The organism is Amycolatopsis sp. NPDC051758, assembly GCF_044453095.1.
Lineage (GTDB): Bacteria > Actinomycetota > Actinomycetes > Mycobacteriales > Pseudonocardiaceae > Amycolatopsis.
Window position 1 is genome coordinate 556,376 of sequence record NZ_JBITCJ010000005.1, and the last position, 112,120, is coordinate 668,495.

Annotated in this window: 110 protein-coding genes, 1 pseudogene and 1 riboswitch (2 of these 112 cut by a window edge); of the genes and pseudogenes, 75 read left to right on the forward strand and 36 right to left on the reverse strand. The window is 71.7% G+C overall.

Features of this window, described 5'->3' with window-relative positions; all coding sequences use genetic code 11:
• Positions 1-169, forward strand: partial view of a helix-turn-helix domain-containing protein gene (locus ACIA5G_RS26185; RefSeq protein ID WP_395927601.1) — the final stretch only. 665 nt of this gene lie to the left of the window's left edge; only the last 169 of its 834 coding nucleotides appear in the window; its start codon lies off the left edge, out of view; the stop codon is at positions 167-169.
• Positions 170-181: 12 nt separating this feature from the next.
• Entirely contained in the window at positions 182-427 is a 246-nt protein-coding gene (locus ACIA5G_RS26190) for a DUF397 domain-containing protein (protein ID WP_395927603.1), read from the forward strand.
• Here the strand turns inward: ACIA5G_RS26190 and ACIA5G_RS26195 are convergent.
• A complete protein-coding gene (locus tag ACIA5G_RS26195; RefSeq protein WP_395927605.1) occupies positions 392-910 on the reverse strand; it encodes a hypothetical protein in 519 nt (172 codons plus the stop codon). The genes ACIA5G_RS26190 and ACIA5G_RS26195 overlap by 36 nt on opposite strands.
• 246 nt (positions 911-1,156) lie before the next feature.
• Here ACIA5G_RS26195 and ACIA5G_RS26200 point away from each other — a divergent pair.
• A pseudogene (locus ACIA5G_RS26200) lies at positions 1,157-1,459 on the forward strand (GtrA family protein); the annotation flags it as partial.
• 66 nt (positions 1,460-1,525) lie between these two features.
• Here the strand turns inward: ACIA5G_RS26200 and ACIA5G_RS26205 are convergent.
• The gene (locus ACIA5G_RS26205; RefSeq protein WP_395927607.1) at positions 1,526-2,083 is read right to left on the reverse strand and encodes a GNAT family N-acetyltransferase; all 558 of its coding nucleotides are present in this window, start codon (positions 2,081-2,083) and stop codon (positions 1,526-1,528) included.
• A gap of 58 nt (positions 2,084-2,141) precedes the next feature.
• On the opposite strand from ACIA5G_RS26205, the gene ACIA5G_RS26210 reads away from it, so the two are divergent.
• Positions 2,142-3,356 (forward strand): winged helix-turn-helix domain-containing protein, encoded by a 1,215-nt coding sequence (locus tag ACIA5G_RS26210; RefSeq protein WP_395927609.1) that lies wholly within the window; start codon positions 2,142-2,144, stop codon positions 3,354-3,356.
• Positions 3,357-3,362: 6 nt separating this feature from the next.
• On the opposite strand, the gene ACIA5G_RS26215 is transcribed toward ACIA5G_RS26210, so the two are convergent.
• From ACIA5G_RS26215 to ACIA5G_RS26225, 3 genes are all read right to left on the reverse strand, one after another.
• A complete protein-coding gene (locus tag ACIA5G_RS26215) occupies positions 3,363-3,761 on the reverse strand; it encodes a TetR family transcriptional regulator C-terminal domain-containing protein (protein ID WP_395927611.1) in 399 nt (132 codons plus the stop codon).
• A 376-nt stretch (positions 3,762-4,137) separates the two neighbouring features.
• Positions 4,138-5,097: a DUF4097 family beta strand repeat-containing protein gene (locus ACIA5G_RS26220; RefSeq protein ID WP_395927613.1), complete on the reverse strand. Its 960-nt coding sequence runs from the start codon at positions 5,095-5,097 to the stop codon at positions 4,138-4,140.
• 11 nt (positions 5,098-5,108) lie between these two features.
• Positions 5,109-5,624 (reverse strand): toxin-antitoxin system HicB family antitoxin, encoded by a 516-nt coding sequence (locus ACIA5G_RS26225; RefSeq protein ID WP_395927615.1) that lies wholly within the window; start codon positions 5,622-5,624, stop codon positions 5,109-5,111.
• Between the two features lie 111 nt (positions 5,625-5,735).
• On the opposite strand from ACIA5G_RS26225, the gene thyX reads away from it, so the two are divergent.
• The 8 genes from thyX to ACIA5G_RS26265 all read left to right on the forward strand — a co-directional run bounded on the left by thyX (position 5,736) and on the right by ACIA5G_RS26265 (position 14,922).
• Complete coding sequence (gene thyX / locus ACIA5G_RS26230; RefSeq protein WP_395927617.1) at positions 5,736-6,488, forward strand: FAD-dependent thymidylate synthase; 753 nt, start codon at positions 5,736-5,738, stop codon at positions 6,486-6,488.
• Positions 6,488-6,886 (forward strand): ACT domain-containing protein, encoded by a 399-nt coding sequence (locus tag ACIA5G_RS26235; protein ID WP_395927619.1) that lies wholly within the window; start codon positions 6,488-6,490, stop codon positions 6,884-6,886. The genes thyX and ACIA5G_RS26235 overlap by 1 nt, the downstream gene beginning before the upstream one ends.
• Before the next feature lie 132 nt (positions 6,887-7,018).
• Positions 7,019-8,260 (forward strand): Nramp family divalent metal transporter, encoded by a 1,242-nt coding sequence (locus ACIA5G_RS26240; RefSeq protein ID WP_395927621.1) that lies wholly within the window; start codon positions 7,019-7,021, stop codon positions 8,258-8,260.
• 26 nt (positions 8,261-8,286) lie between these two features.
• Complete coding sequence (locus tag ACIA5G_RS26245) at positions 8,287-8,730, forward strand: hypothetical protein (RefSeq protein ID WP_395927623.1); 444 nt, start codon at positions 8,287-8,289, stop codon at positions 8,728-8,730.
• A 71-nt stretch (positions 8,731-8,801) separates the two neighbouring features.
• Positions 8,802-10,298 (forward strand): serine/threonine-protein kinase, encoded by a 1,497-nt coding sequence (locus tag ACIA5G_RS26250; RefSeq protein WP_395927625.1) that lies wholly within the window; start codon positions 8,802-8,804, stop codon positions 10,296-10,298.
• A gap of 102 nt (positions 10,299-10,400) precedes the next feature.
• Positions 10,401-11,414, forward strand: coding sequence for a 4-hydroxy-tetrahydrodipicolinate synthase (gene dapA, locus ACIA5G_RS26255; RefSeq protein WP_395927627.1), 1,014 nt, complete (start codon positions 10,401-10,403; stop codon positions 11,412-11,414).
• Positions 11,411-13,108 carry a ribonuclease J gene (locus tag ACIA5G_RS26260; RefSeq protein ID WP_395927629.1) on the forward strand — a complete coding sequence of 566 codons (1,698 nt, stop codon included), beginning with the start codon at positions 11,411-11,413 and terminating at the stop codon, positions 13,106-13,108. The genes dapA and ACIA5G_RS26260 overlap by 4 nt, the downstream gene beginning before the upstream one ends.
• A gap of 167 nt (positions 13,109-13,275) precedes the next feature.
• Positions 13,276-14,922, forward strand: coding sequence for a substrate-binding domain-containing protein (locus tag ACIA5G_RS26265; protein WP_395927631.1), 1,647 nt, complete (start codon positions 13,276-13,278; stop codon positions 14,920-14,922).
• Between the two features lie 152 nt (positions 14,923-15,074).
• Here the strand turns inward: ACIA5G_RS26265 and ACIA5G_RS26270 are convergent, their stop codons facing one another.
• From ACIA5G_RS26270 to ACIA5G_RS26285, 4 genes are all read right to left on the reverse strand, one after another.
• Positions 15,075-16,400, reverse strand: a complete 1,326-nt coding sequence (locus ACIA5G_RS26270; RefSeq protein ID WP_395928018.1) for an amino acid permease — start codon at positions 16,398-16,400, stop codon at positions 15,075-15,077.
• Positions 16,401-16,531: 131 nt separating this feature from the next.
• Entirely contained in the window at positions 16,532-17,479 is a 948-nt protein-coding gene (locus ACIA5G_RS26275; protein ID WP_395927633.1) for an EamA family transporter, read from the reverse strand.
• Positions 17,480-17,528: 49 nt separating this feature from the next.
• A complete protein-coding gene (gene wrbA / locus ACIA5G_RS26280) occupies positions 17,529-18,143 on the reverse strand; it encodes an NAD(P)H:quinone oxidoreductase (protein WP_395927635.1) in 615 nt (204 codons plus the stop codon).
• Positions 18,144-18,177: 34 nt separating this feature from the next.
• On the reverse strand, positions 18,178-18,993 hold the full coding sequence (locus tag ACIA5G_RS26285; RefSeq protein WP_395927637.1) for a lysophospholipid acyltransferase family protein: 816 nt from the start codon (positions 18,991-18,993) through the stop codon (positions 18,178-18,180).
• 154 nt (positions 18,994-19,147) lie between these two features.
• On the opposite strand from ACIA5G_RS26285, the gene ACIA5G_RS26290 reads away from it, so the two are divergent.
• Positions 19,148-21,646 carry a DNA translocase FtsK 4TM domain-containing protein gene (locus ACIA5G_RS26290; RefSeq protein ID WP_395927639.1) on the forward strand — a complete coding sequence of 833 codons (2,499 nt, stop codon included), beginning with the start codon at positions 19,148-19,150 and terminating at the stop codon, positions 21,644-21,646.
• Positions 21,647-21,715: 69 nt separating this feature from the next.
• Positions 21,716-22,153 (forward strand): hypothetical protein, encoded by a 438-nt coding sequence (locus ACIA5G_RS26295; protein ID WP_395927641.1) that lies wholly within the window; start codon positions 21,716-21,718, stop codon positions 22,151-22,153.
• On the opposite strand, the gene ACIA5G_RS26300 is transcribed toward ACIA5G_RS26295, so the two are convergent.
• From ACIA5G_RS26300 to ACIA5G_RS26310, 3 genes are all read right to left on the reverse strand, one after another.
• On the reverse strand, positions 22,146-22,757 hold the full coding sequence (locus ACIA5G_RS26300; protein ID WP_395927643.1) for a nitroreductase family protein: 612 nt from the start codon (positions 22,755-22,757) through the stop codon (positions 22,146-22,148). The genes ACIA5G_RS26295 and ACIA5G_RS26300 overlap by 8 nt on opposite strands.
• A gap of 47 nt (positions 22,758-22,804) precedes the next feature.
• Entirely contained in the window at positions 22,805-23,239 is a 435-nt protein-coding gene (locus ACIA5G_RS26305) for a phospholipase (RefSeq protein WP_395927645.1), read from the reverse strand.
• A gap of 156 nt (positions 23,240-23,395) precedes the next feature.
• Positions 23,396-23,914, reverse strand: coding sequence for an amino-acid N-acetyltransferase (locus tag ACIA5G_RS26310; RefSeq protein ID WP_395927647.1), 519 nt, complete (start codon positions 23,912-23,914; stop codon positions 23,396-23,398).
• A gap of 87 nt (positions 23,915-24,001) precedes the next feature.
• Between ACIA5G_RS26310 and rimO the strand changes: the two genes are divergently transcribed.
• The 7 genes from rimO (at position 24,002) to ACIA5G_RS26345 (ending at position 31,255) form a co-directional block, all read left to right on the forward strand.
• The gene (gene rimO, locus ACIA5G_RS26315; protein WP_395927649.1) at positions 24,002-25,438 is read left to right on the forward strand and encodes a 30S ribosomal protein S12 methylthiotransferase RimO; all 1,437 of its coding nucleotides are present in this window, start codon (positions 24,002-24,004) and stop codon (positions 25,436-25,438) included.
• Positions 25,435-26,079: a CDP-diacylglycerol--glycerol-3-phosphate 3-phosphatidyltransferase gene (gene pgsA, locus ACIA5G_RS26320; protein WP_395927651.1), complete on the forward strand. Its 645-nt coding sequence runs from the start codon at positions 25,435-25,437 to the stop codon at positions 26,077-26,079. Before rimO ends, pgsA begins: the two co-directional genes overlap by 4 nt.
• Positions 26,080-26,081: 2 nt before the next feature.
• A complete protein-coding gene (locus ACIA5G_RS26325; RefSeq protein WP_395927653.1) occupies positions 26,082-26,543 on the forward strand; it encodes a CinA family protein in 462 nt (153 codons plus the stop codon).
• Positions 26,544-26,642: 99 nt separating this feature from the next.
• Positions 26,643-27,110, forward strand: coding sequence for a helix-turn-helix domain-containing protein (locus tag ACIA5G_RS26330; protein WP_395927655.1), 468 nt, complete (start codon positions 26,643-26,645; stop codon positions 27,108-27,110).
• Positions 27,111-27,352: 242 nt separating this feature from the next.
• Entirely contained in the window at positions 27,353-28,201 is an 849-nt protein-coding gene (locus tag ACIA5G_RS26335) for a PspA/IM30 family protein (RefSeq protein ID WP_395927657.1), read from the forward strand.
• Between the two features lie 32 nt (positions 28,202-28,233).
• Entirely contained in the window at positions 28,234-29,238 is a 1,005-nt protein-coding gene (locus tag ACIA5G_RS26340; protein WP_395927659.1) for a hypothetical protein, read from the forward strand.
• A 571-nt stretch (positions 29,239-29,809) separates the two neighbouring features.
• Entirely contained in the window at positions 29,810-31,255 is a 1,446-nt protein-coding gene (locus ACIA5G_RS26345; protein ID WP_395927661.1) for an amidase family protein, read from the forward strand.
• On the opposite strand, the gene ACIA5G_RS26350 is transcribed toward ACIA5G_RS26345, so the two are convergent.
• From ACIA5G_RS26350 to ACIA5G_RS26370, 5 genes are all read right to left on the reverse strand, one after another.
• Positions 31,227-32,264, reverse strand: coding sequence for a quinone-dependent dihydroorotate dehydrogenase (locus tag ACIA5G_RS26350; RefSeq protein ID WP_395927663.1), 1,038 nt, complete (start codon positions 32,262-32,264; stop codon positions 31,227-31,229). The two genes, ACIA5G_RS26345 and ACIA5G_RS26350, sit on opposite strands and share 29 nt — an antisense overlap.
• 65 nt (positions 32,265-32,329) lie before the next feature.
• A complete protein-coding gene (locus tag ACIA5G_RS26355; RefSeq protein ID WP_395927665.1) occupies positions 32,330-32,902 on the reverse strand; it encodes a GNAT family N-acetyltransferase in 573 nt (190 codons plus the stop codon).
• A gap of 386 nt (positions 32,903-33,288) precedes the next feature.
• Positions 33,289-34,335: an adenosine deaminase gene (add, locus tag ACIA5G_RS26360; RefSeq protein WP_395927667.1), complete on the reverse strand. Its 1,047-nt coding sequence runs from the start codon at positions 34,333-34,335 to the stop codon at positions 33,289-33,291.
• A 124-nt stretch (positions 34,336-34,459) separates the two neighbouring features.
• Positions 34,460-35,269, reverse strand: a complete 810-nt coding sequence (locus tag ACIA5G_RS26365) for a DNA-formamidopyrimidine glycosylase family protein (protein WP_395927669.1) — start codon at positions 35,267-35,269, stop codon at positions 34,460-34,462.
• A 3-nt stretch (positions 35,270-35,272) separates the two neighbouring features.
• Entirely contained in the window at positions 35,273-36,166 is an 894-nt protein-coding gene (locus tag ACIA5G_RS26370) for a ParA family protein (RefSeq protein ID WP_395927671.1), read from the reverse strand.
• Between the two features lie 140 nt (positions 36,167-36,306).
• Between ACIA5G_RS26370 and ACIA5G_RS26375 the strand changes: the two genes are divergently transcribed.
• From ACIA5G_RS26375 to ACIA5G_RS26385, 3 genes are all read left to right on the forward strand, one after another.
• The gene (locus tag ACIA5G_RS26375; RefSeq protein WP_395927673.1) at positions 36,307-37,035 is read left to right on the forward strand and encodes a methyltransferase domain-containing protein; all 729 of its coding nucleotides are present in this window, start codon (positions 36,307-36,309) and stop codon (positions 37,033-37,035) included.
• 105 nt (positions 37,036-37,140) lie between these two features.
• Positions 37,141-38,355: a DNA polymerase IV gene (dinB, locus tag ACIA5G_RS26380; protein ID WP_395928020.1), complete on the forward strand. Its 1,215-nt coding sequence runs from the start codon at positions 37,141-37,143 to the stop codon at positions 38,353-38,355.
• A gap of 195 nt (positions 38,356-38,550) precedes the next feature.
• A complete protein-coding gene (locus ACIA5G_RS26385; protein WP_395927675.1) occupies positions 38,551-38,955 on the forward strand; it encodes a DUF3040 domain-containing protein in 405 nt (134 codons plus the stop codon).
• Between the two features lie 320 nt (positions 38,956-39,275).
• Here the strand turns inward: ACIA5G_RS26385 and ACIA5G_RS26390 are convergent, their stop codons facing one another.
• The 4 genes from ACIA5G_RS26390 to ACIA5G_RS26405 are packed head-to-tail and all read right to left on the reverse strand — an operon-like array spanning position 39,276 to position 44,454.
• Complete coding sequence (locus ACIA5G_RS26390; protein ID WP_395927677.1) at positions 39,276-41,849, reverse strand: transglutaminaseTgpA domain-containing protein; 2,574 nt, start codon at positions 41,847-41,849, stop codon at positions 39,276-39,278.
• A complete protein-coding gene (locus tag ACIA5G_RS26395) occupies positions 41,846-42,088 on the reverse strand; it encodes a hypothetical protein (protein ID WP_395927679.1) in 243 nt (80 codons plus the stop codon). The genes ACIA5G_RS26390 and ACIA5G_RS26395 overlap by 4 nt, the downstream gene beginning before the upstream one ends.
• Positions 42,085-43,359: a DUF58 domain-containing protein gene (locus ACIA5G_RS26400; protein ID WP_395927681.1), complete on the reverse strand. Its 1,275-nt coding sequence runs from the start codon at positions 43,357-43,359 to the stop codon at positions 42,085-42,087. Before ACIA5G_RS26400 ends, ACIA5G_RS26395 begins: the two co-directional genes overlap by 4 nt.
• A gap of 27 nt (positions 43,360-43,386) precedes the next feature.
• The gene (locus ACIA5G_RS26405) at positions 43,387-44,454 is read right to left on the reverse strand and encodes an AAA family ATPase (RefSeq protein ID WP_395927683.1); all 1,068 of its coding nucleotides are present in this window, start codon (positions 44,452-44,454) and stop codon (positions 43,387-43,389) included.
• Positions 44,455-44,757: 303 nt separating this feature from the next.
• Between ACIA5G_RS26405 and ACIA5G_RS26410 the strand changes: the two genes are divergently transcribed.
• From ACIA5G_RS26410 to ACIA5G_RS26490, 17 genes are all read left to right on the forward strand, one after another.
• Positions 44,758-45,105 carry a hypothetical protein gene (locus ACIA5G_RS26410; RefSeq protein WP_395927685.1) on the forward strand — a complete coding sequence of 116 codons (348 nt, stop codon included), beginning with the start codon at positions 44,758-44,760 and terminating at the stop codon, positions 45,103-45,105.
• The gene (locus tag ACIA5G_RS26415; protein WP_395927687.1) at positions 45,098-45,652 is read left to right on the forward strand and encodes a DUF3558 domain-containing protein; all 555 of its coding nucleotides are present in this window, start codon (positions 45,098-45,100) and stop codon (positions 45,650-45,652) included. The genes ACIA5G_RS26410 and ACIA5G_RS26415 overlap by 8 nt, the downstream gene beginning before the upstream one ends.
• A 67-nt stretch (positions 45,653-45,719) precedes the next feature.
• On the forward strand, positions 45,720-46,223 hold the full coding sequence (locus ACIA5G_RS26420; protein ID WP_395928022.1) for a PPE domain-containing protein: 504 nt from the start codon (positions 45,720-45,722) through the stop codon (positions 46,221-46,223).
• Positions 46,220-46,951, forward strand: a complete 732-nt coding sequence (locus ACIA5G_RS26425; RefSeq protein WP_395927688.1) for an ESX secretion-associated protein EspG — start codon at positions 46,220-46,222, stop codon at positions 46,949-46,951. The genes ACIA5G_RS26420 and ACIA5G_RS26425 overlap by 4 nt, the downstream gene beginning before the upstream one ends.
• 585 nt (positions 46,952-47,536) lie before the next feature.
• Positions 47,537-47,968, forward strand: a complete 432-nt coding sequence (mraZ, locus tag ACIA5G_RS26430) for a division/cell wall cluster transcriptional repressor MraZ (protein WP_086670270.1) — start codon at positions 47,537-47,539, stop codon at positions 47,966-47,968.
• 214 nt (positions 47,969-48,182) lie between these two features.
• Positions 48,183-49,136 carry a 16S rRNA (cytosine(1402)-N(4))-methyltransferase RsmH gene (gene rsmH, locus ACIA5G_RS26435; protein ID WP_395927691.1) on the forward strand — a complete coding sequence of 318 codons (954 nt, stop codon included), beginning with the start codon at positions 48,183-48,185 and terminating at the stop codon, positions 49,134-49,136.
• On the forward strand, positions 49,133-49,855 hold the full coding sequence (locus tag ACIA5G_RS26440) for a hypothetical protein (RefSeq protein ID WP_395927693.1): 723 nt from the start codon (positions 49,133-49,135) through the stop codon (positions 49,853-49,855). Before rsmH ends, ACIA5G_RS26440 begins: the two co-directional genes overlap by 4 nt.
• Positions 49,855-51,777, forward strand: coding sequence for a peptidoglycan D,D-transpeptidase FtsI family protein (locus ACIA5G_RS26445; protein WP_395927695.1), 1,923 nt, complete (start codon positions 49,855-49,857; stop codon positions 51,775-51,777). The genes ACIA5G_RS26440 and ACIA5G_RS26445 overlap by 1 nt, the downstream gene beginning before the upstream one ends.
• A gap of 237 nt (positions 51,778-52,014) precedes the next feature.
• The gene (locus tag ACIA5G_RS26450; RefSeq protein ID WP_395928024.1) at positions 52,015-53,559 is read left to right on the forward strand and encodes a UDP-N-acetylmuramoyl-L-alanyl-D-glutamate--2,6-diaminopimelate ligase; all 1,545 of its coding nucleotides are present in this window, start codon (positions 52,015-52,017) and stop codon (positions 53,557-53,559) included.
• Entirely contained in the window at positions 53,556-55,058 is a 1,503-nt protein-coding gene (gene murF, locus ACIA5G_RS26455; RefSeq protein ID WP_395927697.1) for a UDP-N-acetylmuramoyl-tripeptide--D-alanyl-D-alanine ligase, read from the forward strand. The genes ACIA5G_RS26450 and murF overlap by 4 nt, the downstream gene beginning before the upstream one ends.
• Complete coding sequence (gene mraY / locus ACIA5G_RS26460; protein ID WP_395927699.1) at positions 55,055-56,131, forward strand: phospho-N-acetylmuramoyl-pentapeptide-transferase; 1,077 nt, start codon at positions 55,055-55,057, stop codon at positions 56,129-56,131. The genes murF and mraY overlap by 4 nt, the downstream gene beginning before the upstream one ends.
• A 1-nt stretch (position 56,132) precedes the next feature.
• Complete coding sequence (murD, locus tag ACIA5G_RS26465) at positions 56,133-57,539, forward strand: UDP-N-acetylmuramoyl-L-alanine--D-glutamate ligase (protein WP_395927701.1); 1,407 nt, start codon at positions 56,133-56,135, stop codon at positions 57,537-57,539.
• The gene (gene ftsW, locus ACIA5G_RS26470; RefSeq protein WP_395927703.1) at positions 57,526-59,025 is read left to right on the forward strand and encodes a putative lipid II flippase FtsW; all 1,500 of its coding nucleotides are present in this window, start codon (positions 57,526-57,528) and stop codon (positions 59,023-59,025) included. Before murD ends, ftsW begins: the two co-directional genes overlap by 14 nt.
• The gene (gene murG, locus ACIA5G_RS26475; protein WP_395927705.1) at positions 59,022-60,146 is read left to right on the forward strand and encodes an undecaprenyldiphospho-muramoylpentapeptide beta-N-acetylglucosaminyltransferase; all 1,125 of its coding nucleotides are present in this window, start codon (positions 59,022-59,024) and stop codon (positions 60,144-60,146) included. The genes ftsW and murG overlap by 4 nt, the downstream gene beginning before the upstream one ends.
• Positions 60,139-61,536: a UDP-N-acetylmuramate--L-alanine ligase gene (murC, locus tag ACIA5G_RS26480; RefSeq protein WP_395927707.1), complete on the forward strand. Its 1,398-nt coding sequence runs from the start codon at positions 60,139-60,141 to the stop codon at positions 61,534-61,536. The genes murG and murC overlap by 8 nt, the downstream gene beginning before the upstream one ends.
• A 4-nt stretch (positions 61,537-61,540) precedes the next feature.
• A complete protein-coding gene (locus ACIA5G_RS26485) occupies positions 61,541-62,371 on the forward strand; it encodes a cell division protein FtsQ/DivIB (protein WP_395927709.1) in 831 nt (276 codons plus the stop codon).
• A 76-nt stretch (positions 62,372-62,447) separates the two neighbouring features.
• The gene (locus tag ACIA5G_RS26490; RefSeq protein WP_395927711.1) at positions 62,448-63,278 is read left to right on the forward strand and encodes an NAD(P)H-binding protein; all 831 of its coding nucleotides are present in this window, start codon (positions 62,448-62,450) and stop codon (positions 63,276-63,278) included.
• Here the strand turns inward: ACIA5G_RS26490 and ACIA5G_RS26495 are convergent.
• Positions 63,275-64,444: an MFS transporter gene (locus ACIA5G_RS26495; protein WP_395927713.1), complete on the reverse strand. Its 1,170-nt coding sequence runs from the start codon at positions 64,442-64,444 to the stop codon at positions 63,275-63,277. The genes ACIA5G_RS26490 and ACIA5G_RS26495 overlap by 4 nt on opposite strands.
• Positions 64,445-64,520: 76 nt before the next feature.
• Between ACIA5G_RS26495 and ACIA5G_RS26500 the strand changes: the two genes are divergently transcribed.
• From ACIA5G_RS26500 to ACIA5G_RS26515, 4 genes are all read left to right on the forward strand, one after another.
• Positions 64,521-65,063: a CGNR zinc finger domain-containing protein gene (locus tag ACIA5G_RS26500; RefSeq protein ID WP_395927715.1), complete on the forward strand. Its 543-nt coding sequence runs from the start codon at positions 64,521-64,523 to the stop codon at positions 65,061-65,063.
• Between the two features lie 76 nt (positions 65,064-65,139).
• Positions 65,140-65,334, forward strand: coding sequence for a hypothetical protein (locus ACIA5G_RS26505; RefSeq protein ID WP_395927717.1), 195 nt, complete (start codon positions 65,140-65,142; stop codon positions 65,332-65,334).
• Positions 65,318-65,836 (forward strand): DUF6879 family protein, encoded by a 519-nt coding sequence (locus ACIA5G_RS26510; RefSeq protein ID WP_395927719.1) that lies wholly within the window; start codon positions 65,318-65,320, stop codon positions 65,834-65,836. Before ACIA5G_RS26505 ends, ACIA5G_RS26510 begins: the two co-directional genes overlap by 17 nt.
• Positions 65,781-66,659, forward strand: coding sequence for a helix-turn-helix domain-containing protein (locus tag ACIA5G_RS26515; protein ID WP_395927721.1), 879 nt, complete (start codon positions 65,781-65,783; stop codon positions 66,657-66,659). The genes ACIA5G_RS26510 and ACIA5G_RS26515 overlap by 56 nt, the downstream gene beginning before the upstream one ends.
• Before the next feature lie 510 nt (positions 66,660-67,169).
• On the opposite strand, the gene ACIA5G_RS26520 is transcribed toward ACIA5G_RS26515, so the two are convergent.
• Positions 67,170-67,604, reverse strand: a complete 435-nt coding sequence (locus ACIA5G_RS26520; protein ID WP_395927723.1) for an OsmC family peroxiredoxin — start codon at positions 67,602-67,604, stop codon at positions 67,170-67,172.
• On the reverse strand, positions 67,591-68,049 hold the full coding sequence (locus ACIA5G_RS26525) for a MarR family winged helix-turn-helix transcriptional regulator (RefSeq protein WP_395927725.1): 459 nt from the start codon (positions 68,047-68,049) through the stop codon (positions 67,591-67,593). Before ACIA5G_RS26525 ends, ACIA5G_RS26520 begins: the two co-directional genes overlap by 14 nt.
• An 80-nt stretch (positions 68,050-68,129) precedes the next feature.
• On the opposite strand from ACIA5G_RS26525, the gene ACIA5G_RS26530 reads away from it, so the two are divergent.
• Positions 68,130-68,636 carry a DinB family protein gene (locus ACIA5G_RS26530; protein WP_395927727.1) on the forward strand — a complete coding sequence of 169 codons (507 nt, stop codon included), beginning with the start codon at positions 68,130-68,132 and terminating at the stop codon, positions 68,634-68,636.
• Here the strand turns inward: ACIA5G_RS26530 and ACIA5G_RS26535 are convergent.
• Complete coding sequence (locus tag ACIA5G_RS26535; protein ID WP_395928026.1) at positions 68,623-69,393, reverse strand: DUF1295 domain-containing protein; 771 nt, start codon at positions 69,391-69,393, stop codon at positions 68,623-68,625. The genes ACIA5G_RS26530 and ACIA5G_RS26535 overlap by 14 nt on opposite strands.
• Complete coding sequence (locus tag ACIA5G_RS26540) at positions 69,393-70,664, reverse strand: class I SAM-dependent methyltransferase (RefSeq protein ID WP_395927729.1); 1,272 nt, start codon at positions 70,662-70,664, stop codon at positions 69,393-69,395. The genes ACIA5G_RS26535 and ACIA5G_RS26540 overlap by 1 nt, the downstream gene beginning before the upstream one ends.
• 82 nt (positions 70,665-70,746) lie before the next feature.
• Here ACIA5G_RS26540 and ACIA5G_RS26545 point away from each other — a divergent pair, with 82 nt between their 5' ends.
• From ACIA5G_RS26545 to ACIA5G_RS26595, 11 genes are all read left to right on the forward strand, one after another.
• On the forward strand, positions 70,747-72,015 hold the full coding sequence (locus tag ACIA5G_RS26545; RefSeq protein ID WP_395927731.1) for an NAD(P)/FAD-dependent oxidoreductase: 1,269 nt from the start codon (positions 70,747-70,749) through the stop codon (positions 72,013-72,015).
• Complete coding sequence (locus ACIA5G_RS26550; RefSeq protein ID WP_395928028.1) at positions 72,009-72,743, forward strand: DUF1365 domain-containing protein; 735 nt, start codon at positions 72,009-72,011, stop codon at positions 72,741-72,743. Before ACIA5G_RS26545 ends, ACIA5G_RS26550 begins: the two co-directional genes overlap by 7 nt.
• The gene (sigK, locus tag ACIA5G_RS26555; RefSeq protein WP_395927733.1) at positions 72,736-73,344 is read left to right on the forward strand and encodes an ECF RNA polymerase sigma factor SigK; all 609 of its coding nucleotides are present in this window, start codon (positions 72,736-72,738) and stop codon (positions 73,342-73,344) included. The genes ACIA5G_RS26550 and sigK overlap by 8 nt, the downstream gene beginning before the upstream one ends.
• A gap of 11 nt (positions 73,345-73,355) precedes the next feature.
• Positions 73,356-74,108: an anti-sigma factor domain-containing protein gene (locus ACIA5G_RS26560; RefSeq protein WP_395928030.1), complete on the forward strand. Its 753-nt coding sequence runs from the start codon at positions 73,356-73,358 to the stop codon at positions 74,106-74,108.
• A 242-nt stretch (positions 74,109-74,350) separates the two neighbouring features.
• On the forward strand, positions 74,351-75,655 hold the full coding sequence (gene ftsZ, locus ACIA5G_RS26565; protein ID WP_395927735.1) for a cell division protein FtsZ: 1,305 nt from the start codon (positions 74,351-74,353) through the stop codon (positions 75,653-75,655).
• 77 nt (positions 75,656-75,732) lie between these two features.
• Positions 75,733-76,437: a peptidoglycan editing factor PgeF gene (pgeF, locus tag ACIA5G_RS26570; RefSeq protein WP_395927737.1), complete on the forward strand. Its 705-nt coding sequence runs from the start codon at positions 75,733-75,735 to the stop codon at positions 76,435-76,437.
• Complete coding sequence (locus tag ACIA5G_RS26575; protein ID WP_395927739.1) at positions 76,434-77,162, forward strand: YggS family pyridoxal phosphate-dependent enzyme; 729 nt, start codon at positions 76,434-76,436, stop codon at positions 77,160-77,162. Before pgeF ends, ACIA5G_RS26575 begins: the two co-directional genes overlap by 4 nt.
• A 97-nt stretch (positions 77,163-77,259) precedes the next feature.
• The gene (locus tag ACIA5G_RS26580) at positions 77,260-77,856 is read left to right on the forward strand and encodes a cell division protein SepF (RefSeq protein WP_395927741.1); all 597 of its coding nucleotides are present in this window, start codon (positions 77,260-77,262) and stop codon (positions 77,854-77,856) included.
• Between the two features lie 115 nt (positions 77,857-77,971).
• Complete coding sequence (locus ACIA5G_RS26585; RefSeq protein WP_072477845.1) at positions 77,972-78,247, forward strand: YggT family protein; 276 nt, start codon at positions 77,972-77,974, stop codon at positions 78,245-78,247.
• A gap of 52 nt (positions 78,248-78,299) precedes the next feature.
• The gene (locus ACIA5G_RS26590) at positions 78,300-79,145 is read left to right on the forward strand and encodes a DivIVA domain-containing protein (protein WP_395927743.1); all 846 of its coding nucleotides are present in this window, start codon (positions 78,300-78,302) and stop codon (positions 79,143-79,145) included.
• A 138-nt stretch (positions 79,146-79,283) separates the two neighbouring features.
• The gene (locus ACIA5G_RS26595; protein ID WP_395927745.1) at positions 79,284-79,880 is read left to right on the forward strand and encodes a hypothetical protein; all 597 of its coding nucleotides are present in this window, start codon (positions 79,284-79,286) and stop codon (positions 79,878-79,880) included.
• Here the strand turns inward: ACIA5G_RS26595 and ACIA5G_RS26600 are convergent.
• On the reverse strand, positions 79,877-80,620 hold the full coding sequence (locus tag ACIA5G_RS26600) for an ArsR/SmtB family transcription factor (RefSeq protein WP_395927747.1): 744 nt from the start codon (positions 80,618-80,620) through the stop codon (positions 79,877-79,879). The two genes, ACIA5G_RS26595 and ACIA5G_RS26600, sit on opposite strands and share 4 nt — an antisense overlap.
• A gap of 64 nt (positions 80,621-80,684) precedes the next feature.
• Here ACIA5G_RS26600 and ACIA5G_RS26605 point away from each other — a divergent pair, with 64 nt between their 5' ends.
• The 10 genes from ACIA5G_RS26605 to ACIA5G_RS26650 all read left to right on the forward strand — a co-directional run bounded on the left by ACIA5G_RS26605 (position 80,685) and on the right by ACIA5G_RS26650 (position 94,371).
• Positions 80,685-82,022: an MFS transporter gene (locus ACIA5G_RS26605; RefSeq protein ID WP_395927749.1), complete on the forward strand. Its 1,338-nt coding sequence runs from the start codon at positions 80,685-80,687 to the stop codon at positions 82,020-82,022.
• Between the two features lie 239 nt (positions 82,023-82,261).
• On the forward strand, positions 82,262-85,429 hold the full coding sequence (gene ileS, locus ACIA5G_RS26610) for an isoleucine--tRNA ligase (RefSeq protein ID WP_395927751.1): 3,168 nt from the start codon (positions 82,262-82,264) through the stop codon (positions 85,427-85,429).
• A 76-nt stretch (positions 85,430-85,505) separates the two neighbouring features.
• Positions 85,506-87,131 carry a penicillin-binding transpeptidase domain-containing protein gene (locus ACIA5G_RS26615; protein ID WP_395927753.1) on the forward strand — a complete coding sequence of 542 codons (1,626 nt, stop codon included), beginning with the start codon at positions 85,506-85,508 and terminating at the stop codon, positions 87,129-87,131.
• Between the two features lie 154 nt (positions 87,132-87,285).
• Positions 87,286-87,969: an ArsR/SmtB family transcription factor gene (locus ACIA5G_RS26620; RefSeq protein WP_395927755.1), complete on the forward strand. Its 684-nt coding sequence runs from the start codon at positions 87,286-87,288 to the stop codon at positions 87,967-87,969.
• Between the two features lie 94 nt (positions 87,970-88,063).
• Positions 88,064-89,542 (forward strand): potassium/proton antiporter, encoded by a 1,479-nt coding sequence (locus ACIA5G_RS26625; protein ID WP_395927757.1) that lies wholly within the window; start codon positions 88,064-88,066, stop codon positions 89,540-89,542.
• A 317-nt stretch (positions 89,543-89,859) separates the two neighbouring features.
• On the forward strand, positions 89,860-90,522 hold the full coding sequence (locus tag ACIA5G_RS26630) for a M23 family metallopeptidase (protein ID WP_395927759.1): 663 nt from the start codon (positions 89,860-89,862) through the stop codon (positions 90,520-90,522).
• A 92-nt stretch (positions 90,523-90,614) separates the two neighbouring features.
• A riboswitch (SAM riboswitch) is annotated at positions 90,615-90,729 on the forward strand.
• 39 nt (positions 90,730-90,768) lie between these two features.
• Positions 90,769-92,124 (forward strand): aminotransferase class V-fold PLP-dependent enzyme, encoded by a 1,356-nt coding sequence (locus ACIA5G_RS26635; RefSeq protein ID WP_395927761.1) that lies wholly within the window; start codon positions 90,769-90,771, stop codon positions 92,122-92,124.
• A 22-nt stretch (positions 92,125-92,146) separates the two neighbouring features.
• Positions 92,147-92,764, forward strand: a complete 618-nt coding sequence (locus ACIA5G_RS26640; RefSeq protein WP_395927763.1) for a hypothetical protein — start codon at positions 92,147-92,149, stop codon at positions 92,762-92,764.
• A gap of 75 nt (positions 92,765-92,839) precedes the next feature.
• Entirely contained in the window at positions 92,840-93,445 is a 606-nt protein-coding gene (lspA, locus tag ACIA5G_RS26645) for a signal peptidase II (protein ID WP_395928033.1), read from the forward strand.
• Positions 93,442-94,371: an RluA family pseudouridine synthase gene (locus tag ACIA5G_RS26650; protein ID WP_395927765.1), complete on the forward strand. Its 930-nt coding sequence runs from the start codon at positions 93,442-93,444 to the stop codon at positions 94,369-94,371. Before lspA ends, ACIA5G_RS26650 begins: the two co-directional genes overlap by 4 nt.
• Here the strand turns inward: ACIA5G_RS26650 and ACIA5G_RS26655 are convergent.
• The gene (locus ACIA5G_RS26655) at positions 94,368-95,396 is read right to left on the reverse strand and encodes an AsnC family protein (RefSeq protein WP_395927768.1); all 1,029 of its coding nucleotides are present in this window, start codon (positions 95,394-95,396) and stop codon (positions 94,368-94,370) included. The genes ACIA5G_RS26650 and ACIA5G_RS26655 overlap by 4 nt on opposite strands.
• Before the next feature lie 133 nt (positions 95,397-95,529).
• Between ACIA5G_RS26655 and ACIA5G_RS26660 the strand changes: the two genes are divergently transcribed.
• The 4 genes from ACIA5G_RS26660 to ACIA5G_RS26675 all read left to right on the forward strand — a co-directional run bounded on the left by ACIA5G_RS26660 (position 95,530) and on the right by ACIA5G_RS26675 (position 103,959).
• Positions 95,530-100,506, forward strand: coding sequence for a DUF885 domain-containing protein (locus tag ACIA5G_RS26660; RefSeq protein WP_395927770.1), 4,977 nt, complete (start codon positions 95,530-95,532; stop codon positions 100,504-100,506).
• 106 nt (positions 100,507-100,612) lie between these two features.
• A complete protein-coding gene (gene fahA / locus ACIA5G_RS26665) occupies positions 100,613-101,824 on the forward strand; it encodes a fumarylacetoacetase (RefSeq protein ID WP_395927772.1) in 1,212 nt (403 codons plus the stop codon).
• Between the two features lie 95 nt (positions 101,825-101,919).
• Positions 101,920-102,837 carry a YihY/virulence factor BrkB family protein gene (locus tag ACIA5G_RS26670; protein WP_395927774.1) on the forward strand — a complete coding sequence of 306 codons (918 nt, stop codon included), beginning with the start codon at positions 101,920-101,922 and terminating at the stop codon, positions 102,835-102,837.
• Between the two features lie 84 nt (positions 102,838-102,921).
• Positions 102,922-103,959 carry an LLM class F420-dependent oxidoreductase gene (locus tag ACIA5G_RS26675; protein ID WP_395927776.1) on the forward strand — a complete coding sequence of 346 codons (1,038 nt, stop codon included), beginning with the start codon at positions 102,922-102,924 and terminating at the stop codon, positions 103,957-103,959.
• Here ACIA5G_RS26675 and ACIA5G_RS26680 read toward each other — a convergent pair.
• Positions 103,956-104,558, reverse strand: a complete 603-nt coding sequence (locus ACIA5G_RS26680; protein ID WP_395927778.1) for a class F sortase — start codon at positions 104,556-104,558, stop codon at positions 103,956-103,958. The two genes, ACIA5G_RS26675 and ACIA5G_RS26680, sit on opposite strands and share 4 nt — an antisense overlap.
• A 252-nt stretch (positions 104,559-104,810) precedes the next feature.
• Here ACIA5G_RS26680 and ACIA5G_RS26685 point away from each other — a divergent pair, with 252 nt between their 5' ends.
• Complete coding sequence (locus ACIA5G_RS26685) at positions 104,811-105,755, forward strand: Ppx/GppA phosphatase family protein (RefSeq protein ID WP_395927780.1); 945 nt, start codon at positions 104,811-104,813, stop codon at positions 105,753-105,755.
• Positions 105,756-105,794: 39 nt separating this feature from the next.
• A complete protein-coding gene (locus ACIA5G_RS26690; protein ID WP_395927782.1) occupies positions 105,795-105,977 on the forward strand; it encodes a hypothetical protein in 183 nt (60 codons plus the stop codon).
• Here the strand turns inward: ACIA5G_RS26690 and ACIA5G_RS26695 are convergent.
• Genes ACIA5G_RS26695 through ACIA5G_RS26705 form a run of 3 tightly spaced genes read right to left on the reverse strand, consistent with a single transcriptional unit; the run spans position 105,958 to position 109,466 of the window.
• Entirely contained in the window at positions 105,958-108,360 is a 2,403-nt protein-coding gene (locus ACIA5G_RS26695) for a glycoside hydrolase family 65 protein (protein WP_395927784.1), read from the reverse strand. The genes ACIA5G_RS26690 and ACIA5G_RS26695 overlap by 20 nt on opposite strands.
• Positions 108,357-109,088 (reverse strand): HAD family hydrolase, encoded by a 732-nt coding sequence (locus ACIA5G_RS26700; protein ID WP_395927786.1) that lies wholly within the window; start codon positions 109,086-109,088, stop codon positions 108,357-108,359. Before ACIA5G_RS26700 ends, ACIA5G_RS26695 begins: the two co-directional genes overlap by 4 nt.
• 9 nt (positions 109,089-109,097) lie before the next feature.
• Positions 109,098-109,466, reverse strand: coding sequence for an ArsR/SmtB family transcription factor (locus tag ACIA5G_RS26705; protein ID WP_395928035.1), 369 nt, complete (start codon positions 109,464-109,466; stop codon positions 109,098-109,100).
• Between the two features lie 129 nt (positions 109,467-109,595).
• On the opposite strand from ACIA5G_RS26705, the gene ACIA5G_RS26710 reads away from it, so the two are divergent.
• The gene (locus ACIA5G_RS26710) at positions 109,596-110,108 is read left to right on the forward strand and encodes a PaaI family thioesterase (RefSeq protein WP_395927788.1); all 513 of its coding nucleotides are present in this window, start codon (positions 109,596-109,598) and stop codon (positions 110,106-110,108) included.
• Here the strand turns inward: ACIA5G_RS26710 and ACIA5G_RS26715 are convergent.
• Together ACIA5G_RS26715 and ACIA5G_RS26720 are read right to left on the reverse strand one after the other, a co-directional pair.
• Positions 110,086-110,409 (reverse strand): nuclear transport factor 2 family protein, encoded by a 324-nt coding sequence (locus ACIA5G_RS26715; protein WP_395927790.1) that lies wholly within the window; start codon positions 110,407-110,409, stop codon positions 110,086-110,088. The two genes, ACIA5G_RS26710 and ACIA5G_RS26715, sit on opposite strands and share 23 nt — an antisense overlap.
• Before the next feature lie 51 nt (positions 110,410-110,460).
• Positions 110,461-110,943 (reverse strand): MarR family winged helix-turn-helix transcriptional regulator, encoded by a 483-nt coding sequence (locus tag ACIA5G_RS26720; RefSeq protein WP_395927791.1) that lies wholly within the window; start codon positions 110,941-110,943, stop codon positions 110,461-110,463.
• Here ACIA5G_RS26720 and ACIA5G_RS26725 point away from each other — a divergent pair.
• On the forward strand, positions 110,942-111,403 hold the full coding sequence (locus ACIA5G_RS26725; RefSeq protein ID WP_395927793.1) for a pyridoxamine 5'-phosphate oxidase family protein: 462 nt from the start codon (positions 110,942-110,944) through the stop codon (positions 111,401-111,403). The two genes, ACIA5G_RS26720 and ACIA5G_RS26725, sit on opposite strands and share 2 nt — an antisense overlap.
• Before the next feature lie 16 nt (positions 111,404-111,419).
• Here the strand turns inward: ACIA5G_RS26725 and ACIA5G_RS26730 are convergent, their stop codons facing one another.
• Together ACIA5G_RS26730 and ACIA5G_RS26735 are read right to left on the reverse strand one after the other, a co-directional pair.
• The gene (locus ACIA5G_RS26730) at positions 111,420-111,710 is read right to left on the reverse strand and encodes a hypothetical protein (protein WP_395927795.1); all 291 of its coding nucleotides are present in this window, start codon (positions 111,708-111,710) and stop codon (positions 111,420-111,422) included.
• Positions 111,710-112,120: the end of an ROK family protein gene (locus tag ACIA5G_RS26735; RefSeq protein ID WP_395927797.1), read on the reverse strand. The gene runs 789 nt beyond the window's last position; the window shows 411 of its 1,200 coding nt (coding positions 790-1,200); its start codon lies off the right edge, out of view — the gene reads right to left on this strand; the stop codon is at positions 111,710-111,712. The genes ACIA5G_RS26730 and ACIA5G_RS26735 overlap by 1 nt, the downstream gene beginning before the upstream one ends.

A 112,120-nucleotide genomic window follows, 5' to 3' on the forward strand; every position in this document is an offset into this window, starting at 1 on the left:
CGAGTTCGGTGCTCTGCCTGCCATCGTGCACTTGGAGCACCACCACGCGAGCGGTTTCCTGCACGAAGGCGACAGTGGCGGCACTTACCTCGCGCTGGCTAGGCTGATCACCGGCAAAGCTCTCGGCGAAGATGGCTCTCTCGCCCTGCTGCGGGAGGTCTCGCGATAGGTCGGAGGCAACGTGCACACCTGGCGCAAGTCGAGCTACAGCGGCACCGAAACAGATTGTGTTGAGGTGGGCTTCACCTGGCGCAAGTCGAGCTACACCGCAACCGAGGAGTGTGTCGAGGTTTTCCTCGCCGAGTCCGTCGGCGTGCGAGACACGAAGGCCCGCAACCTCGGCCAACTCACCGTCTCCCGCCCGGCCTGGACCGCACTCTGCTCAAAAGTCTTAGTGATGCAACCATCCCGCGAACACCGCAGGTGAAGCCGCTATCAAACTGAAGCGGATCCACCTTCCGGCCAGGCCCGTGGTCAGGAACGTCGCGAGGCGCATCCGCACCAGGCCGGCCAGCACGCTCGTCGCCATGAACGGCGGCAGGCCCAGCAGCGAACTGACCCCGTAGGTCCCGGCCATCCAGTGCGGGTGCCGGTGGCAGCGCTCGCGCAGGCGGTCGACCCAGCCGCGCAGCCGTTTGGTCCGCAGCTGCCAGCGCACCCGCCGGGGCGTCATCGGGCGCTCGCGGTGCAGCCGGTCGTGCAGCGGCTTCGGCAGCTTGATCGTGCCCCGCGCGGCGAGGTAGTAGAGCGTCTTCCCGGCGATCTGCCCGACGGCCACCGCCGCCCCCAGCCACAGCCAGTGCAGCCCGGGCTGGCTCGCGCACAGCCCGATCAGGAACACCTCGGCGTTGATCAGCGGCACGATGGCCGAACCGAACGCGACGCCCAGCGTCAGCAGGATCCAGCTCATCGTGTCACCTCCTGAAAAACGCTCGTGTTCTTCCAAGTTATCAGTTCGAAATCTCCGCGCACGGGGGTTGGCCCTACTCTTCGGCCGGTGGCCGGCACCAGAAGATCACCTGCCGGACGGCTTGCGGCCACCTCCCGCTGGAACGCTGACGGCGTGGCCGCCGAGCAACTCCGTACGCCCGCTGACCGATTCGGCGCCCTCTGCCGGGCCGTCGTGCGGGTGCTTCCGCTGGGTCTGTCGCGGATCGTGGCTCCGACGTTTCTGGGCTTCTGCCTCATCAACGGGTTCACGTTCGGCGTCGATCTGGGGCTGTTGACCGTTTTCCACGGCCTGCTCGGCTGGCCCGTGTGGCTGGCGATCACGCTGGCGTACGTCTGCGCGTTCGGGCTGAGCTTCGTGCTGAACCGGACGTTCAACTTCCATTCCCACGCCGCGGTGGGAATCCAGCTCGCCCTTTACATAGGTGCGATTGCTGTCAATTACGCCGCGTTTCTGCTGGGTGTGGGCGCGGGCTTGACGGCGTTGGGCATCGAATACCACCTGTCGCGGGTGCTCGCGGGCGCCTGCGAAGGCGTGTTCATGTACTCCGTGATGCGGTGGGTGATCTTCCGGGACTCAGGCGAGGCCGAGCTCGAGGGTGCCGGTGAGGCGGACCTCGCGGAGCAGGCGCTCGCCGGTGTCGAGGGTGCGGACCGTGGCGTCGGGGTTCCAGCCGGCCCGGCGGTAGAAGCCGAGCGACGCGTGGTCACCCTGGGCGACCCAGGCGATGCCGCGGGTGGCGCCGTCGGCCCGGAGGCCCGCGGCGGCCGTCGCGAGTAGGCGTCCGGCGTGGCCGCGGCGTCCCCACCGCGGCTCGACGAGCAGCGTCGCGATCAGGCCGGTGGTGCCGGCGTCCTCGGGCAGGCTGCCGTCGGCGGCGGCGACCTCGCCGTCGGGCGCGCGGCCGGCAACGCAGAACCCGACGGTGAACTCACCCTCGGTGGCGACGTAGACGAGGCTGGCGGGGTGCTCGATGGTCTCGGTCCAGGTGCCGGCGAGGTCGGTGTTGTCCAGCTCGGCCAGGGCCTGCTTGCCGAGGAGGTCCTCGTAGGCGGCGTGCCAGGTGTCGCGCTGGATGCGGGCGATCTCCGCGGCGTCGGGCAGGTCGGCGGGGCGGACGGCGGCGTCGCTCATGGCTGTGAAGATAGCGGTGCGCCTTTTTGTCGGTGGTGGGTGGCACCATGACGGGACCATGCAAACGATCAGTGTGGCGACGGCCCGGAAGACCTTCCTGGCCGCGCAGGGCTTCAGCGATCCGCGTCCGGTGTCGGACCCGACCCGCCGGCACCTCAAACGGGTGCTGTCGCGGGTCCAGCTGCTGCAGCTGGACTCCGTGAACGTCGCGGTCCGGGCCCACTACATGCCGGTGTTCTCACGGCTCGGCGCGTACGAGCCCGCGCTGCTGGACGACGCGGCGTGGTCGCACTCGGCCCGCCGGCCCCGGATGATGGTCGAGACGTGGGCGCACGAGGCCAGCCTGCTCCCGATCGAGGACTGGCCCCTGATCCGCTCGGGCGCCAAGCGCGACGGCTGGTGGAAGCACTACGGCCCGCTGATCGAGAAGTCCCCGGGCCTGGTCGACGAGATCCTGTCGGTGGTCAAGGAGCTCGGCCCGATCGGCGCGGGCGGCATCGAGCGCGAAGTCGAGGCGGACGCCCAGCGGCGCGGCCCGGGCTCGTGGTGGGAGCGGTCGGAGGTCAAGCGCGTCTGCGAGTACCTGTTCGGCGTCGGCCAGCTGACCACGGGCACCCGCCGCTCGTTCGAGCGCCACTACGACCTGACGGAGCGAGTGGTCCCGCCGGAGATCCTCGCGGTGTCGGTGTCCCCGGAGGAAGGCGCCCGGGGCCTGATCGAGCGGTCGGCCCGAGCACTCGGCGTCGCCACGGAGACGGACCTGCGCGACTACTACCGCCTCGGCCCGGCCCCGGCCCGCCAGGCGGTGGCCGAGCTGGTGGAGTCCGGAGTCCTGGAGCCGGTGGCCGTCCACGGCTGGAAGGCAACGGCCTACCGGCATGTTTCGGCCCGCACACCGCGTTCGGTCCTCGGCCGAGCGCTGCTGTGCCCGTTCGACCCGCTGATCTGGGAGCGGGCGCGCACCGAGCGGATGTTCGGGTTCAGGTACCGCATCGAGATCTACGTCCCGGAGCCGAAGCGGGTGTACGGGTACTACGTGTTCCCGTTCCTGCTGGACGGTTCCTTGGTGGCCCGGGTGGACCTGAAGTCCGACCGGGCATCGGGGGTCCTGCGGGTGCAGGGCGCGTTCGCGGAGGAGGGGGCGGATTTGGCCCGGGTGCTGCCGGAGCTGGCGGGGGAGCTGAAGCACATGGCGGAGTGGCTTGGCCTGTCGGGCGTAGCGGTGGGTACGCGCGGCGACCTGGCGAAGCCGTTGGCCAAGCTGGTGAGATGACCCCGGTTAGCCGAGTAGGCGCCGCAGGGCCGCGCGGGCCTGCGCGGCCGCCTTCGGGTCCCGGTGCAGTTGGCGGAACAGGTTGAGGGCCGGCATCACGCTGGCGATGTCGTACAGCAGCCGGTCCGGGTCGGTTCCCGGCGGCAGGTCCGCCGCCAAGCGGATCTGCAGGCGCAGGTCGCGGTGCCACAGCTCCGTCAGGCCCAGCACGGCGTCGCGCACCGGGCCGGGGCGTCCGTCCACTTCGGACGCTGTCGTCGTGAAGAAACACCCGCCCGGCAAGACGTCTCGCTCCAGGTACGAGACCCATGCCTCGCAGAGCGCCCTGAGTTTCGGCAGTCCGGGCGGTGCTGAGGCGTGCACTTCGCGGCTGAAGAGTTCCGCCGCGGCGTCGACCACAGCCATGCGAAAGCCCCCGCCGAGAGGCTGGCAGCCGTCACCGGCTAGCGCGACGGCACCCGGGCTCTTGCCCGTAGCGCCGGGCTGCTCCCGGTCGCGACTGGGTGGCGCGGCGAGGCTGTTTCGTTTTGTCGGCCAGCGCGACCGGCGGTTCCCGGTTCTGCCGCGTCGGTGGTGGCGGGGTTGTCCCTGGTTGCTGCTGGGCGCGGCGAAGCTGTTTCCGTGTCCGCCGGCCAGCACGACCGGCCGCCCCCGACTCCACCGTGTGCCCGTGCCACCAGGTTCGTCCCGGCGCGGCGCAGCGAAACCCGCTCCAGTGCCCGCCGGACAGCACGACGGGCCGTTCCCGGCCCCCACCGGAAACGGCCCGTCTTCCCCCTGACTAGCCGGCCGCGCGCGTCACCACGGCGTTGCCGGAGCCCGTGCGGGCGCGGACCTTCAGCTTCACGCCGCCCTCGGGGGCCGCGTCGGAGACGTCCAGCTCGCTGGACACCCGGCCGCCGCTCGAGGTCAGGTCGACCTCGGCCGCCGTGCCGCTGCGGATGCCGATGCGGACCTCGCCGGAGCCGGTGATCAGGTCGAGCGTGCCCGAGCCGGCGTCGGCCACCGACAGGTCGCCGCTGCCGGTGCGGGCCATCACTTCGCCCGACACGGCGCCCAGCCAGACGTCGCCGGTGCCGGTGGCCAGGGTGGCGGACCCGGCCAGCGAGGACGCCTCGACGTTGCCGCTGCCGCTGCGCAGCTGCAGCCCGCCCAGGGTCGGGCCGAGCTTGATGCCGCCGCTGCCGGTCCGGATCGTCGCCGAGCCGTCGGCCCGGTCGAGCTTCACCTCGCCGGAGCCGGTCAGCACGTCGGCGCGCCCGGCCGAGCCGGTCACCGTGACGTCCGCCGCGCCGGCGCGCACCTCGACGTGCGAGCCCGCCGGGGCGTGCACCTTCACCGAGAGTGCGACGTTGCGCAGCTGCCACGCCTTCGGTGCCTGGACGACCAGGCGGTTGCCGAGCTTCTCGATCCGGCTCTGCCGCACACCCTCGGCGGGGGAGGCCGCCGGGTCGACACCCAGCTGGTCGCCGAAGCGCTCGCCGACCCAGGACAGCAGGCTGTTGACCCCCGCCACCCACGGCTGCTGCTCACCCTGGTCGTGCCGCAGCTCGACCCGCGCGCCGGAATCCCCGTCGAGGACCACCTCGACGCGGCCGATCGTGACGCTGATGTCGAGCTCCAGCGGGACGTCCGTCTCGAACTCGTCGATCCGCACCAGCTCGTCGTTCTGCGGCTCGGAAGCCGGTGTCTCCGAAGCCGGAGTCTCGGAAGCCGGCTTGCTCTGCTCTTCTTCACGCATCGTCGTTCCCCTCAGCCTTCGACCCAGCCGTGCAGGCGCGAGCCGGACTGGCCGCCGCCCTTGCCGTGGTGCTTCGAGCCCGCGCCGAGCGAGCCGTGCCCCAGTGCCCCCTGCACCGCCTGGGAAACGAACGTGTTCAGCGAGACACCCTGCGCCTGCGCCGCGCGTTCGGCCTGCCCCTTGATCTGCTCGACGAGGCGCAGCGTGATGCGCGAGATGTCACCGCCGTCCATCAGTGGTGGCGTGGTGGTGTCACGTGGTGTCGCCCGTGGTGGCGCCTCCTCGGCGGCCCCGGTGACGACCACCCGGACGTCCCGGCCGTCGAGCCGGACGTCCACCACCTGGCCGGGCAAAGCGGCCGTGACCTCGGCGGCGAGGTCGGCGAGGGCGTTCATCAGGGTCAGGCGGACGGCGGGTTCGAGCGCGGAGGACAACAGCGCGGCCGCCCGCCGGGTCTGCTCGTCCCCGGCGGCAGCCGTGTTCGCGAGGTCCTCGCGAAGGTTGGCGATGTACGGCGTCAGGTCCATGACGCCACTATGACGTCACTCGTGGTGTCAGTCAAGGAGCTCGTGTCCCCCAGGAGTGGCCCGCCGCACGCGGATAGGGTGCGGAGGGGAGTCGCCGGAAGGAGTGCGGACGTGGCCGAAACCGTGGCACCGAGGGTGCAGCTGATCGCGAAGACGGAGTTCTTCCCGCCCGAGGACGTGCCGTGGTCGACCGACGCGGACGGCGGCGAGGCGCTCGCCGAGTTCGCCGGCCGGGCCTGCTACCAGTCGTGGAAGAAACCCAACCCGGCCACCGCGACCAACGCCGGCTACCTCGAGCACATCATCGACGTCGGCCACCTTTCGGTGCTGGAGCACGGTTCGGTGACCTTCTACATCACCGGGATCTCGCGTTCGCTGACCCACGAGCTGATCCGCCACCGCCACTTCTCGTACTCACAGCTGTCGCAGCGGTACGTGCCGGAGGGCAACGCCGCCTTCGTCGAGCCGGAGATCATCGCGAACGACCCGGTGCTGCACGAGAAGTTCGTGGCCGCCACCCAGGCGAGCGTCGACGCCTACACCGAGCTGCTGGCCGGGCTCGAGGAGAAGTTCGCCGACGTCCCGACCGCGACCCTGCGCCGCAAGCAGGCCCGCCAGGCCGCGCGCGCCGTGCTGCCGAACGCGACCGAAACCCGCATCGTCGTCACCGGGAACTACCGCGCCTGGCGGCACTTCGTCGCGATGCGCGCCACCGAGCACGCCGACGTCGAGATCCGCCAGCTGGCCGTGGACTGCCTGCGGGAGCTGCAAAAGGCCGCGGCGAACGTGTTCGCCGACTTCACCATCTCGACGTTGCCGGACGGCACCGAGATCGCCACGAGCCCGAAGGTCCTTGAAGGCTGATGAAACGACTCGCGATCGACGTCCGGCCCGGTGACTACGCGGTGGTCCGCCTGCCGGCCGACGCACCCGTCCCCGCTGAGCTCCTCGCACCCGGTGAACCCGCGTTCGTCTCGGTGACCCGCACACCCGAAGAGCTGTCGGTGATCTGCCCGGCCGGCCGCGAACCGGCCGGCAGCACGGCGGCCGAGGACGGCTGGCGCCTGCTCTCGGTCCGCGGCCCGCTCGAGTTCACGCTGACCGGCATCATCGCCGCGCTGGCGTCGGAGCTGGCCGGGGCCGGTGTGGCGCTGTTCTCGATGTCCACCTTCGACACCGACCACATCCTGGTCCGCGGGACGGACCTCGACGAGGCGGTCAAGGCCCTGCGCGAGTCGGGCCACGAGGTCGCCCACCCCTGACGCGGCTTTCCGGCGGCCGATTCCCGGGTAACCCGCGCACGAGGGTGGGAGCCGTCACCCTTGCCCCGCAAAGTTCGGCGTGCCTAAACTTCGATTTAGGGTCCCCGACATCCCGGTTGAGAGGCAGGCGCCATGGCTGTGACCGAGGCCGCGCGGCCGAACCTGGCGACGCGCCTGCGCACCGGGTCGGCGCTGCTCGGCCCGGCGTTCGTCGCCGCCATCGCCTACGTCGACCCCGGGAACGTCGCCTCCAACATCAGCGCAGGGGCCCGCTACGGCTACCTGCTGGTCTGGGTCATCGTCGCGGCGAACCTGATGGCCGTGCTCGTGCAGTACCTGTCGGCGAAACTCGGCCTGGTCAGCGGGATGTCGCTGCCCGAGGCCCTGCGCGCCCGGCTGTCGCGGCCCGCGCGGCTGGCGTACTGGCTGCAGGCCGAGGTCGTCGCGATCGCCACCGACCTGGCCGAGGTCGTCGGCGGTGCCATCGCGCTTCACCTGCTGTTCGACCTGCCGCTCATCGTCGGCGGCCTGATCACCGGTGCCGTTTCGCTGACGCTGCTGGCGGTCCAGGACCGCGGCGGCCAGCGGACGTTCGAACGGGTCGTCACCGGCCTGCTGCTGGTCATCGCGATCGGCTTCCTGGCCAGCCTGTTCGTCGAGCCGCCGTCGGCGACCGAGACGCTCGGCGGGCTGGTCCCGAGGTTCGACGGCTCCGGCAGCATCCTCATCGCCGCGGCGATGCTCGGCGCGACGGTCATGCCGCACGCGGTCTACCTGCACTCCGGCCTGGTCCGCGACCGCCACGGCCGCCCGGACGTCACCACCCGCCGCCGGCTGCTGCGCGCCACCCGCGTCGACGTCGGCCTGGCGATGCTGCTGGCCGGCGCGGTGAACCTCGGCATGCTGCTGCTCGCCGCGACGAACCTCCAGGGCCAGGAGGGCGTCGACAGCATCGAGGGCGCGCACGGCGCCGTCGCCCAAGCCCTCGGTCCGGGCATCGCGCTGATGTTCGCGATCGGCCTGCTCGCCTCCGGCCTGGCCTCGACGTCGGTCGGCGCGTACGCCGGCGCCATGATCATGCAAGGACTGCTGCACAAACGAATCCCGCTGGTGCTGCGCCGGCTGGTTACGCTGGTCCCGGCGATCGTGGTCCTGGCCCTCGGCGCCGACCCGAGCGCGGCGCTGGTCGTCTCGCAGGTCGTGCTGTCGTTCGGGATCCCGTTCGCGCTCGTGCCGTTGATCCGGTTGACGGCCGATCGCGACCTGATGGGCACCGACGCCAACCGCCGCCTGACGACGGTCGCGGCGTGCGTCATCGCGGCGGTCATCATCACGCTCAACCTGGTTCTGATCTACTTGACGTTCACCGGCTGACACCACGATCAAGGGAGGCCGTCACCATGGCCTGGATCTTCGCGCTCAACGCGGAATGCGGAGGGCGCGAGACCCACGCCCGGGACCTCGCGCGCCACTACGACGGGTGGCCGTCACACGTCTACCGGGACGGCGACGGCTGGTGGTGCGGGATCGCACCCGAAGGCATCAGCCGGTCGGGAGTCACTTCCGACGCCGAGGCGACGGCGATGACCGCGGCCGGGCGCCGGCTCTATTGGCTGCTCCGGACGGCGCCGCCGGTCTACCGCTACGCCCTCGCCGGGGTCGAGACCAGCTCGTTCCGCGCCCACGACGAGCTGCTGGCCGAGAAGGACCTGGGTGTCTTCCCCGGTCTCGTCGTCAGCGAGGACATCTGGGCCGCGGCCGGGAAGCGGGAAGAGTTCAGCGACTTCGCCCCCGGCTACCGGTGGCTGCCCTACCGCGGTGAGTCGTACACCCCACGCGGGTGATTTCGGCGGAACCTCCGGCGGCCCGCGACGGTCCGACTAGCATCTGCGCGACCGCCGCCTGAAGGAGCACCGTGACCGACGAACAGACCCGGCCGTACCCACCACAGGCGCCCGTCACGCCTGGTCAGCGGGTTGTCGCCGGCCGTTACGCCCTGCTCGGCGAGCTCGGCCGGGGCGGCATGGGCGTCGTCTGGCGCGCCCAGGACCAGGTCATCGGCCGCCAGGTCGCGGTCAAGGAGCTGCGGCTGCCCGACGCCGAGTCGGCCGCCGTGTTCTCCGAGCGCGCGCTGCGCGAGGTGCGCACCGGCGGGCGGCTCAACGACCCCGCCGTCGTCACCGTCTACGACGTGGTGACCGACGGCGGCACCACGTTCATCGTGATGGAGCTCGTCGAGGCGCCGTCGCTGGCCGACCTCGTGCGCCAGCGGGGCCCGATGCCCGCGGCGCAGGCGGCGCAGCTGGGGGAGCGGGTGCTGGCCGCGCTGCAGGCGGCCCACACGGCCGGGATCGTGCACCGCGACGTCAAGCCGGCGAACATCCTCGTCGCGCCGGACGGCCGGGTGAAGCTCACCGACTTCGGCATCGCGCACGCCGTCGACGACCCGCGCCTGACCACCAGCGGCATGATCGTCGGCTCACCCGCGTTCATGGCGCCGGAGCGGGTCGAAGGCCGCGAAGCGCTGCCCGCGTCCGACCTGTGGTCCCTCGGCGCGACGCTGTTCTTCGCCGTCGAAGGCACGATCCCGTTCGAGCGCGCGACCACCGCGGCGACGCTGCACGCGATCATGACCGAGATCCCGTACCTGACCCGCGGCCAGGGCCCGATCGCCGCGGCCATCCTCGGCCTGCTCGTCGCGAACCCCGACGCGCGGCTCACCGCCGCGCAGGCGCAGAACCTGCTGACCACGGCGCAGGGCGTCCGCCCGACCCCGCCGGGCGGCACCGCGATGCTGCAGGGCGGCCCGGTGACGCGGGTGGCGCCGCAGCCGCCCGCCAAGAAGAGCAGGCGGGCGCTGTGGCTCGCGGCCGCCGCGGTGCTCGTCGTCGGCGCCCTGGCCGGCGGCTTCTTCGCGGGCCGCGCCTTCGAGAAGCCCGCCGTCGACCAGCAGAAGCAGGCCACGATGACCTTCGGCGTCAACGGCCAGCTGCGCGTCGACGTCACCGACTACTACCGCTGCTTCAACGGTCCCGTCCAGGACGGCGCGATCATCAGCAGGACCGACAACAACACCGAGTGCGGCAACAGCCACACGCTGGAGATCTACGAGATCGGCCGCCTGCTGTCGGTCGAGAACTGGAACTCCGACGACGTGAAGGTGGCGGCGTACCCGGGGCAGGCCGCGGTCCAGGCGAGCGCGGAGGCGGCCTGCGCCACCGCGTTCCGGTCCTCGGTCGTGCCCGACACCAAGCGCCAGGACCTGGCCTACCGCGCGCTCATCCCCACCCAGGCCGAGTGGGAGCGCTCGCCGACCGAAAGCAGTGACACACCCGCCCGTGACTACTACTGCGTGCTGACCCGGGCCGACGGCGGGCCCATCACGGCGCCGATCGTGACCAAGGTCAAGTAGAAGTTCCGCGACGAGCGGCCGGACCCCGGAAATCCTCCGCACTTCGCCGGGGGTGGCCAGGTCGGCGCGGTTTTCGTCGGTGGGACGGGGTACCGTCTGGGCATGTCCACCCCACCTACCGCAGCACCCGGACGGCCGTTCGGGCGCGTGCTCACCGCGATGGCGACCCCCTTCGACGCCGACGGCGCGCTGGACCTGAAGCGGGCGCAGGAGCTCGCCGAGCACCTCGTGGAGCTGGGCAACGACGGTCTCGTCATCAACGGCACCACCGGGGAGAGCCCGACCACGACCGACGCGGAGAAGCAGGAGCTGATCCGCGCCGTGGTCGAGGCGGTCGGCGACCGCGCGACGATCGTGGCCGGCGCGGGCACCAACAACACCGCGCACAGCATCGAGCAGGCGAAGCAGGCCGAAGCGGCCGGCGCGCACGGCCTGCTGGTCGTCACCCCGTACTACTCGCGGCCCAGCCAGGCCGGGCTGTACGCGCACTTCACCACGGTCGCGGACACCACCGAGCTGCCGGTGATGCTCTACGACATCCCGCCGCGCTCGGTCGTCCCGATCGAGGTCGACACGCTGCTGCGGCTGGCCGAGCACCCGCGGATCGTCGCGGTCAAGGACGCCAAGGGCGACCTGATCGCCGGCTCCGAGGTCATCGCCAACACCCACCTCGCGTACTACTCGGGTGACGACGGGCTGAACCTGCCCTGGATCTCGGTCGGCGGCACCGGCGTGGTGAGTGTGATCGGTCACGTCGTCGCGGGCCGGATCCGCGCGATGATCGACGCCTACGAGAACGGCGACACCTCCACCGCGCGCACCAACCACCGCGGCATGCTGCCGGTGCTGCGGGCGATGTCCCGGGTCGGCGGGGTCGCGTTCAGCAAGACGGCGCTGCGGCTGCGCGGCTTCGACATCGGCGCCCCGCGGCTCCCGATCGTCGCCCCGACCACCGACCAGACCGCCCTGATCGCCGCCGATCTGGCCCAGGGCGGCGTGCCGTTGGGCGACACGGCGGCCCAGGACTGGCATGGTGAGCGGGTGGCACAAGCAGATTCGAGGGCCGCCTACGTGGCGCCGACCTCGCACACCAGCGTTGGGACCCTGCCTCGGTGAGCTCACTTCCCCCCGGTCCAGGCCCCACCAACGCCCCGCCCGCACTGCCCGCCGGAGCCCTGCGCGTCGTCGCGCTGGGCGGCATCGGCGAGGTCGGGCGCAACATGACCGTCTTCGAGTTCGGCGGCCGGCTGCTCATCGTCGACTGCGGGGTGCTCTTCCCCGAGGACGACCAGCCCGGCGTCGACCTGATCCTGCCCGACTTCCGCGCGATCGAGGACCGCCTCGACGACATCGAAGGACTGGTGCTCACCCACGGGCACGAGGACCACATCGGCGCCGTCCCGTTCCTCCTGCGCCTGCGGCCGGACCTGCCGATCTACGGCTCGAGGTTCACCAACGCCCTGCTCGCGGCGAAGGCCAAGGAGCACCGGCAGCGGCCGAAGCTGATCGAGGTCCGCGAGGGCGAGCGCCGCGACGTCGGCGTGTTCAACCTCGAGTTCTTCGCGGTGAACCACTCCATCCCGGACGCGCTGGCCGTGGCCATCCGCACCCCGGCGGGCGTGGTCCTGCACACCGGCGACATCAAGCTCGACCAGCTCCCGCTCGACGGGCGCCTCACCGACCTGGCCGGCTTCTCCCGGCTCGGCGACGAGGGGGTCGACCTGTTCTGCGTCGACTCGACCAACGCCGAGGTGCCCGGGTTCGTGATGCCCGAGCGCGACATCGGCCCGGTCCTCGACGACGTCATCCGCCGGGTCGACCAGCGTGTCATCGTGGCCTGCTTCGCCAGTCACGTGCACCGCGTGCAGCAGGTGCTGGACGCCGCGCTCCGGCACGGCCGCCGCATCGCGTTCGTCGGCCGCTCGATGGTCCGCAACATGGGCATCGCGGCCGAGCTGGGCCTGCTCAACGTGCCGGACGGCCTGCTGGTCGACCTCGACCAGGCCAGCAACCTGCCGGAGAGCAAGGTCTTGTTCGTCTCGACGGGTTCGCAGGGTGAGCCGCTCTCGGCGCTGTCGCGGATGGCGCGTGGTGAGCACCGGCAGATCTCGATCCGCGCGGGTGACACCGTCGTGCTGGCCAGCTCGATGATCCCGGGCAACGAGACCGCGGTCTTCGGCGTGGTCAACGGCCTGACCCGGCTCGGCGCGAACGTCGTCCACCAGGGCAACGCCAAGGTGCACGTGTCCGGGCACGCGTCGGCGGGCGAGCTGCTCTACCTGTACAACGCGGTGCGCCCGAGCAACGTGATGCCGGTCCACGGCGAGTGGAAGCACCTGCGTGCGAACGGCGAGCTGGCGATCCGCACCGGCGTCGCGCCGGACAACGTGGTGATCGCCGAGGACGGCGTGGTCGTCGACCTGGTCGACGGCAAGGCGTCCCGCACCGGCCGCGTCGAGGTCGGGCACGTCTACGTCGACGGCCTCTCGGTCGGCGACGTCGGCGAGTCGACCCTGTCCGACCGCCTGGTGCTGGGTGAGGGCGGGTTCATCTCGATCAGCGTGGCGGTGGATTCGAGCACCGGCCGCCCGGTCAGCGCCCCGACGGTGTCCGGCCGCGGCTTCTCCGACGACCCGAAGGCGCTCGCCGCCGTCGTGCCGCTGGTGGAGATGGAGCTGGCGCGCACCGAGGCCGAGGGCATCACCGACACCCACCGCATCGCCCAGGCGGTCCGCCGAGTGGTCGGCCGCTGGGTGGCCGACACCTACCGCCGCCGGCCGATGATCGTCCCGACGGTCATCCCGGTCTAGACCCGTTTTGTGCCGTGAGGGGCACCTTCAGGGACTCCGAGTCCTGAAGGTGCCCCTCACGGCGTTGCGGGATGAGACCTGCTGTTAGGCCGTCCGGACCACGAACCGGCGGTTTGCCGCGGGATAACCTTGGTCCCACTTTCGCCTCGCGCAGAGAGGCCGCGCCGATGGGACGTCACTCGCCGGACGGAAGACGACGCCGGCTGCTCGTGCCCGTCGTCGCGACCGGGGTGGTGCTCGTCCTCGGCGCCGGGGCCTGGGTGACGGTCTCGGTCGTCACCGCGAAGCCGGCCTGCGAGCAGCCGACGAAGGTCCTGGTCACCGCGTCCGCGGACATCGCGCCCGCGTTGACGTTGGTCGCGCGGGGGCTCGACCTGCAGTGCAGCTCGATCGAGGTCCAGACCCGGGAGGCCACGCAGGCCGCCGAGGGGCTTGCCCTTTCCGACGGCAGCCCGCGACCGCAGGTGTGGGTGCCGGACTCGACCCTCGCGCTGCGCCGCGCCCACCAGCTCGGCGCTGCCGACGTTCCCGAGTCCGGGGCGTCGGTGGCCAGCTCACCGGTGGTGCTCGCCGTCGCCGAAGACGTGGCCAAGGGCATCGGCTGGCCCGAGCGCACGCCCACCTGGGCGGAGGTCCTCGGTGCGCCGGGGGTCGTCCCGGGGATGCCCGACCCGGCCCGTGACCCGGTCGGCGCGTCCGCGTTGCTCGGCCTGCGTGAGAGCGTCAAGACGGCCACCGAGCCCGCGGGCGCGTATGTCGCGTTGCTGCGGAAGTTCTCGGAGAACACGCTCGGCGGGGAGACCGAGCTGATCGCGCGGCTGCCGGGGTCGAGCGACCCGGGCGGCACGGCCGCGGTGACGACCTTCCCCGCGTCGGAGAACTCCTTGCTGCGCCACAACGTCGAGGACGCGTCGTCACCGCTCGTCGCCGTCTACTCGACCGCGGTGCCCACGCTCGATTATCCGTTCGCCGAGCTGAGCGGCATCACGCCGCCGCAGCGGCCGATCGTCGACGCGCTGCGGGAGGCGATGCTCGGCGACCCCGGCGCCGACGCCATCACGAAGACCGGCCTGCGCGCGGCGGGCGGCCAGGCGCTGCGTGACCACGCTGACGACCCGCGGGTGGCCCCGGCCGGCATCCGCACCGCCAACCTGCCGCCCGCGCCGGTTGTCGACGAGCTGCTCAACCAGTGGGCCGGGATCAACCTGAGCGCGCGGGTGCAGGTGCTGCTCGACGTTTCGGGGTCGATGAACGCGCAGGTGCCGGGCACCGGGCTGAACCGGATGCAGCTGACCACCCAGGCCACGGCGAAGGCCCTGCACCTGTTCAAGCCGGCGACCCAGCTGCGCATGCTGGCGTTCTCGACCCGCCTCGACGGCGACAAGGACTACCGCGAGATCCTGCCGATGGCCCCGGTCGCCCAGCACCTGGCCGGCGGCGCGCTCGACCGGCTGAGCCAGCTCAAGGCCACGGCCAACGGCGGAACCGGGCTCTACGACAGCATCCTCGACACGTACCGCACCGCGCGCCGCGAATGGGAGCCCGGCCGGCTCAACCTGGTGATCGTCATGACGGACGGCCGCAACGACGACCCGCGAGGAATCTCCCGCGCGGACCTGCTGGCGGAACTGGCGAAACTCCAGGACCCGCGCCGTCCGATCCCGCTGATCGGCGTGGGAGTGGGCCCGGACGCGGACAAGGCCGAACTGGACCAGCTGACCAAGGCGACCGGCGGCCAGGCGTTCGTGGCACCGGACCCGGCGAAGATCACGGACGTGTTTTTCGGAGCCCTGAGCCGGATCGCCGGCGGCTGACCTTCCCGGATCCCGCGTGAGCAGAGCCGTATCTCGCGTGATCAGAGCCGGATCTCGCGAGTTCCGGGCTCGATCACGCGAGTTCCGGCTGCAATCACGCGAGATACGCGGCCAAGCACGCCCATGCCCGCCCGATCACGCGTGATGCCGCTTCAATCACGCGTGATGCCCGGCGCCGCACGGTCCGAGCGCCGGCGGATGAGGGCGTAGACCGCCAGGATCACCGCGAGGCTGATCAGGCTCAGGTACAACTGCGCCCGGGTGTCCTCGTCGACGAACAGCATGGACGCCACCACCACGAGCGTCAGCACCAACGTCAGCCAGCTCAGCCACGGGTATCCCCACATCCGCAGCTTCAACAACTCAGGCGACGAAGCCTCCAGGCGACGGCGCATCCGCAGCTGGGAACCGCAGATGATCGCGTATACGAACAGCGCCACCGCGCCCGCCGAGTTGATGATGAAGTAGAAGATCTTGTCCGGGGACACGTAGCTCATCACCACCGCCACGTAACCGACCACAGTGGACACCAGGATCGCCTTCCACGGCACGCCGCGGCGGTTGGTGTCCGCGACCCACGCCGGGGCCCAGCCGTGGCGGTGCAACGCGAACAGCATCCGGGATGCCGTGTACAGCCCCGAATTCAGCACCGACAGCGCCGCCGTCAGGACGACCGCGGACACGATCGTCTCCGCCGCCGGGACGCCGAACCGGCCGAACGCCGCCGCGAACGGGCTGGTGTCGCTCGGGATGTCGCGCCACGGCGTGATCATCACCAGCAGCGCCACCGAGCCGACGTAGAACACGATCACCCGCCAGACGATCGTCGACGTCGCCTTGCGCACTGCCGTCTCCGGCTGGTCCGACTCGGCCGCCGCGATCGTCACGATCTCCGCGCCGAAATAGGAAAAGATCACGATGACCACGCCGTGGACCACGGAAAACCCGCCGTTCACGACAAACCCGTCGAGGCCGATGTTGCCCACCGAGAAGTGCGCGTCCGGCCAGAGCCCGAGCACGAACAGCACGCCGAGCACCAGGAACACCACGATGGTGGCGACCTTGATCGACGCCAGCCAGAACTCCGTCTCGCCGAACGACCGGGCCGACGCCAGGTTCGTCGCCGTCAGCAGCAGCATCAACGCCAGCGAGAACACCCACTGCGGCACGCCGGGGATCCAGCCCTGCAGGATCTTCGCGCCGGCGACGGCCTCGAACGCGACCACGCCGACCCAGAAGTACCAGTACAGCCAGCCGATCGTGAAGCCCGCCCAGCCGCCGAGCGAGTCGCGCGCGTACTCCATGAACGAGCCGAGTGACGGAGCCGCCGTCGCCATCTCGCCGAGCATCCGCATGACGAGCACGACCAGCAGCCCGCCCAGTGCATACGAGAGCACGGCGGCCGGCCCGACGGTGTGGATCACCGCGCCGCTGCCGATGAACAGGCTGGCGCCGATGATGCCGCCGAGGGCGATCATCCGGACGTGCCGCTGGCGCAGCTCGGGCCGCAGCCCCTGGGTCTTGGCGGTCACGGTGCTTCCTCCCCGGGTGTGCGCGGATCGCGGGATTCTCGCACCCGGAAGCCACTCCGTGAAGAATTTGCGCAAGATCAGGTCGTGAGGATTTCCGACTTCCGCTGCACGAGGTACGCGCCGCCGAGCAGGATCGCCGAGCCGAGCAGCTGTAGCCAGGTCAGCTCCTCGCCCAGCAGCGCCCAGGCCGTGACCGTGACGATCACGGGCTCGACCAGGCCGAGCACGCTCGCCACCGACGCGGGCAGGTGCCGCAGCGACGAGATCCCGAAGACGTAGGCGAGCACCGTCGCGACCAGCACGAGCAGCACGATCAGCAGCCACACCGGCGGGTACCAGGCGCCGAACTTGACGTCGACGGTGAGCAGTTGGAGCGGCCACGTCCACGGCGGCGCGACGAAGCTGACCAGGACCGCGCCGATCACCATGCCCCAGGTGACCAGGCCCAGCGGGTCGATGTCGGCCACCGCGCGTTCGCCCAGCAGGAAGTACCCGGCCGAGCACAGCGCCGCGCCGAAGCCCGCGAGCAGCCCGACGCCGTTGAGCGTGACGCCTTGCCAGACCTGGGCGACCAGCGACAGCCCGACCATCGCCAGCGTGATGCCGCCCCACACCGACCGCGGCAGCCGGTGCCGCCGCACGAACCGCACCCACAGCGCGATGAGCACCGGCGAGACGAACTCCAGCAGGATCGCGATGCCGACCGGGATCCGGCCCGCGGCGACGAAGTAGAGCAGCTGCACCCCGGCGACGCCGAGCAGGCCGTAGCCGGCGAGCACCGGGAGCTCGGCGCGGCGGATCCGCAGCTTCCGCGGCGCCACCAGCGCCACACCGCCGAGCAGCAGCACGCCGGCCAGCCCGATCCGCATCGCGGCCACCTGCTCCGGGGTGAACCCGGCGGACATGGCGGACTTGCCCAGCGTGCCCGACGTGCTGAAGAACAGCGCGGCGAGCAGGACGAGCGTGGTCCCGCGGCCGCGATGAGCGACCCGGGGCGGTGCGAGGACGGGCAGCTCGGTGGTCACCGTCGCGACTGTAGGGCCCGGCGCGTGACTGCCAAAGTGGTTTTTCCGGTTATTCGGCCTGCTTCAGCCCGGTCGCGACGTGCGTCGTGATGGTGGCCAGCCGCCGCCCCTGGACGTGCAGCGCGCCGAGCGCGAGCTGGTCCGGCGCCGCCGACTTGCGGGACACGAACGAGCCGCCGTACGGGTTGCCGGACTCCATCAGGTGCGGGTCGGTGTACCCGAGCGGCACGACGATCGCGCCCCAGTGGTAGAAGACGTTGTTGATCGCCAGCAGCGTCGACTCCAGGCCGCCGTGCCGGGTGGACGCCGTCGTGAACGACGTCGCGACCTTGTCGGCCAGCTTTCCCTTCGCCCACAGGCCACCCGTGCTGTCCAAATAGGACTTCAGCTGGGCGGCCGGGCCGCCGAACCGGGTCGGGCTGCCGACGGCGAGCCCGTCGGCCCAGACGAGGTCGTCCAGCGTGGCCAGTGCGTGGTGCGGGCCCGAGTCGATCCAGGCCTGCCAGCGCGGGTTCTGGGCGATGGCCTCGGCGGGCACCGTCTCCGGCACGGTCCGCACCCGCACCTCGGCACCGGCCTCGCGGGCCCCCGCGCCGAGGGCTTCGGCGAGGGCGGCGGTGTTCCCGGTCGAGCTGTAGTAGACGACGAGTATCCGTGTGCTCACGTCCGCCGACTCTAGGGGCAGCCGCGCCGGTGTCTCAGGATCCGGACTTCGGCTTCCAGGGGCTGACCGTGTCGGTCGGGCGTGTCGGGTCGTGGAAGCGCGGCCGGTCGAGCTCGCCGGCCCGCAGCGGGATCAGGCCGTCGGTGATCGCCTGCATGATCTTCGCGTGCGCGCGCACCCCGGCGCCGGGCCGCTCCGGCTCGACCTCCGACAGGTCGACGGGGTCGCCGAAGTGCACCCGGAACTTCGGCCGGCGCAGCGGCGCGCTGAGCCCGGAGCGGGCCAGCGGCACCAGGTCGGCCGGGCCGTTGACGGTCTCGGTGCCCCAGTAGACGGCCTCGTGCGCGCCCCACTGGCTGATCGGGATCACCGGCACGCCCGCCGCCAGCGCCAGCCGCGCCGCGCCGGTCTTGCCGCGCTCCGGCCACAGGCCGGGATCGTGGCTGATCCGGCCCTCCGGGTAGACGATGATCGGCTCGCGCGTGGTCTTCAGGGCCTCGACGGCCTCGGTGAACTGCCCGACGGCGGTCGCGGCGACCTTCCGGTCGACCCGCAGGTGCCCGCTGACCCGCAGCGCCGGGCCGATGACCGGGGCGTCCAGGATGCCGCCGGCCAGCATGAACCGCGGGTTGATGCCGATCCGCTTGCACGCCGCCATCAGCACGAACGCGTCGAACACGCCGATGTGGTTCGCGGTCATCAGCAGCGGCTTGCCCCGCAGCTGCGCCGGGATCCGGCCGGACACGGTGAGCCGGCCGACCAGGTTCACCAGCCCGCGGTCGATGTTCAGCATGGTCCGCCAGATGGCGGGGGCCCGGCGAGCGGTGTTGTCGGAGTGCAGCGCGACCATGGGGCAGAGCATGGCAGACGCCGATTTCACCCGATTGCGCACTGGCCGGATCGGTTCACCCGGATGGCCGCTCGGGCCCGGTGTGAGGCAGAAGTTCACCCTGCGCTGAGAGTGGCGCATGTGACGAAACGTCGTCGACGGTTACCGTTGAGGCATGGCTGGGTCGGCGACGAGGAAGCGAAGCACGGGAAGCGGCGCGAAGGGGGCAGCGGCGCGTAAGCCGCGTACACCTGCGAAGCCACGTTCCTCCGCCGCGCGCAAGCCCGCCCCCCGCTCGCGCCGCAAGACACCCGGGATCTTCGGCAAGGGGGTCCGCGGCACCTGGAACCTGCTGGCCAAGGGCATCGGCACGCTGGCCCGCACGGTCGGCCGCACCCGGGAGCTCGAGCCGGAACACCGGCGGGACGGCCTCGCGCTGGGCCTGATCGGCCTGGGCATCGTCGCGGCCGTCGGCGTCTGGTGGCGGGCGGCCGGCCCGATCGGGGCCGGGGTCGAGATCGCCACCCGGACCGTCCTCGGCGCCGGGGCCGTCACGCTGCCGCTGGTGCTGACCGTGGTCGCCGTCGCGCTGATGCGGTCCGAGCCGCACCCCGAGACGCGGCCGCGGATGGTGATCGGCACGATCATGGTCGTCCTGTCGGTGCTCGGGATGCTGCACATCTTCACCGCGCTCCCGGCCACGAACGACGGCCGGATGTACGCCGGCGGCATCATCGGCGCCTTCTCCGGCGGCCTGCTGACCATGGGCGTCACCACCTGGGTGGCGGTGCCGCTGCTGATCCTCGCGCTGGCCTTCGGCGTGCTCGTGTTCACCGGCACGCCGGTGCGCGAGATCCCGCACCGGCTGCGGCACTGGGGGCTCGACGAGGAGGAGCTCGCCGAGGCCGAGGCCCAGCGGGCCGGGTTCGCCACCGACGAGGACAAGGTCACCGACGCCGACCCGAAGGCCGCGCGGCTGCGCAAGCCGTCGCGCCGCCGCCAGGCCGCCGACGCCGAACCCGAGCAACTCGACCTCGACGCGATGCTGGCCGAGGCGCCGACACCGATCAAGCCCCCCAAGGCGAGCACAGTCGTGCCCAAGCCGGTCGAGGTGCCCGAGAAGAAGCCGAAGAAGGCTCCCGAACCGCCGCTCGCCGTCACGCGGACCGTCGAAGGCGACTACCTGCTCCCGCCGCCAGACCTGCTGAAGCTCGGCGACGCGCCGAAGTCCCGCAGCAAGGCCAACGACGCCATGATCGAGGCGATCACCGGCGTGCTGGAGCAGTTCAACGTCGACGCGCAGGTCACCGGCTTCACCCGCGGCCCGACGGTCACCCGGTACGAGGTCGAGCTCGGCCCGGGCGTCAAGGTCGAGAAGATCACCGCGCTGACCAAGAACATCGCCTACGCCGTGGCCACGGACAACGTCCGGCTGCTGGCGCCGATCCCCGGCAAGTCCGCGGTCGGCATCGAAGTGCCGAACTCCGACCGCGAAATGGTCCGCCTGGGTGACGTCCTGCGCGCGCCGACCACGGTCAAGGACAATCACCCGATGGTGATCGGCCTCGGCAAGGACATCGAGGGCCACTTCGTCACCGCGAACCTGACGAAGATGCCGCACCTCCTGGTCGCCGGTTCGACCGGTTCCGGTAAGTCGAGCTTCGTCAACTCGATGCTGGTGTCGCTGCTCGCGCGGGCGACGCCGGACGAGTGCCGGATGATCCTGATCGACCCGAAGATGGTCGAGCTGACGCCCTACGAGGGCATCCCGCACCTGATCACGCCCATCATCACCCAGCCGAAGAAGGCCGCCGCCGCGCTGGCCTGGCTGGTGGAGGAGATGGAGCAGCGGTACCAGGACATGCAGGTCAACAAGGTCCGGCACATCGACGACTACAACAAGAAGGTCAAGTCGGGCGAGATCACCGCGCCGCCGGGATCCGAGCGCGAGTACCGGCCGTACCCGTACATCATGGCGATCGTCGACGAGCTCGCCGACCTGATGATGACCGCCCCGCGCGACGTCGAGGACGCGATCGTCCGGATCACCCAGAAGGCCCGTGCGGCCGGCATCCACCTGGTCCTGGCCACGCAGCGGCCGTCGGTCGACGTCGTCACCGGCCTGATCAAGACGAACGTGCCTTCGCGGCTGGCGTTCGCGACGTCGTCGCTGACCGACTCGCGGGTCATCCTCGACCAGCCGGGCGCGGAGAAGCTGATCGGCATGGGCGACGCGCTCTACCTGCCGATGGGCGCCGGCAAGCCGGTCCGCATCCAGGGCGCGTTCGTCGGCGACGAGGAGATCTCGGCGGTCGTCAACTACGCCAAGGAGCAGGCGCAGCCGGACTACCAGGACGGCGTCACCGCCCAGAAGGCCGGCGAGAAGAAGGAGATCGACCCGGACATCGGGGACGACCTGGACGTCCTGCTGCAGGCGGCCGAGCTGATCGTGACGTCCCAGTTCGGCTCGACGTCGATGCTGCAGCGCAAGCTCCGCGTCGGCTTCGCCAAGGCCGGGCGGCTGATGGACCTGCTGGAAAGCCGGGGGATCGTCGGCCCGTCGGAGGGCTCGAAGGCCCGCGACGTGCTGATCAAGCCGGAAGAGCTGGAGTCGGTGCTGTTCATGATCCGCGGCGGCGACCCGGTGCCCTCGGACCCGGACGACGACGAATAACCCGCCTGCGGACGGGAAGGCGGACAGCCCGGATGCAACCCGCCGGCGGGTCCGTTCCGTCCTGAGCACATGGACCTGCAGCGATTCGCAGCCGGACTGTTCGCCCTCGCCCTCGTCGCGGTGGGCGCCGGGAGCTCGGTCGCCGCCGGGCAGGGCGCTCCCGCCTTGCCCGGCCGTCCGTCGGCGCCGTCGACCGTGAGCACCACTCCCGCGGGAGACGTCACCCTGCGCGTCGGCCAGGAGGCCGCTGTGCAGGGTAAGGACCTGAGCGTCCGGTACACGCGCCTGGTGAACGACTCGCGGTGCCGTCCGAACATGACCTGCATCTGGCAGGGCGAGGCCACCCTGGCGTTCCTGCTGAGCGAGCCCGGCCGCGGCGAGAGCACCACGGCCGAGCTGCACAGCGGCCCGCGCACCGGCCCTCAGGCCACCACCTTCGCCGCCAGCCGGATCGAGCTGGTGTCGGTCAGCGAAGACGGTCAGCAGGCGACGGTGAAGGTCAGCTGAGCGGCGCGCCCCAGTGGTCCAGGTAGGCCACCTCGGACAGCGGGATGCGCGCGGCCGGCTTGAAGTCGGGCACCGTCGTGTACGCCACCGGGAGCAGGCCGACCTGCGTGTAGCCGTCCGGGACGCCGAGGATCTCCGCCGCCTCCGCCTCGCGGGACAGGTGGTAGGTCGTGAGCGTCGAGCCCAGGCCGCGGGAACGCAGCGCCAGCTGGAAGTTCCAGACCGCGGGGAAGATCCCGCCGTAGAAAGCCGCGTCCGTCGCGTTCTCCCCGCTCGGACGGCCCTTCAGACACGGGATGACGAACACGGGCACGCGCTCGATGACGTCGATCAGGTGCCGCCCGGACGCCAACGCCCGGGGCTCGGCCTCGGCGGCCTTCCCGGCCAGGTAGGCCTCGCCGACTTCGCGGAACAGCGCGCCGAGCCGCTCCTTCACGCCCTGGTCGCGCACCACGAGCCAGCGCCACGCCTGAGCGTTGCCGGGTGTCGGGGCCTGCAGTGCCAGGTTCAGGCACGCCTCGAGAACCGCCGGCTCGACCGGCCGGTCGAGGTCGAGCTTGCGCCGCACGGCGCGGGTCGTGCTGAGCAGGTGATCGATCTCCATGCCCCCATCCTGGCCCGGACCGGGACAGCCCGGGCCAGGGGAGCGGCTCAGCCGCCGAACTTGCGGACCGCCTGGTAGTACGTCCAGGCCGCGCCCTTGCACGCCACGTTGGACCCGCAGACGCTCTTCAGGTCCGAGTAGAGGTTGTCGTCGATCTTCAGGCGGTTCGCTTCGCTGAACCGGCCCTGCTTCTTGTAGTTGCGGTAGCCGAAGTCGTGCCGGTGGCAGCCGGGCAGGAACTGCCAGCCGAACGGGGTGTCCGGCGACCACGAGCAGCCGTCCGACGACCAGTCGAGCTGGCCGGCGTACGGCGCCTGGTTCCGGATCGATTCGAACCCGGACAGGGAGGTGGAGAAGAGGTACTGGTCGGTGACCGTCGGAATGTCGACGGCCGCCGCGGTGCCGGCGCCCATCAGGACGCCTCCGCCGACAGAAACGGCCACCGCCACGGTGGCCCCCAGGTTCCGCAGTGTCGTGCGCATCGTTGTGTTCCCTTGCCGATCAAGTGGACGAGTGCCCGCTCAGCTTCGGCCTTCGGGTGGCGTGCGTCACCGCCCGAAAGAAGGTTTTCGGAAAATTTCTCTCAGAATTGGGGCATTGCGCGTGAATCGCTCAGGTGACCGGGGTTGACACCGGGGTCAGAGCTCGAGCAGCATCCGCGAGTTGCCCAGGGTGTTGGGCTTGACGTAGGGCAGGTCGAGGAACTCCGCGACACCGGTGTCGTGCGAGCGCCGCATCTCCTCGAAGACCTCGTGCGACACCGGGGCGCCGTCGATCTCCACGAAGCCGTGCCCGGCGAAGAAGCTCGTCTCGAACGTCAGCACGAAGAGCCGCCTGAGACCGAGCTCACGCGCTTCGTCGACCAACCGGGCGACCAGCAGGCGCCCGACCCCCTGGCCGCGGACGGCCTTGTCGACCACGACGGTGCGCAGCTCGGCGATGTCCTCCCAGAGCACGTGCAGCGCGGCCGCGCCGACGACCTCGCCCGCGGTCTCGGCCACCCAGAACTCCTGGACCGCCTCGTACAGCGTGACCAGGTCCTTCTCCAGCAGGACGCGGCCGGCGTCCGAGTCGACGAGATCCTTGACCTTGCGGACGTCGGCGATCCGCGCGCGGCGGACGGTCGGGCGGGGCGAGTCGGACGGCACGATCGTCAACACTGCCACATCGCCCGGCGCGCGCGGCGACACGACCGGGCTACGCCGTCGTCGGCCCGCCGGGGCCCGGCGGCTACCCTCAACGTCGTGCCTTCTCCCACCACGGACCCTGCCGCCACCCGACGCGTCTCCCTGCTGACCCTGGGCTGCGCCCGCAACGAGGTCGACTCGGAGGAGCTGGCGGGCCGGCTGGCGGCCGGCGGCTGGGAGCTGGCGGCCGATCCGGAGGACTCCGACGTCGTGGTGGTCAACACCTGCGGCTTCGTCGAGTCGGCCAAGAAGGACTCCGTCGACACGCTGCTGGCGGCCTCCGACACGGGCAAGAAGGTCGTCGCGGTCGGCTGCATGGCCGAGCGCTACGGCCACGAGCTGGCCGACAGTCTTCCCGAGGCGGACGCCGTCCTCGGCTTCGACCACTACGCGGAGCTGTCGGACCGCCTCGACGACGTCGTCGCCGGCCGCAAGGTCGCTTCGCACACGCCGGGCGACCGCCGGAAGCTGCTGCCGATCAGCCCGGTCCAGCGGCCCGCCGCGGCCGAGAGCGTCGAGGTCCCGGGCCACGCGCAGCACGGCTGGGGCCCGCGGGTGCTGCGCACGCGCCTCGACGACTCGCCGGTGGCCGCGCTGAAGATCGCCTCCGGCTGCGACCGGCGCTGCTCGTTCTGCGCGATCCCGTCGTTCCGCGGCTCCTTCGTCTCGCGGCAGCCGGACGAGATCGTCGCCGAGGCGATGTGGCTGGCCGAGCACGGCGTCAAGGAGCTGTTCCTGGTCAGCGAGAACTCGACGTCCTACGGCAAGGACTTCGGCCGCGACGGCGCCACCGCGCTGGAGCGGCTGCTGCCGCGGCTGGCGGAGATCGACGGCATCGAACGCGTCCGCGTCTCGTACCTGCAGCCGGCCGAGACGCGCCCGCAGCTGGTCAAGGCCATCGCGACCACGCCGGGTGTCGCCGAGTACTTCGACCTGTCGTTCCAGCACTCCAGCGAGCAGGTGCTGCGCCGCATGCGCCGGTTCGGCTCGACCGACTCGTTCCTGGCGCTGACCGAGCAGATCCGCGAGTACGCGCCCGAGGCCGGCATCCGCACCAACGTGATCGTCGGCTTCCCCGGCGAGACCGAGCACGACCTGGCCGAGCTGGAGCGCTTCCTCACCGGAGCCCGGCTCGACGCGGTCGGCGTCTTCGGCTACTCCGACGAGGACGGCACCGAGGCCGAGACCTTCGACGGCAAGCTCGACGCCGACGAGGTCACGAAGCGCGTCACGCGGATCTCCGCGCTGGTCGAGGAGCTGACCGCGCAGCGCGCCGAGGACCGGATCGGCACCTTCGTCGACGTCCTGGTCGAGCTGGACGACGACGGCGAGCTCACCGGGCGCGCCGCGCACCAGGCCCCCGAGGTCGACGGCGAGTGCGTCATCCTCGACGCGCCGGAGAAGACCGAGGTCGGTGACTTCCTGCGGTGCGAGGTCGTGGATTCGGCGGGCGTCGACCTGGTCGTGCGCGCGGTGCCGGACGCCGACCGGTGAGTGCGCTCCCCAGCGACGCCGACGAAGGCACGGGTCACGAGAGCGTCGCCCCCGCCCAGGTCCCGGAGGCCACGCCGGTCCCCACACTCAACGTCGCGAACCTGCTGACGCTGTCGCGGCTGGTGCTGGTGCCGCTCTTCGTCGCCGCACTGTTCGTCGGCGACGGCCACGACACCACCTGGCGCGCGATCGCGACCGGGCTGTTCGCCATCGCCTCGGCCACCGACCAGCTGGACGGCTGGGTGGCCCGCAAGTACGGCCTGATCACCGACTTCGGCAAGATCGCCGACCCGATCGCGGACAAGGCGCTGACCGGCGCCGCGCTGGTCGGGCTGAGCATCCTGGGCGAGCTCGGCTGGTGGGTCACGATCGTCATCGCCGTCCGCGAGATCGGCGTCACGCTGCTGCGGTTCTGGGTGATCCGCCACGGTGTGATCCCGGCCAGCCGCGGTGGCAAGGCCAAGACCATGGCCCAGATCGCCGCGATCACCGCCTACCTGCTGCCGCTGCCCGCCGGCGCCGACCCGGTCCGCTGGGCGCTGATGGGCCTGGCCCTGGTGCTGACCGTGGTCACCGGCGTCGACTACCTGATCCGGGCGATCCGGTTGCGCGCGGCCGGGCGCCGCGTCACCGGGAGCTGAACGTGGACGAGCGGGCCCTGGTCGAGGCCCTGGTCGCGCGCGGCGAGACCGTCGCGGCCGCCGAGTCGCTGACCGCGGGGCTGGTCTGCGCCACGCTGGCGCGGGTGCCGGGGGCGAGCGCGGTGCTGCGCGGCGGCCTCGTCGTCTACGCCACCGAGCTGAAGCACCGGCTGGCCGGGGTCGACGCGGGCCTGCTGGCCGAGCACGGCGCCGTCCACCCGGAGGTCGCCGTCCAGCTGGCCGAGGGCGCCCGCGACCGGTGCGGCGCCACCTGGGGCCTCGGGCTCACCGGGGTGGCCGGGCCGTCGGGCCAGGACGGGATCGAGCCGGGCACGGTGCACGTCGGTCTGGCGGGGCCGGGAACACGCACAGTCCGTACGCTGGCCTTGAGCGGTGATCGTGACTTGATCAGGACCGGATCGGTCCGAGCGGCGTTTGCCCTGCTCGGGGAACATCTGGCCTGAATCGGGCGTTCGCCCTTGGCGTACGGGGACACCAACTCCTGCGCCCGGGGGGCCGCTCTGGGTAACGTAGGGGGTACTTGTACGGAAGGGAGGCGCGTGATGACCGTGCTGTTGCGTGAGGCGATCGGTGATCGGCTCCGTCATGCCCGCACCAACCAGCGTCGTACGCTGCGCGACATCTCCCGCGCCGCCAGGGTCAGCCTCGGCTACCTCTCGGAGGTGGAACGGGGCCAGAAGGAGGCGTCGAGCGAGCTGCTCGCGTCCATCTGCCAGGCCTTGGACCTTCCGCTCGGCGAACTGCTGCACAAAGTGGCGGCGGACGTTTCGGCCCTCGACAACGTCGAGGTCGCACCGGTCGACGAGCGGATCGTGGAAGGCGCGCCCCGGGAGAAGGTGCCCGACCACGGTGCGAAGGCCTCGGCGGCCGGCATCGAAGGCGGCCGCCTGATGTCCGGGCTGATCGGCAACGACCTCGCCGACCTGCGGGTTTCCCCGGCGCCACGGATGAACACGACCCTGCGCACGACGATCGGGCAGCCGAAGCTGGCCTCGACCATCGCCGCGTAGAGGCGCGTAGTAACGGATCGGACACGACGACGGCCCCGGGCAACTCGCCCGGGGCCGTTCGCGTGGGGATACCGGGGTGATCAGGGACGAACCCTGAAATCCCCCGGGGTCGCCTGGAATGGACGTGGCCGACCTGACACGATGGAACCCAACGCCGGGGTCGGTGCGTTGCATGTGCAGGGGAGCGACGCCCCACCCCGAGGTACTCAGGCCCGTGGGACGCAAGAAGGCAGGCGGAGGAGATGGCCAACCCGTTCGTGAAGTTCTGGAAGTACATGATGGCGGCGTTCTCGTCGAAGATCGACGAGCACGCCGACCCGAAGGTACAGATCCAGCAGGCCATCGAGGAGGCGCAGCGCAACCACCAGGCGCTGACGCAGCAGGCCGCCTCCGTGATCGGCAACCAGCGGCAGCTGGAGATGAAGCTCAACCGGCAGCTCGGCGACGTCGAAAAGCTGCAGGCGTCCACCCGGCAGGCCCTCGTCCTCGCGGACGAAGCCCGCTCGAAGGGTGACGAGCAGAAGGCGACCGAGTTCGAGACCGCCGCGGAGAGCTTCGCGACGCAGCTCGTCACGGCCGAGCAGAACATCGAAGACCTGAAGACGCTGCACGACCAGTCGCTGCAGGCCGCGGCCCAGGCGAAGAAGGCCGTGGAGCGCAACTCGCAGATGCTGCAGCAGAAGCTGGCCGAGCGCACCAAGCTGCTCTCGCAGCTGGAGCAGGCGAAGATGCAGGAGCAGGTCTCCGCTTCGCTGAACCAGATGAGCCAGCTGGCGGCGCCGGGCAACACGCCGTCGCTGGAAGAGGTCCGCGACAAGATCGAGAAGCGCTACACCACGGCGCTGGGGCAGGCGGAGCTCGCCCAGAACTCGGTCCAGGGGCGGATGATGGAGGTCCAGGCCTCCACCACGCAGTTCGCCGGGCAGTCGCGGCTGGAGCAGATCCGGGCGTCGATGCGCGGTGACTCGGTCGCCCAGGTGACCGACGGCGGCGGCGCGGCGGCGGCTCAGAAGCCGGCGAGCAGCTCGGCCGACATCCAGCGCGAGATCCAGGCGCGCGTGCAGGCCGAGCAGGGCAAGAACCCGGCCTGACACGCGGGCCACGGAGTTCGAAGGGGGCGAGCATGGGGCAGCAGGGCAGGCGACGCGACTTCAGCGAGTTCAGTGCGAAGCTGGAGAAGCACATCGAGAAGCTGCCCGACTACGCCGTGCGCGCCCAGGAAAAGCTCCAGAAGGTGCAGAAGTACTTCCCGCCGGCCGACCAGGCCGGCGGGAAGCCCGCACCCCCGTCTGCTCCGCAGCGGCCGCGCCCGAACCCGCTGCAGCGGCCGCCCGTGCGGCGGCCGGACATGACGACCACGCTGTCGTCGATGGCGAACCAGGTGCCGGCCTTCGCCGAGGCGCGGGCCAAGTGGACCCGCTGGAACGAACCCGCGGCGAAGCTCGAACGCCGCAAGCGCCGGACGTCGCGCGCGATGACGTTGTGGCTCCTGCTGACCATCTTGTGCGGCGTGCTCACCGTGGCCGCCGGGCTGGGCTGGATGAGCGCCACCGGTGCCGCGATGATGCCGCAGGCGATCATGGCGTTCGCCGGAGCCGTCGTGTTCGGCACGTTCAGCGTCCGGAGCGGCCTCAAACTGCGTGAACTCAAGCGCACCCCGATCCCGGCCGCACCGGCCGGGCCACCGCCGCTGCCGCCCGCCGGGTCGGCCGCGCGCGAGCCGATGGAACGGCTCACCGAGTGCGAAGCCTCGCTGAGCGAGCTGCTGCGTCAGCTCTCGGTGCCTTCTTCGGTGGGGACCACGCCGGTGTCCGGAGTGTCCGTCGAGGACGCCCGGCAGACCGCGGTCGAAGCCGCCGCCGCACTGCGCGGCCTGGCGGCCCGCATCCAGGCGATCGAACGCGGCCGCAACTCCGCGCCCGCCCGCGAGCAGGCGGCCCTGGACGCGGCGGTCGGCAAGCTCCGCGAACAGCTCGACGACGGCCTCGAGGGTTACCGCGGCCTGGTCGCCGCGGCCGGCCACACGGTCGCCGCCTCCAGCGACGGCCTGGTCACGTCCAAACAGGCCCTCACCGACGCGACGGACCGCCTGGCCGGCCTGGCCATGGCCCTGCGCGAACTCTCCTGACCGTGTCGTCCGTCCAGGCACGCGTGTGGTCCACTTAGGCACGCGAACCGACCGTCCGGGTACGCGAGCCGACCGTCCGGGTACGTGAACCGACCGTCCAATCACACGTGTCGGCCGTGACCCGGGCCGGAAACTCGCGTGATCCGAGCCGTAACCGGCGTGAGCAGACCCGTGACTCGCGTGATCCGGGCCGGAACTCGCGAGTTACGGCTTCCCTCACGCGAGTTCCGGGCCCAGTCACGCGAGATCCGGGCGCCATCACGCGAATTCGGGCTGTCTTGGGCCGTTCGGATTTGAAACTCGGCCGATCGGGTGCCGGATCCGGGCCGTCCGGCCCTTCGTCACCCGGCGTGCGTGATCGTGCGTTTCACCCCGGCGTCGCGCCCTGTTCACCTCTTGGTGCCGAAACATGCGCGTAATCGGAAACAGATCGCTACGGAAACGTCGACGACCTAACGTTTCTGTCATGCATGCAGAGGTGTCACTCGCCGGGAGGCCCGCCGTGCTTTGAGGTTCGCCGGCGCCGACCGTACACAGTGGACTTTCTCGACCGCCGAGGAAAGGACGCCCCGTGAACACGCTCCCGCCGGACCCGGCTCCCGTCCCCACCACCCCGCCCACCGCCTCCGAGCGCGTCATCGCGGCCTTCGAACGCATCACCGCCGCCGGCCGTCCCGAACTCTGGTCCACCCTGCGTGCCGTCGAGGACGTCCTCGTCGACGCCAAGGCCGTCGACGAGCGGGTCAAGGCGGGGGAGGACCTGCCGCTGGCGGGCACCGTCCTCGCCGTGCCGGACCTGATCGACGTCGCCGGGCAGCCGTCCGGCCGTTCGGTCCCGGAAACCAGCGCCACGGTGGTCGCCCGGCTCACCGCCGCCGGCGCCGTGGTGCTCGGCAAGACCGGCCCCGCCCCGGTGGCCTCGGCCTGGGACCGGACGAAGACCGGCGGCCGCGGTGCGGCGGTCGCCGTCGCGCTGGGCATCGTCGACCTGGCGCTGAGCACCGCCGGCGCCGTCCCGGCGGCCCTGAACGCGGTCGTCGCGCTGAAGCCGACCCGCGGCCTGCTGCCGATGACCGGCGTCCGCGCCGCCGAACCCGTCTCCGTCTACACGACCGGCCTGGTCGCCGGCCGGCGGGCGCTCGCCCTGATGACCGGACCGGACGGTCTTTCCGCGACCCGCACCTGGCCCGCCGACGTCCGGCTCGGCGCCGGTGAGCACCCGCGGATCGCCGTCCCGGCCGAGCTGTCCCTGGGTGACGCCGCCCGCATCGCGTTCGAGAGCACGGTAAAGCGCCTGACGGCGACAGGCGCGGTCGTCGAGCCAGTCGCCGACCCGGCTGAGGTGCCGGAAGGCTTCGACGCCCTCCTCCTGCCCACCGTGCCGGACCACCCGGACCTCGCCGAGGCCCTGGCCGACCCGGCCGGGGTGGGCCACCGCCTGGCCGCCGGCACGGCGTTCGCGAACCTCCTGGACGTCGCCGCGGTCACCGTTCCGGTGCTGCCGGGCGACTCGCGCCCGTTCGGCGTCACCTTCCTGACGCGGGCGTTCGAGGACCAGATCGGCCTCGACCTGGCGACCGTCTGCACCGACGAACCCATGACGCCCTACCCGGAACCGGGCGAAGACGTCGTCGTGTTCGGCGCACACCTGCGCGGCCAGCCCCTCAACACCGAGCTCACCGGCCTCGGCGCCCGGTTCACCGCACCGGTCCGGACCACCGAGCGCTACCGGATGGTGCTCCTGGACACCGAACCGCCGCAGCCGGGCGTGCTGGACGCCGCCGAGGGCGCCACGCTCGACGGCGAGTGCTGGCGGCTGTCCCCGGCCGCGTTCGACCGCTTCGCCGCCACGCTCAAGGCGCCGTTCGTGCTGGACCGCGTCGAGCTGGACGACGGCTCCCGGCCCTGGGCGGTGCGGTGTGAGCCCACCGCGGCCGGGACTGGTCTGGACCGCTACGAATCCTGGCGCGGTTACGTGCGGTTCACCTCTACCGCCGGGCTGCGAGGCCCCGGCTGACCCGGCGCACCAGGCCCGGCCCGTGCAGCGCGAACCCGGTGTAGAGCTGCACGAGCGACGCCCCGGCGTCCACCAGGCGGACGGCGTCGTCCGGGCCCAGCACCCCGCCGACACCGATGATCGGCAGGTTCCCGCCGGTGTGGTCGTGCACGAACCGCACGACCTCGGCCGCGCGGGTGGTCAGCGGCCGGCCGGACAGTCCTCCCGCCTGTCCGGCCAGGCTGCTTTCCGCGGGCACGATGCCGTCGCGGGAAAGCGTGGTGTTCGTGGCGATGATCCCGGCGACGCCGTGCTCGAGCGCGACCTCCAGGAGTTCGGCCAGCGCGTCGTCGGTCAGGTCCGGCGCGACCTTCACCAGCACCGGCGTCGGCGCGGCCCCGCCGGCGAGCTCGACAGACGTCGAACGCAGCTCGCCGAGCAGCTCGGCGAGCGCGCCGCGGTCCTGCAGCTGCCGCAGCCCCGGCGTGTTGGGGGAGCTGACGTTGACCGCGAAGTAATCGGCGTACGGGTACAGCGCGCGCAGCGAGAACCGGTAGTCATCGACGGCTTCTTCGAGCGGCGTGACCTTCGACTTGCCGATGCTGATCCCCAGCGGGACGCCGGGTTTGCCGTCGCGGGCCAGCTTGGCCGCGAGCGCCTCGGCGCCGTTGTTGTTGAAGCCCATGCGGTTGATCACCGCGTCGCTCGCGGGGAGGCTGAACAGCCGCGGCTTCGGGTTGCCCGGCTGCGCCAGCCGCGTCACCGTGCCGACCTCGACGAAGCCGAAGCCCAGCGCGGCCCACGCGGGCAGCGCGCGGCCGTTCTTGTCCATCCCGGCGGCGAGGCCGACGCGGTTGGGGAACCGCAGGCCCAGCAGCGTCACCGGGTCGTCGACGCGGAAGGCGCCGCCCAGGGCGGGCGCGACCTTGCCGAGCCGGGACAGCACGCCGATCGTGCGCTCGTGCACCAGCTCGGGGTCGTGGTAGGACAGCCGGTACAGCGCCGGGCGGACGATCTTGTCGAAGAACACGCCCCCATGCTGCCAAATCGCCCGGAACGCGCGACCGGAGCGTCACTCCCGCGTGAAGGGCGCCACTACGCGCGGGTGGCCTGGAGGTCCTTCCACTCGTCTTCGAGCATCGCGTAGACCAGCTCGTCGGTCCACTCGCCCTTGACGATCTCGTTCTCCTTCAGGTGCGCTTCCTCGCGCATCCCGAGGCGTTCCATCAGCGCGGCGGACGCGGTGTTCCGGCCGTCGCACCGGCCGACGATGCGGTGCAGCCCCAGGTCTTCGAAGCCCAGCCGCAGCAGTTCCGTGGTCGCCTCGGCGGCCAGGCCCTTGCCGTGGTGGTCCGGGTGGAAGACGAACCCGATCTCGCCCTGCCGGTGTTCGCTGCTGAGCCATTCGAGGTTCAGGTCGCCGATCAGCTGCCCCGTCGCGGCCAGCTCGACCGCGACGGCCAGGAACTGCCCTTCCTTCGTCAACGTCGAGCTGTGTACCCGTTTCGCCAGCGCCGCGGCCGATTCGGCGCGGCTGCGCGGGCCCCAGTACAGGTAGCGGGCGACGTCGGCGCGAGACTGGAAGGAGTTCAGCGCGTCGAGGTCGTCGGGCGTGAACGGGCGCAGGAGCAGCCGAGCCGTGGTGACCGGGTAGTCGGGCCTGAGCATGCTTCCAGGCTAGCGACCTTCAGCCGTCCGGGGGACAGATCGGGGCAATGTGTTTCGTCCGTCCCGTGCTCGGATCGCCGGGCGGTCGTCCGGCGTCGGCGGACGGCGTGACCTGCACAAATGAGCGCATTAAGGAACCCCCGGGGTGTCTCTCAAGCGCCGTCAAACGCTTGAGCCCGAGCCGGACTGGTGCTCGGAAACCCCGGGGGCACGGTGACTGCCTGGTATTCGCTATCAGGCATCACGTGGAGCAGGCGATGAGCCGAAGGTGGCTCAGCTGTAACGCTGCTCAAAGTCCTCCACGTGCCATCCGCTAGCGGACAGCCACCTCACAAGTCCTGTTGGAATACAACTTAGGACCACCTCCTCTCTTGTGTACTGCCACGCTAGGCGAAGATCCCGGTGTCCGGCAACGTCATTTCACTTATCTCACGTCGTAGCGCGGCTTTCCGGGCTTCACCGAGGAAGGACGCGTCGACGGCGTTCTCCGCCAGCCGCGCGAGTTCGGCCGCGGTGAGCCCCAGCGCTTCGGCGACGGCGACGTACTCGCCGGTGAGGGTGGCGCCGAACATCGGCGGGTCGTCGGTGCTGAGGGTGACCACGACGCCGTGGTCGAGCATGCGCCGCACCGGGTGCGCGGCGATGCTCGGGACCTGGCCCGTCCGCACGTTCGACGTCGGGCACACTTCGAGCGGGATCCGGTGGGCCGCAAGGTGTTCCAGCAGTGCCGGGTCGGCGGCGCAGCTGGTGCCGTGGCCGATCCGCTCGGCCCCGAGGTCGTGCAGCGCGGACCAGATCGTGGCCGGGCCAGTGGTCTCGCCGGCGTGCGGGACGCTGTGCAGCCCGGCTTCCCGCGCCCGCGTGAAGAACGGCTCGAACTGCGCCCGCCCGACCCCGAGCTCCGGTCCGGCGAGCCCGAAGGACACCAGCCCTTCGGGGCGTTCGCGCAGCGCGAACACGAGGGTCTCCTGGCCGGCCTTGGTGCCCTTTTCGCCGGGAATGTCGAAACACCAGGCCAGTTCCACGCCCAGTTCGGCCGCGCGCGCCCGGCCGGTTTCGAGCCCGGCCAGCAGGTCGTCGCCGGGCACACCGTCGAGCAGGTGGTTGTACGGCGTCACGGTGACTTCGGCGTAGCGGCAGTTGTGCGCGGCGAGATCCGTGGCCAGGCCGGTCACCAAGGTGTGGATGTCGTGGCGGTCGCGCACGAGCGAGGTGACCGCGAGGTAGACGGTGAGGAAGTGGGCGAAGTCGCGGAAGGTGAAGAACTCGGCGAGCTCGCGCTCGTCGGTGGGGACACCGGCGGCCGGGCGGCGCCGGGCCAGCTCCAGGACGGTCGGCAGGCTCGCCGAGCCGACCAGGTGGACGTGCAGTTCGACCTTGGGCAGGGCGTGCGCGAAGGCGCGCAAGGCCTGCCCGGTCAGGATTCCGGGCATGACTGAGCTCCCTGGGGAAAAGTGTGGGTGACGGACTTCGGACGCGCGCGGCTCAGGGAGCCAGGTCGCCGCGTTCGGTGTCGGTCCCGTAGAGCGGGAGCTTGAACGACGTCACGGCCTCAGCCTAGCTCGCGGGCGCCGGGCCGTGCTGGCATTTCGGGCAGAACCAAGTCGGCCGCCGCTGGACGTCGTGGCCCTGGGTGCGCACCAGGGTGCGGCCGCCGCAGCGGAAGCAGCCCTGCCGGGTGCGCTCGTAGACCCAGTTCTTCCGGTTGCGGTCGAGGTGGCCGGTCGTGCTCTGGTCGAAGCGCCCGGCGGCGGCGTTGGCCAGGATCAGCTTCCGGGCGAGCGCGACGGTGGCCCCGGCGTCCACTTCGGACACCGGCGTCCACGGGGTGACGCCGAGCAGGAAGGCGATCTCGCACTTGTAGAGGTTCCCGACACCCGCCATGACACGCTGGTCGAGCAGCGCGATGCCCAGTTCTCGCGCGGGATCGGCGGCCAGTGCCGCGGTCGCCCGGGCCGCGTGCTCGTCCGTCCACAGTGGATCCAGCAGGTCCGGGCCGAGGTGCGCGACGAGGTCGTGTTCCTTCGGCGTGGGCACGAGCCTGAGGTCGTGGACGCGGAAGCCGATCACCTGGACGTCGGCCGCGGTGAGGACCACGCGGGCGTGGTGACCGGGCCGGCGCCACTTCGCGCCGGCCGCGTAGACGTCCCACATGCCGTCCATCATCAGGTGCGAATGCAGGGTCAGGTCGCCGGAGAAGCGCGTGAACAGGTGCTTGCCGACCGTTCCGACGCCGAGCACGTCACGCCCGGCGAGGTCCACAGTGGCCAGTTGTGGCACCCGGAACTCGCCGCGCAGCAAGGTCTTTCCGGCCAAGGCCCGGTCGAAGCGCTTCCCGACGAGGTAGACGGTGTCACCTTCGGGCACGGCTCACCCCGCGGATTCGGACACCTCGGCCGGGGCCTCGGGGGTCTCCGGCGCCGGGCCCTCGGGCCAGTCCGGGCCCTCCGGCTCCTCGCCGTGGACGCGGTGCCGGCCGGCGCGGTTGGAGCGCAGGATCTTCGCCAGCACCATGTTGAACGTCAGCGCGATCTCCTGGGCGCCCGGCGAGTGCCACTCGTGAATCGGGCTGCACGCGCCCTGGGCCTGCTGCACGGCCAGCCGGTCGGTGATCGCCGTGGGCATCACCAGCGAGCCGAAGTTGTCGCGCAGCTCGGCGATCCGGAACTGGTGCTCGTAGGAGCGCACGCGCAGCTTGTTCACCAGGACGCCGATCGGGCGCAGGTCCGGGTTGAGCTCCTTGCGGATCTTCTCGATCGCTTCCAGGGCCCGGTTCGCGCCGGCGACGGCGTAGATCGTCGGCTCGGTCACGATCAGCGCGCCGTCCGCGGCGACCAGCGCCGACTTCGTCAGCCGGCCCAGCGACGGCGGGCAGTCGAGGACGACCAGCTCGTACGGCGTTTCGCGCAGCGGCTCGCGGTGCAGCTCGTCCAGCGCGCGGGAGAAGTTCGCCAGCCGTTCGCTGCTGGCGTCGGGATCGTTGAGCAGCTCCAGCTCTTCGGCGCCGACGAGCACGTCGACGTCCTCGCTCCAGACGCTCGGCGCGATCGCGCGCTCCAGCATCTCCCGGGTGGGGGTCTCGAGCACGTCCGCGAGGGTGGCGTCGGTGTAGGGCGGGTCGAGCGAGGTGGTGGCGTTGCCCTGCGGGTCGAGGTCGACCACCAGCGTCCGGGTGCCCCTACGCAAGGCGGCGGACGCGATACCGAGAGCGACCGTCGTCTTGCCGACGCCTCCCTTGAGGCTGAGTACGGCGACCGTGTGCACGGTGACCAGCCTACGGGTGCGGGCGAGGGGTGCCGCCCGGCAAGGTCACGCGGTCGGCGTCCGGACTGGTCCGGCCGGGTGCGTTCACTCGAAGGGAGGAGCCGGGGAGGTGGCGCGGGGCGGGCACTACCCTGTCCGGCATGAAGACGGAGACCGTGGCCGCCCGGGGTTCGGGCGCCGTCCGCCGGGTGCTCGAGGCCGAGCTGAAGGCCGCCCGCGCCCGGGGCGCCGAGCACCCCCGCGTCGTCGACGTGGGTGGCGGCAGCGGCGGCTGGGCGGTGCCGTTCGCGGCGGCGGGCTGCCGGGTGACCGTCGTCGAGCCCAGCCCGAACGCGCTGGCGACGCTGCAGCGCCGCGCCGAGGAAGAGGGCGTCGCCGAGCTGATCACGGTGGTCGCGGACGACTCCGACGCGCTCGGCCGGCACGTCGAGGCCGGCTCGGCCGACCTGGTGCTGGCGCACGGGCTGCTGGAGATCGTCGACGACCCGGCCGCGGTGCTCACCGCGCTGGCGACGGCGGTCGCGCCGGGCGGCGCGGTGTCGGTGCTGGTCGCGAACCGCCACGCGGCGGTGCTGCAGCGTGCCCTGGCGGGCCGGGTCGGCGAGGCCCGGAAGCTGCTCGAAAGTGTGAACGGGGTCATCCTCGGTGACACGGTGCTGCGCCGGTTCGACGCCGAAGGCCTGCGTGAGCAGCTGGTGGCCGCGGGCCTCGAGGTGACGCTGCTGCAGGGCGACCGCGTGATCGCCGACCTGGTCACCGGCGACGTCCGGGACGACGAGCTGGCGGAGTTCGAGCGCTTGGCGGCGGCTACGCCGGCCCTGCGGGACGTCGCGGGCCGGCTGCACGCCCTCGGCCGGCGCCCGGCCTGATCGCTCCGCTTCTCCACTCCGCTTTCCGACTCCGCGGTTGAAAAACTGTCGGACCCGGCCGGTAGCGTCCTCGTCGTGGGGCGAAATGCTGAACTGCCGGGCGGGCTGCGCCGGTTCCGCGTCCGGCCGGGGGAGCCCCCGCCGGACGACACCGGGTGCGGGCTGCTGCACGTCGACATGGACGCGTTCTTCGTGTCGGTCGAGCTGCGTACCCGGCCCGAGCTGGCGGACGTGCCGGTCGTCGTGTCCGGCGGCGGGCCGCGGGCCGTCGTGGCCGCCGCGAACTACCCGGCGCGCAAGTTCGGGGTGCGCTCGGCGATGCCGTTCTCGACGGCGAAGCGGCTGTGCCCGCACCTGATCAACATCCCGCCGACGTCCGGGCTCTACGGCGAGGTCTCCCGCGGCGTGATGGGCATCTTCCGGGAGCTCACGCCGCTGGTCGAGCCGCTCAGCCTCGACGAAGCCTTCCTGGACGTCAGCGGGGCGCTGCGGCGCCTGGGCGCGACGCCGGCGGCGCTGGCGGCCCGGATCCGCTCGCGGGTCGCGGCCGAGCACGGGATCACCTGCTCGGTCGGCGTCGCGCGGGTCAAGTTCGTCGCGAAGCTGGCGTCGGGCATGGCAAAACCCGATGGCGTGGTCGTCGTGCCCGCGGCGGAGACGCTGGCGTTCCTGCACCCGCTGCCGGTGTCCGCGCTGTGGGGCGTCGGCGCGCGGACCGAAGAACAGCTGCGCCGGCTCGGCCTGGACACCATCGCCGACGTCGCGGCGTTCCCGCCCGAGCGGCTGAAGAAGTCGCTGGGCACGGCCGTCGGCGAGCACCTGTACCGGCTCGCGCACGGCGTCGACGAGCGGTCGGTGGTCATCGACTCCCCGGAGAAGTCGATCGGGGCCGAGCACACCTTCGACGTCGACCGGCACGACCGCGCCGAGCTGGGGCTGGAGCTGCTGCGGCTGGCCGAGCGGGTCGGCGCCACCCTGCGGGGCCGGGGCGTGCGCGGCCGGACCGTCTCGATCAAGGTGCGCTTCGCGGACTTCCGGACGATCACCCGGGCCCGCACGCTCGTTTCGGCCACCGACGTCGCCCGCGAGATCCACGCCGTGGCCGTGGCGTTGCTCACCGAGCACGCGCCGACCGGGGCCGTCCGGCTGATCGGCGTCCGGGTCGAGGGCCTGGACACCGGCGAGGCGGGGGAGCAGCTGGTGTTCGACTCGCCGGCGCCGCGCTGGCGGGACGCCGAGGTCGCGGCCGACGTCGCGCGGTCGAAGTTCGGGTCCGCGGCGGTCCGGCCGGCCTCGTTGCTGGCGCCGCGGGAGCCCTGAACCGGCGGCGGTGACGGTCCGCAACCCCGTCCGGGCGGGAATTAGCCCAATTCGATCCCTACTGGATGCGGGATCGGGTAGTCGTCCGGGCGCGGGCCTCGTATCCTGGACAGTGCCACCCCGCCTGGGGTTGGCTGTTGGGTCCAGGACGTTGCGCGGCCCGGCGCCCGCGACAGCTGTGCCGGAGGAGGAAAGATGCCACTCTCCGAGCATGAGCAGCGGCTGCTCGATCAAATCGAGCGCGAGCTCTATGCCGAGGACCCCAAGTTCGCATCCACGGTGCGTGGCACCCGGTTGCGTCGCCCCGCTCGCCGACGGCGTATCCAGGGCATCGCCCTGTTCGTAGTGGGCGTGGCCCTGCTGGTGCTGGGCGTGGTGGTGCCGCAGTTCCGGGTGGCCGACATCCCGCTGATCAGCGTGCTCGGGTTCCTCGTGATGTTCTTCGGGGTCATGTTGGCCGTCACATCGATTCGGCACGGCGCCGAAACGGACGGCAAGGGCGGTGGATCGGGACCGAAGGGCGGCAAGCAGCCGGGCCGGCGGAGCTCGTTCACCCAGCGGATGGAGGAGCGCTTCCGCCAGCGCTTCGAAGAGCAGTAGCGCCGTAAGACCACAAGATCCGCGTCCCGCCGACCGGGTGGGACGCGGATCTTCTTGTGTGCTCAAAAGCCCCGGCGGAGGTTTGCCGGCCGCGGTGACAGCGGGTGACGCCCACCCGGGTGACCCGCCCGACCGGAGATCCCGTGATCAGCGGGGCAGCACGTGTGTCCGGACGGGCATCACTCGTGATCGAAGGGGCAACACGCGTGATTGGCGGGGCATCACGACGATGCCCGCCGGATCACGCGTGATGCCTCCCTGATCACGCGTGATGCCTCTCGGCGCACGCGTGATGCCCCGGGGGACACGGGCGTGGCCGGTCAGTCGCGGTTGCGGAAGACCGAGCGGGGGAACAGCCGGCCCTTCCAGGAGAGCGGCGCGTTGCGGCGCAGGCTGCGGCGCACCCCTTCGAAGGCCGGGGACAGCTCGGGCCGGGACGCGTCGTCCTCGCCGTACCAGGACCGCTCCAGCACGCCGATGACCGTGCGCAAGCCGTCGCGTCCTTCGTCGTCGAGGTGGTGCTTCGCGGCCAGCTTCTGCCCCGCCACCCGGACCGTGTCGCTGGTCGGGATGGGCAGGTTCCGGTCCGCGCACTCGGCGCGCAGCTCCGCCCACGCCGCGTCGGCCGCGCCGGGCTGGTGCTGGTCGATGCGCTGCAGCCGCCGTCGCCGGACAACCTCGCGGGCCATCGCCGGACCGGCGACCAGGAGCAGCAGGATCACCACGATGAGGCCGAGCCACCAGGCCACGGTCGCCGCGAGGAAGCCGAGTGCGGCGATCCAGAACCCGACCGCCAGCAACGGCAGCCAGCCGAGCACCGCCTGGACCTTCGACGGCGCCGCCACCGGCGCGGGAGCGCGCACGAGCAGCGAACCCTCACTGCGATCCTCGGCGGCCGGCAGGCTTTCGTGCTCCGGCGGTGGTGCCCGGCGCCCGTTCCGCCCGCCGAGCAACCGGCGCAGGACCATCGCGACGATCAGCGCCACCAGGCCCAGCAGCGCCAGCGTGATCGCCAGGGTGGTGAGCCAGTCGTCGCTGCCGGTCGCTTCCGTCGGGCCCTGCTGCGCCGTGTTCTGCTCGGTGTCGCGCGGCGCACCGGTCGGCGCGGCGCTCGACTGGACCGTGCTCGGCGCGATCTGGGTGTCGTCCGGGGTCTGGCCGGCCGCCGTGCCGGCCTGCAGGTAGGACGGGGTGATGCCGCGACCGTCGGACAGCGGGGTCGGGTCGAACGTCACCCAGCCCTTGTCGCCGAAGTACGCCTCGACCCACGCGTGAGCGTCCTGCGTGCTGATCGACAGGTAGTCGTTGACCTGGTTGCCGGGGGTGAACCCGATCGCCACCCGCGACGGGATGCCCGCCACCCGCAGCATCACCGCCATCGCCGACGCGAACTGCTCGCAGAAGCCGCGCTTGCCGTTGAGGATGAAGTCGGCGAGCGCGTCGGCGTCGTTCGCCGGCGCGGTCCTGGTGTCGTAGACGAAGCCGTTCTGCGCGGTGAAGTACCGCCAGATCGCCGAGGCCCGGTCGAAGTCGTTGGACGCGCCGCCGACCAGCTGCTGCGTCTTCGCGCGGACGCGGTCGTCGACGCGGTCGATCTGGGTGTAGCGCGGGGGCAGGTCGTCGACCCGCGACGTCACGCGAAGCTCCGGCGCGGTCGGCTCCTTCAGCGACGCGTATTCGACGTAGACCGGCGGTGTCTCGCTGCGCGTGGTGAAGACCGTGCCGCTGACCTGGTCGTAGAGGTAACCGTTGGTCGCGCCGTCGATCACCCGCGGCGCGCCGTAGACCGGCAGCCAGTTGTCGCGCCAGCTCGTCGGCTCGATGTCGATCCGGCGGGCGGAGCCGCTGCCGTCGTCACCCGGCGCGGGCGGCAGCTGCGGCCCGACCGGGACACCCTGCTGCGAACGGCCTTCGTCGTGCAGGCCCCAGCCCTTGTTGGGGTAGTAGGTGTCCAGCGTCATCGCGCGCAGCAGCCGCCGGTCGGTGCCGAGGCCGCGGACCTTGAACAGCTCGCGGTTGGACCCCTGGTCGAGCATGCCGCGCAGCTCGGTGAACGGCTGGATGCCGAACCCGCCGGAGCCCGCGCCGGGGCCGTCCCCGCCGGCGCCGAACGGGATCCGCCCGACCGTGCCGACCCAGGTGATCGCCCCGCCGAACAGGCCGAGCACGATCGCCGCGGCGACCACCGCGACCGGCGCCGACAGGACTCCCGGCTTGCCGCTGCGCCCGGGTGCCTCACGGGTCCGCCAGCGCTGGTGGCGGTGGTTGCCGTCGACGGCCAGCAGGCCGGCGAAGGCCGCGCCGCCGAGCAGGAACGTCCACCACGGCAGCATTTCCTCGCTCAACGCGGCGGGCACGGCGTAGACGCAGAGCAGCACGAGCCCGGTCGCGGCGGGCGCCGCGGCGGCGACCGTCAGCGTGTCGACCAGGACGGCGACCAGGCCGATCAGGATGGTGACCAGGCAGAGGATGGGCTGGCTGCCCTCGACCGGCGGCAGCCCGACGCGGATCTGCTCGGCGGCGGAGGAGAGCGTGTTCCCGATCTCGCCGAAGGCTTCCGGACCTGGGATGACCTGCAGGATCCCGTGCGTGGTGAAGGCGCCGGTGATCAGGAAGAGCAGGACGAGCAGCTGGCCGAGGCCGACCAGCACGGTCGGCACCTGCAGCGAGCGCAGCGCCAGGCCGGTCGCGGCGATCAGCAGGACCGCGACGAACAGGTAGCCGAACCAGGCGAGGCCGGAGACGACGCTGGTGACCGACGTCGCGGCGCAGAGCGTCGCGATCCCTGCGGCGGCCGGCGCGAGGAGACTGCCGCGCCAGGCCGAAAGCGGGTGCTGGGAGGCCGGGCGCCGCGGCGGGCTCGCGGACGGGCGCGGCGGGGCGGCGGTGCTCATCGGGTACCGCCGATCGGGGCCGGGGTGGGGAACGGGCTCGTCGCGAGCCGCGATGTGTGGTGGTGGGAGGTGCGGGTGGTCGTGTCCATCCGCCTGTCGCCGACCGGGGCCTGGGTGTCGGCGGTGCTCATTGCGGTGCGGTGCCCCGCACGGGTGGTCGTGTCCGTCCGCCTGTCGCCGACCGGGGCCGAGAGGTCGGCGGTGCTCATCGCGGGGCGGAGCCCAGAGTGCGTGCTCATCGCAGACCGCCGATCAGCGTGCCGCGGCGGGCGCCGCTGCGGCACAGCTCGGCCCAGACTTGGGGCATCGGTGAGCCGGGCCCGGCGATCACCACGCCCCAGCCGGCCGCGCGCAGCAGTGCGGCGGAATCCTCGGTGGCGGCGGCCCGCTGCTCGGGTGCGCTCACCCCGGCCGACCACGTGGGCGTGTCGAGCAGGACGGCGAGGCTGCGGATGCCGCGCGGGCGGAACTGGGTGAGCTCGTGCACGGCCTCGGTGCTGACCGTGCCGAGCACGGCGATCAGCTCCTGGCCCTCGGCCGGGTCGCTCGCCAGCGTGATGTCGCGCTGGTGGGCGGGCTGCAGCGCGGCCAGCGCGTCGAGCACGACGTGGTCGTAGTGGTCACCGCCGTCGCCGGGGGTGTCGGCGAGCGTGGCGCCGTGCTCGCTGACCAGCCGGACGCGGTGCCCGGACCGGCGCAGGTGCAGCGCGGCCGACCCGGCGAAGGACACCGCCCACTCCAGGCTGGCGGCCGGGCCGGAGCCGTGGTGCGCGGCGGCGCGGTGGTCGAGCAGCACGGTGGTGCCGCCGCGCCACGGCCGTTCTTCGACGCGCACCATGATCTCGTCGCGGCGGGCGGTCGAGCGCCAGTGCACCTTCCGCAGGTCGTCACCCTGGCGGTACTGCCGGACGATCACGTCGGCCTCACCCTGCCCGGCGTGCAGCCGGACCGTGCCGTCGTCGCCGACGCCGATGCCGGCGCCGCTCGGCAGGCCCCACAGCGGGACCACCCGGGGCACGACGACCAGCCGCGAGTGCCCGATCAGCTCACGCTCGAACTCGCACAGCCCGAACGGGTCGGTGATGGTCGCGCGCAGCGGCCCGACCTGCTGGATCCCGCGCAGCACCGGCTGCAGCGGGTAGCGCAGCGCGACGCGGCGGTCGTGGGGGAGGCGTTCGACGACGAACCGCGGCCGCGAGCCCAGCGCGTACGGCACGCCGTCCTCGAGGAGGATCTCGCCGGCCGGCAGCCGGCCGCTGCGCCACAGCTCCAGCTGGACCTCACCGTTGCCGCCGACCGCCACCCGCTGGGGGCGCAGCGCGCGGGTGGCGCCGATGCGCAGCCGGGTCGCCGAGATGAACACGGCCACCAGCAGCGGCAGCGCCACCACGAAGATCGCGACGCGCAGCAGGTCGCGTTCGTTGAGCACGAACGAGCACACCGCGGCCGCGATCCCCGCGGCCAGGAGGCAGCGGCCGCGGGTGGTCAGGCCGGACAGGGCACGCAGCATGCGGTTCTCTTCCCCTTCGCCGGCCGACTAGGGCCGGGAGCCCTGCGGCACCGGCACCCGGTGCAGCACCGCGCGCACGACGTCGGTCGCCGAGCGGCGGGCCGCGTGCGCCTCGGTGGTGAGCATGAGCCGGTGCGCCAGGACCGGGACCGCGACGGTGTGCAGGTCGTCGGGGACGACGTAGTCGCGGCCGGACAGCGCCGCCTGCGCGCGCGCCGCGCGGACCAGGTGCAGCGTCGCCCGCGGGGACGCGCCGAGCCGGATCTCCGGGACCTGCCGGGTGGCGGCCACCAGGTCGACCGCGTACCGGCGGACCTCGGGGGCCATGTGCACCCCGCGGACCGTCTCGATCAGCCGGTGCACGGTCTCGCCGTCGGACACCGGCTGCAGGTCTTCGATCGGGTTGTGCCCGGCGTGCTCGTCGACCATGGCCAGCTCGGCCTGCTGGTCGGGGTAGCCGATGGACACCCGCGCGGTGAACCGGTCGCGCTGGGCTTCCGGCAGCGCGTAGGTGCCTTCCATCTCGATCGGGTTCTGCGTGGCGATCACCATGAAGGGCTCTTCGAGCCGGTAGGTCGTGGTGTCGACGGTGACCTGGTGCTCTTCCATGCACTCGAGCAGCGCGGACTGTGTCTTCGGCGAGGCGCGGTTGATCTCGTCGCCCACCACGATGTTCGCGAACACCGGGCCGGGGCGGAAGTCGAAGTCGCCGGACTGGCGGTTGTAGATGGAGACACCGGTGACGTCGCTGGGCAGCAGGTCCGGGGTGAACTGGATGCGGCTGACCGTGCAGTCGATCGACCTCGCCAGCGCCTTGGCCAGCGACGTCTTCCCGACGCCGGGCACGTCCTCGACCAGCAGGTGGCCTTCGGCGAGCAGGGTGACCAGGGCGATCCGGATGACGTCGGGCTTGCCGACCAGCACCCGTTCGATGTTGGCGGCGATCCGCCGGGCGACCTCGTGCAGTTCGTCCAGCGACACTCTGCCCGGCCGGGCGTTCACCCGGCCGTTGCCCGAGGCGTCCGCCGGATAAGGCGTCCGCCCGGATGCCTGCTCGCCCGATCCGGGCGCCGCAGACTGGATTCTCGACGTCACTCGACCTCCTGGTGGCGCATGGCTGGGCGCAGAGTGCGCACAACCGGGCCGATCGGCCCCCTGGCTGCTGTCCGCGCAGCGACCAGCCTTCCATCCAGTGTGTCAAACCCGGGCGAACCAGGGGGCGGAACCCCGCGATGCCCCGATGCTGACGCTCGTTATGGCGGTCGATGACACTGCGCAAGCAGGGACGATACCCCGAACGGGTGTGTTGTCACCCGATTCTGGGCGCTCCTGCTGACACCCTGCTCTGTTCTATGCTCCGATACGAGTTCGCCCGGCTACAGAGAGGCGTAACCGCTCATGAGCGAGGCGCGGGGGCAGACGTACGACGTCCGCGGGTTCGCGGTCGCGCCCGAGCTGGCCACGGACGCCTACACGAAGATCGGCGCCCTGCAGGACGTCGTCGGGGAGATGGTCCGCGAAGCCAAGGTGCTCGGCCGGACCGTGCCGCTCGGCGGCGGGTACGCCGGCGAGATCGGCAAGTTCATGGCCGAGTACGGCATCGGCGGCAAGGGCTCGGCCGTGCAGCAGCTGACCGCGTTCGGCCGGGAGCTCGAGACGCTCAAGCACCGGATCGGCGAGGCGCTGGCCAAGTACCAGCACGCCGACGAGACGGCGGCGGACGGCGTCGACTGCACGGGTGGCTGACCGGGTGCGCAAGAAGTATCTGTGGGCGCCGGCGGCTGTGCTCCTGCTCGCCGGGTGCGGGCAGCAGCCTGCCCAGCCCGCCGCCGTCGGCCACACCTCCAGCCACGCCACCGCGAGCGCGCAACCACCGCCCGTCGTCGCCTGGACCGGCCTGGCCGCGATCGACCCGTGCACGCTGCTCGGCCCGCAGGACCGCTCGACCGCCGGGGTGAGCGTGCTCGGCAAACCGAAGGACATCGCCGGCGCCCGCGCGTGCGACTGGACCGTGCCCGGCACCTTCGGTGTCACCGTGACGCTCAGCGAGACCGATGGCCTCGCCGACCTCGAGGTCGCGAAGAAGACGGCCACCAAGACGAAGGTCGGCGCGCACCCGGCACTGCAGGTGGCGGACAAGAAGGCCGCCGACGGCACCTGCGCCGTGCTCATCGGGGTCGGCGACGCGGCCAGTGTCCAGATCGACGTCAGCAACACCGGCTTCTCGGACACCCCGCTCGCCTGCCGCCGCGCGGGCACGGTGGCCGGGCTGGTCGAACCCAAGCTGCCCTGACTCCGAGAGGTGCGCCGTGGAACCACCCGTCCCTGCCGCGAGGTACGAGTCCTACAGCCACGAGGCGATGGCCGCCGAGGTCGAGCGGGACAACGACCCGGTCGCCGCGGGTGAGGCGGGCGCGCGCTGGGACGGGCTGGCGAAGCGGCTGCACGAGTCGACCGCCGACATCGCCGCGCTGATCGCCTCTTCGCAGGAGAACTGGCGTGGCCAGGCGGGTGACGCGGCGCGCGCCTCGCTCGGCCGGGCCGCGCAGTGGCTGTCGCACTCGGCCGCGGTGTCGGCGTCGGTCGGCACCGCGATCGGCGCGCAGGCGGACGCGGCCGCGCGGGCCCGGGCCGACATGCCACCGCCGGTGACCTACGACCCGGCGTCGATGATCCGGGACGCCGCTTCGTCCGGGAACGTGCTGGTCCTGGCCGGGCTGGCCGACGAGATGGCGGCCCGCCGCGCCGAGGCGGAAGCCGCGCGGCAGAAGGCCGTCGACGTCATGCGGACCCGGGACACGGCCCTGCGCGGCCACGTCCCGGCCGAGACGTTCCCGGCCCCACCGGCGCTGGGGCAGGCTTGATCCGCGTCTCCGCGTCGGCGTTCGACATCCTCTGGACCGACCTCGGTCACGACCGCCCGCCGGAGCCGCTCGGCGTGCGCAGCGTCGGCGGCACCGACGAGGAACGCGCCGAGGTGCGGAAGGCGGTGTACGAAAACCTCGCCGAGCGTGGGCTCTACGACGGCTCTCGTCTTGAACCGGCCTTGGTGGAACGGCTGACCCTGCTCGCGACGGGCGAGGTGTTCGTCGCGTGCGAAGCGCTGGCGGACATGACGGCGGCCGTGCCGTTCCGCGCGGTGACGGCGGTCCGCGGCCGCCGCGGCGTCCTGGCGACCCAGCCGGAGCAGACGATCGGCCTGGACGGCATCACCGCGGGCGAGCTCTGCACGGCGATCGTCGACGTGCTGCCGGAGCTGTCGGCCGGGCCGGGCTACGGCGTGAGCCTGCCGGCTTCGGAGGACCCAGCCGTCCGCGGCGCGCAGTCGGCGGCGGCGTCGGCCCAGCAGCAGGAGGTGCTGGCGATCCAGGCCCGGCCGGTCTACGCGGCGGGGCAGTTCAGCGTCAGCCGCCGGTCGGCCTCGGGGCGGGTTGCGCGGGTCGGCGGGCTGACGTGGTTCGACACCGACGTCGGCGCGTACTGCGCGACGAAGACGGCGGGGCGCGGTGGGCAGGAGTGGGTGAACGTGATGCCGGTGGACAGCTCCCGGCTGGCCGCGCGCGTAGCCGCCCTGGTCACCCCCGAAGACTGACCGGCTGCCCGAAGGGGCACGAAGCCCGTCCGGACGGGCAGGACCCGTGAGCAAGCCCTCAAGTCCCGGTGAACAAGCCCGGATCTCGCGTGGTCGAAGCCGTAACTCACGTGATTGAAGCCGGAACTCGCGAGTTACGGGTCTGATCACGCGAATGACGGCTGTGCTCACGCGGGTTCGGGTTTTCGAACCGGGGTGACGCCTGGTCACGCGGTTCCCCACTTCGCGCCACCCGGGTCCCCACCTCGACCCACCGCGGTCCCCGCCGGGCCCCACCCGGGGCCCCACTCGGCCCCACGGGGGAGGGGACTGGTTCTTTCGCGGCCGTTATGCGGACGCACGGGGAACAGCTGAGGTTGCTCCGGCCCCCGGTGCGGGGGATCTTGGCCACCGTCCCCCACCGCACCCCCCACCAACCCCCACCCGGCTGACCTGGGCAAACAAAGCACACGACGGAGTGAGACGCGGTTTTGACGCGTTGACTGTGGTGAAAAGTGGGGTACGGTGGTGGCCAGTGGGGCGGAAGGGAAGCCCCGTAGCCGTTCAAGGTAGTTCGCTGCCGAGGGCGGTAGGGAGGTGGAGGCCGTGTTCCTCGGCACCCACACCCCGAAGCTGGACGACAAGGGGCGGCTCGCGCTGCCCGCGAAGTTCCGCGACGCCTTGGCCGGCGGGCTGATGCTCACCAAGGGGCAGGACCACTGCCTCTTCGTCTTCCCCCGCGCCGAGTTCGAGCAGATGGCGCGCAAGGTCGCCGAGGCCCCGTTCACGAACGAGGCGGTTCGGGCCTACCAGCGTTACCTGTTCGCCGGGACGGACGAACAACGCCCGGACGGGCAGGGGCGCATCAGCATCGCGCCCGAGCTCCGCCGCTACGCGGGGCTCAGCAAGGAGTGCGTGGTGATCGGGGCGATCACCAGGCTGGAGATCTGGGACGCCCAAGCGTGGCAGGGCTACCTGGAGGAGCACGAAGACAGCTACGCGAAGGCTCGAGAGGAAGTACTGCCGGGCGTCTTCTAGGCGTGCGGTCGCGGTGGACCCACGTCGTCGGGGGACGGGGGTACACCAGTGCCCGCACGAACAGGGACGCCCACTCGGATGCCGTGAGGCCTCTGTCCGCTCAATGGCCCTGGTGCACCTTCCCCGGTACCAGGTCAGCAGCGGGCGGACAGGGACCTGACGGCATCCGCTGTCTTTCCCCCGGGCCGCCCAGGCGAGAAAGGGGGAGGGGAACATGACGGCACCCGAGCACGTCCCGGTGCTGCTGAGGCGCATCGTCGAGTTGTTCACTCCCGTGTTCGCCGACCGTGACGGCGTCCTGGTGGACGCGACCGTCGGCCTCGGCGGGCATTCCGATGCCCTCCTCGAAGCGTTCCCTCGGCTGCGTCTCGTCGCGCTGGACCGCGACCCGGCCGCGCTGGAGAAGTCGGCCGAGCGCCTGGCTCGCCACGGCGACCGCGTCGACCTCGTGCACACCGTCTACGACGGACTCCCCGAAGCCCTCGCCGGGCTGGGCATCCGCCGCGCCGACGGCATCCTGTTCGACCTCGGCGTCTCGTCGATGCAGCTGGACCGCGCCGAGCGCGGCTTCGCCTACTCGAAGGACGCCCCGCTGGACATGCGGATGGACCCGACCACCGGGTTCACCGCCGCCGACGTCCTCAACACCTACGCACCCGGCGAACTGATCCGGATCCTGCGCGACTACGGCGAAGAGCGGTTCGCGCAGCGGATCGTCCGGGCCGTGGTGAACGCCCGCGAAAAGGAGCCGTTCACGATGAGCGGGCGCCTGGTCGAGCTGCTCTACGACGCCGTCCCGGCGGCGAGCAGGCGGACCGGCGGGCACCCGGCCAAGCGGACGTTCCAGGCGCTGCGGATCGAGGTCAACGGCGAGCTGGAGGTGCTCCGCCGGGCCATGCCCGCCGCGCTGGGCGCGCTCGGCGTCGGCGGCCGGATCGTCGTGGAGTCCTACCAGTCGCTGGAGGACCGCCTGGTCAAGCAGGCGCTGGCCGAGCTCGCGAAGTCCCGCACCCCGGAGGGACTCCCGGTGGAGCTGCCGGGGCACGGACCGGAGCTGAAGCTCCTGACCCGGGGGGCCGAAAAGGCCGGCGAAGAGGAGACCGAACACAACCCGCGCGCCGCTTCGGTGCGGTTGCGGGCCGCAGAGAGGATCGGAGAGCCGCGATGACCGCTCCCACGAAGTCCCGCCGCCGGGCCGCGCCGGCAACGCGGGGCCGCGGCGACGCCGCCCGCACCTCGACCACGGTCGAACCGGACCCGCAGACCCTCGAGCCGGGCAAGGCCTCGCCGCGTCGCGCGTCGCGAGGCCGCACCAGCGCGGCCGAGCGTGCCTACGCGCGCCGCGCCCAGCGCGCCGACCTGCTGAAGGAGCGCGAGCCGCGACCCGCGTCGAAGGCGGAGCGGACGCCTGACGCGCCGAAGCTCAAGCTCAAGATCCGGCTGCCGAAGTCGCGCGCTTCGTTCGTGCTGCTGATGATGGCGCTGCTGGCCGTCGGCGTGGCGACCACGCTGTGGCTGACGACGCAGGCGATCGCCGACTCCTACCGGCTCGAGCAGCTCCGCACCACCAACGCGAACCTGGCCGAGACGAAGGAGCAGCTCCAGCGCGACGTCGCCAAGGCCGAGTCGCCGGCTTCGCTGGCGCCGTCGGCCCAGCAGCTGGGCATGGTGCCCGGCGGGGACCCGGCGCGGATCGTCGTCGGCCCGGACGGCAAGACCTCGCTCGTCGGCGAGCCCAAGAAGGCCAAGGCGGACGCGCCCGCGGTGCCGGCCGCGCCGCCCGCCGCGCCCGCCGCGGGCACGCAGTCGCAGCAGGGCGCGCCGATCGAGGGTGACCAGCCGGCCGTGCCCGCCGAAGAGCAGCCGGCGCCGCCGGCGGGCCAGTGATGGCTTCGTCGAGCCGTGGCCAGGTCCGCGCGCGTTCCGCGGGGAGCGCGCGGCGGACCTACGCCGCGGGGACGCGCAGCGCGGCCGCGCGCCGGGGCAACGGCGGGCACCGCAGCCGGTTCTCCGCGGTGCGCCTCATCCTGGTCGCCATCCTGCTCGTCGCCGGCGTGAAGCTGGTGCAGGTGCAGTGGTTCGAGGCCGGCGCGCTGTCGGCCGCGGCCGAACGGCAGCGCACCCAGACCATCGACATCCCGGCCCAGCGCGGGTCCATTGTGGACCGCAACGGCGCGAAGCTGGCGTTCAGCGTCGAGGTGCGCTCGCTGTCGGTGAACCTCAAGGCGTTCCGCAAGAGCATGGAAGACTTCGCCACGAAGAACCCCGGCACCACGAAGACGTTCGACAGCGAGACCGCGGCGGCCGCGAAGTACATCGCGGCCAAGGTGCCGAACCAGCTTTCCGAGCAGCAGCTGCTGGACCTGATGCACAAGCCGACGTTCACCTACCTGGTGCACAACGTCGAGCCGTCGGTCGCCGCCGACATCGTGAAGCACTTCGCGTGGATCGCCGTCGAGAAGCGTGCGCTGCGCGAGTACCCGGGCGGCAGCCTGGCGTCCAACATCGTCGGCGCCGCGAACTGGCGCTCCGACGACCCGGACGTGTCCAAGCACAACCTGCACGGCCTGGTCGGGCTGGAGCTGGTCCGCGACAACGACCTGGCGGGCACGCCGGGGCGGATGCTGGTCAACACCAAGAACGGCAGCGACAACGTCGTCATCCCGGGCACCGAGCGCGACCTGCAGGCCGCCGTGCCGGGGTCGGACCTCGAGCTGACCATCGACTCCGACCTGCAGTACGAGGTGCAGCGGCAGCTGACGGACTACGTCCAGCAGTCGCACGCCAAGGGCGGGCAGGCGGTGGTCATGGACGCCAAGACCGGCGAGGTCTACGCGCTGGCCAACGACAAGACGTTCGACCCCAACGACCAGTCCACCTGGACCCCCGACGACCTGAACAACCCGGCGGTCACCACGCCGTTCGAACCCGGGTCGGTCAACAAGGTCGTCACCGCGACCGGCGCGCTCGACTACAACCTCGCGACACCCGAGTCGACGATCCCGGTGCCCGGCGCGCTGCAGGTCGCGGACAAGACCGTGCACGACGCCTGGACGCACGGCACGCAGAACTTCACCACCACCGGCATCTTCGCCAAGTCGTCCAACATCGGCACCCTGCTGCTGGCGCAGAAGATCGGCGAGGAGCGCTACGCCGACCTGCTCAAGAAGTTCGGCCTCGGCCAGCGCACCGGCGTCGGCCTGCCCGGCGAGAGCGCCGGTGTCGTGCCCGCGCGCAGCCAGTGGTCGGCGACCACCTTCGGCAACCTGCCGATCGGGCAGGGCCTGTCGATGACCGTGCTGCAGATGGCGGGGATGTACCAGGCGATCGCGAACGACGGCCTGCGCGTCGAACCGCGGGTCGTCAAGGCGAAGGTCAACCCGGACGGCACCACGGTGCCGGAGCCGGCGCCGAAGTCGGTCCAGGTGGTCAGCCCGCAGACGGCCAAGGCGGTGCGCGACATGATGCGCGCGGTCGCCCAGAACGGCAAGGGCCTGCAGAAGGGCACCGCGCCGACGGCGGCGGTCGAGGGGTACCAGATCTCCGGCAAGACGGGCACCGGCCAGCAGGTCGACCCGCGGACGAAGGCCTACAGCGACCACCTCTACAACATCACCTTCGCCGGCATCCTGCCCGCCGACCACCCGCGGTTCGTGGTCGGCATCCGGCTGGACGCACCGGACACGACGTTGCCGGTGGGACACTCGGCGGCGCCGCTGTTCCACAGCATCGCGTCGTACCTGACGCAGCGGTACCAGATCCCGCTGTCGGACGGGCCGTCGCCGGAGGTGCCGCTCATCGTGCAGTGAGCACGATCCGTCAAAGCCCCCTCACCCGGGTGAGGGGGCTTTTTCGCGTCCCAATGTCCACATCGGTCCCCAGCGTCCGGGAAAGCGTTGCGGCGCAACGGGGTGCGGACCGCCGTTTAGCACATCTGCCTCAGCCGCACGCAATCGCCGTACCGCGTGCGGGCCCCCCGGACGGCCGCCGGTAGCCTCTTGGCCGTGTCCGTGTCCTCGTCCAGTTCCCAGGTGCCGGAAAGCCCGGTGAAAGCGGTCCCCGCGCCGCCGCGTCCGGCGCGCATCGACCCGGTCCCGCTGGCGACCCTCCTCGCCAGGGCGGACGCCCGCCTGATCGCCGACTCGCCCGACGCGGCCGAGCTCACCGTCACCGGCACCACGCTGCGGGCGCAGCACGTGCTCCCCGGCGACCTCTTCGCGGCCCTCCCGGGCGCCCGCGCGCACGGCGCCGACTTCAGCGACCAGGCGGTCGCCGCCGGCGCCGTCGCGGTGCTCACCGACGCCGAGGGCGCCGAACGGCCCGCGCTGCGCGACGCCGGCGTCCCGATCCTCGTGCACGCCGACCCGCGTGCCGCCCTCGGCGAGATCGCCGCCTGGATCTACGGCGAGCCGTCGCTGCGGCTGTCCGTCCTCGGCGTCACCGGCACCTCCGGCAAGACCACGACGTCCTACCTGGTCGACGCCGGGCTGGCGGCCGCCGGGCTGACCACCGGCATGATCGGCACGGTCGAGACCCGGATCGCCGGCGAACGCCTGGTCAGCGGGTTCACCACACCGGAGGCGCCGGACCTGCAGGCGCTGTTCGCGGTGATGCTGGAGCGCGGCGTCACGCACGTGGCGATGGAGGTCTCCAGCCACGCGCTCGCGCTGGGCCGGGTCAACGGCACCCGGTTCGCGGTCGGCGCGTTCACCAACCTCTCCCAGGACCACCTGGACTTCCACAAGGACATGCAGGAGTACTTCGCCGCGAAGTCGCTGCTGTTCGACGGCCGCTCGACCACCGAGGTCGTCGTGGTCGACAGCGCGTGGGGGCAGGCGCTGCTCACCCCGCAGACGATCACCGTGACCACGGATCCCGGCACCGACGCCGCGTGGAAGGCCACCGACCTGGAGGCCACCCCGCACGGTGAGCAGACGTTCACCCTGCACGGCCCGGACGGCGTCTCGGCGCCCGCCCGGATCCCGCTGCCCGGCGAGTTCAACGTCGCCAACGCCGTGCTCGCCGCCGCGATCCTGAGCACCGCCGGGGTGGGCCTGGAGCACATCGTCGCCGGGCTCGCGCAGGTGCAGGTGCCGGGCCGGATGGAGCGGGTGCACGTCGGCCAGGACTTCACCGCCGTCGTCGACTACGCCCACAAGCCGGCCGCGGTCGCGCAGGGCCTCGACGCGCTGCGGGCGCGCACCGAGGGCCGGATCATCACCGTGCTCGGCTGCGGCGGCGACCGGGACACCGCGAAGCGCCCGATGATGGGCGAGGCGGCGGCCCGCCGCAGCGAGGTCCTGATCGTCACCGACGACAACCCGCGTTCCGAAGACCCCGCGGCCATCCGGGCCGCGATGCTCGCCGGCGCCCGCGCCGTCGGCCCGGCCGAGGGCGGCGAGATCGTCGAAATCGGTGACCGCCGCGAGGCCATCGCCCACGCCGTCGCGCTGGCCGGGCCGGGCGACATCGTCTTCCTCGCCGGCAAGGGGCACGAGACCGGCCAGGCGGCCGGCGGTGTTGTGCACCCGTTCTCCGACCGCGACGAGCTGGCCGCGGCCATCCGCAACAAACTCGAGGTGAGTGTGTGATCGTGCTCAGCCTGGCCGAGATCGCCGACGTCGTCGGCGGCCGGCTGCACCACGCCGACCCGGGCACGCAGGTGACCGGCAGTGTGGAGTTCGACACCCGGAAGCTGACCCCCGGCGGCCTGTTCGTCGCCCTGCCGGGCGAGCAGGTCGACGGCCACGACTTCGCCGCGCAAGCGGTCGACGCCGGTGCCGCGGCCGTGCTGGCCGCCCGTGAGGTCGACGCGCCCGCGATCGTCGTGCCGCCCCTGGCTCCCGGCGAGGCGCACGAGCGGTCGGTCGCGCTGACCGGCGACAAGGACGGCTCCGGCGCCGCGGTGCTGGCCGCGCTGGCCAAGCTCGCCCGGTTCGTCGTGCAGCGCCTGGCCGAGGGCAACCTGACCGTCGTCGGTGTCACCGGCTCGTCCGGCAAGACGTCGACGAAGGACGTCATCGCGCAGCTGCTCGAGCCGCTCGGCCCGACGGTCGCGCCGCCCGGGTCGTTCAACAACGAGCTGGGCCACCCCTGGACCGCGCTGCGGGCCGACGCGGAGACCCGGCACCTGGTGCTGGAACTGTCCGCCCGCGGGCCCGGCCACATCGCCCACCTCGCCGAGATCGCCCCGCCGAAGATCGGCGTCGTGCTCAACGTCGGCAGTGCGCACGTCGGCGAGTTCGGCTCCCGCGAAGGCATCGCGAAGACCAAGGGTGAGCTGGTCGAGGCCCTGCCCGAGGACGGCGTCGCGGTGCTCAACCTGGACGACCCGCTGGTCGCGGCCATGGCGAGCCGCACGAAGGCTCGCGTGGTGTTCGTCGGCGAGACCGCGTCCGCGCAGGTCCGCGCGGAGAACATCACGCTCGACGACGAGGCCCGCGCCTCCTTCCGGCTGATCACCCCGGCCGGCGAGGCCGACGTCAAGCTGCCGCTGCACGGCGAGCACCACGTCGGCAACGCGCTGTCCGCCGCGGCCGTCGCCCTCGAGCTGGGCGCGACCCCGGCGGAGATCGCCACCCGGCTCTCCGGCCTCGAACGGCGCTCCGCGCGCCGCATGGAGGTCGTCACCCGGCCCGACGGCGTGACGATCCTCAACGACTCCTTCAACGCCAACCCCGAGTCGATGCGGGCCGGCCTGAAGGCGCTCGCCGCGATGACACGCGAGTCCGGCCGCCGGTCCTGGGCCGTGCTCGGCGTGATGGGCGAGCTCGGCGCGGACTCGGTCACCGCCCACGACGAGATCGGCCGGCTCGTCGTCCGGCTCAACATCGCCAAGCTCGTCGTGATCGGCCCCGAGGCGGCGGCCATGCACCAGGGGGCGTTCCAGGAGGGCTCCTGGGGCGAGGAATCGATCCTGGTACCCGACGTCGGCGCCGCCGCCGCCCTGCTGCATGATCAGCTCCGTCCCGGGGACGTGGTGCTGGTCAAGGCCTCCAAGGCCGCCGGTCTTTGGCGGGTCGCCGAAGCCCTGCTCGAACCCCGGAAATCCGACAACTCCGAAGAACGCTCGAACGGTGGTGACGCGTGATCAGCATCCTGATCGCGGCCGCGGCGGGCCTGCTGATCTCCATCCTGCTCACGCCGTACCTGATCCGGGTCTTCTCCCGGCAGGGCTTCGGCCAGGAGATCCGCGAGGAAGGCCCGCAGGGACACAAGTCCAAGCGGGGGACCCCGACCATGGGTGGCGTCGCGATCATCATCGCGATGGTGGCCGGGTACTTCGTGGCGCACTTGATCAACTGGATGTTCAACTCCCGCAGCGGCGCGCCGAGCGTGTCCGGGCTGCTGGTGCTGATGCTCGCGGTGGGACTGGGCGTCGTCGGGTTCCTCGACGACTTCATCAAGATCCGCAAGCAGCGCAACCTGGGGCTGAACAAGACCGCGAAGCTGGTCGGCCAGCTGGTGGTCACCATCGCCTTCGCGGTGCTGGTGCTGCAGTTCCCGAACGAACAGGGCATCACGCCGGCGTCGGAGAGCCTCTCCTACGCCCGTGACCTGGCGCTGATCACCTTCCCCTCGGTGATCTTCGTGATCTTCTGCTACATCGTGATCTCCGGCTGGTCGAACGCGGTGAACTTCACCGACGGCCTCGACGGCCTGGCCGGCGGCGCGGCGGCGATGGTGCTGGCCACCTACGTCGTCATCTCGTTCTGGCAGGAGCGCCTCTCCTGCGCGAACGGCCCGGCGGCCGCCTGTTACGACGTCCGGGACCCGCTCGACCTGGCCACCGTGGCCGCCGCAGCCACCGGCGCGTGTGTCGGGTTCCTCTGGTGGAACGCGGCCCCGGCGAAGATCTTCATGGGCGACACCGGCTCGCTGGCCCTCGGCGGCCTGGTCGCCGGGCTGTCCATGACGACCCGCACCGAGCTGCTCGCCATCGTCATCGGCGGCCTGTTCATGGTCGAGATGATCTCGGTGGTCGCGCAGATCGCGGTGTTCCGGACGACCCGGCGAAGGCTCTTCCGGATGGCCCCCTTCCACCACCACTTCGAGCTCGCCGGGTGGGCGGAAACCACGGTGATCATCCGGTTCTGGCTGCTCTCGGCGATCTGCTGCATGTTCGGGCTCGGCCTGTTCTACAGCGAGCAGCTCGGAGGCTGACGTGGATGTCGCCGGTCGTCACGTCCTCGTCGCCGGTGCGGGTGTCACCGGCAAGTCGATCGTCCCCGTGCTCGTCGACCTCGGCGCGCGGGTCACGGTCACCGACGGCAACGCCGAGCGCCTGGCCGAGCTCGAGGGCCTCGGCGCCGAGCTGGTGCCGGGGCTGAGCGAGCCGCCGTCCGACGTCGTCCTCGTCGTCACCAGCCCGGGCTGGCGGCCGACGTCACCGCTGCTGGCCGCCGCGGCCGAGGCCGGGATCGAGGTCATCGGCGACGTCGAACTGGCCTGGCGGGTCGGGCAGCTGCGCGAGCACCCGCCGTCGTGGCTGGTGATCACCGGCACCAACGGCAAGACGACCACCGCGGGCATGCTCGAGTCGATCCTCAAGGCGGCCGGCGCGCATGCCGTGGCCTGCGGGAACATCGGCTACGCGGCACTCGACGCGGTCCGCGCGGGGTACGAGGTGCTGGCCGTCGAGCTGTCGAGCTTCCAGCTGCACTGGTCCTCGACGCTCGCGCCGGACGCGGCCGTGGTGCTGAACCTGGCCGAGGACCACATCGACTGGCACGGCTCGATGGACGAGTACGCGGCCGCGAAGGGGCGCGCGTACACCCGCGCCAAGATCGTGGTGCACAACGCCGACGACGACTGGTCCACCCGGATCGCCGAGGAGCACGCGTCCGAGAGCGCCCGTCGTGTCGGGTTCCGGCTGGACACGCCCGCTGCCGGTGAGCTCGGCCTGGTCGAAGACCTGCTGGTCGACCGCGCTTTTGTCGCCGACCCGGACAACAGCGCCGAGGAACTCGCGACGCTGGCCGACGTCCGCCCGGCCGGCCCCCACAACGTCTCGAACGCCCTCGCGGCGGCCGCGCTGGCCCGCTCGCACGGCGTCTCGCCGGAGGCCGTCCTGAAGGGCCTGCGCGAGTACCAGCCCGCGCCGCACCGGGCGGTGGAGGTCGCCGAGATCGCCGGCGTCCGGTACGTCAACGACTCGAAGGCGACCAACCCGCACGCGGCCGCCGGGTCGCTGCGCGCCCACCAGAGCATCGTCTGGATCGCCGGAGGCCAGCTCAAGGGCGCCTCGGTCGACGAACTCGTGAGCAGCATCGCTGGCCGCTTGCGGGGAGTTGTGCTACTCGGCGTCGATTCACCCGTGATCGCCGCCGCGGTGGCGCGACACGCGCCGGATGTCCCGGTGAACAGCCTCCGTCCGGGTGACCATGAACCCATGACTGCGGCGGTGAGTGCGGCCAGCGCGATGGCCCGATCCGGTGACGTGGTGCTGCTCGCACCCGCCGCGGCGTCGTTGGACATGTTCCGCAACTACGGCGAGCGCGGCGACGCGTTCGCCGCGGCGGTGCACGTCCTCCGCGACGACGCAGCGGGGGAGCCGAGTGACGGTCACTGAGCCCAAGTCCCAGCCCACCCCGAAGCGGCCGCGCCGGGAGCGCAAGGAAAGCGGGTTCGTCACCTTCCGGACCGCGCTGACCGCGTGGCTCTCACGCCCGCTCGCGTCGTTCCACCTCGTGCTCGCCCTCACCGGCGTGCTCACCGTCATCGGCATCGTCATGGTGCTTTCGGCGTCCTCGGTCGGCTCCTACAACCCGAAGACCGGCAGCGGGGTGTACTCGCTGTTCACCAAGCACCTGGTGTTCGTCGCGATCGGCTCGGTCGTGTTCTGGGTGGGCCTGCGGGTGAACCTGGAGCGGATCCGGCGGATGTCGGCGACCGCGACGGTCATGTGCCTGAGCCTGCTGGTGCTCGTGCTGACGCCGCTGGGCTCGACGGTCAACGGCTCGCAGGGCTGGTTCAAGCTCGGCGACTTCACCTTCCAGCCGGTCGAGGCCGCGAAGGTCGCGCTGGCCTTCTGGGGCGCGCACATCCTGGTGATCAAGTACAACGTGATCCACCAGTGGCGGCACCTGCTGGTGCCCGTGGTGCCGATCGCGCTGCTGATGTTCGCCCTGGTCATGCTGCAGCCGGACCTCGGCGGCACGGTCACCCTGGCGGTGGTGCTTCTGGCGCTGCTGTGGTTCGCCGGCGCCCCGAAACGGCTCTTCGGCGTGATCCTCGCGGGTGGCTTGGCCGGCGTGCTGGTGCTCGCCGTCATCGCGCCCTACCGGCTCGACCGCGTCATGTCGTTCCTGTCGCCGGACGCCGACACCAGCGCCGAGGGTTTCCAGGCCAACCAGGCCAAGCTGGCCCTGGCCGACGGCGGGTTCTTCGGCAAGGGCCTCGGCCAGGGCACGTCCAACTGGGGCTACCTGCCGAACGTGCAGAACGACTTCATCTTCGCCCTGATCGGCGAGGAGCTCGGGCTGATCGGCTGCGTCGTCGTGCTCGCGCTGTTCGCCGGGGTCGCCGTCGTGGGCCTGCGGATCGCCACCCGCAACATCGACCCGTGGATCCGGATCGTCTCCGGCACCTTGACGGTGTTCCTGGTGGCGCAGGCCGGCATCAACATCGGCTACGTCGTCGGCCTGCTGCCGGTCACCGGCGTCACGCTGCCGCTGATCTCCTACGGCGGCACCTCGCTGGTGATCACCATGCTCATCATGGGCGTGCTCGCGAACGCCGCGCGGCACGAACCGGAGGCGGTGGCCGCGCTGCGCACACAGGGGCCGGGTAAATTCGGACGTCTGCTGCGGCTGCCCGCGCCCGACCCGTACCGCCCGCCCGCCACGCGCAAGGGGGCGGGGCGAAGTGGGGCGAAGGCGGCCAGGCCGGCGCCCCGTGCGGCGCGGCCCGCCCCGGCACAGGAACGACGCAGGTCGGTCCGCGAGCCGGTGCGCCGCAGCGCGGCACGGACGAGCACGGCCACGTCTCGCGGGGCCGCGCGGACAACAGCGAGCCGTGGTACCCGGAGTACCGCGAACCGGAGAGGTCATTGGTGAGTAAGCCCGTCAAGGGAACCGAGCGAGCCGCCGCGGGCAAGGGGCCCGTGGTCGTGGTCGCCGGAGGTGGCACCGCAGGACACATCGAACCCGCCCTCGCCCTGGCCGACGCCGTCATGCGGCTGCGCCCGGACGCCACGGTGATCGCGCTGGGCACCGAGCGCGGCCTGGAGAACAAGCTCGTCCCGGCCCGCGGTTACGCCCTGGAGCTGATCCCGCCGGTCCCGCTGCCCCGCAAGCCGACACCGGAGCTGCTGCGGCTGCCCCTGAAGGTGCGGGACTCGGTCCGCAAGACCCGTGAGGTGCTCGACCGGGTCGGCGCGGACGTCGTTGTCGGCTTCGGCGGCTACGTCGCCCTGCCCGCCTACCTGGCCGCGCGCGGGCGTGTCCCGATCGTCGTGCACGAGGCCAACAAGTCGGCCGGCCTGGCGAACAAGGTCGGCGCGCGGTTCGCCAAGCGCGTGGCGGTCGCCGTCCCGGGAACGCCGCTGCCGAAGGCCGAGGTCGTCGGGATCCCGCTGCGGCGGTCGATCACGTCGCTGGACCGCGCCGCGCTGCGGGCCGAGGCCCGCGCGCACTTCGGGCTGGACCCGGACGCGCCGACGCTGCTGGTGTTCGGCGGTTCGCAGGGCGCGCAGTCGATCAACGCCGCGGTGTCCGGCGCCGCCAAGGACCTGGCCGACGCCGGGATCGGCGTGCTGCACGCGCACGGCCCGAAGAACACGCTCGTCGTGCAGGAGTTCCCGGGCAAGCCGGCCTACGTGCCGGTGCCGTACCTGGAGCGGATGGACCTGGCCTACGCGGCGGCGGACGTCGCGATCTGCCGCTCGGGCGCGATGACGGTCGCCGAGGTGACCTCGGTCGGGCTGCCCGCGGTGTTCGTCCCGCTGCCGATCGGCAACGGCGAGCAGGCTTCGAACGGCCGTCCCGCGGTCGACGCGGGAGCCGCGCTGATGGTCGAGGACGCCGACCTGAGCCCGGCGAAGGTCGCCGAACTGGTCGTCCCGCTGGTCACCGACGCCGACCGCGTCGCGAAGATGGGCGCGGCCGCGGTCGGTATGGGCCACCGCGAAGCCGACGAGACCCTCGCTCGCATCGTCCTGGAGGCCGCTGGTGCCTGAGTTGCCTGAAGAGCTGCGCCGGGCGCACCTGATCGGGATCGGCGGGGCCGGCATGTCCGGCATCGCGCGGATCCTGCTGGCGCGCGGGGCTTTTGTGTCGGGTTCCGACGCCAAGGAGTCCCGCGCGCTGCTGTCGCTGCGGGCCCAGGGCGCGGAGCTGTTCGTCGGCCAGAGCGCCGCGAACATTTCGGCGCTTTCGCAGCCGCCGTCCGCTGTGGTCGTCTCGACGGCCATCAAGGAGACCAACCCGGAGCTGGTTGCGGCCCGCACCGCGGGGATCCCGGTGCTGCACCGGGCACAGGCGCTGGCCGGGCTGATGGCGGGCCACCGCGTCGCCTGCATCGCCGGGACGCACGGCAAGACGTCGACGACGTCCATGCTCACCGTGGCGCTGCAGCACTGCCGGCTCGACCCGTCGTTCGCCATCGGCGGCGACCTCAACGAGTCCGGCGCCAACGCCCACCACGGCGAAGGCGGCATCTTCGTCGCGGAAGCCGACGAGAGTGACGGCTCGTTCCTGACCTACTCGCCGTCGGTCGCGGTCGTGACGAACGTCGAGCCGGACCACCTGGACCACCACGGCACCGCCGAGGCCTACACGAAGGTGTTCACCGAGTTCGTCGGCCGGATCGTGCCGGGCGGGCTGCTGATCGTCTGCGGTGACGATCTCGCGGCGGACGAGCTGGGCAAGCAGGCCGCGGAGCTGGGTGTCCGGGTGCGCCGTTACGGTCGCACCGTCAGCGACGAGGGCGACGCCCGCATCCTCGACTACACCGCGGCGCCGGACGGCGGTGTCGTGCGGCTCCTGCTGGACGGCTCCGAGCTGTCGGTGCGGGTCGCGGTGCCGGGTGAGCACATGGCGCTCAACGCGGTCGCGGCGCTGCTGGCCGGGATCGAGCTGGGCGCCCCGGCCGAGGGGCTCGCCGAGGGGCTGGCGGCGTTCGGTGGTGTGCGCCGCCGCTTCGAGTTCAAGGGCCGCGCCGGCGACGTCCGCGTCTACGACGACTACGCCCACCACCCGACCGAGGTCAACGCGCAGCTGCGCGCGGTGCGGACCGCGGCGGGCGACGGCCGGGTCATCGTGGTGTTCCAGCCGCACCTGTACTCGCGGACGAAGCTGTTCTCGGCGGAGTTCGCTTCGGCGCTGTCCCTGGCCGACGAGGTTGTCGTGCTGGACGTCTACGGCGCCCGCGAGGAGCCGGAGCCGGGGGTGACCGGGGCGCTGATCGCCGATGCGGTGACCGTGCCGGTGCACTACGAGCCGGCGTTCGACGTCGCCGCCGGTCTGGTGGCGGGGCTCGCTCGTGGGGGCGACCTGGTCGTCACCATGGGCGCCGGGGACGTGACGCAGCTGGGCCCGGAGATCCTCGTCGAGCTGGACAAGCGCTGAGCCGATGAGTCCGACCAGGGAACGCCGCCGTCCGTCCGAAGAGGACGAACGGGATCGTGCTGCCCTGGCGCGGGAACGGCGCGGGCGGCGCTCCGACGAGGAACGCCGCCGCACCCGCGCCGCGCGCCCCGCGCCGCGCAACCGGCGGCCCAACCGGCAGGTGGAGATGCGCCGCCGGTGGGTCGCGCTGCTCAGCGTGCTGACCCTGGTCGCGCTGGTCTACCTGCTGTTCTTCAGCTCGATGCTCGGGGCGAAGGACGTCTCGGTCGCGGGCGCCCGCACGGTGCCGGCCGACCAGATCCGGGTGGTGGCGGCGGTCCCGGTCGACAAGCCCATGCTGCGGCTGAGCACCGACGAGATCCGCGACCGGGTGGCCGCGATGCCGGGCATCGCCACGGTCGAGGTGTCACGCTCGTGGCCGAACACGGTCGAGATCACGGTGACCGAGCGGACGGCGATCGCGTTCTTCGACAGCGGCCCGGGCGGCGACGGTGTCCACCTCGTCGACGGCGGCGGCGTGGTGTTCAAGACGGTGCCCGCCCGCCCGGCGGGGCTGCCGGAGCTCAAGCTGCCGAAGGTGTCGGCGGACGACCCGGTGACGCGCGCGGTGACGGCGGTCCTCGGGGTGATCCCGGAGCAGCTGCTCAAGCAGGTCACCACGGCGACGGCGAAGACTCCGGCGAGTGTCGAGTTCACGTTGTCGAGCGGGAAGATCGTCCGCTGGGGAACGGCGGAGCAGACCGACCGTAAGGCGAAGGTCCTCGCGGCGCTGCTCACCCAAGAGGGCAAGGTTTACGACGTCGCGGCGCCCGAGCTGCCGACCATCACCTCCTGAAATCCCCTTTTTATGTGCACTCTGATTCCCGTATGCCGTACGATCTCGTACGGCATACGGATACGAGGAGGGTGTCATGACGATCCTGGTGACGGGCGCGACCGGCAGCGTGGGCCGGCTGGTGGTCGACGAGCTGCTCGCGGCGGGGGTGCCGGTGCGCGCGCTGACCGTCGAGCCGGAGCGGGCTTCGCTGCCCGACGAGGCGGAGGTGGTGGTCGGCTCGCTGGCTCGTCCGTCGACGCTGCCGGTGGCGCTGAAGGGTGTTGACGCCGTGTACCTCGCCCCGATGGCGCGGACCGTCCGAAAGTTCTGCGAACTGGCCACCGGCGCGGGCATCAAGCGGGTCGTCGCGCTGTCGGGCAGCAGTGTCGGCGACGACCACGAAGGCTCCAGTGGCAACGAATACGGCGCCGTCGAGGAAGCGGTTCGGGAAGCCGGGTTCGCGTGGACGTTCCTGCGCCCCGGCGTCTTCATGAACAACACGCTCGATTGGGCGCCCATGGTTCGCGCGGGCGAGGTCGCGATGGCGTACGGCGACGCGACGCAGACCCCGATCGACCTCGGCGACATCGCCGCGGTGGCCGCCCGGGTGCTGACCACCGAAGGACACATCGGCCAGACGTATGTCCTCAGTGGACCGGCGGCGATCAGCCTGCGCGGTCAGGTCGCGACGCTGGAATCGGTGCTGGGCAAGGAGATCCGGTTCCGCGAGCTGACCCGGGACGAGCAGCGTGCGCAGTGGGTCGGGTACGGCGTCCCCGAAGCCGCCGTCGACTGGCTCCTGGACGGCTTCGAGGAGACGCTGCGGCACCCGCAGGTCCCGACCGGCGTTGTCGAGGAGCTGCTGGGCCGCCCGGGGACGACGTATGCGGAGTGGGTTTCCGCGCGGCGCGACGTGTTCGGCTAGACCTCGGTGCGTGTCATTCCGGCCAGACCGAGCAGCGGGAGGACACCGGCGAAGACGACGACCGCCGTCCAGCCGCCCAGGTGGTAGGCGATGGAGCCGGCCTGGGAGCCGATCGCGCCGCCGATGAAGAACGTGCCGAGGTAGACGCTGTTGACGCGGGCGCGGGCCGACGGATCGAGCTGGTAGATCACGTGCTGGCCGGTCACCAGCGTCGCCTGGACGGCCGTGTCGACCGCGATCGCGGCGATCGCCAGCAGGATCACGCTGTGCGCGCCGAAGCCGGCGAGCGCGAAGGCCGCCGCGCAGAGCACAAACGCGCCCGCGGTGAGCTGCCGGCCGTGGCCGTGGTCGGACCACCGCCCGGCCAGCGGCGCCACCGCGGCACCGGCCGCCCCGGCCAGCGCGAACAGGCCGACGCCGAGCTGGCTGTAGTTGAACGGCGGGGCGGTGAGCACAAACGCGATCGTCGTCCAGAACGCGCTGAACGCCCCGAACATCGCCGACTGGTAGAGCGCGCGGTGGCGCAGCGCAGGGTGTTTCTTCCACATGGCCAGGGTCGAGCGCAGCAGCTGTCCATAGTGGACATCGGTCTTGGGCGCGCGCCGCGGCAGGATAAACCGCAGCACCACGCCGAGCGCGGCCATCGCCCCCGCCGAGATCAGGAACACGACGCGCCAGCTGGTCACCTCGGCCAGCAGGCTGGCGACCACGCGGGAGAGCAGGATGCCGAAGAGCAGCCCGCTCACGACCCGCCCGACGATCCGGCCACGGATGGCATCGGGGGAGATGTCGGCGGCGAACGGGATGAGGATCTGCACGACGACGGACGCCGCGCCGACGACCAGGGAGGCGATGAGCAGCACGGCGAACCCGGGGGCGACGCCGGTGACCACCAGCCCGGCGCAGGCGAGCGCGAGCAGCGTCGCGACCAGGCTGCGGTTCTCGAGCCGGTCACCGAGCGGGACGAGCAGCAGCATCCCGGCGGCGTATCCGATCTGGGTGGCCGTGACCACCCCGCCGGCGGCGGCCTCGCCGACCCCGAACGTGTGCCGCAGCTCGGCGAGCAGCGGCTGGGCGTAGTAGAGGTTGGCGACGGTAAGTCCACAGGAGACGGCCAGCAGCAGCACGAGCCAGCCGGGCGGGGCTTTTTGCTCGGTCTCGGTCATGCGCGCCCCTCGTGGAACCGGTTTGATCGGTTCCCGACGGTACCAGTCAAACCGGTTCCGGCGTACTGTGACCCGTATGACGGACCGATTCCGCGCGGGAGCGGGCAGGCTGTGCCTCGACTTCATCCGCACGCTGCGCTACCGCGGAACACCCTCGGAAGAGGAGGAACTCCCGGACGCATCGGCGTGGGGAGCGTGGATCGACGCGTTCGGCCCGTACGCGGTTCCTGTCCGGCCGACGTCGGCGTCCGTCGGGGACGCACGGGCGGCGCGCGAGGCGATCCATGCGTTGCTGACCGGTTCTCTGCGCCCCGCGACCCGGCAGCGGTTGAACCGGTTCGCGGCCCTCCCGGTGCCGGCGCCGTCGTTGTCGGCCTCGGGCGAGGTGCGCTGGCAGGCACCGGACCCGGCTTCGGCGATGCTGGCTTTGCTGGCGCGGGACGCGTTGGATCTGGTGACGTCCCCGGAGTTTGCGCGAGTCCGACGGTGCGCGGGTCCTCGGTGTGGGGCGCTGTTCCTGGACACGTCGAGGCCGGGCACGCGGCGGTGGTGCTCGATGGAGATCTGCGGGAACCAGGCGAAGAAGTCGACTTATCGAGCCAAGGTCACCGCGTCCTGACGTAGGCTTATGCGAACACGCGACTGAACACTGAGTGACCTTGCTTGCACCCAGTGTGCTCATTACCGTGATTGTCATGAAGCTACGGCCGATCGCCGAGGAGTGCACGAAGGGCACGTGCCCTACGGTGTATCTCGCGGACAACGGGAACCTCGTTGTGCAAGGCAAGCTGGTGCGTACCGCCGAAGGACTCAGCCTCGGTCCCGGTGAATCCGCCGTGGAGTTGCCGATCGAGCTGGCCAGGGAGGCGTGGCGTGCGCTTGACCGATGACGAGTGGGAGTCGAAGCTCGACACCTTCCGTTCGTCGGCCTTCCGCATGGAGGTCCAGCAGACCTACGCCATGGATGACGAGCAAGAGGACCTGGATTCGTTCTTGTCCGGGGCGTCCCGGCCGGACGGGTACAACGAGGAGTGGTGCGAGTTCGTCCGTGGTGTCACGGCCGGTGGGCGAACCATGCAGCGGGTCAAACTCGTCCAGCGGCCCTACACCGACTACACCAGGTTCGTGATGGGCTGGGCCGTGCCGGCGAACGTCGCCGCGGGTGAGGACTACCGGATCGTCGATCTGCCGTCGGGTGTTGCGTCCCCGCTGACCGAGCAGGACTTCTGGTTGTTCGACGACGAGCAGGTGATCCACCTCGACTTTGATGCCGGCGGTGCCTTGCTGGGTATAGAACTCGTCGAACAACCGGACCTCGATCATTATCGCCGGCTCCGTGATCTCGGACTCCGGCTCGGCACGCGATTCCGCGATTGGCATGCTGGAGCCTGAAGAGGGTGCTCCCCGGAACCTGGCTGAGACGCTGCGAGAGCTGCGGCGCGCCTCCGGGCTGTCGGGGGAACGGCTGGCCGGGCGATGCGCGATGAGCCAAGCGAAGATCAGCCGGATCGAGACGGGCAAGGTGCTGCCGACGGTCATCGACGTGGAGCAGATCGTCCGTGCGCTCGGTGTCCCCCTGCCGGTGGCCGACGAGCTGCTGGCGCTCGCTCGGGCGGCCAACGTCGATTACGCGTCTTGGCGCGCCTATGCCCGGCTCGGTATCTGGCGCAAACAAGCGGAGATCGCGAAGCTTTCGGATTCGGCGACGGTCGTCCGCCAGTTCCTTCCCGCGATTCCGAGCGGATTGCTGCAGACTGCCGCCTTCGCCCGCTCGGCGCTGCAGCCCAAGGTGAGTTCCGAGCCGGTGTACGACGTCGAGCGAGCGGTTCGCGCCCGGCTCGACAGCCGGCAAGTCCTCGAGGATCCGCGGCGCCGGTTCGAGTTCGTGCTGACCGAACAGGCGGTGCGCTGGCAACTGGCCGAACCGTCGGTGATGCGCGAGCAGGTGGAGCATCTCGCCACCATGGCCGCGAGGCCGAACCTGGACATCGCGATCCTGCCGAGCTCGGCCCGGATGCCGGAGACGCCGCTGAACCTGTTCGTCGTCTACGACGAGCGACTGGTCACGGCCGAACTCTTCTCCGGTGAGGTCGTGCTCCGTGATCCCCGCGATATCGCCTATCACCTTGAACTGTTCGAACTGTTCCAAGCCCATGCCTTGAGAAACGGCGACGAGATCCGATTTCTGTGCAGGGTTGCCGCAGAATTGATGTGACTGCGCGAATAACCATCGCGGACCGAGGGCTGCTCGTTCTAAGTTCGGAGAATGAAGAACATCACTCGCACTTGCGGCGACTGTCAAGGAAAGGGCTGCGGCGGCTGCGATGGCACCGGCACGATCACCATTGTCGAAGACTGACCCGCTGCTGCGCCCAGGACTCACCCCGGAAGAATTCCGCTTCGGCACCCGGACGCAGGTCTTCTACCAAGCCCCTTATCCAACCGAAGGGCCAACGGAAGCGACGGACGCATCCGGCCGCCGGGCATGGATGTACATGTACGCGCACTTCGTCTTCTGCTGGACCGAAGGCGCCTCACGGGTTCACGTCAGTCACGGAACCCTGGCCGGCCCCAAGATGACTCTGTGGACCGACATCCGGATCGCCGGGCACTGGTCCGGGGTCGTGCTGGCGGACTTCGGGCAGGCCTGGGTGGCTGCGCACCTCGCCAAGTTCGCGCGCTGAAACGGCCCCCCGCGGTAAGCGAGGGGCCGTTCGAAAGACACTCAGTTCAGCGCCGCATCCAGCGTGATCGTCGTGCCCGCCAAGGCCTTCGACACCGGGCACGTCTTCTCCGCCGTCTCGGCCCACTCCGCGAACTGCTCCGCCGAAACGCCGTCGATCGACGCGCGCAGCGTGATCGCGATGCCGCTGATCTCGAACCCACCACCGGCGGCCGGGCCGAGCGTTACCTCTGCGCTGACGTCGATCGAGTTCGCGGTGATCTTCTGGGACTCCAGCACGCCCGACAGGTTCATCGCCAGGCAGGACGAGTGCGCCGCGGCGATGAGCTCTTCGGGGCTGGTCTGGCCGTCCGGGTTGCCCGCTCGGGTCGGGAACGAGACGGAGAACGTGCCGGCGTTGGACGAGTCCAGTGTGACCTCGCCCTTTCCGTTCTGCAGTCCGCCGACCCAGTGGGTGGTCGCGTCACGGCTGGGCATCAGGGCCTCCATGTGAGTACGCGGTGGCCGACGCTGTCAGCCGCCGCAGGGTTGTGATGAGTTCTCGCCGCGAAGCGTCGTCGAGGCCCAGTGCGCAGCCGATGGCCGAGGGGACGCTCGCGGCGCGGGTGCGCAAGGAACGGCCCTCCTCGGTCAGGCTGATCACCACGGTGCGTTCGTCCTCGGGCAGCCGCGCCCGGGTGACCACTCCGTTGGCCTCAAGCCGCTTGAGCAGCGGGGAAAGCGTGCCGTAGTCCAGGTGCAGCGCCTCGCCGATCTCCTTGACCGGCCGGTGGTCGGACTCCCACAGCACCAGCAGCACCAGGTACTGCGGATACGTGAGGCCGAGCTCGCCGAGCAGGGGACGGTACGTGTCCGTCACCGCGCGCGACGCCGCGTAGAGCGCGAAGCAGGTTTGCTCGTCCAAGAGGAACTCATCCGGCACGTCCGTAAACCTAGTCCACGATTACATCGTGCGCAAGGTAATCCGGAAACTTGTCGGTGGTGCCTGGCAGACTCCCGTCCATGACCGAACGACCGCAGCGCCCGAAGGTCCCGCTCACCGGCGGCGAGCGCGAGATCCTCACCGCCCTGCTCGACTACCACCGCGCCACCGTCGCCTGGAAGAGCCAAGGGCTCACCGAAGCGCAAGCTCGCCAAGCCCACCTGCCGAGCGAGCTGACGACCGTCGCCGGCCTGCTCGCGCACCTCACGCTGAACGAGTGGTTCTGGTTCGCCGTGGTCGTCGACGGCGAAGAGGACGTCTGGGAAGCGAAGCTCGAGCAGGACCCGGATGCCGAGTTCCGGGTCCCGCCCGAGACCACACTCGCTCAACTGCTGGCCGACTACGAGAAGCAGTCCGCCCGCAGCCGCGAGATCGTCGCGAAGCACGAGCTGGACGACGAAGTGACGCACAAGGAGGAGACCTTCAACGTCCGCTGGGTCGTCACGCACATGATCGAGGAGACCGCCCGCCACGTCGGCCACCTCGACGTCCTGCGCGAGCTGACCGACGGCCTCACCGGGGAGTGACCTTCTTGGGCGGCAACGGGAAGAAGCCGCTGGTCCGCTCGACGTAGTGCGCGTACGCCGGGCGGGTCTTCGCCATGCCCTTCTCCAGCATGGGTTTGCCCGTTCCTCGAGCCAGCGTGAACGTCATCGCGATGGGGGAGAGGATCGTCGCCGCACCCGGCCACGTCGAGCAGGCCAGCAGGTAGAGGCCCCACCACACACACGCGTCGCCGAAGTAGTTCGGGTGCCGCGTGTAGCGCCATAACCCCGTGTCGAGCACCTTGCCCTTGTTCGACGGGTCGGCTTTGAACCGGCGCAGCTGGTCGTCGCCGACCGTCTCGAACCCGAAGCCGATCACCCACACGAGGACGCCGAGCCAGCCGAGCACCCCGAACCCGGTGCCGTACCCGGCGAACTGCACCGGCAGCGAGACGAAGTACAGCACCACGGCCTGGAAGAGGTACACCCGGAGGAACATCCGCAGCGGCCCCTGGCCCATGCGGGCGTACCGCGGGTCCTCGGGCAGCTTGTGGTTGCGCAGGTGCAGGTGCAGCGAGAGCCGCACGCCCCAGATCACGGTCAGCGCCGTCACGACCAGCCGCAGCGGGAGCGGCCCGTCACCGAAGGGGAACGCGGCCAGCGCGACGATCGCGAAGCCGAGCCCCCAGAACGTGTCGATCGTGTCGTAGCGCTTGCGCGCCCGTGCGATCCCGAAGGTCACCACCGTCGCCACGAGCGTGACGCCGGCGGTGACCAGCAGCGTGCCGCCGAGGGGCATCAGTTCCACTCCCGCGTCGCCGGCATGCCGCTGACGCCGTGCTCGTCCGGTCGCACACTCAGGATCTGGTCCACACCCATCCGGTTCTCCTCGAACGCCAATGCCCCGCCGACCAGGTACAGCCGCCACACCCGCGCGCCGGTCTCGCCGATCAGCGCGACGACGTCGGCCCAGTTCTCCTCCAGGGTGTCGGCCCAGGCCCGGACCGTCCAGACGTAGTGCTCGCGCATCGCGTGCACGTCCCGGACCTCGAGGCCCGCGGTTTCGAGGTGTTCGACGGTCCGGCCCACCGGCCGCATGGTCATGTCGGGGGCGATGTACCGCTCGATGAACGCGCCACCGCCGGGCGCGACGTTGCCGCGTGACATCTGCTGGATCAGCACCCGCCCGCCGGGCTTCACCATGCGATGCAGCGTCGCGGCGTAGGTGGGGTAGTTGACTTCGCCGACGTGCTCGCCCATCTCGATCGACGCCACCGCGTCGAACGGCGCGTCGGGCAGCTCGCGGTAGTCCTGCCGGCGCACCTCGACGCGGTCTTCGAGGTCGTGCTGGGCGAGCCGGCCGCGGATGTGCTGCAGCTGCTCGGCCGAGAGCGTGATGCCTACCGCGTGCACACCGTGGTGCTTGGCCGCGTGGACCAGCAGCGAACCCCAGCCGCAGCCGACGTCGAGCAGCCGCATGCCCGGCCGCAGCCCCAGCTTGCGGCAGATCATCTCCAGCTTGTCGGACTGCGCCTCCGCCAGGCCGTACCCCGGCTCGTCGGAGGTGAAGTACGCGCTGGAGTAGGCCATCGACTCGTCCAGCAGCAGCTGGTAGAAGGCGTTGCCCAGGTCGTAGTGGTGGGCGATGGCGGACTTGTCGCGCAGCAGGCTGTGCAGCTTGCCCGACAGCCGGGCCTCTTCGACCGGCGGCTTCGGCGGCGGCCCCACCACCCCCAGGCGAGCGCCGAGGGAGACGGCTTCGGCCCAGTCGCGCGGCCCGAGCTTCACTCGATCGATCTCACCCGTGCGGGTGAGGGCCCAGATCCGGCGGAAACCGTCGGCGAGATCACCTTCGACGTCCAGATCACCGGTGACGTAGGCGCGGGCGAGACCCAGCTCACCCGGTGCGTAGAGCAGGCGGCGCAGGGCGCGGCGGTTGCGCAGGACCACGGTGGGCGCGTCCACTGGGCCCACGCGGGTTCCGTCCCAGGTCCGCAAGCCCACGGGGAGCTGCCCGCCGAGGAGTTTTTCGGCGAACGAGGCGAGGCGGTGCGCGGTGCTGTTCGGCATGTCCGGGATTCGCTCTCTCCTGCGTCGTGGATTGGTGCCGGCTGCATCCAATCCACATCCGGCGCGGCGGCGAAGTACCGGTGTGGAGATCACGGGAGAACGCATCGCCGTCATCGGCAGCGGGGTGGCCGGGCTGACGGCGGCATATCTGCTGCAACGCAAGCACGAGGTCCTGCTCTTCGAGTCCGACGACCGGCTCGGCGGGCACGCGCACACCCACGACGTGCCCAGCGCCCACGGCGGCACCATCGGCGTGGACTCGGGTTTCATCGTCCACAACGAGCGCACCTACCCGACGCTGCTGAAGCTGTTCGCCGAGCTCGGGGTCCGCACCCGCGACACCGAGATGTCGATGAGCATCCGCTGCGACGGCTGCGGCCTGCAGTACGCCGGCGCGAAGGGGCTACCCGGGCTGTTCGCCCAGCGCGGCAACGTCCTCCGGCCGCGCTACGTGCGGATGCTCGCCGAGGTGAAGCGGTTCCACCGGCACGCGAAGCGGCTGCTGGACGAGAAGGACGCGGGCGACGTCACGCTCGGCGCGTTCCTCGCCATCGGCGGTTACACGCGCTACTTCGTCGACCACTTCATGCTGCCGCTGGTGTCGACGGTCTGGTCGGCCGACCGCAGCGACACCCTCCGGTACCCGGCGCGCTACCTGTTCGAGTTCCTCCGCAACCACGGCATGCTGAGCGTCAAGAACTCGCCGTCGTGGCGGACCGTCGTCGGCGGGTCCCGCGAATACGTCGAACGCGCGGCCAAGCAGCTCACCGCCGTGCACCTGTCGACGCCGGTGCGGTCGGTGCTGCGGACCGCCCGCGGGGTGGAGATCCGCGACGACGCCGACACGCCGCACCGGGTCGACCGGGTCGTCGTCGCCACGCACGCCGACCAGGCGCTGGCCCTGCTGGCCAACCCGACCGCCGCCGAGCGCGAGGTGCTCGGCGCGTTCCGCTACTCCGAGAACGAAGCCTGGCTGCACACCGACACCAGCGTGCTGCCGTCGCTGGCCGACGCCCGCGCGGGCTGGAACTACCGGGCCCCCGTGTGCGGTGCCCCGACCGGCGCGGTCCAGGTCAGCTACGACATGAACCGCCTGATGCGGCTGGACGAGCCGACCGGCTACGTCGTCACGCTCAACCCCGGGGACGGCCCCGGCGCGGACGCGCTGGTCGCGAAGATGCACTACGAGCACCCGGTCTACACGCCGGAAGCCGTTGCCGCGCAACGACGACTGCCCGAGCTGAACGACGGCGTGCTCGCCTACGCCGGCGCCTACCACGGCTGGGGCTTCCACGAGGACGGCTGTTCGTCGGGGGCCCGCGCCGCCGAAAGCCTCGGGGTCGCCTGGTGACGAACGCGCTCTACGACGCCACGGTCGCGCACGTGCGGCGGATCGACCCGCCGCACTCCTTCGCGCACCGCGTGTACCTGTGGCTGGTCGACCTGGACGCGCCGCCGCGGCTGCCGTGGTGGTCGCGGCCGTTCGCCCGGTTCGACGACCGCGACCACTTCGTCGCGAGTGATCCGCGGGGGATCCGGGAGAAGCTCGACTCGTGGCTCGCCGAGCGCGGGGTCGACCTGCGGGGCGGCAAGGTCGTGATGCTGGCCGCCGCGCGGGTGCTCGGGTACGTCTTCAACCCGATCAGCGTCTACTGGTGCCACGACCCCGAGGGGCGCCTGGAGTGCGTCGTCGCCGAGGTGCACAACACCTACGGCGGCCGGCACGCCTACCTGCTGCACCCCGACGAGGCCGGCCGCGCCCGCACGGCCAAGGAGTTCTACGTTTCGCCGTTCCAGGAGATGGACGGCGAGTACCGGATGCGCCTGCCGCACCCGGAAGCGCTCCTCGACCTCACCGTGGCGTTGCGCCGCGAGAACTCGACGCCGCTGGTCGCTACGCTCCGGGGGGTTCGCCGACCGGTGAACCCGCGGTGGCTGGCCCGGCTCGTGCTGGCCCGGCCGCTGCTGCCGCAGCGGGTGTCCGCGCTGATCCGCCGCCACGGCGTCGTGCTGTGGCTGCGGAAGGCCGCGGTCGTGCCGCGCACCCCGCAGAACGCCGGAGGACAGCTGCATGGATGAGCCGGCCCGCTCGCGCCCCCTGGCTCCGGTGCCCTCGGACGAGGTCCCGGCCGGGCCCACCGCCGAAGAGCTGATGGTGCGCGTCGCCAAGGGTGACGAGCGGGCGTTCGAGCTGCTCTACGACCAGTTCTCCGGGCCGATCTTCGGGCTCGTGCGGCGGATCGTGCGGGACGCCGCCCAGTCCGAAGAGGTCGCGCAGGAGGTGCTCGTCGAACTGTGGCGCACCGCGACGCGGTACTCGCCCGAGAAGGGCTCCGCGCTGAACTGGGCGATGACCCTGGCGCACCGCCGGGCCGTCGACCGCGTCCGCTCGGCGCGCGCCAGCACCGAGCGGGAGCAGAAGGCGACCTTCGAAGCCGCCCGCGGCCGGCCGTTCGACGAGGTCGCCGAGTCCGTCACCGCCCGGCTCGAACGCTCCCAGGTGCGCAAGTGCCTGTCCTTCCTGACCGATCTGCAGCGCGAATCCGTGCTGCTCGCCTACTACCAGGGCTATACGTATCGCGAGGTGGCCGAAGTGCTGTCGACGCCGCAAGGAACCATCAAGACGCGGCTGCGGGACGGCTTGATCCGCCTGCGGGACTGCTTGGGGGTGACCGCGTGAGCACTCCCGAGATGCACACCCTGGCGGGCGCGTTCGCGCTCGACGCGGTGTCCGACCTCGAGCGGGCGGAGTTCAGCCGCCACCTCGAGCAGTGCGACTCGTGCGCGCAGGAGGTCGCCGAGCTGCGCGCGACCGCGGCCCGGCTGGGCGCGGCGATGGCCGAAGAGCCGCCGCCGGAGTTCAAGGACCGCGTCATGGCCGCCATGCACGCCACCCGCCAGCTGCCGCCGCGGACCCGGCCCGTCACCGAACGGCACCGCCGCTCGGCGCGGGCGCCGCGCTGGGCGGTCGTCGTGACGGCCGCGGCCGCCGTCATCGGCCTCGCCGCGGGCGGTGTGTTCGGCGGGATCGCGCTGACCCAGCAGGAGCAGCTCCAGACCGCGCAGAGCCGGCTGGACCAGGCGAGGCAGCGGTACGAGCCGGTGGCGGCGCTGCTCGCGGCCCCGGACACGAAGACCGTCCACGGCGACGCGCCCATCGGCGGCGGCGTGACGGTCATCGTGTCGAAGTCCCTGAACCGCGTGATGGTGATGGACGCCGGGCTGCCGGTGCAGCCGGGCGGCAAGGTGTACGAGGCCTGGCTGATCACCGGCGGGAACGCGCCGCGCTCGGCCGGGGTGATCGCCTCGACCGACGCCGGTGGCCTGGTCGTGGCCGACGGCGTGGGGTCCGTCGACAAGCTCGCGGTGAGTGTCGAACAGGCCGGTGGATCGCCCAGCGGGGCGCCCACGGAGGTGCTCATGAGCATGCCGGCGCCGGCCTGATCTTGCGCCATAGCAGATCGGGCCGGGGCGGTGTTCGCGGCTCCCAGCTCTTGCGCGCTCGAACGTGTTGTGGCAAAACACCTTTGCGACACACGGCGTGCCTACTGGATTAGAGCCTGCCTGGTGCCTACCGTCCTGCCTAACGTCGGCGGTTGACATAACTCTCAATCTGGGGTTTAGGTTGAGAGTTGATCACTCACCGGCGGGCTGTACGGGCACAACGATCAGGAAGGCGGACTTCGATGACGCCCCCGCACAACTACCTTGCGGTGATCAAGGTGGTCGGCATCGGCGGTGGCGGCGTGAACGCCGTGAACCGCATGATCGAGGTCGGCCTCAAGGGTGTCGAGTTCATCGCGGTGAACACCGACGCACAAGCACTGCTCATGTCCGACGCCGATGTCAAGCTGGACATCGGCCGCGAGCTGACCCGTGGCCTCGGCGCGGGCGCCGCCCCCGAGGTCGGCCAGAAGGCCGCCGAGGACCACCGGGAAGAGATCGAAGAGGTCATCAAGGGCGCCGACATGGTGTTCGTGACGGCCGGTGAAGGCGGCGGCACGGGTACCGGCGGCGCGCCGGTCGTGGCGCAGATCGCCCGCAAGCTGGGCGCGCTGACCATCGGCGTGGTGACGCGCCCGTTCACCTTCGAGGGCAAGCGCCGCGGCAAGCAGGCCGAAGACGGCATCCAGTCGCTGCGCAACGAGTGCGACACGCTCATCGTGATCCCGAACGACCGGCTGCTGCAGCTCGGCGACATCGGCGTCTCGCTGATGGACGCGTTCCGCTCCGCGGACGAGGTGCTGCTGTCCGGTGTCCAGGGCATCACCGACCTGATCACCACCCCGGGCCTGATCAACCTCGACTTCGCCGACGTCAAGAGCGTCATGTCCGGCGCGGGCTCCGCCCTGATGGGTATAGGGAGCGCACGCGGTGAAGGCAGAGCCATCCAGGCGGCGGAGAAGGCGATCAACTCGCCGCTCCTCGAAGCCTCCATGGATGGTGCGCACGGCGCGCTGCTTTCGATCGCGGGTGGTTCGGATCTCGGCCTGTTCGAAATCAACGAAGCCGCGTCGCTGGTGCAGGAGTCCGCGCACCCGGACGCCAACATCATCTTCGGCACGATCATCGACGACTCCCTCGGCGACGAGGTCCGCGTCACGGTGATCGCGGCCGGCTTCGACGCCGGCGCGCCGACCCACAAGAAGCTCGACCCGTCGACCTTCGGCTCCGGCTCGCGCCAGGGCTCGACCACGGCGTCGGCCTCGGCGGGGCAGGTTTCGAACCAGCAGGGGCCACCGTCGGGGGCCACCCCGGTGCCGCCGGCGGGCAGCTCCGGCTACCCGGTCGCGCCGCCGCGGTCGCACTCGCCGCTGCCCTCGGCGTCCGGCCAGAACTCCGGTGGGCTCCCGCAGCCCGGCGGCGGTTCGCGCGGCTACTCGCCGATCGGCTCCAACGCGACCCAGGGCAGCCTGCCCGGCCGCGCGATGCCGGTGCACGACGACCCGTCGGACGACGAGGTCGACGTGCCGCCGTTCATGCGGCGCTAGCAGACACCACACTGAAGGCCATCGCCCGCTGACTAGAGTCGGTGGGCGGTGGCCTTCAGCGACGTTCAGGAGGATTCGTGCGGGTTCGGCGAGTGGTCACGACCAGGGCGGGCGGCGCGTCACGGCCGCCGTACGACACCTTCAACCTGGGCGACCACGTCGGCGACGACGAGGGGAACGTCTACGCGAACCGCAAGCGCCTCGCCGGCGAGCTGGGCCTGGCCGAGGACAAGCTGGCCTGGATGGAGCAGGTCCACGGCCGCACGGCGACCACTGTGGACGGCTCCGAGACCAGCGCCGCCGAAGCGACCGACGCCCTGGTGACCGCGACCCCGGGGGTTGCGCTCGTGGTGCTGGTCGCCGACTGCGTCCCGATCCTGCTGGCGGACGCCGAGGCCGGCGTGGTCTCGGCGGTGCACGCCGGGCGCGTCGGCACGCGGGTCGGCGTCGTGCCGGCGGCGGTCGAGGCCATGCGGGAAGCCGGTGCCGAGGTGGGCCGCATCGAGGCGCTGCTCGGCCCGGCGATCTGCGGCGACTGCTACGAGGTGCCGGCCGCGATGGCCGCCGACGTCGAGAAGCACGTCCCGGGCAGCGCGTGCAAAACCCGGAAGGGCACCCCGGGCCTCGACATGCGCGCGGGGCTCTGGCAGCAGCTCGCCGGCCTGGGCGTCGGCAAGATCGGCGTCGACCCGCGGTGCACGAACGAGGACAAGACGCTCTTCAGCTACCGCCGCGACGGCACGACCGGGCGGCTCGCCGGGATCACTTGGATCGAAGCATGAGCGATCGGAAGGCCGAGCTGGCCGCGAACCTGGCCGAGGTCGAGGAACGGATCGCCGCCGCGTGCCGGGCCGCCGGGCGGGCGCGGGACGAGGTCAAGCTGATCGCGATCACCAAGACGTTCCCCGCTTCCGACGCCGCACTGCTGGCCGACCTCGGCGTCACCGACGTGGGGGAGAACCGCGACCAGGAGGCCGGGCCGAAGGCGGCCGAGGTCGCCGCGCTGCGGCCGGACGCGGTGCTGCGCTGGCACATGGTCGGCCGGCTGCAGCGGAACAAGGCGCGGTCCGTCGTCGAGTGGGCGCAGGAAGTGCAGTCCCTGGATTCGGCCCGCCTCGCCGACGCGCTCGCGAAGGCGGTACGTGCGGCCCGAGACGCCCAGATACGTGACGATCCCCTCGATGTACTGATCCAAGCGAGCCTCGACGACGACCCGGAACGCGGCGGCTGCCCGCTCGGCGAGCTCGGCGCGCTGGCCGAGCGTGTCACTCACACGGGTGAACTGCGACTTCGCGGTCTGATGGCCGTCGCACCCCTCGGCGCCGACCCCGCGGCGGCCTTCGAACGGCTCGCTCTGGCCGGTGAGCGGCTCCGCAAAGATCACCCGAATGCCGCAGAAGTCTCCGCCGGGATGAGCCATGATCTCGAGCAGGCGATCACGCACGGCTCGACGTCTGTGCGTGTCGGAACCGCGTTGCTCGGTGGGCGCGGTTTAGCCTCGCCGTAGGGAGCTCGTGCGGCCGTCACGTTTAGTGGTCGTCCGTACGGGGCACTGACGGCGTGGAGAATCGTTGGTGCGGGAGCGGCTAGGGCTAGGGAGAGGCATGAGCGCGCTGCAGAAGCTGAAGGCCTACTTCGGGATGGTGCCCGCAGACGACGACGGTTACGACGTCGAAGACGACTACCGGCGAGGCTACGACGACGAGTACGACTCCTACGAGGAGCCGGCTCCCCGGTCGTCGCGCTCACGGTACCGCGAGGTCGACGACACGTACGACGAGCCCGTCAGCCGCAGTCGTTCACGCTCCGTGGCCGGGTCCGAGCCCGCCGTCCACGGTGCGCTGGCGATGGACCGGCAGCCGGAGCCCGTGGCGCGCCTGCGCCCGGTCACCGAGCCGGCCCGGCCGCCGATGCGTGATCCGCTGAGCCGGATCACCACGCTGCACCCGACGAGCTACGTGGAGGCACGGGCGATCGGGGAGCACTACCGCGAAGGCATCCCGGTGATCATCAACCTCACCGAGATGGAGAACGCCGACGCCAAGCGGCTCGTCGACTTCGCCGCCGGGCTGGCGTTCGCGCTCCGCGGGTCGATGGACAAGGTCACCAACAAGGTGTTCCTTCTCTCACCGCCCGATGTGGACGTGACGGCGGAAGACCGCCGACGGATTGCCGAGGGTGGATTATTCTTGCGCGGCTAAAGTCGCCCTGACCGCTGGGCGCAAGCAAACGTGATTTTGTCGACCCGATGCCGCGTCGACCCCCTCAACTGCGTCTTCTACGAGGACGCCCGGTTAGAGTAGGTACGTGGAAGCTGTGTGGCTGGTCGTCTGGTACGTGCTGTTCGCCTTCTGGCTGCTGCTGACGGCACGGATCGTGATCGAACTCGTCCGGACTTTTGCGCGTGAGTGGCATCCGGCCGGAGGGGTTGCGGTGACGCTCGAGACCATCTACACAGTGACGGACCCGCCGGTTCGGCTGTTCAGGCGAATCATCCCGATGGTTCGGATCGGCGGCGTCGGACTGGACTTGTCGATTATGGTGCTGCTGTTGGTTGTGTTCTTCGCGATGCAACTGGCGACTCCAAGTTGATCGGGGAAACTTGGGTGGACCCTGCAGGCCATGGAGTGCGTGAGGTGATCTGATGTCGTTGACCCCCGCTGACGTGCATAACGTCGCGTTCAGCAAGCCGCCCATCGGCAAGAGGGGCTACAACGAGGACGAGGTGGACGCGTTCCTCGACCTGGTGGAGACCGAGCTGGCCCGCTTGATCGAGGACAACAACGAGCTGCGCCAGCAGATGGAGCAGCTCGACGCCGAGCTCGAGTCGACTCGTAGTGAGCTCGACAGTGCCAAATCGGCGCCCCCGATGCGAGAAGAACCGTCCCGGCGCCTCGCGCCGGTGCCGCCGCCGCAGTCCGCCATGGAGCAGACCCAGGCGCACTCGATGGTCGGCGACAGCACGGAGCCGAACGTGCAGGCGGCCAAGGTCCTCGGGCTCGCCCAGGAGATGGCCGACCGGCTGACCGCCGAGGCGAAGACCGAGTCCGACGGGATGCTGGCCGAGGCCCGCACCAAGTCCGAGCAACTGCTCTCGGACGCGCGGGCGAAGTCCGACTCGATGGTCAACGAGGCCCGGACCCGCGTCGACACGATGCTGAACGACGCGCGGACCCGGGCGGAGACCTTGGAGCGCCAGGCGCGCGACAAGGCGACCACGCTGGAGCGCGAGTCCCAGCGGAAGTACACCGAGACGATGAACAGCCTGAACTCCGAGAAGGGCGGGCTGGGCAAGAAGATCGAAGAGCTGCGCACGATCGAGCGGGAGTACCGCACGAGGTTGCGCGGGTTCCTCGAGTCCCAGCTGCGCGAGCTCGACGACCGCGGCTCGGCCGCACCGGCCTCGGCGTCCTCGAACTCCGGGCAGTCGTCCGGTTCGTCGAGCGGCGGCCAGGGCTACTCGTTCGGCCCGCGGGCCGAGGCAGGCTGAGCCGGTTCTTCATAGGTCACCCCCCCGCCGGCGTCGTTCCGCGACGCCGGCGCGGTGGTGCCACGGTTCGGAGTCGATCCGGTACCGCACGTGGGCGGGTCGACGGACGATCTTGCCCGGTTCGTGCTGTAATTCAGCGTGCTTTACATCGTGCTGGTCCTGGTACTGGCGGCTCTGGGGTTGCTCGTCTCCGCGCTCATCACCGCTTCTTCGCTGTGGGCGTGGGTTTCGATCGGCCTGTCGGTGCTGGCCGGGGTGATCCTGGTCGCCGACTGGCTGCGCCGTCGTCGCCGGTCCGCGGTTCCCGCGGCCGAACGCACCCAGATCGCCGAATCCGAACCTGAGCCCGAGGCCAAGCCCGAGGGTGAGCCCGAACCGGCTCCGGAGGAACCGGAGCAAGCCGAACAGACCGTCCTGATCCCGGCGGCGGGCGAGCTGGGTGACCCGGCCGACACCCCCGAAGCCGTGGTGCCGGACGAACCGCCCGCGGCGGAGAAGGTCGACGAATCCGACCCGGGGGAGGAAGAGACCTCGGCGGCCGACATCGCGATCCTGGCCGACCTCGAGGACGAAGTGGTCGTGGTCGACGAGCACCCGCGCTACCACCTCACCACCTGCGTCTGGCTCGGCAGCCGCGAACGCATCCCGATCGGCATCGGCGAAGCGCGTCAACTCGGCTTCACGCCGTGTGACCGCTGCGCTCCCGACGCGACCTTGGTGGCCGCGCACCGCTAGGCAACGCCGAGGTGGGTCCGCAACGCCTGCGCGCCTTCCGGCGTCAGACGCAGGGCCCGATGCGTCTTGCCACGCCGCTGCACCCAGCCTGCCTCACCGAAGCGCGTCGCGACGGCCGCGCCGAGCGCCCCCGCCAAGTGGTGCCGCTGCTCGCTCCAGTCCAAACAGAACTTCAGCAGCGGACGGCGTCCGGCCGCTGCCGCGTCGAGATCCACGCCCAGCGAACCGAACACCGACGCCGCACGAGGACCCAGCGTGTACGGGTGTTCGCGCAGCGGAGCCGAAATCCGGTCGCCCTCCCGGCGACCGGTGCCCGTCACCCCGTCCTGCGCCGCCAACGCACCCCGCGTGAGCAACGCCGACGTGACGGCGACCCCGAGCCGGCCGGCCAGGTGGTCGTAACAGGTCCGGGCCGTGCGCAGCGCTTCCGCGCGGGTGCCCTCGCGCAGGGACGTCACCGGCTGGGCCGGGGAGAACCGCGCCAGCGTCTCCAGCAGCTCGGCGGGTTCCGGGCCGGCCAGCCGGTAGAACCGGTGCCGTCCCGACTTTTCGGCGACGACCAGGCCCGCCGCCCGCAGTTTTGCCAGGTGCGCGCTGACCCCCTGGGCGGACAGCCGCGCTTCGGCGGCCAGCACGGACGCCGCCAGCGCCCGGCCGTCGCCCAGCGCGAGCAGCACGCGGACCCGCGCCGGGTCCGCGAACAGCGCGGCGGTGCGGGCGATGTCGGCGTCGCCATCCATGTCCCCAGGATGCTCCCGGGACACTTCCACCGCGACGGAAGTGTCCCGGCGGTCCACTGGGGACATGCGCTCCGCTCTCCTCGTCACCATGTGCGCCGGCATGTTCCTCGTGCAGCTGGACGTCACCGTGGTCAACGTCGCCCTGCCCGCCCTCGGCGCGGACCTGGGCGCCGGCCTCGTCGCACTGCAGTGGGTGGTGGACGGCTACTCCGTCGTCCTGGCCGCCCTCCTGCTCACCGGCGGCGCGCTCGGTGACGTCTTCGGCCACCGCCGGGTCGTCGTCGCGGGCTTCGTGATCTTCGGCGCGGCGTCGGCGGCGTGCGGGTTCGCCGGGTCGGCGCCGTGGCTCGTCGCCGCGCGCGCCGGGCAGGGGCTCGGCGCCGCGCTGCTGCTGCCCGGCACGCTCGCCGTGATCACGAACGCCTACCCGGGCCACGCCGAGCGGGCGCGGGCGCTCGGGATCTGGGCGGGGGTGTCGGCGCTGGCGCTGTCAGCGGGCCCGGTGCTCGGCGGCGTGATCGTCACAGTGGTGGGCTGGCGGCCGGTGTTCTGGCTCAACGTCCCGGTGGTGCTGGCCGCCGTTCTCGCGACCCGGCGGCTCGTGCCGCGCGGCGACCGCGCGCCCGGCCGGCGGATCGACGTCGCCGGCGCCGCCACCGCGGCGCCCGCTCTCGGCATCGGGGTCTACGCGGTCATCGCCGGAAGCGTCGTGGCCGGAGCGGTCGCCGTCGGCGCGCTGGCCGTGTTCGTGGCCGTCGAGCGCCGGTCGCCGGATCCGATGCTGCCGCTGGACGTCGCGCGCCGGACGTCGAGCCCGAACTTCGTCGCGGCGGTGATGAACTTCGTCGGCATCGGGTCGGTCCTCGTGCTGACGCTGTACCTGCAGGGCGTGCGGCACGCGGGGCCGCTGGAAGCGGGCGTCGAGGTGCTGCCGCTGTTCGGGCCGCTGTCGGTGCTGGCGCCGGTCGCGGGCCGGCTGACTGCCCGCTTCGGGCCGCGGCCGCTGATGGTCGCCGGGCTCGCGCTGGGCACACTCGGAATGCTGAACTTGCTGCTGCTGAAGGAAAACAGCGGCTACCCGGCCCTGCTGCCGACGCTGCTTGGCCTCGGTGTCGGGATGGGCCTGCTGACCACGGCGGCCGTGACGGCTGCGGTCGGCGGCATCCCGCCCGAGCGGGCCGGCGTCGCCGGCGGCGTCAACAACACGGCGCGCCAGGCGGGGGGTGCGCTCGGCGTGGCGGTGCTCGGCGCGGTCGTGGGAGAGCCGGGTGCGGGGTTCCTCGGCGGCCTGCACCGGACGGGCCTCATCGCGGGGGCGCTGTGGCTCGTGGCGATCGGCGTGACGATGGCGGGCGTGCGGAAGCGTGCCCCTCGTGACAACCCGGTTGCGCGGGCCGGTTAACCTGGTATCAGCAAGGCGTTGATCCGGCCATCACCGGGGAGCCTCCGGAAGAACCGAGCGTCACCGCTCTCAGTAGAACCGGACGGGTGCGGCCCGTGACAGCCGCCGAACGAGCGGCCCGGTGCACTCTGCCGGGCAAGCGGGGTGGTACCGCGGAACGCCGGAAGGCGTCTCGTCCCCGTGTGGGTGACCGGGAACCCGGTCGTCCGTACGAGAGCGACGAACCGAGGAGCACCCGGATGTACCCCCAGGCCAAGCTGGACGACGGCGCAGGAGTGCCGTCGCAGCCGTCCTTCCCCGAGCTGGAGAAGCAGGTCCTCGCCTACTGGGAGACGGACCGGACGTTCCAGGCATCCATCGACGCGCGCCCCGCCGGCGAAAACGGCGACAACGAGTACGTCTTCTACGACGGCCCGCCGTTCGCCAACGGCCTGCCGCACTACGGCCACCTGCTCACCGGGTACGTCAAGGACCTGGTGCCGCGCTACCAGACGATGAAGGGCCGCAAGGTCGAGCGCCGCTTCGGCTGGGACACCCACGGCCTGCCCGCCGAGCTCGAGGCGATGCGCCAGCTCGGCATCACCGAGACGTCCGAGATCGAAGAGATGGGCATCGCGAAGTTCAACGCGGCTTCGCAGGAGTCCGTGCTGCGCTACACCGACGAGTGGCGCGAGTACGTCACCCGCCAGGCGCGCTGGGTCGACTTCGACAACGACTACAAGACCCTCGACGTCACCTACATGGAGTCGGTGCTGTGGGCGTTCAAACGCCTGTGGGACAAGGGACTCGTCTACGAGGGCTACCGCGTCCTGCCGTACTGCTGGCGGGACGCGACGCCGCTGTCCAACCACGAGCTGGGCATGGACGCCGACGTCTACCGCAACCGCCAGGACCCGGCCGTCACCGTCGGCTTCCGGTTGCAGGACAACGACAACGAGCTCGACGGCACCTACCTGCTGATCTGGACGACGACGCCGTGGACGCTCCCGTCGAACCTCGCCACGGCGGTGCACCCCGAGGTGCAGTACGTCGTCGTCGAGAGCGAAAGCTTCCCGGGCAAGCGGTTCCTGCTCGCCGAAGCGCGGGTTGCCGCGTACGAGCGTGAGCTCGGCGAAGAGCCGACGGTCGTCGCGCGCTACACGGGTGAGCAGCTGCTCGGAACCCGTTACGCACCCCCGTTCCCGTACTTCACCGGCACCGAGAACGCGCACCGCGTCCTGGCCGCCGACTACGTCACCACCGACGACGGCACCGGGATCGTCCACATCGCGCCCGCTTACGGCGCCGACGACAAGGTGGTCACCGACGCGGCCGGCATCCCGCCGGTCACGCCGGTCGACGCGCACGGCAAGTTCGACGCGACCGTGCCCGACTACGAGGGCCAGCAGGTCTTCGACGCCAACCCGAACATCGTCCGCGACCTCAAGAACGGCACCGGTTCGGCCGGGCAGCAGGGTTCCGTGCTGCTGCGGCACGAGACCTACGACCACTCCTACCCGCACTGCTGGCGCTGCCGGAACCCGCTGATCTACCGCGCGGTCTCGTCGTGGTTCGTCGCGGTGACGCAGTTCAAGGACCGGATGGTCGAGCTGAACCAGCAGATCACCTGGTACCCGGACAACGTCAAGGACGGCCAGTTCGGGAAGTGGCTGGAGAACGCCATCGACTGGTCGATCTCCCGCAACCGGTACTTCGGCACGCCGATCCCGGTGTGGCAGTCCGACGACCCGGCGTACCCGCGCACCGACGTCTACGGCTCGCTCGACGAGCTGGAGGCCGACTTCGGCGTGCGGCTGGACAACCTGCACCGGCCCTACATCGACGAGCTGACCCGGCCGAACCCGGACGACCCGACCGGGAACTCCACCATGCGCCGCGTCCCGGACGTCCTCGACGTCTGGTTCGACTCCGGCTCGATGCCCTACGCCCAGGTGCACTACCCGTTCGAGAACGCCGAGTGGTTCGAGCACCACTACCCGAGCGACTTCATCGTCGAGTACATCGGGCAGACCCGCGGCTGGTTCTACCTGCTGCACGTGCTCGCGACGGCGCTGTTCGACCGGCCGGCGTTCCGCGCCTGCGTCGCGCACGGCATCGTGCTGGGCTCCGACGGCGCGAAGATGTCCAAGTCGCTGCGCAACTACCCGGACGTCAACGAGGTCTTCGAGCGCGACGGCTCCGACGCCATGCGCTGGTACCTGATGGCGAGCCCGATCCTGCGCGGCGGCAACCTGGTCGTCACCGACAAGGGCATCCGCGACGCCGTCCGCCAGGCCGTGCTGCCGCTGTGGAACTCGTACTACTTCCTCGCGCTCTACGCGAACGCCGAAGGCGTGGAAGGCAAGTGGCGCACGGATTCGCGGAACGTGCTCGACCGGTACGTGCTCGCGAAGACGCACGAGCTGGTCACCGACGTCGAGTACGCGATGGACCACTACGACGTCGCCGGTGCGTGCCAGACCGTGCGGGACTTCCTCGAGGTCCTCACGAACTGGTACGTGCGGCGCTCGCGGGACCGCTTCTGGGCCGGCGACCAGGACGCGATCGACACGCTGCACACCGTGCTGGAGGTGACTTCGCGGGTGACGGCGCCGCTGCTGCCGCTGACCACCGAGGTCGTCTGGCGCGGCCTCACCGGCGGCCGCTCGGTGCACCTGGCCGACTGGCCGAACGCGCTCGACCTGCCCGCGGACGCCGCGCTGGTCACCGCGATGGACCGGGTGCGGCAGGTGGCGTCGTCGGCGCTGTCGCTGCGCAAGGCGAACAAGCTGCGGGTGCGGCTGCCGCTGGCTTCGCTGGTCGTGGCGGCCGGTGATGCCGAGCTGATGGCGCCGTTCGCCGACATCCTGCGGGACGAGGTGAACGTCAAGGCGGTCGAGCTGACCACCGACGTCGCCGCGCACGGCGGGTTCGAGGTCGCGGTGAACGCCCGCGCCGCCGGCCCGCGCCTGGGCAAGGACGTCCAGACCGTGATCAAGGCGGTCAAGGCGGGCGACTGGTCGCTGCAGGGTGACACCGTCGTCGCGGCCGGGATCTCGCTGCAGGAGGGCGAGTTCGAGCGCCGGCTGGTCGCCAAGGGTGGCGGCGCGGCGGCCGAGCTGCCCGGTGGGTCCGGGCTCGTCCTGATCAACACCGAGGTGACGCCGGAGCTGGCGGCCGAGGGCCTGGTCCGCGACCTGGTCCGGGTGGTGCAGCAGGCGCGTCGCGACGCCGGTCTCGACGTCGCCGACCGGATCGCGCTGACCGTCGACGCTCCGGCCGACGTCGTCGAAGCGGCTCGGACGCACCAGGAGTTCCTGGCGTCGGAGACGCTGGCGACGTCGGTGACCCACGGTCCGGTGGCCGAGGGTTTCGCGGGCACGGTCGGCGACGGCACGAAGGTGACGGTTTCGGTCGAAAAAGCCTGACAAGCTGTCGTGGGTGGCCACTAGGATCGGCTGGCCACCCACGGCGGTGGTGTTCCTTGGGGGAGGGGTACGCGGAATGAGTCCTGCCAAGAGACGGGGCATCCTGATCGGCGGCGCGCTGCTGGTCGTCGTGGTCGTGGTGGCGGCGTTCTTCGTGCTGAACGGCGGGGACGCGACACCGACCGCGGAAGCCGGGGCCACGAGCGTCGAGAGCCCGGGCGCGATCGATCCGCAGTCGGCGATCACCGAGTACCTGCAGGACGTGTCCGAGAACAACCCCGACGCGGCGAGCCGGCTGACCGACGCCGCCCCGGCGGCCGCGGTGGCCCTGCGGGACGCGCGGAACACGCTGAACCCGTCGTCGCTGACGGCCAAGCTGACCGTCCTGCAGCCGACCCCGGCCGGGGCGAAGCTGACCGGCGGGACGTTCAGCATGTCGTGGGCGCTGAAGGCGGGCCAGGTCTGGACCTACGACGTCCCGTTCCAGCTCGCGCAGGCCGGCGGGAAGTGGCTCGTGCGCTGGGCGCCGTCGCTGCTGCACCCGAAGCTGGAGGCCGGCCAGCGGCTGGTGGTCAGCACGGCCGTGCAGGACTCGACGGCCGTGGCCGACCGCGACGGAAAGCCGTTGCTGATCAGCGGGCCCGGCGGGCTGCGACCGGTCGACGGCGACCCGGCGCCGCTGCTGCGTTCGGCGCTCACCGGGCAGGTCACGGCGGCGGCCGGCAGCGGCTTCGCCGTCGAGCGGGTCGACACCAGCGGGAAGAGCGTGGAGACGCTGTTCGGGAAGGCGTCGGCCGAAGGGGCGAAGGCGCTGACGTCGAGCCTCAGCCTGGCCGCGCAGAACTCGGCGCAGGCCGCGGTGAACAGCTACCAGGGCTCGGCCATGCTGGTCGCCCTCGACACCGGGTCGGGTGACATCCTCGCCGTCGCGCAGAACTCCGCCGCCGGGAACACCCCGAAGGCCCTCAACGGGCTGTACGAGCCGGGTTCGTCGTTCAAGATCGCGACTTCGGTCGCCGCCGTCCAGCAGAGCGGCCTCACCGCGACCTCGCCGGTCGACTGCCCCGGTGTCGCGACGATCGGCACCCGCACGGTCAAGAACGAGGATTTCGAGCTGGGCGCGACGAACCTGCAGACGGCGTTCGCGCGGTCCTGCAACACGACGTTCGGGCAGCTCGCGCTGGCGCTGCCGGCCAACGGGCTGCAGAAGGCGGCCGACGAGCTGGGCCTCAACGCCGACTACGAGATCCCCGGCGTCAAGACCGAGCTGGGCAAGGTCGAGCCCGCGGCGAGCAAGGACGAGCAGGTCGAGGACGGGTTCGGCCAGGGGAAGATCCAGGCGAGCTGCCTCGGCGGCGCGCTGATGGCCGCCACGGTCGCGTCCGGCAAGGCGATCACGCCGCGGCTGTGGCACGACCTGGAGACCACGGTCGTCAAGGGTTACTCGCCGCCGCCCGCGTCGGTGCTCGGCCAGGTGCGGACGATGATGCGTGCGGTCGTCACCAGCGGCACCGGCCGTGCCGCGGCGGGCGCCGGGACCGTCTTCGGCAAGACGGGCACCGCGCAGTTCGGCGACGGCGCGAACGCCACCGGCTGGTTCGTCGGCTACCGCGGCACCGTCGCCTTCGCCGTGGTCCTGGAGGACTCGAACGACTCGGGCCCGGCCGTCACCCTGGCCGCCAAGTTCCTCAAGTCCCTCTGACCCCCGTACCCGGAGGGTCGGCTCGCGTACCCAGGGAGTCGGCTCGCGTACCCAGAGGGTCGGCCAACGAGCCGACCGTCCAGGTACGCGAGCCGACCCTTCGGGTACGTCGGTTCGGCCGTGGGCGAAGTGAGCGGGCCGTACCGTGGTCGGCATGGAGACGATCGCGCTGGCCGAGGTGGCCGCGGTGCTCGCGGACCCGAGCCGCGCCACCATGTGCCTCGTCCTGCTGGACGGGCGGGCCTGGACCGTCGGCGAGCTGGCGAAGGCGGCCGGGATCGCGCTCTCGACGGCGAGTGAGCACGTCACCCGCCTGGCCGACGCCGGTTTTGTCGCCCGGGTCAAGCAGGGGCGCGCGTCGTACGTCCGGATCGCCGACCCGCGGGTCGCGGAGCTGATCGAGCACCTGGCCCAGCACGCCGAGCACCGGCCGGTGACCGGGCTGAAGTCGTCGCTGCGGGTGAAGCGGCTCGGGTTCGCGCGCACCTGTTACGACCACCTCGCCGGGGTGCTCGGGGTCGCCGTCCGCGACGGCATGCTGGCCACCGGCCTGGTCGACGCCGGCGACGGGCTCGCCCTCACCGGACGCGGCCGCGAGGTGCTGGCCGAACTCGGGGTGCCGGTCGCCGCCGGGCGGCGGCCGCTGCTGCGCGACTGTCTGGATTGGACGGAGCGGCGCGACCACCTCGCCGGCGCGGTGCCCGCGGCGCTGCTCGACCGGGCCGTCGGCGCGGGCTGGGTCGGCCACGACGGACACCGCGCGGTGAAGGTGCTTCCCGCGGCGGAGAAGCCGTTCGCCGCGCTCGGTGTTGATCTCACCGCGCTCGGTGGGCCTTAACACACCGCGTCCGCGGCGTGCCTCAGCGGTACACGAACGAGTTAACCCCGCCGTCTCACTATTCTGAGGCCCACGGCACTCGGAGGGAGGCGGCATGGACCAGCTTCCCGTGCTGCTCGGCATCGGCGGTGTGGTGCTGCTCGCCTCCGTGCTCGCCGTGCGGGTGTCGATCCGGCTCGGCCTGCCTTCGCTGCTGCTCTACCTCGGGATCGGCGTGCTGCTCGGCGAAGCCGGCTTCGGCATCCGGTTCGACAACCCGGAGCTGACCCAGTCGCTCGGGCTCGCCGCGCTCGTCATGATCCTCGCCGAAGGTGGGCTGACAACGCGGTGGTCGGCGGTGAAACCCGCGCTGGGCATCGGGATCGCACTGTCCACAGTGGCCGTCGTGGTGAGCGTCGCGGTCACCGGTGCCGCACTGCACTTCCTGCTGGGCCTCGACTGGCGGTTCGCCCTGCTGTGGGGCGCGGTGCTCGCCTCGACCGACGCGGCGGCGGTGTTCTCGGTGCTGCGCACGGCGGGGGTCGGCAAACGGCTCGTCGGCGCGCTGGAGCTGGAGTCCGGCATCAACGACGCGCCGGCCTACATCGCCGTCGTGGTGCTGGCCGAAGGCACCACCGTGGACTGGACACTCCCGCTGCTGGTGGTCTACGAGCTGGGCGCGGGCCTGGCCATCGGGCTCGCCTTCGGCTGGCTCGGCGGGATCGCGCTGCGCCGGGCCGCGCTGCCGTCGACCGGCCTCTACCCGCTCGCCACCGTCGCGGTGTGCATCGTCGCGTACTCGTCCGGGCAGCTGCTGCACGCGTCCGGGCTGCTGGCCACCTACGTCGCCGCGCTGGTGCTCGGCAATTCGCGGCTGCCGCACCGCTCGGACACCCTGTCGTTCGCGGAAGGGCTCGGCTGGCTGGCGCAGATCGGGCTGTTCGTGCTGCTCGGGCTCTTCGCCTCGCCGAGCCGGCTGCTCGAGACGCTGGTGCCGGGCCTGGTCGCGGGCGCCGTCGTGCTGCTGCTGGCCCGGCCGGTGTCGGTTGTGCTGTCGATGCTGCCGTTCAAGCTGCCGTGGCGCGAACAGGCGTTCCTGTCCTGGGCCGGGCTGCGGGGGGCGGTGCCGATCGTGCTCGCCATGATCCCGCTCTCGCAGGGGCTGCCCGGCGCGCAACGGCTGGTCGACGCGGTGTTCGTGCTGGTCATCGTGCTGACGCTGCTCCAGGGCGCAACACTCGGGCCGCTCGCGCGCTGGCTCGGGCTGTCGAGGAAGTCCGAGCCGCACGAGATCGAGGTCGACTCCGCGCCGCTGGACGAGCTGGACGCCGAGCTGCTGCAGGTCCGCATCCAGCCCGGGTCGAAGCTGCACGGCGTGTACCTGTCCGAGCTGCGCCTGCCGGTCGGCGCGACGGTCAGCCTGGTCGTGCGCGAAGGCGCCGGCTTCACCCCGCAGAAGACCAGCCGGCTCCAGGAGCACGACCAGCTGCTGGTGGTCACCACGAGCACGGTCCGCGACGCCGTCGAACGCCGGCTCCGCGCGGTGGACCGGGCCGGGCGCCTGGCCCGCTGGAAGGGCGAGTCCGGCCGTTAGCCCGTTCGTGGTCGTGGCCGGGCCGTGACCGATCGGACCACTCGTGTCGCCCCGCCAGACACGCGTGATGCCCCTCCGATCACGAGTGATGCCTGCTCAAGCACGAGTGATGCCCGTTTCGTCCCGGTCAGCGCGCTGAACAGGCGTTGTCCGGTCCTTGTCCGGTCGGCTCACTGACCTGGTGATCTTTTTCCGCGAGGGTGATCGTCCCTCACGAAAACCTCACGTGATCTTCCCAGTGATCCAACCTTTGGCCTACTCTGCGCTCGATCCGGTTAGTTCGAATGGGTGAGTGTACGGCCAAAGGGGTACACACGGTGACGAAACTGCACGTTCGTGGGGCGGTGCTGGCCGCCGTGATGACCGCGGCCTGCGGGCTGCTCGCCGCCCCGGCCGCGACCGCCGAAGTGGCGCCCTTCCCCGCGTTGGCGCTGCCGTTCAAGGCGGGCCAGCAGGTGTACTCGGCCGGCATCCACTCCGACGACGGCAGCACCGGCGTGAAGAACGCCGTCGACCTCAGCCCGGCCGACCGGACCGTGCGGGCGCCGCTGGCCGGCACGGTGCACCTCCAGCACTGCGCGGGCGGCGACTGGGTGACCATCGACCACGCCGGCGGGTGGCGCACCGGGTACTACCACATGGAGGACATCAAGGTCACCGACGGCGAGCAGGTCGAAGCCGGGGACGAGCTCGGCTCGACCGGCAACGCGCTCCCGTGCGGCGGCAGCAGCACCGGCGCCCACGTGCACTTCACGCTCTGGACGTTGCCGGACGCGGCTGCCCCCGAAGCGAACTGGGACGGCCTCGCGTACAGCCGGGTGTCGACGACGGTCGCGGCCGCGCTCGGCGAGCCGATCGACGGGAAGACGTTGGGCGGCTGGCTCTTCACGGCGGGCGCCGACCAGTACACGGGCACCGCGACGCACCTCTCGGACCACGCCGTGACGCAGCTGCCAGGCCACTTCCGCGCGAAGCTCTGACGCTTCTCCGATCCTGCGGGACTTGTGAGCGGCGTCTCAGAATGTGAAGCGAGGGTTGGCCGCCGCGCCGGATTTCGGTTACCTTCAACTCAGGTCATGAGTGCCAGCGTCAAGCCCCGGCTTGCTGGCCGGCAACCCTCCTACCGCGGTGGGGTGCCCCGGGTGAAGACCGGGCCGGTCGTGTTGTGCGACGGGCAAGCGCGGGCCCCTCGCCGGGGGTCCCCCGGACTGCCGAGGAGGCACCCGATGACACTCGCCATCGACCGCACCAGCACCGTCACTCCCGTCGAGCTGGTCGAAACCGTTGTCCCGCAGGAGATCCCGGCCGTCGCCGGCGCGTCGCTGCGGGTTCCGCTCGTCACCGGCGGCGACATCGGCTACGCCAACCTCGACCACGCCGCGAGCGCGCCGTGCCTCGACGCGGTGCGCAGCGCCGTCGACGAGTTCCTGCCCTGGTACGCCAGCGTCCACCGCGGCGCGGGCTTCGCGTCGCAGGTCTCGACCAAGCTGTACGAGCGCACCCGCGACACCCTGCGTCGCTTCGTGGGCGCGCGGCGGACCGACACCGTCGTGTTCACCCGCAACACCACCGACTCCTTCAACCTGCTCGCCCGCAGCCTGCCGCGGCACACCTCGGTGGTCGTGTTCGACACCGAGCACCACGCGGCGCTGCTTCCCTGGCAGGGCCCCCACGTCCGGCGGATCCCGACCCCGCGCACCCGCCTCGCCGCGGTGTCCGCTGTGGACGAAGCGCTGGCGGAATCCCCGGAGGGACCGCGACTGGTCGTCATCACCGGAGCGTCCAATGTGACCGGTGAGCTGCTCCCGGTCGCCGAGATCGCCGCGGTGGCCCGGAAACACGGCGCCCGCATCGCCCTCGACGCCGCCCAGCTCGCGCCGCACCGCCGCATCTCGATCAAGGAGCTGGACGTCGACTACGTCGCCTTGTCCGGCCACAAGCTGTACGCGCCTTTCGGTGCGGGCGCGCTGATCGGCCGTGCCGACTGGCTGCGCGCGGCCCGGCCGTACCTCGCCGGCGGCGGCGCGACCAAGCTCGTCACCGAGCAGGCGGTGGTCTGGAACACCGGGCCCGAGCGTCACGAAGCCGGCTCGCCCAACACCGTCGGCGTGTACGCGCTCGGGGTCGCCTGCGAAACCCTGAGCCGGAACTGGGACGCGGTCGAGGCGCACGAGCAGGCTCTGCTCACCCGGCTGCGCAAGGGTCTCGAGAGCATCCCGGGCTGCGCCGAACTGCGGCTGTTCGACGCCCCGGTCGACCGCGTCGGCACGGTCAGCTTCGTCGTCGACGGCTTCGACCCCGGCTGGCTCGCGGCCGTCCTCTCGGCGGAGTACGGCATCGGCGTGCGCGACGGCGCGTTCTGCGCCCACATCGCGGCCGAGCGCCTGATCGGCATCACCGGCGGCAACGGCCGGCAGGCGGTCCGCGTCAGCCTCGGCCTCGGCAGCACCGAGGAGCACGTCGACCGCGTGGTGCTGGCACTGCGCCAGATCGTCGCCCGCGGGGCGCGCTGGGAGTACACGAAGGCGGACGGCCGCTGGGCGCCGGTGGGCGACCCGCGCGAGCTGCCGCCCTTCTGCTGATCGCGGCCGCTATCCTGCCCCGATGGGGAGATCGCGCCGGTATTGGTTCCCGTTGGCCGCGCTGGGGTTCGCGCAGCTCGTGATGGCGGTGGTCGCCCTGGTCCCGGAGACGCCGGCGGCCGGCGACGTCGTGTACGCGCATGCTTACCAGCTGCCCCAAGGCTTGTCCGGGCTCGGCGCCGGCGGCGCCGGCTGGTACCCCACCGACGCCTACGGGATGTGGAGCGTGCCGGCGGCGGCGCTCGGCTGGCTCGCCGGGCTCGCCTGCGTGGTGCTCGCCGTCGCGGGCTGGTACTGGCTGAACCTGCGCCGCGCCGGCACGCCGCCGCGGCCCGTCCGGTTCGTGCTCGGCACGCTGGGTGCGCTGGTGGCCGTCCCCCTGCTCGACCTGGTCGGCGCCGTCGAGCTGCGGATGTCCGGCGACACCCGGGGCCCGCTCCTCGCGGCGCTGGGGCTGCTGGTGCTGGCCGCGTACGAGCGCAGCTGGCCGGTGTTCGCGGTGACGGTGGCGTTCACGCTGGTCAGCGTGCTGTTGCCAACCCCGGTGACCGGGGCGCTGACCGCTGCGAGCGTGCTGTTCGCCGCCGCGTTCGCGGTCCTGCTGCGGCGCCCGCGCGACACTGCCGCCGACACACCCTGACCAGCCGTGGACAATGGACCGGTGAGCACCGAGCCCAGCGCTGGAGAACCCGACACCGACACCGCCGCCGAGGTGGTGCCCGATCCCGCGGCCGACGCGCCGGAGAACCCGGAGGTCCCGGCGAAGCCGCTGCTGCCGAAGCGCCGCGTCGGCTGGGTGTTCGCCATCGCGGTCGTGTTCTGGGCGATCGACCTGGTGACGAAGAACCTGGTCACCGCCAACCTGGAGGGCAAGGAGCCGGTCCGGATCCTCGGCGGGCTGATCTACCTGCAGGTGATCCGCAACCCGGGCGCCGCGTTCTCGATGGCCACCGGCATGACGTGGGTGCTCGCGCTGGTCGCGCTGGCCGTCGTCGTCGCGATCATCTGGCTGTCCCGGCGGCTGCGCTCGATCGGCTGGGCCATCGGCCTCGGCCTGGTGCTGGCCGGGGCGCTGGGCAACCTCACCGACCGCATCTTCCGCGCGCCCGGCGGGCTGCAGGGCCACGTCGTCGACTTCATCTCGGCGTTCGCCCCCAACGGCAAGGGCTTCGCGATCTTCAACATCGCCGACTCGGCGATCTGCGTCGGCGGTGCGCTGATCGTGCTGTTGTCCCTGCTGGGCAAGGACTACGACGGCACGTCGACCAAGGACAAGAAGAAGACCGGACAGGCCGAGCAGGAGCAGGGGGAACAGGCGTGAGCGCGCGGATGCTCCCGGTGCCCGACGGGCTCGACGGGATGCGGGTCGACGCCGGCCTCGCCAAGATGCTCGGGCTGTCCCGCACGGTGGTCGCCGAGCTCGCCGAGTCCGGTGCGGTGCTGCTGAACGGCCGGCCGGCCGGCAAGTCGGACCGGCTCACCGCGGACGGCCTCCTGGAGGTCACCCTGCCGGAGCCGGCGAACCCGGTGGAGATCATCGCCGAGCCGGTCGCGGGCATGCAGATCCTCCACGACGACGATGACATCGTCGTGATCTCCAAGCCGGTCGGCGTCGCCGTGCACCCGAGCCCGGGCTGGACCGGCCCGACCGTGGTCGGCGGCCTCGCCGCGGCCGGCCTGCGCATCGCGACGTCGGGCGCGGCCGAGCGCCAGGGCGTCGTGCACCGGCTCGACGCGGGCACCACCGGCGTGATGGTCGTGGCCAAGAGCGAGCACGCGTACACGGTGCTGAAGCGCGCGTTCAAGGAGCGCACGGTCGACAAGGGGTACCACGCGATCGTCCAGGGCCACCCGGACCCGACCCGCGGCACGATCGACGCGCCGATCGACCGCCACCCGCGCCACGACTACAAGTTCGCGGTGGTCCAGGGCGGCCGGCCGAGCGTGACGCACTACGAGGTCGTCGAGGCGTTCCGCGCGGCGTCGCTGGCGCACATCAAGCTCGAAACCGGGCGGACGCACCAGATCCGCGTCCACTTCTCGGCCCTGAAGCACCCCTGCGTCGGCGACCTGACCTACGGCGCGGACCCGGTGCTGGCCCGGAAGCTGGGCCTGAACCGCCAGTGGCTGCACGCGAAGACGCTGGGGTTCGCGCATCCGTCGGACGGACGCTGGGTCCAGTTCGAGTCGGAGTACCCGGACGACCTGGCGAACGCGCTGAAGATCCTGCAGGACGAGAGCTACTAATCGTCGATCGACCAGGTCAGCGTGCGCTCGTCCGGCTCCGGGCGCGGGCTCCAGCGGACCGAGACCACGCGGGTCGCGTCCGGGAGGACGTACACCGTGTGGCCGCCCAGGGTCTCGCCGGGCTTGACGCCGATCTTGTGCGGCGGCCGGGACGTCAGCGACACCGGCGCCTTGCCGATCGCGGTGCCGTCGGCGGCGAGCAGCTCGAGGTAGTTGTCCGGCAGTGACGCGAACGGGATGGCGCCGCGGTTGGTGATCTCGGTGTGCACGACGACCGAGCGCTCACCCTCCTCCAGGCGGTAGCCGGCCGCGCTGAACAGGAAGTCCGCCGGGTCCTGGACCTCCAGCAGCTGCACCGACAACTGCTCGCCCTCCAGGCCCTGGGTCTCCATGACCTCGCCGAGCCGGCCCTGCTTGCCGCCGGGGACCCCGGTGGGCCGGGCGGGCTCGTCACCGCGGGCCCACGATGCCGTCTGCGGCAGGCCCCACGTGCTCACCGACGGGTCGAGCGGCACCGGCGGCGGCGCGAACTGCTGCTGCGGCGGGCGGGGCGGCTGCGGCGGCCGGGGCGGCGGGCCGGGGTAGCGCCCGGACGGCGTGCCCTGGACGTTGTACGGCCCCGAAGGCGCTCCTTGCACGTTGTACGGCCCCGAAGGCGCGCCCTGGACGTTGTACGGACCGGACAGCACACCCTGGACGTTGTGGGGACCCGACGGCGTGCCCTGGTTCGGCGGCATCGGCGGGCCGGGCTGCTGCGGCACCGGCTGCGACGGCGGGAACTGCGGGGTGCCGGGCGGCCGGTTCGCCCACGACGGCGGCGCGCCGGCGATGGCCGCGCGCAGGCCGTTCGGGTCGCTCTCGACACCGACGAGCAGCGGGAGCCCGCTGCCGGACAGGGCGACCAGCCGGTAGGCGACCTCACGGGGATCCATGCCGACCTTGGCCGCGAGCTCGTGCACGGCCGCCTTGCCGAGGTCGGCGAGTGCGGCGAGCAGGCGGGTATCCACGGGATCGGTCACGGCCACTCGGTGAACGCTACCGCTTCGCCGATCGGGTCGTGCCGAAGGCCGTCCGCCCCCGGCGAACGACCCGGCGTTCTTGTCGGTGATCTCCGTTAGGGTCGGCTTGGAGCACATCATCGAAGCTGGGGGTCCCGCCATGACCGCGGTCACCGAACTCGCCGACGAGTTCGTCGAAGCGCTGTTCGCCGCCGATCCGCTGACGCCGGCGGTGCTGGGCGTCCGCCCGGCCTCGCCCGGTTTGCCGGACTTGTCCGTCGAAGCCGAGCAGGCCTTCCGAGCCCGGCTCTCGGCGTTGCTCGAGCGGGCGCAGGCGTTGCCGGCCGCAGATCTTTCGGCCGAGGACCGGGTCACCCGGGACGTCCTGATCACCTCCGCCGAAGCCCGCATCGCGGTGATCGACAGCCGGACGGCCGAGTTCACCGTCACCGACCTCTCCATCGGGCCCGCGGCGACGTTGCTCCTGACCTTGCCGATGACCACCGTGACGCCGGGTGAGACGGCGGAGGCCCAGCTCGGGCGGCTCGCCGCGATTCCGGCGTACCTGCGCCAGGCCGCGCGCCGGCACGCGAGGGGCGTCTCCGACGGCCTGGTCCCGGTGGCCCACCTGGTCGACGCCGCGGTCGCGCACGTCGACCGCTACCTCGCCGAGCCGGCGGCCGACCCGTTGCGCCGCCAGCCGGCGCCGGACGAGGAGTTCGAGCGCCGGCGGGACGAACTGCTCGCCGACGTCGTCCGCCCGGCTTTCGCCGAGTACCGCGAGTTCCTCCTCGCCGAGGTCAAGCCGCACGGGCGGCCCGCCGACCGGCCCGGCCTCTCGTGGCTGCCCGGCGGCGAAGCGGCGTACGCCCGGCTCGCGCGGGTGCACACGACCACCGGCCTCACCCCGGCGGAGCTGCACCGGACCGGGCTCGACGTCATCGAGTCACTCGCCGCCGAGTACCGCGAGCTGGGGCTGAAGGTGTTCGGCACCGACGACCTGGCGGAGATCTTCCGGCGGCTGCGCACCGACCCGGCCCTGCGCTGGACCAGCGCCGACGAGCTGCTGGACACCGCCCGCGCGGCCGTGGCCCGGGCCACCGCCGAGGCGCCGAAGTGGTTCGGCCGGATCCCCGCGCAGGAGTGCACGGTCGAGGCGGTGCCGGAGGAGGCCGCCCCCGGCGCGCCCTCGGCGTACTACCTGCGCCCGGCCGACGACGGCTCCCGGCCCGGCATCTACTTCGCGAACACCCACCAGGCCACCGAGCGGTTTCGGCACCCGGCCGAGACGATCGCGTTCCACGAAGCCGTGCCGGGGCACCACTTCCAGCTCAGCACCGCGCAGAGCCTCACCGGGCTGCCGCTGCTGCGGCGGATCGGCATGTTCACCGCCTACATCGAGGGCTGGGGGCTCTACAGCGAGCGCCTCGCCGACGAGATGGGGCTCTTCTCCGGCGACGTCGCGCGGCTCGGCATGCTCACCGGCGACTCGCTGCGGGCGGGCCGGCTGGTCGTCGACACCGGGCTGCACGCGCTGGGCTGGACCCGGCAGCAGGCCGTGGACTTCCTGGTCGAGCACACGCCGGAGGCGCTGCCCGAGATCGAGTCCGAGGTCGACCGCTACATCGCGTGGCCGGGCCAGGCGCTGGCCTACATGGTGGGGCGCCTGGAGATCAAGCGGATCCGCACCCGCGCCGAGCAGCGGCTCGGCTCCCGGTTCGACGTCCGCGCGTTCCACGACGTCGTCCTCGCCGGGGGTGCGCTGCCGCTGGAGGTGCTCGCCTCCGTCGTCGACGAATGGGTGGCCGGGCACGGGGACACCGCCGACGGCCTGGCGGACGAGCTCGTCGCGCTGACGTTCGAGCAGGAGCCGCTGCACGCGTCGGTCCTCGGCCTGCCCGGTGACCACGACCGCCTCGGTGACCAGACCCGGGCGGCGCAGGAGCGCTACCGCGCCGCGTACCTCGACCTGGCCGCTCGCGCCCGGGCGCTGCCGGTGGCCGGCCTGACGCCCGAAGAGGCGGTGACGCGCGAAGTCGTGGTCGCCTCCGCCGAGGTCGAGGCCGACCGGCTCGGCGCGCGGACGGCCGACATCGCGGTCAGCGACGGCCTCACCGGGCCGGCGCTGGGGCTGCTGCTGTACCTGCCGTACTACCAGCTGGACGACGAGAAGAAGGCGCGCGGTTACCTCAGCCGGCTCGCCGCGATCGAGACCTTCCTCGCCGAGCTGACCGAGCGGCAGCGCGAGAGCCTGGCCGACGGCCTCGTCCCGCCGGCCTACCTCGCCCGGGTCGGCGTCGAGTACGTCGACCGCTACCTCGCGGCGCCGGACGACGACCCGCTGAAGGTCGGCACGACCGCCGCCGTCGACGGCTTCGAGGCCGAGCGCGACCGCCTGCTCGCGGAGGTCGTCCGCCCGGCTTACGCGCGCTATCGCGACTTCCTGCGCACCGAGGTCGAACCGGTCGGGCGGCCGGACACGGAACCGGGGATTTCCCACGTGCCCGGCGGGGCGGAGCGGTACGCCGCGCTGATCCGCGCGGAGACGACCACCGAGCGCACGGCGCAGGACCTGCACGACACGGGGCTGGCGCTGATCGACGGCCTCGCGGCGGAGTACCGCGAACTGGGCGAAAAGGTGTTCGGCACCACCGATCTCGCCGAGATCTTCGAGCGGCTGCGCACCGATCCGGCGCTGCGCTGGCGGGACGGCGAGGAGCTGCTGGCCGCCGCCCGGGACGCCATCGCGCGGGCGGAAGCCGTGGCCCCGCAGTGGTTCTCCCGCATCCCGGCGGAAAAGTGCGAGGTCGCGCCGGTGCCCGAGGCCGATGCGGCGAGCGGCACGATCGCGTACTACCTCCAGCCGTCGCTGGACGGCACCCGGCCGGGCACCTACTACGCCAACACGCACGAAGCGGCCAAGCGCCCGCGGTTCACCAGCGAGGCGATCGCGTTCCACGAAGCCGTGCCGGGGCACCACTTCCAGCTGACGCTCGCGCAGCAGCTGACCGGCGTCCCGCTGCTGCGGCGGATCGGCATGTTCAACGCCTACGCCGAAGGCTGGGGGTTGTACGCCGAGCGGCTCGCGGACGAGATGGGCCTGTACTCCGACGACGTCTCGCGGCTGGGCATGCTCACCCAGGACTCGATGCGGGCGGGCCGGCTGGTCGTCGACACCGGCATGCACGCGCTGGGCTGGAGCCGGCAGCGGGCGATCGACTACCTGGTCGAGCACACGCCGATGGCGCGGCTCGAGATCGAGGCCGAGATCGACCGGTACGCCGGCTGGCCGGCGCAGGCCCTCGGGTACATGGTGGGACGCCTGGAGATCCAGCGGCTGCGGGCCGAAGCCGAGCAGGCGCTCGGCGAGCGGTTCGACATCCGGGAGTTCCACGAAGCCGTGCTGGGGCACGGCATGCTGCCGTTGTCCGCGCTGGCGAAGGTCGTCGAAGACTGGGTCGCGAGCCGGGCCGGGGACACACCCGATCGCCTGGCCGACGAGTGCCTGGAGCTGATGTTCGAGGCGCAGCCGCTGTTCCCGTCGCTGTGCGGCCTGCCGGGCACGCACGACCGGCTCGCCGACCAGACCGCCGAGGCGGCCGCCCGGCACCGCGCCGGGTTCGCCGCGCTCATCGCGCGCGCGGAGGCGATCGATGTGGCGGCGCTGCCGGCCGCCCAGCGCGTCACGCGTGACGTCGTGATCTGGCAGGCACGCACCCAGCTCGACGTGCTGGACTCGCGGCGGGCCGACATCGCGGTGAGCGACGGGCTGGCCGCGCCGGCGCTGGAGCTGCTGATGATGCTGCCGCAGACGGTGCTCGACGACGAGCCCAAGGCCCGCGGTTACCTGAGCCGGCTCGCCGCGGTGGGCACCTACCTGGACCAGCTGGTCGAGCGGCAGCGGGCCGCGCTCGCCGAGGGCTTGACCCCGCCGGAGTTCCTGGCGCGCATCGGCGTCGGGTACGTCGAGCGCTACCTGGACGACGCGGAGAACGACCCGCTGAAGGTGCCGGTCCACGGGCTCGAAGCCGAGCGCGACCGGCTGCTGGCCGAGGTCGTGCGGCCCGCGTACGCGCGGTACCGGGACTTCCTGGCCGGCGAGGTGGTGCCGGTCGCGCGCCCGGAGACGTCACCCGGGATCGGCGACCTGCCGGGCGGGCCGGAGCTGTACGCGGCGCTGATCCGGGCCGAGACGACGACCGAGCGCACGGCGCAGGACCTGCACGACACGGGGCTGGCGATCATCGAGCAGCTGGCGGAGGAGTACCGCGAGGTCGGCGGCAAGGTGTTCGGCACCAGCGACCTCGCCGAGATCTTCGAGCGGATCCGCACCGACCCGGCGCTGCGCTGGCGAGACGGCGACGAGCTCCTGAACGCCGCACGGGCGACGATCGAGCGAGCGGAAGCCGTTGCGCCGCAGTGGTTCGGCCGCCTTCCCGAGCAGCGGTGCGAGGTCGCGCCGGTGCCCGCGGCGGAGGCCGAGAGCGGCTCGATCGCGTACTACATCGACCCGTCGCTGGACGGTTCGCGGCCGGGCACCTACTACGCCAACACGCACGAGGCCGATCAGCGGCAGCGGACCCTGGGCGAAGCGATCGCGTTCCACGAAGCCGTGCCGGGGCACCACTTCCAGCTGACGCTGGCGCAGCAGCTGACCGGCGTCCCGCTGCTGCGGCGCATCGCGATGTTCAACGCGTACGCCGAGGGCTGGGGCCTGTACGCGGAGCGCCTCGCGGAGGAGATGGGGCTGTACTCGGACGACGTCGCCCGGCTCGGCCTGCTCACGCAGGATTCGATGCGCGCGGCGCGGTTGGTGGTGGACACCGGGCTGCACGCGCTGGGTTGGAGCCGCCAGCAGGCGGTGGATTTCTTGAAGGACAACACGCCGATGGCGCAGATCGAGATCGAGGCGGAGATCGACCGCTACGCCGGGCACCCGGGGCAGGCGCTCGGTTACATGGTCGGCCGCCTGGAGATCGAGCGGCTGCGCGCCGACGCCGAGCGGGAGCTGGGCGAGCGGTTCGACATCCGCGAGTTCCACGACACGGTGCTCGGCAGCGGAACGCTGCCCCTGCCGGTACTGGCGGACGTGGTCGCCGACTGGGTGACGGCACGGGCTGCTCGGGCCGAGGAGTGACGGTGACTCGTCCGGGTCCGGCCGGTGACGCGCACGTTTTCGGGCACCGCGCCGGATCCCGACCACCACGCAGACCAGCAGCGGCGCAAGCCGCTCCGACCGAGGAGTGAACGTGACCTGGCTCGACCTCGCCGACAACACGCCGTTCGGCCTGGACAACCTGCCCTACGGCGTCTTCTCGGTGGCCGGCGCGCCCGAGCGCCGGATCGGGGTGCCGGTCGGGGATCAGGTGCTCGACCTGACCGCCGCCGCAGCCGAGGCCGCCGCCGCTTTTGCGCCGCTGCTCACCGACGGGGTGCTCAACCCGCTGCTGGCCGCCGGGCCCGGCACCTGGCGGGAGGTGCGCGAGAGCGTCCGCGAGTGGCTGACCGAGCCCCGGTACGCCGACCAGCTGCGCCCGCACCTGGTGCCGCTGACCGAGGTGACCACGCACCTGGCGTTCGAGGTCGCCGACTACGTCGACTTCTACTCGAGCGAGCACCACGCCCTCAACGCGAGCAAGATCTTCCGGCCCGACGCCGCCGAGCTGCCGCCGAACTGGAAGCACCTGCCGATCGGCTACCACGGCCGGGCGGGCACCGTCGTCACCTCCGGGACGCCGGTCGTCCGGCCGTACGGGCAGCGCAAGCCGCGCAACGTGGACGTGCCGGAGTTCGGCCCGACGCAGCGGCTGGACATCGAAGCCGAGGTCGGCTTCGTCGTCGGCGTTCCGTCCGTCACCGGCACTCCGGTGTCCACAGCGGACTTCGAGGCGCACGTCTTCGGCGTCTGCCTGGTCAACGACTGGTCGGCGCGTGACCTCCAGGCCTGGGAATACCAGCCGCTGGGCCCGTTCCTCGCCAAGTCCTTCGCGACGTCGGTGTCGCCGTGGGTCGTCCCGCTGGACGCACTGCAGCACGCGCGCGTCGAGGGCCCGGCCCAAGACCCGGAACCGTTCGAATACCTGCGCACCAGCGAAAAGTGGGGCCTGGACCTGGCGATCGAAGTCCGTCTCAACGGCCACCTGGTGTCGAGCCCGCCGTTCGCGTCGCACTACTGGACGGCTCCGCAGCAACTGGCCCACATGACGGTCAACGGCGCGAGCCTCCGCACGGGCGACCTGTACGCCTCCGGCACGGTGAGCGGCCCGGAGCGTCACCAGCGCGGGTCGTTCCTGGAACTGTCCTGGGGCGGGCGGGAACCGTTCGAGCTGCCGGACGGTCAGAGCCGCGCGTTCCTGGAGGACGGTGACGAGGTGGTGATCAGCGCGACCGCGCCCGGCCCGGGGGGCACCCGGATCGGGTTCGGCGAGGTGCGCGGGACGGTGGTTCCGAGCTGACGCCGTGACGATTCACCCTCCGCCGGGTCCGGACTGCGAAGGACGTACGCGGATGAGAGGGTCGGCCGGTGGGACGTGGAGCGGTGAAGGCCGTCGTGGGCAGGCCGCTCCGGCGGATCGGGGCGACGCTGGCGCGCTACCGGGAACGCGACGGTGACCACTATGCCGCCGCCGTCACCTTCTTCAGCCTGCTCGCGCTCGTGCCGCTGATCATGGTCGCCGTCTCGGTGGCCGGGTTCGTGCTGGCCGGCGACCGGTTGCTCGCCGCCGAGCTCGACCGGGTCATCAGCGGGGCGCTGCCGCCCGAGCTCGGCACGCAGGTCACCGACGTGGTGCACACCGTGGTCGGGGAGCGCGGCCGCATCGGGCTGCTCGCCCTCGCCGTCGCCGCCTACTCGGGCTGGAGCTGGATCAGCAACGTCCGCGACGCGGTCACCGCGATGCTCGGCCAGGAACGGACCCCGCGGCCGCTGCTCCGCGGCATCGTCGCCGACGTCCTGGCGCTGGCCGGCGTGGGGTTGGCGATGACCGTCTCCTTCGGGCTGGCGGCGCTCACCGGCGCGGCCGGCACCGGGCTGCTGCGCCTGACCGGCCTCGACGGCGGGTTTGCGCACCTCGTGCTCGTCGCGGGTTCGCTCCTGCTCGGGCTCGCGGCGAACTGGCTGGTCATCGCCTGGTGCCTGGCCCGGCTGCCGCGCAAACCCCTGCCGCTGCGCTCGACACTGCGCCCGGCCGGGGCCGCCGCGCTCGGGCTCGGCGCGATCCAGCAGATCGGCGGCTTCTACCTGCACCTGCTGGGCCGCTCACCGGCCGTCGCCACCTTCGGCACGCTCGTCGGCGTGCTGCTGTTCGGCTACCTGATCGTGCGCTGGCTGCTGATGGTCACGGTGTGGCTCACCGTCCGGGACGACCCGCCGCCGGGCACGCTCGGCGCGGACGTCCGCTACGCCGGTACGACGCTCGGGGCCGGGGCGTCGGCGGAGCTGGTGGTCCGCACCCTGACCGGCCGCTGAGTGGCGGGTCGCACATCGTCCGGGTGCGGACCGCCGCGTCCCGTTAGGATCCGACTAAGCGCTTGCTCAGCAACGGAGGTGGCCATGCGGATCGGGACCGCGATCAACTACGCCGGCGGGTTCGCCGAAAGCGTCGCGGACATCGTCGAACTGGAGAAGGTGGGCCTCGACGTCGCCTTCGTGCCGGAGGCGTATTCGTTCGACGCGGTCAGCCAGCTCGGCTACCTCGCGGCCAAGACCGAACGCGTGCAGCTGGCGTCCGGCATCTTCCAGATCTACACCCGCACGCCGACCCTCACCGCGATGACCGCGGCCGGCCTCGACTTCGTCTCCGACGGGCGGTTCATCCTCGGGCTCGGCGCGTCCGGCCCGCAGGTCATCGAAGGCTTCCACGGCGTGAAGTACGACGCGCCGCTCGGCCGGACCCGCGAGATCGTCGAGGTCTGCCGCCAGGTGTGGCGCCGCGAGCGCGTCGTCCACGACGGCAAGCACTACACGATCCCGCTGCCGCCGGAGCAGGGCACCGGCCTCGGCAAGCCGCTCAAGCTGATCAACCACCCGGTGCGCGAGCGCATCCCGGTGCTGCTGGCCTCGATCGGGCCGAAGAACGTCGCGCTCACCGCCGAGATCGCCGAGGGCTGGCAGCCGATCTTCTTCCACCCGGAGAAGGCCGCCGACGTCTGGGGCGAATCCCTGGCCGAGGGCAAGGCGAAGCGCGATCCGGAGCTGGGCGAGCTGGACACGTTCGTCTCCGCCGCGCTGGCGATCGGCAACGACGTCGAGCCGCTGCTCGACCACCTGCGGCCGGTCCTCGCCCTCTACATCGGCGGAATGGGCGCGCGCGGCAAGAACTTCTACAACGACCTCGCCCGCCGGTACGGCTACGAGGCCGAGGCGAAGCTGATCCAGGACCTCTACCTCGACGGCAAGAAGGAAGAGGCCGCGGCCGCCGTGCCGGTCGAGCTGCTGCGCGCGATCTCGCTGGTCGGCCCGGCCGGGTACGTGAAGGAGCGGCTGGCGGCGTTCAAGGAAGCGGGCGCGACGACGCTCGTGGTCAACCCGCTGCTGCCCGGCCGCGAGGCGCGGGTGGCGGCCGTGTCGCGGCTGCGGGAGCTGATCTAAACCGCGGGGATCGCGGAGACGGCGACCCTCGTGCTGCGCAGCCCGGCGTTGTCGTGGGCACCGTCGCTGGTGATCAGCCGCAGCTCGGGGCCGGAGCCTTCGGGGGCGACGAGCTTGCTGTCCGGCGCGTCGGCCGGGAAGAGCTCCGCCTTGTCGACGGTGAAGAGGGATTCGCGGCCGCCCTCGTCGCCCACGATGATCGTGTCGCCGCGCTCCAGCTTGCCCAGGCGGGCGAACGCGCCGGCCGTGTACCCGAACCCGGCGTGCCCGGACAGCACCGCGACCCCGGGCTCGCCGGGGACCGGGCCGTCGGTGAACCAGCCGACGCCGAGCGCCGTGCCGGGCTGCTCCCGCCGGCCGCTGATGTGGCCGAGGCCGACCAGGTGGTCCAGCACCAGGCCGAGGGCGGGGATCCGCAGCATCACCGGTGCGGCGCCGGCTGCTGCCGGGGCGGGCCGGTCCACGGCCCGCGTGACCGGGGCGCCCGGGGTGAGCACCGTGGTGACGCCGAGCAGGACGCAGCCGAGCCCGGCCACGACCGCGAGCACCACGGCGGCCGGCCGCACGAGCTGGGCTCGCCGCTCGGGTCGTTTGATCACTTTCGCCTGCTCCGCACCGGGTTCTATGTCCGATTAATCGCCGCCCGACGGCGGGCGTTACCGAATCGTGTCCAGTGCTATCATGGTTCACTCGATCGGGTTATCGGACTGTGACCTTCACGTCAAAAAGGCGCGTCCGGCGGGCCGGAATCCGTCAATGCCCGGCAAATCGATACGGGATCGGCCAAGATTGGTGGTTTCACCCGGTCCGACGGGGGATACCCACTGCCCGGAAGTGAGGTGCGCCGAGCTGTGCGAAAAATCGAAGAGCCCGCGGTGGGCGTGCTGGACGTCGGGTCCTTCAGTGCCCGGCTCGTGGTGGTGCCGGTCGACGGCTCACCGCGCGAGCCGGTGCTGAACCACCAGACGCGGCTGCGTCTCGACCGCGAACTCGACGACCGCGGCCGGCTCACCGCCCGGGGCATCGCCGCCGTGACGGCCGCCGTCGCCGCGGGCATGACCACGGCGTACCGCCACGGCGTGCGCAGCGTCTACCCGCTGGCGACGTCCTCGATCCGCGACGCGGCCAACGCCGCCGAGGTCGTCCGGCACGTCGCCGGGGAGACCGGCGTCGAGCTGCGCTTTCTTTCCGGTCCGCGCGAAGCGGAGCTGACCTACCTGGCCGCGCGCCGCTGGTACGGCGCGGAGGCCGGGCCGCTGCTGGTGCTCGACATCGGCGGCGGGACGGTCGAACTGGCCGCGGGCTGCGGGGAGAAGGCCACGTTCGCGCGGTCCCTGCCGCTGGGCGCGCGGTCGATGACACGGGACTGGCTGCCGCGCGAGCGGGTGTCGAACAAGCAGGTCAAGGCGCTGCGCGCACACGCGCTCGACGTCGTGACCACCACACTCGGGGCCGCGAACGTCGACGACCCGCGGGTCGTCGGCTGCTCGAAGGTGCTGCAGCAGCTCGCGCGGCTCTCGGGCGTCCGCCCGGGGAAGCGCCGCGAACTGCGGCTCGACGACCTGCGCGCGTGGATCCCGCGGCTCGCCGCGCTGCCGCCGTCGAGGCGCGCGGAGCTGCCGGGCATCTCCCGCAGCCGCGCCCACCAGGCGCTGGCGGGCGCGATCGTCGCGGAAGCGCTGCTGACGGTGGCGGGTGGCAAGGTGTCGATCTGCCCGTGGTCCACCCGTGACGGCCTGCTCCTCACCCTGCAGGACAAGGCGGTGGCGGCGGCCAAACGCCGGTCCGCGGCCTGACCCCTGGTCGTGGCCGGGAAAACCGGGTATGCCGGAAGCATGAGCCAGCAGCAGCACAGCCATTCCCGCGACGACGAAGACGAAGAGCTCCCGAAGCTCCCGACTCCCGGCGCGCTGACGCACGACGTGCCGACCGCGCCGGACCCCGACGTCAACCCGGGTGGGACCGAAGACGTGCCGGCCCCACCCGGACGGGACGTCGTCAGCGACCTTCCACAGTGACCGGGTTGGTCGGTTCCGCGTACTGACGCACCTTCTCCGAGTCGCGGCGCATCGGCGCGCGGCCCGGTGGCTGCCTCGGCGGGTCACCCGCGTCGATCTTCGGGATCGCGAACCGCTGGGGTTCCACGGTGACCGTGATGCGCTCGCCGTGGTGCAGCACCTCGAGCGGTTCGCCGGCCAGGACGTGGTAGGTCGCCTGGTCGGGGTCGATCTCGACCTGGAACCGGGTGCCGCGGAACATCAGGCGGAACGTGATCCGGTCCAGCTGCGAGGGCAGCCGCGGCGCGAACGCCAGCGTCGAGCCGTGGTCGCGCAGGCCGCCGAACCCGGCCACGGCGCCCTGCCACGCGCCGGCCAGCGACGCCATGTGCAGGCCGTTGCGCACGTTGTTGTGCACGTCGTGCAGGTCGGTCAGGGCGGCTTCGGCGAGGTAGTCGTAGGCCAGGTCGAGGTGTCCCACCTCGGCCGCGACCACCGACTGCGTGCCCGCCGACAGCGAGGAGTCGCGCACGGTCCTCGCCTCGTAGTAGGCGAAGTTGCGGGCCTTCTCCTCCGGGCTGAACGAGTCGCCGCACAGGTACAGCGCCAGCACCAGGTCCGCCTGCTTCACGACCTGCTTGCGGTACAGGTCGAAGTACGGGAAGTGCAGCAGCAGCGGGTAGTGGGCGTGCTCCGTGCCTTCGTAGTCCCACTCGTCGTGGTCGAGGAAGCCCTCCGACTGCGGGTGCACCCCGAGTTCCTGGTCGTAGGGCAGGAACATCGCCGCGGCGGCCGCGCGCCACGAGTCCAGCTCGACGGCGTCGACGCCGAACCGCGCGGCGACGTCCGGGTGCCGCTGGCAAGACTCCGCCGCGGCCAGCAGGTTCCGCTTCGCCATCAGGTTCGTGTAGACGTTGTTGTCCGCCACGGCCGAATACTCGTCCGGCCCGGTGACACCGTCGATGCGGAACGCGCCGTGCCGGTCGTGGTGGCCCAGCGACGCCCACAGCCGCGCGGTTTCCAGCAGCAGCTCGGTGCCGTAGTCGCGCTCGAACGCGTCGTCGCCGGTCGCGTTGAGGTAGCGCAGCACGGCGTCGGCGATGTCCGCGCTGACGTGGAACGCCGCGGTGCCCGCCGGCCAGTAGGCCGAGCACTCGGCGCCGTTGATCGAGCGCCACGGGAACGCCGCGCCGTGCAGGCCCAGCTGGTGCGCGCGCTCCCGTGCTTTGTCCATTGTGGAGTGACGCCAGCGCAGGGCGTCGCGCGCCGCGTCCGGCATCGTGTAGGTGAGCACCGGCAGCACGAACGATTCGGTGTCCCAGAAGGCGTGCCCGTCGTACCCCGGCCCGGTCAGCCCCTTGCCGGCGATCGCGCGGCTTTCGCCGCGGGCTCCGGCTTGCAGCAGGTGGAACAGCGCGAACCGGACGGCTTGCTGCAGCTCCGGATCACCCTCGATCTCGATGTCCGACGTCGCCCAGAACTCGTCGAGGAACTGGCGCTGCTCGGTGAGCAGGCCCTTCCAGGTGGTCTGCCGGGCCCCGGCCAGCGCGGCCTCGACCTGCGAGCGCAGGGCGGGCACCGAGCGCTGTGCCGACCAGCCGTAGGCGAGGAACTTCGTGATCCGCAGCCGGCCGCCCTTGGGGACGTCGACCGCGACGGTGAGCCGTGCGAGATCCTCTTCGGAGTGGATGCGGGCGCGGATCCCGTCGTCCACCTCGATCTTGTGGTCCATCGCCGCGGCCATCCGCAGCCCGGAGCGGCGGGTCTGGTGCACCAGCACGGCGTTGTAGTCGGTGGCGCGGTGGAATTCGCCCACCAGCGGCGACTCCAGCGCCGCGGCCACCCGCGGGTCCCGGGTGTCGGACTCGATCGGCTCGTTGGCCAGCAGGTCGGACTGGACGACCAGCTGCAGGTCCTCGTCGAGCGGCTCGACCTCGTAGCGGATCGCGGCGATCGCGCGTTGGGTGAAGGACACCAGCCGTTCGGTGCGCACCCGCACGCGGCGCCCGGTCGGCGACGACCACTCCGTGGTCCGGGTCAGCGTGCCCTTGCGGAAGTCGAGCACCCGGTCGTGCGCGGTGGCCGCGCCGTAGCGCATGTCGAGCGGCTCGTCCTCGACCAGCAGCCGGATGATCTTGCCGTCGGTGACGTTGACGACGGTCTGGCCCTCTTCGGGATAACCGTAGCCCGCTTCGGCGTAGGGGAGCCCGTGTTCTTCGTAGAACCCGTTGAGGTACGTGCCGGGCAGCCCGCGCGGCTCGGCCTCCTCGAGGGTGCCGCGCAGCCCGATGTGGCCGTTGGACACCGCGAACGCCGATTCGGTGCGCTGCAGGGCGTCGACGTCCATGCCGCGCCAGCGCAGCTCCCACGGCGCGCACTCGTAGCCGTGTGGTTCCTCGGTCATCGGTCCTCCAGCAGTTCGGCGAGGTCGTCGACGACGACGTCGGCGCCGTGGGCCTTCAGCTCCGCGGCCTGGTCGGCGCGGTTGACACCCACGACGTACCCGAAGTTCCCGGCCTTCCCGGCCTGGACACCCGACTGGGCGTCCTCGAAGACGGCCGCGTGCGCGGGCTCGACCCCGAGCTCCCGGGCGCCTTCCAGGAAGGAGTCCGGCGCGGGCTTGCCCTTCAGGTTCCGCTCGCGGATGGTCAGGCCGTCGACGCGGGCTTCGACGTACTTGCTCAGGTCACCCGCGTCGAGCACCTTGGCGCCGTTCGCCGACGACGTCACGACGGCGATCCGCAGCCCGGCGGCCTTGACCGCCTCGAGGTAGCGGATCGAGCCGGGGTAGGGGCTGACACCGCGTTCGTCGATGATCTTGAGCACCAGCTCGTTCTTGAGGTTGCCGACGCCGTTCACGGTCGGGGCGCCGGCCGGGTCGTCGGGGGTGCCTTCGGGCAGCTCGATGTCGCGTGACTTCAGGAATTCACGCACTCCGTCGGCGCGGGGGCGGCCGTCCACAAAGGTCGCGTAGTCCGCATCGGTGAATTCGCGGAAGCCGTCACCGTCGCGGGTGCGGAGGAATTCGTCAAATGTCCGTTTCCACGCCTCGCGGTGGAGGACCGCCGTTCCGGTGAGCACTCCGTCGAGGTCGAACAGGCAGGCGGTGATGGTTTCGGGCAGTCCCGTCATGCCCGCACGCTACCGGTCCTCGCCCTGGTTCGCGGGCTGTTCGGGGTGTGGCCGCACCCGATGGATGAGTTCGTGCACGGTCGCGTCCGCGAGCCGGTAGCGCACCACCCGGCCGGTGCGCTGCGTGGTGACCAGGCCGTGGGCCCGCAGCAGCCGCAGGGCCTGCGACACCGCGGTGTCGGTCATGCCGGTGACCGCGGCGAGGTCGGTGACGCTGATCTCGCGGGCGTAGTGGATCGAGACCAGCAGCGCGAGCCGCGAGGGGTCGGCGACCACGGAGAACCGCTGGGCCCACTCGTCGATGACGGCGCGGTCGCCCAGCCCGTCGATCGCCGCGGCCACCCGTTCCGGGTCGATCAGCTTGCGGCCGGGGTCGATGCTCACCCCCGGATGATTCCACCCCGGCCGCGGGCGGACCACCGGTGGCCTGGGTCACGCCACGCTTGACGCCGCAGGCGCGGCGGGCGAGGCTGCGATTAAGACACTTGTCATAATCGAGGAGCCGAGATGACCGACGTCGCCGCGCAGGTCCGTTCGAAGACCATCACCTGGGAGGACCCGCTGGCGACCGCCCGGCTCGGCGCCACGATGTCCGGCCTGGAGTACCTGACCGCCGTCGCCGAGGGCCGGGTCCCGGGGCCGCCGATCGCCGCGCACTTCGGGCTGCGCTGGGAGCGCATCGCGCCCGGCGAGGTTGTCGCGGTCGCCGAGCCGGACGAGTCGCTGTACAACCCGATCGGCATGGTCCACGGCGGGGTGGCGGCCACGATGCTGGATTCGGTGGTCGGCTGCGCCGTGCATACGACGCTGCCGGCCGGCGTCGGCTACTCGTCGGTGGAGCTGAAGGTGAGCTACCTGCGCGCGATCCACGCGGGCCGCGGCGAGATCCGGGCGACCGGGCGGGTGGTGAAGGCGGGCTCGCGGATCGCGTTCGCCGAGGGGGAGATCCGCGACGCCGAGGGCAAGCTGCTCGCGACGGCGTCGGGGACCTGCGTGATCACCCCGGGATCGGCTGCTTGACGTCCCAGTGCTCGACGAGGAGGCCGTCCTCGACCCGCAGGATGTCGACGATGGCCGTCCCGGCCACCTGCAGGTGCACCATGACGAGGTCGTTCTCGGCGGCGATGTGCTTGATCTCCGCGGTCGCCCCGGCCAATGGCGAGTTCTTCACGGCGTCGGCGAACGCGTCGCGACCATCGGGCAAACCGGGGCTGTGAGTGACGAAGTCGGGGTGCAGCGCGGCCTTCGCGGCGTCGAAGTCCTTGTGCACGAACAGGTTTTCCAGGCAGTCGACCACGATCATGCGGTTCGTTTCGCTCATGCGGTCATCGTCGGCTTTCCCCGGCTCCGCGGTCGATTACGTCGAAGGTAATCAGCGCGGCGGCCGCACGCGCCGGCCGCGGATCGCGTCACCGCCGCCGAAGCGGCCGATGATCGAGGCCAGCAGTGTGCGCGCATCCTCGACGCGTTCGGAGCCGTATTCCCTTACGAGTTCCTCCTGGAGTTCTTGACGCAGCGCGCGGGTTTCTTCGACCGCGTTCCGGGCGTGCTCGGTCAGGTGCAGCAGCTTCGTGCGCGCGTCGGCAGGGTCGGGCTCGCGCCTGATGAGGTTCCGGCGTTCGAGATCGGCGACGGCCTTCGACGCCGCCTGCTGCGTCACGCCCATCCGCTCGGCCAGCGCGGTGATGGACAGCGGCGCGGCCAGAACGTGCTGGATCACCACGCCGTCGTTGAACCGCAGGTCGCCGTAGCCCCGCTCGGCGAGGCGGCGCTGCACCTCGTCCGTCATCGTCCAGCCCGCGAAGAGAGCGGTGAGTGACAGGTCCAGGCCGTCCGGCGTAGGATGCACAACCATGGTTGTGGAATCTAGCAGAGTGCCGGCCGACCTGGCCGGCGCATTCGTCCGCGTGGCGCACCGGATCGTCTGGTGCACGCTGGTGACGGTCGACCGGCGGGGCCGGCCGCGGTCGCGCGTGGTCCACCCGATCTGGGAAGCGGGCCCGGCCGGGCTGACGGGCTGGCTGTTCACCCGCCCGACGCCGCTCAAGCTCGCGCACCTGACGGCGTCACCGTACGTGTCGTGCTCGTACTGGGACCCGCAGCACGAAGTGGCGGTGGCGGAGTGCCGGGCGGAGTTCGCCGACGACGAGGAGAGCCGGAAGTACCTGTGGGACCTGTTCGCCTCGACGCCGGAACCGTTGGGGTACAACCCGAAGATCCTCGGCGGCGAGGATTTCCGGGACCCGGGGATCACGGTGCTGCGGCTGACACCGTGGCGGGTGTCGACGGGCGGCGAGGCTTGGCGCGCGGCTTAGGCGGCGCCCACGCGGATCACGAGGGGTCCCCGAAGAACCGGCCTTGCTCGCACCGCTCGTCGATCCGCGCGTTCTCGGCGGCGGTCAGCTGGTCGTCGAGGGCTTTCGACAGGACACCGCGGGCGCGGGCCAGCCGCCGGGCGAGGTCCCACTCGGCGACGAACCGGCCCACCGTCGTGTCCTCGGCGTCGCCGCCGGCCCGCCGGGAGCCGATTCGGTCCAGCGAGACGACGAATTCGTTGAGGTCGCAGAGCACCTCGACGGCTTCGTCGAGCGGAAGCCGGAGTTCACGCCGGGGCGTGTCCACTAAGCCGCACCCACGCGCCGGTCGAACACCAGACCCTGGGCCGCCCGCAGGCCCACGCTGATCGCTCCCGTCAGCACCGCGTCCTCGCCCAGTTCGCCCTGGACCACCTTCGGCACCAACGGCGTGAACGCGCGCAACGCGCGGTCGATCGGCTCCAGCAGCAGGTCCGCCGCCGCGCCCATGCCGCCGCCCAGGACGATCAGCTCCGGGTCGATCACCGCGGCCACCGATGCCACCGTGTACGCCAGGCGGTCGGCTTCGGCTTCGAGCGCGCGGCGGGCCAGGTCGTCGCCTTCGCGGGCCAGGCGGAACACCTCGCGGGCCGATTTTGCCGTGCCCAGGCCGAGTTCGCGGGCGCCGCGGACCACCGACTGGGCCGCCGTCGCCTCTTCGAGGTGGCCGCGGGCCGG

Excerpts from the sequence above, each read along its gene's own strand:
- ACIA5G_RS26195 (WP_395927605.1), bottom strand. The coding sequence starts at position 910 with ATGAGCTGGATCCTGCTGACGCTGGGCGTCGCGTTCGGTTCGGCCATC.
- ACIA5G_RS26205 (WP_395927607.1), bottom strand. The coding sequence starts at position 2,083 with ATGAGCGACGCCGCCGTCCGCCCCGCCGACCTGCCCGACGCCGCGGAG.
- ACIA5G_RS26210 (WP_395927609.1), top strand. The coding sequence starts at position 2,142 with ATGCAAACGATCAGTGTGGCGACGGCCCGGAAGACCTTCCTGGCCGCG.
- ACIA5G_RS26215 (WP_395927611.1), bottom strand. The coding sequence starts at position 3,761 with ATGGCTGTGGTCGACGCCGCGGCGGAACTCTTCAGCCGCGAAGTGCAC.
- ACIA5G_RS26220 (WP_395927613.1), bottom strand. The coding sequence starts at position 5,097 with ATGCGTGAAGAAGAGCAGAGCAAGCCGGCTTCCGAGACTCCGGCTTCG.
- ACIA5G_RS26225 (WP_395927615.1), bottom strand. The coding sequence starts at position 5,624 with ATGGACCTGACGCCGTACATCGCCAACCTTCGCGAGGACCTCGCGAAC.
- ACIA5G_RS26235 (WP_395927619.1), top strand. The coding sequence starts at position 6,488 with ATGAAACGACTCGCGATCGACGTCCGGCCCGGTGACTACGCGGTGGTC.
- ACIA5G_RS26240 (WP_395927621.1), top strand. The coding sequence starts at position 7,019 with ATGGCTGTGACCGAGGCCGCGCGGCCGAACCTGGCGACGCGCCTGCGC.
- ACIA5G_RS26245 (WP_395927623.1), top strand. The coding sequence starts at position 8,287 with ATGGCCTGGATCTTCGCGCTCAACGCGGAATGCGGAGGGCGCGAGACC.
- dapA (WP_395927627.1), top strand. The coding sequence starts at position 10,401 with ATGTCCACCCCACCTACCGCAGCACCCGGACGGCCGTTCGGGCGCGTG.
- ACIA5G_RS26265 (WP_395927631.1), top strand. The coding sequence starts at position 13,276 with ATGGGACGTCACTCGCCGGACGGAAGACGACGCCGGCTGCTCGTGCCC.
- ACIA5G_RS26270 (WP_395928018.1), bottom strand. The coding sequence starts at position 16,400 with ATGATCGCCCTCGGCGGCATCATCGGCGCCAGCCTGTTCATCGGCAGC.
- ACIA5G_RS26285 (WP_395927637.1), bottom strand. The coding sequence starts at position 18,993 with ATGGTCGCGCTGCACTCCGACAACACCGCTCGCCGGGCCCCCGCCATC.
- ACIA5G_RS26290 (WP_395927639.1), top strand. The coding sequence starts at position 19,148 with ATGGCTGGGTCGGCGACGAGGAAGCGAAGCACGGGAAGCGGCGCGAAG.
- ACIA5G_RS26295 (WP_395927641.1), top strand. The coding sequence starts at position 21,716 with ATGGACCTGCAGCGATTCGCAGCCGGACTGTTCGCCCTCGCCCTCGTC.
- ACIA5G_RS26300 (WP_395927643.1), bottom strand. The coding sequence starts at position 22,757 with ATGGAGATCGATCACCTGCTCAGCACGACCCGCGCCGTGCGGCGCAAG.
- ACIA5G_RS26305 (WP_395927645.1), bottom strand. The coding sequence starts at position 23,239 with ATGCGCACGACACTGCGGAACCTGGGGGCCACCGTGGCGGTGGCCGTT.
- ACIA5G_RS26330 (WP_395927655.1), top strand. The coding sequence starts at position 26,643 with ATGACCGTGCTGTTGCGTGAGGCGATCGGTGATCGGCTCCGTCATGCC.
- ACIA5G_RS26335 (WP_395927657.1), top strand. The coding sequence starts at position 27,353 with ATGGCCAACCCGTTCGTGAAGTTCTGGAAGTACATGATGGCGGCGTTC.
- ACIA5G_RS26340 (WP_395927659.1), top strand. The coding sequence starts at position 28,234 with ATGGGGCAGCAGGGCAGGCGACGCGACTTCAGCGAGTTCAGTGCGAAG.
- ACIA5G_RS26355 (WP_395927665.1), bottom strand. The coding sequence starts at position 32,902 with ATGCTCAGGCCCGACTACCCGGTCACCACGGCTCGGCTGCTCCTGCGC.
- add (WP_395927667.1), bottom strand. The coding sequence starts at position 34,335 with ATGCCCGGAATCCTGACCGGGCAGGCCTTGCGCGCCTTCGCGCACGCC.
- ACIA5G_RS26375 (WP_395927673.1), top strand. The coding sequence starts at position 36,307 with ATGAAGACGGAGACCGTGGCCGCCCGGGGTTCGGGCGCCGTCCGCCGG.
- ACIA5G_RS26385 (WP_395927675.1), top strand. The coding sequence starts at position 38,551 with ATGCCACTCTCCGAGCATGAGCAGCGGCTGCTCGATCAAATCGAGCGC.
- ACIA5G_RS26390 (WP_395927677.1), bottom strand. The coding sequence starts at position 41,849 with ATGAGCACCGCCGCCCCGCCGCGCCCGTCCGCGAGCCCGCCGCGGCGC.
- ACIA5G_RS26395 (WP_395927679.1), bottom strand. The coding sequence starts at position 42,088 with ATGAGCACGCACTCTGGGCTCCGCCCCGCGATGAGCACCGCCGACCTC.
- ACIA5G_RS26400 (WP_395927681.1), bottom strand. The coding sequence starts at position 43,359 with ATGCTGCGTGCCCTGTCCGGCCTGACCACCCGCGGCCGCTGCCTCCTG.
- ACIA5G_RS26410 (WP_395927685.1), top strand. The coding sequence starts at position 44,758 with ATGAGCGAGGCGCGGGGGCAGACGTACGACGTCCGCGGGTTCGCGGTC.
- ACIA5G_RS26420 (WP_395928022.1), top strand. The coding sequence starts at position 45,720 with ATGGCCGCCGAGGTCGAGCGGGACAACGACCCGGTCGCCGCGGGTGAG.
- rsmH (WP_395927691.1), top strand. The coding sequence starts at position 48,183 with ATGACGGCACCCGAGCACGTCCCGGTGCTGCTGAGGCGCATCGTCGAG.
- ACIA5G_RS26440 (WP_395927693.1), top strand. The coding sequence starts at position 49,133 with ATGACCGCTCCCACGAAGTCCCGCCGCCGGGCCGCGCCGGCAACGCGG.
- ACIA5G_RS26445 (WP_395927695.1), top strand. The coding sequence starts at position 49,855 with ATGGCTTCGTCGAGCCGTGGCCAGGTCCGCGCGCGTTCCGCGGGGAGC.
- ACIA5G_RS26485 (WP_395927709.1), top strand. The coding sequence starts at position 61,541 with ATGAGTCCGACCAGGGAACGCCGCCGTCCGTCCGAAGAGGACGAACGG.
- ACIA5G_RS26490 (WP_395927711.1), top strand. The coding sequence starts at position 62,448 with ATGACGATCCTGGTGACGGGCGCGACCGGCAGCGTGGGCCGGCTGGTG.
- ACIA5G_RS26495 (WP_395927713.1), bottom strand. The coding sequence starts at position 64,444 with ATGACCGAGACCGAGCAAAAAGCCCCGCCCGGCTGGCTCGTGCTGCTG.
- ACIA5G_RS26500 (WP_395927715.1), top strand. The coding sequence starts at position 64,521 with ATGACGGACCGATTCCGCGCGGGAGCGGGCAGGCTGTGCCTCGACTTC.
- ACIA5G_RS26505 (WP_395927717.1), top strand. The coding sequence starts at position 65,140 with ATGAAGCTACGGCCGATCGCCGAGGAGTGCACGAAGGGCACGTGCCCT.
- ACIA5G_RS26520 (WP_395927723.1), bottom strand. The coding sequence starts at position 67,604 with ATGCCCAGCCGTGACGCGACCACCCACTGGGTCGGCGGACTGCAGAAC.
- ACIA5G_RS26530 (WP_395927727.1), top strand. The coding sequence starts at position 68,130 with ATGACCGAACGACCGCAGCGCCCGAAGGTCCCGCTCACCGGCGGCGAG.
- ACIA5G_RS26535 (WP_395928026.1), bottom strand. The coding sequence starts at position 69,393 with ATGCCCCTCGGCGGCACGCTGCTGGTCACCGCCGGCGTCACGCTCGTG.
- ACIA5G_RS26540 (WP_395927729.1), bottom strand. The coding sequence starts at position 70,664 with ATGCCGAACAGCACCGCGCACCGCCTCGCCTCGTTCGCCGAAAAACTC.
- sigK (WP_395927733.1), top strand. The coding sequence starts at position 72,736 with ATGGATGAGCCGGCCCGCTCGCGCCCCCTGGCTCCGGTGCCCTCGGAC.
- ACIA5G_RS26560 (WP_395928030.1), top strand. The coding sequence starts at position 73,356 with ATGCACACCCTGGCGGGCGCGTTCGCGCTCGACGCGGTGTCCGACCTC.
- ftsZ (WP_395927735.1), top strand. The coding sequence starts at position 74,351 with ATGACGCCCCCGCACAACTACCTTGCGGTGATCAAGGTGGTCGGCATC.
- ACIA5G_RS26575 (WP_395927739.1), top strand. The coding sequence starts at position 76,434 with ATGAGCGATCGGAAGGCCGAGCTGGCCGCGAACCTGGCCGAGGTCGAG.
- ACIA5G_RS26580 (WP_395927741.1), top strand. The coding sequence starts at position 77,260 with ATGAGCGCGCTGCAGAAGCTGAAGGCCTACTTCGGGATGGTGCCCGCA.
- ACIA5G_RS26590 (WP_395927743.1), top strand. The coding sequence starts at position 78,300 with ATGTCGTTGACCCCCGCTGACGTGCATAACGTCGCGTTCAGCAAGCCG.
- ACIA5G_RS26600 (WP_395927747.1), bottom strand. The coding sequence starts at position 80,620 with ATGGATGGCGACGCCGACATCGCCCGCACCGCCGCGCTGTTCGCGGAC.
- ACIA5G_RS26605 (WP_395927749.1), top strand. The coding sequence starts at position 80,685 with ATGCGCTCCGCTCTCCTCGTCACCATGTGCGCCGGCATGTTCCTCGTG.
- ileS (WP_395927751.1), top strand. The coding sequence starts at position 82,262 with ATGTACCCCCAGGCCAAGCTGGACGACGGCGCAGGAGTGCCGTCGCAG.
- ACIA5G_RS26615 (WP_395927753.1), top strand. The coding sequence starts at position 85,506 with ATGAGTCCTGCCAAGAGACGGGGCATCCTGATCGGCGGCGCGCTGCTG.
- ACIA5G_RS26620 (WP_395927755.1), top strand. The coding sequence starts at position 87,286 with ATGGAGACGATCGCGCTGGCCGAGGTGGCCGCGGTGCTCGCGGACCCG.
- ACIA5G_RS26625 (WP_395927757.1), top strand. The coding sequence starts at position 88,064 with ATGGACCAGCTTCCCGTGCTGCTCGGCATCGGCGGTGTGGTGCTGCTC.
- ACIA5G_RS26635 (WP_395927761.1), top strand. The coding sequence starts at position 90,769 with ATGACACTCGCCATCGACCGCACCAGCACCGTCACTCCCGTCGAGCTG.
- ACIA5G_RS26640 (WP_395927763.1), top strand. The coding sequence starts at position 92,147 with ATGGGGAGATCGCGCCGGTATTGGTTCCCGTTGGCCGCGCTGGGGTTC.
- ACIA5G_RS26660 (WP_395927770.1), top strand. The coding sequence starts at position 95,530 with ATGACCGCGGTCACCGAACTCGCCGACGAGTTCGTCGAAGCGCTGTTC.
- ACIA5G_RS26675 (WP_395927776.1), top strand. The coding sequence starts at position 102,922 with ATGCGGATCGGGACCGCGATCAACTACGCCGGCGGGTTCGCCGAAAGC.
- ACIA5G_RS26690 (WP_395927782.1), top strand. The coding sequence starts at position 105,795 with ATGAGCCAGCAGCAGCACAGCCATTCCCGCGACGACGAAGACGAAGAG.
- ACIA5G_RS26695 (WP_395927784.1), bottom strand. The coding sequence starts at position 108,360 with ATGACCGAGGAACCACACGGCTACGAGTGCGCGCCGTGGGAGCTGCGC.
- ACIA5G_RS26700 (WP_395927786.1), bottom strand. The coding sequence starts at position 109,088 with ATGACGGGACTGCCCGAAACCATCACCGCCTGCCTGTTCGACCTCGAC.
- ACIA5G_RS26710 (WP_395927788.1), top strand. The coding sequence starts at position 109,596 with ATGACCGACGTCGCCGCGCAGGTCCGTTCGAAGACCATCACCTGGGAG.
- ACIA5G_RS26715 (WP_395927790.1), bottom strand. The coding sequence starts at position 110,409 with ATGAGCGAAACGAACCGCATGATCGTGGTCGACTGCCTGGAAAACCTG.
- ACIA5G_RS26725 (WP_395927793.1), top strand. The coding sequence starts at position 110,942 with ATGGTTGTGGAATCTAGCAGAGTGCCGGCCGACCTGGCCGGCGCATTC.
- ACIA5G_RS26720 (WP_395927791.1), bottom strand. The coding sequence starts at position 110,943 with ATGGTTGTGCATCCTACGCCGGACGGCCTGGACCTGTCACTCACCGCT.